The 115,343-nt window shown below is 40.9% G+C and carries 109 protein-coding genes and 1 tRNA gene (2 of these 110 running past the window's edge); 44 read left to right on the top strand and 66 right to left on the bottom strand.

All coding sequences use genetic code 11. The features are described 5' to 3' along the window. The 5 genes from accB to pdxA form a co-directional block, all read right to left on the bottom strand. A protein-coding gene (gene accB, locus G4D82_RS01960) for an acetyl-CoA carboxylase biotin carboxyl carrier protein (protein ID WP_166333887.1) crosses the window boundary here: on the bottom strand, positions 1-270 show its 5' portion. 219 nt of this gene lie to the left of the window's left edge; only the first 270 of its 489 coding nucleotides appear in the window; its start codon is at positions 268-270; its stop codon lies off the left edge, out of view. A 22-nt stretch (positions 271-292) separates the two neighbouring features. Then, positions 293-1,291, bottom strand: a complete 999-nt coding sequence (locus G4D82_RS01965; protein WP_166333889.1) for a beta-ketoacyl-ACP synthase III — start codon at positions 1,289-1,291, stop codon at positions 293-295. A 163-nt stretch (positions 1,292-1,454) separates the two neighbouring features. Continuing rightward, on the bottom strand, positions 1,455-1,652 hold the full coding sequence (rpmF, locus tag G4D82_RS01970; RefSeq protein WP_166333891.1) for a 50S ribosomal protein L32: 198 nt from the start codon (positions 1,650-1,652) through the stop codon (positions 1,455-1,457). A 9-nt stretch (positions 1,653-1,661) separates the two neighbouring features. Beyond that, positions 1,662-2,201 carry a YceD family protein gene (locus G4D82_RS01975; RefSeq protein ID WP_166333892.1) on the bottom strand — a complete coding sequence of 180 codons (540 nt, stop codon included), beginning with the start codon at positions 2,199-2,201 and terminating at the stop codon, positions 1,662-1,664. Positions 2,202-2,282: 81 nt separating this feature from the next. Next, a complete protein-coding gene (gene pdxA, locus G4D82_RS01980; protein ID WP_166333893.1) occupies positions 2,283-3,344 on the bottom strand; it encodes a 4-hydroxythreonine-4-phosphate dehydrogenase PdxA in 1,062 nt (353 codons plus the stop codon). Positions 3,345-3,401: 57 nt separating this feature from the next. Here pdxA and G4D82_RS01985 point away from each other — a divergent pair, with 57 nt between their 5' ends. Then, positions 3,402-3,992: a riboflavin synthase gene (locus G4D82_RS01985; RefSeq protein ID WP_166333895.1), complete on the top strand. Its 591-nt coding sequence runs from the start codon at positions 3,402-3,404 to the stop codon at positions 3,990-3,992. A 27-nt stretch (positions 3,993-4,019) separates the two neighbouring features. On the opposite strand, the gene G4D82_RS14555 is transcribed toward G4D82_RS01985, so the two are convergent. The 3 genes from G4D82_RS14555 to mce form a co-directional block, all read right to left on the bottom strand. Then, positions 4,020-4,226, bottom strand: coding sequence for a PID-CTERM protein-sorting domain-containing protein (locus tag G4D82_RS14555; protein ID WP_394352281.1), 207 nt, complete (start codon positions 4,224-4,226; stop codon positions 4,020-4,022). Between the two features lie 193 nt (positions 4,227-4,419). Beyond that, positions 4,420-4,493: transfer RNA gene (locus G4D82_RS01990), tRNA-Ile, on the bottom strand. Positions 4,494-4,646: 153 nt separating this feature from the next. Beyond that, the gene (gene mce / locus G4D82_RS01995) at positions 4,647-5,048 is read right to left on the bottom strand and encodes a methylmalonyl-CoA epimerase (RefSeq protein ID WP_166333897.1); all 402 of its coding nucleotides are present in this window, start codon (positions 5,046-5,048) and stop codon (positions 4,647-4,649) included. 248 nt (positions 5,049-5,296) lie between these two features. On the opposite strand from mce, the gene rbfA reads away from it, so the two are divergent. The 3 genes from rbfA to G4D82_RS02010 are packed head-to-tail and all read left to right on the top strand — an operon-like array spanning position 5,297 to position 7,177. Next, positions 5,297-5,689: a 30S ribosome-binding factor RbfA gene (rbfA, locus tag G4D82_RS02000; RefSeq protein WP_166333899.1), complete on the top strand. Its 393-nt coding sequence runs from the start codon at positions 5,297-5,299 to the stop codon at positions 5,687-5,689. Beyond that, entirely contained in the window at positions 5,690-6,895 is a 1,206-nt protein-coding gene (locus tag G4D82_RS02005; RefSeq protein ID WP_166333901.1) for an ABC transporter permease, read from the top strand. 30 nt (positions 6,896-6,925) lie between these two features. Continuing rightward, positions 6,926-7,177 (top strand): FUSC family protein, encoded by a 252-nt coding sequence (locus G4D82_RS02010; RefSeq protein WP_166333904.1) that lies wholly within the window; start codon positions 6,926-6,928, stop codon positions 7,175-7,177. A 3-nt stretch (positions 7,178-7,180) separates the two neighbouring features. On the opposite strand, the gene dusB is transcribed toward G4D82_RS02010, so the two are convergent. Beyond that, positions 7,181-8,173, bottom strand: a complete 993-nt coding sequence (gene dusB, locus G4D82_RS02015) for a tRNA dihydrouridine synthase DusB (RefSeq protein ID WP_166333906.1) — start codon at positions 8,171-8,173, stop codon at positions 7,181-7,183. Positions 8,174-8,281: 108 nt separating this feature from the next. Between dusB and G4D82_RS02020 the strand changes: the two genes are divergently transcribed. The 7 genes from G4D82_RS02020 (at position 8,282) to thiL (ending at position 14,897) form a co-directional block, all read left to right on the top strand. Beyond that, positions 8,282-9,481 (top strand): helix-turn-helix domain-containing protein, encoded by a 1,200-nt coding sequence (locus G4D82_RS02020; RefSeq protein ID WP_166333908.1) that lies wholly within the window; start codon positions 8,282-8,284, stop codon positions 9,479-9,481. A gap of 87 nt (positions 9,482-9,568) precedes the next feature. Then, positions 9,569-9,922, top strand: coding sequence for a hypothetical protein (locus G4D82_RS02025; protein ID WP_166333910.1), 354 nt, complete (start codon positions 9,569-9,571; stop codon positions 9,920-9,922). 66 nt (positions 9,923-9,988) lie between these two features. Beyond that, a complete protein-coding gene (locus G4D82_RS02030) occupies positions 9,989-10,648 on the top strand; it encodes a GIN domain-containing protein (protein ID WP_166333912.1) in 660 nt (219 codons plus the stop codon). A 21-nt stretch (positions 10,649-10,669) separates the two neighbouring features. After that, a complete protein-coding gene (locus G4D82_RS02035; protein WP_166333914.1) occupies positions 10,670-11,161 on the top strand; it encodes a DoxX family protein in 492 nt (163 codons plus the stop codon). Continuing rightward, the gene (locus tag G4D82_RS02040; protein WP_166333916.1) at positions 11,158-11,514 is read left to right on the top strand and encodes a hypothetical protein; all 357 of its coding nucleotides are present in this window, start codon (positions 11,158-11,160) and stop codon (positions 11,512-11,514) included. The genes G4D82_RS02035 and G4D82_RS02040 overlap by 4 nt, the downstream gene beginning before the upstream one ends. Before the next feature lie 291 nt (positions 11,515-11,805). Next, positions 11,806-13,602 (top strand): translation elongation factor 4, encoded by a 1,797-nt coding sequence (gene lepA / locus G4D82_RS02045; RefSeq protein ID WP_166333918.1) that lies wholly within the window; start codon positions 11,806-11,808, stop codon positions 13,600-13,602. A 245-nt stretch (positions 13,603-13,847) separates the two neighbouring features. Further along, the gene (gene thiL / locus G4D82_RS02050) at positions 13,848-14,897 is read left to right on the top strand and encodes a thiamine-phosphate kinase (RefSeq protein WP_166333920.1); all 1,050 of its coding nucleotides are present in this window, start codon (positions 13,848-13,850) and stop codon (positions 14,895-14,897) included. Between the two features lie 274 nt (positions 14,898-15,171). Here the strand turns inward: thiL and G4D82_RS02055 are convergent, their stop codons facing one another. The 6 genes from G4D82_RS02055 to G4D82_RS02080 form a co-directional block, all read right to left on the bottom strand. Further along, on the bottom strand, positions 15,172-15,840 hold the full coding sequence (locus tag G4D82_RS02055) for a response regulator (RefSeq protein ID WP_166333922.1): 669 nt from the start codon (positions 15,838-15,840) through the stop codon (positions 15,172-15,174). A 12-nt stretch (positions 15,841-15,852) separates the two neighbouring features. Then, the gene (locus G4D82_RS02060; protein WP_166333924.1) at positions 15,853-17,862 is read right to left on the bottom strand and encodes a tetratricopeptide repeat-containing sensor histidine kinase; all 2,010 of its coding nucleotides are present in this window, start codon (positions 17,860-17,862) and stop codon (positions 15,853-15,855) included. Between the two features lie 81 nt (positions 17,863-17,943). Then, positions 17,944-18,609, bottom strand: coding sequence for a response regulator (locus G4D82_RS02065; protein WP_166333926.1), 666 nt, complete (start codon positions 18,607-18,609; stop codon positions 17,944-17,946). Continuing rightward, complete coding sequence (locus tag G4D82_RS02070; protein ID WP_166333928.1) at positions 18,606-19,559, bottom strand: sensor histidine kinase; 954 nt, start codon at positions 19,557-19,559, stop codon at positions 18,606-18,608. Before G4D82_RS02070 ends, G4D82_RS02065 begins: the two co-directional genes overlap by 4 nt. Before the next feature lie 1,169 nt (positions 19,560-20,728). Further along, positions 20,729-21,001 (bottom strand): 3-oxoacyl-ACP reductase, encoded by a 273-nt coding sequence (locus G4D82_RS02075; protein WP_166333930.1) that lies wholly within the window; start codon positions 20,999-21,001, stop codon positions 20,729-20,731. A gap of 183 nt (positions 21,002-21,184) precedes the next feature. Next, on the bottom strand, positions 21,185-22,201 hold the full coding sequence (locus tag G4D82_RS02080) for a LytR/AlgR family response regulator transcription factor (protein ID WP_235924284.1): 1,017 nt from the start codon (positions 22,199-22,201) through the stop codon (positions 21,185-21,187). Between the two features lie 280 nt (positions 22,202-22,481). Between G4D82_RS02080 and G4D82_RS02090 the strand changes: the two genes are divergently transcribed. After that, positions 22,482-22,970 carry a transposase gene (locus tag G4D82_RS02090; RefSeq protein WP_166333932.1) on the top strand — a complete coding sequence of 163 codons (489 nt, stop codon included), beginning with the start codon at positions 22,482-22,484 and terminating at the stop codon, positions 22,968-22,970. After that, entirely contained in the window at positions 22,967-23,905 is a 939-nt protein-coding gene (locus G4D82_RS02095) for a P63C domain-containing protein (RefSeq protein ID WP_166333935.1), read from the top strand. The genes G4D82_RS02090 and G4D82_RS02095 overlap by 4 nt, the downstream gene beginning before the upstream one ends. Positions 23,906-23,959: 54 nt before the next feature. On the opposite strand, the gene G4D82_RS02100 is transcribed toward G4D82_RS02095, so the two are convergent. Then, positions 23,960-25,504 carry a glycine--tRNA ligase gene (locus G4D82_RS02100; RefSeq protein WP_166333937.1) on the bottom strand — a complete coding sequence of 515 codons (1,545 nt, stop codon included), beginning with the start codon at positions 25,502-25,504 and terminating at the stop codon, positions 23,960-23,962. A 95-nt stretch (positions 25,505-25,599) separates the two neighbouring features. Here G4D82_RS02100 and G4D82_RS02105 point away from each other — a divergent pair, with 95 nt between their 5' ends. Together G4D82_RS02105 and G4D82_RS02110 are read left to right on the top strand one after the other, a co-directional pair. Further along, positions 25,600-26,283, top strand: a complete 684-nt coding sequence (locus tag G4D82_RS02105) for a ComF family protein (protein ID WP_166333939.1) — start codon at positions 25,600-25,602, stop codon at positions 26,281-26,283. Positions 26,284-26,464: 181 nt separating this feature from the next. Further along, positions 26,465-28,072: an Ig-like domain-containing protein gene (locus G4D82_RS02110; protein ID WP_235924285.1), complete on the top strand. Its 1,608-nt coding sequence runs from the start codon at positions 26,465-26,467 to the stop codon at positions 28,070-28,072. Here the strand turns inward: G4D82_RS02110 and G4D82_RS02115 are convergent. From G4D82_RS02115 to G4D82_RS02130, 4 genes are all read right to left on the bottom strand, one after another. Further along, positions 28,059-28,826, bottom strand: coding sequence for an amidohydrolase (locus G4D82_RS02115; protein WP_166333943.1), 768 nt, complete (start codon positions 28,824-28,826; stop codon positions 28,059-28,061). The genes G4D82_RS02110 and G4D82_RS02115 overlap by 14 nt on opposite strands. 66 nt (positions 28,827-28,892) lie before the next feature. Then, entirely contained in the window at positions 28,893-29,654 is a 762-nt protein-coding gene (locus tag G4D82_RS02120; protein ID WP_166333945.1) for a succinate dehydrogenase/fumarate reductase iron-sulfur subunit, read from the bottom strand. A 6-nt stretch (positions 29,655-29,660) separates the two neighbouring features. Then, complete coding sequence (locus G4D82_RS02125; protein WP_166333947.1) at positions 29,661-31,670, bottom strand: fumarate reductase/succinate dehydrogenase flavoprotein subunit; 2,010 nt, start codon at positions 31,668-31,670, stop codon at positions 29,661-29,663. A gap of 4 nt (positions 31,671-31,674) precedes the next feature. Continuing rightward, positions 31,675-32,511, bottom strand: a complete 837-nt coding sequence (locus tag G4D82_RS02130; RefSeq protein WP_166333949.1) for a succinate dehydrogenase cytochrome b subunit — start codon at positions 32,509-32,511, stop codon at positions 31,675-31,677. A gap of 162 nt (positions 32,512-32,673) precedes the next feature. Here G4D82_RS02130 and G4D82_RS02135 point away from each other — a divergent pair, with 162 nt between their 5' ends. From G4D82_RS02135 to G4D82_RS02160, 6 genes are all read left to right on the top strand, one after another. Then, complete coding sequence (locus G4D82_RS02135) at positions 32,674-33,261, top strand: Crp/Fnr family transcriptional regulator (RefSeq protein ID WP_166333951.1); 588 nt, start codon at positions 32,674-32,676, stop codon at positions 33,259-33,261. Positions 33,262-33,330: 69 nt separating this feature from the next. Continuing rightward, positions 33,331-34,623 (top strand): aminopeptidase P family protein, encoded by a 1,293-nt coding sequence (locus tag G4D82_RS02140; protein WP_166333953.1) that lies wholly within the window; start codon positions 33,331-33,333, stop codon positions 34,621-34,623. A gap of 3 nt (positions 34,624-34,626) precedes the next feature. Next, entirely contained in the window at positions 34,627-35,232 is a 606-nt protein-coding gene (locus G4D82_RS02145; protein ID WP_166333955.1) for an FMN-binding negative transcriptional regulator, read from the top strand. Positions 35,233-35,253: 21 nt separating this feature from the next. Beyond that, positions 35,254-35,757, top strand: a complete 504-nt coding sequence (locus tag G4D82_RS02150) for a GNAT family N-acetyltransferase (RefSeq protein ID WP_166333957.1) — start codon at positions 35,254-35,256, stop codon at positions 35,755-35,757. 3 nt (positions 35,758-35,760) lie between these two features. Then, a complete protein-coding gene (locus G4D82_RS02155) occupies positions 35,761-36,108 on the top strand; it encodes a DHCW motif cupin fold protein (RefSeq protein WP_166333959.1) in 348 nt (115 codons plus the stop codon). Positions 36,109-36,279: 171 nt separating this feature from the next. Then, on the top strand, positions 36,280-37,062 hold the full coding sequence (locus G4D82_RS02160) for an alpha/beta fold hydrolase (RefSeq protein WP_166334279.1): 783 nt from the start codon (positions 36,280-36,282) through the stop codon (positions 37,060-37,062). Here G4D82_RS02160 and G4D82_RS02165 read toward each other — a convergent pair. From G4D82_RS02165 to G4D82_RS02180, 4 genes are all read right to left on the bottom strand, one after another. After that, positions 37,059-39,812 (bottom strand): PD-(D/E)XK nuclease family protein, encoded by a 2,754-nt coding sequence (locus G4D82_RS02165; protein ID WP_166333961.1) that lies wholly within the window; start codon positions 39,810-39,812, stop codon positions 37,059-37,061. The genes G4D82_RS02160 and G4D82_RS02165 overlap by 4 nt on opposite strands. Before the next feature lie 62 nt (positions 39,813-39,874). Then, a complete protein-coding gene (locus G4D82_RS02170) occupies positions 39,875-41,281 on the bottom strand; it encodes an OmpA family protein (protein ID WP_166333963.1) in 1,407 nt (468 codons plus the stop codon). A 113-nt stretch (positions 41,282-41,394) separates the two neighbouring features. Then, on the bottom strand, positions 41,395-42,588 hold the full coding sequence (gene kbl / locus G4D82_RS02175) for a glycine C-acetyltransferase (RefSeq protein ID WP_166333965.1): 1,194 nt from the start codon (positions 42,586-42,588) through the stop codon (positions 41,395-41,397). Positions 42,589-42,611: 23 nt separating this feature from the next. Next, a complete protein-coding gene (locus G4D82_RS02180) occupies positions 42,612-45,782 on the bottom strand; it encodes a UvrD-helicase domain-containing protein (RefSeq protein ID WP_166333967.1) in 3,171 nt (1,056 codons plus the stop codon). 228 nt (positions 45,783-46,010) lie between these two features. Between G4D82_RS02180 and G4D82_RS02185 the strand changes: the two genes are divergently transcribed. Further along, the gene (locus G4D82_RS02185) at positions 46,011-46,619 is read left to right on the top strand and encodes a superoxide dismutase (RefSeq protein ID WP_166333969.1); all 609 of its coding nucleotides are present in this window, start codon (positions 46,011-46,013) and stop codon (positions 46,617-46,619) included. A 446-nt stretch (positions 46,620-47,065) separates the two neighbouring features. On the opposite strand, the gene G4D82_RS02190 is transcribed toward G4D82_RS02185, so the two are convergent. From G4D82_RS02190 to purN, 4 genes are all read right to left on the bottom strand, one after another. Continuing rightward, on the bottom strand, positions 47,066-48,964 hold the full coding sequence (locus G4D82_RS02190) for an amidophosphoribosyltransferase (protein ID WP_166333971.1): 1,899 nt from the start codon (positions 48,962-48,964) through the stop codon (positions 47,066-47,068). Between the two features lie 60 nt (positions 48,965-49,024). Continuing rightward, positions 49,025-49,948, bottom strand: coding sequence for a PfkB family carbohydrate kinase (locus tag G4D82_RS02195; RefSeq protein WP_166333973.1), 924 nt, complete (start codon positions 49,946-49,948; stop codon positions 49,025-49,027). A 73-nt stretch (positions 49,949-50,021) separates the two neighbouring features. Continuing rightward, positions 50,022-50,501 carry a ribonuclease HI gene (gene rnhA / locus G4D82_RS02200; protein ID WP_166333975.1) on the bottom strand — a complete coding sequence of 160 codons (480 nt, stop codon included), beginning with the start codon at positions 50,499-50,501 and terminating at the stop codon, positions 50,022-50,024. A 13-nt stretch (positions 50,502-50,514) separates the two neighbouring features. Further along, on the bottom strand, positions 50,515-51,072 hold the full coding sequence (gene purN, locus G4D82_RS02205; RefSeq protein WP_166333977.1) for a phosphoribosylglycinamide formyltransferase: 558 nt from the start codon (positions 51,070-51,072) through the stop codon (positions 50,515-50,517). Between the two features lie 168 nt (positions 51,073-51,240). Here purN and G4D82_RS02210 point away from each other — a divergent pair, with 168 nt between their 5' ends. The 5 genes from G4D82_RS02210 to pyk all read left to right on the top strand — a co-directional run bounded on the left by G4D82_RS02210 (position 51,241) and on the right by pyk (position 55,687). Next, complete coding sequence (locus tag G4D82_RS02210; protein ID WP_007137004.1) at positions 51,241-51,477, top strand: acyl carrier protein; 237 nt, start codon at positions 51,241-51,243, stop codon at positions 51,475-51,477. Positions 51,478-51,641: 164 nt separating this feature from the next. Beyond that, a complete protein-coding gene (fabF, locus tag G4D82_RS02215; RefSeq protein ID WP_166333979.1) occupies positions 51,642-52,895 on the top strand; it encodes a beta-ketoacyl-ACP synthase II in 1,254 nt (417 codons plus the stop codon). 5 nt (positions 52,896-52,900) lie between these two features. Then, positions 52,901-53,644: a ribonuclease III gene (rnc, locus tag G4D82_RS02220; protein WP_166333981.1), complete on the top strand. Its 744-nt coding sequence runs from the start codon at positions 52,901-52,903 to the stop codon at positions 53,642-53,644. Positions 53,645-53,761: 117 nt separating this feature from the next. Further along, a complete protein-coding gene (locus tag G4D82_RS02225; protein ID WP_166333983.1) occupies positions 53,762-54,250 on the top strand; it encodes an IPExxxVDY family protein in 489 nt (162 codons plus the stop codon). A 3-nt stretch (positions 54,251-54,253) separates the two neighbouring features. Continuing rightward, positions 54,254-55,687 (top strand): pyruvate kinase, encoded by a 1,434-nt coding sequence (gene pyk, locus G4D82_RS02230; RefSeq protein ID WP_166333985.1) that lies wholly within the window; start codon positions 54,254-54,256, stop codon positions 55,685-55,687. A 37-nt stretch (positions 55,688-55,724) separates the two neighbouring features. On the opposite strand, the gene dinB is transcribed toward pyk, so the two are convergent. Further along, positions 55,725-56,807 carry a DNA polymerase IV gene (gene dinB, locus G4D82_RS02235; RefSeq protein WP_166333987.1) on the bottom strand — a complete coding sequence of 361 codons (1,083 nt, stop codon included), beginning with the start codon at positions 56,805-56,807 and terminating at the stop codon, positions 55,725-55,727. An 84-nt stretch (positions 56,808-56,891) separates the two neighbouring features. Here dinB and G4D82_RS02240 point away from each other — a divergent pair, with 84 nt between their 5' ends. After that, a complete protein-coding gene (locus G4D82_RS02240) occupies positions 56,892-57,362 on the top strand; it encodes a CYTH domain-containing protein (protein ID WP_166334281.1) in 471 nt (156 codons plus the stop codon). Between the two features lies 1 nt (position 57,363). On the opposite strand, the gene G4D82_RS02245 is transcribed toward G4D82_RS02240, so the two are convergent. The 11 genes from G4D82_RS02245 to uvrC all read right to left on the bottom strand — a co-directional run bounded on the left by G4D82_RS02245 (position 57,364) and on the right by uvrC (position 71,854). Further along, complete coding sequence (locus tag G4D82_RS02245; RefSeq protein ID WP_166333989.1) at positions 57,364-57,867, bottom strand: septal ring lytic transglycosylase RlpA family protein; 504 nt, start codon at positions 57,865-57,867, stop codon at positions 57,364-57,366. Between the two features lie 66 nt (positions 57,868-57,933). After that, positions 57,934-58,356 carry a hypothetical protein gene (locus G4D82_RS02250; protein ID WP_166333992.1) on the bottom strand — a complete coding sequence of 141 codons (423 nt, stop codon included), beginning with the start codon at positions 58,354-58,356 and terminating at the stop codon, positions 57,934-57,936. 77 nt (positions 58,357-58,433) lie between these two features. After that, positions 58,434-60,077: a glucose-6-phosphate isomerase gene (pgi, locus tag G4D82_RS02255; RefSeq protein ID WP_166333994.1), complete on the bottom strand. Its 1,644-nt coding sequence runs from the start codon at positions 60,075-60,077 to the stop codon at positions 58,434-58,436. A 202-nt stretch (positions 60,078-60,279) separates the two neighbouring features. Further along, a complete protein-coding gene (locus tag G4D82_RS02260) occupies positions 60,280-61,509 on the bottom strand; it encodes a peptidoglycan DD-metalloendopeptidase family protein (protein WP_166333995.1) in 1,230 nt (409 codons plus the stop codon). A 22-nt stretch (positions 61,510-61,531) separates the two neighbouring features. Then, positions 61,532-62,461, bottom strand: coding sequence for a tryptophan 2,3-dioxygenase family protein (locus G4D82_RS02265; RefSeq protein WP_166333997.1), 930 nt, complete (start codon positions 62,459-62,461; stop codon positions 61,532-61,534). Then, positions 62,461-63,237, bottom strand: a complete 777-nt coding sequence (locus G4D82_RS02270; protein ID WP_166333999.1) for a DUF3108 domain-containing protein — start codon at positions 63,235-63,237, stop codon at positions 62,461-62,463. The genes G4D82_RS02265 and G4D82_RS02270 overlap by 1 nt, the downstream gene beginning before the upstream one ends. Positions 63,238-63,532: 295 nt before the next feature. Continuing rightward, a complete protein-coding gene (gene hppD, locus G4D82_RS02275) occupies positions 63,533-64,693 on the bottom strand; it encodes a 4-hydroxyphenylpyruvate dioxygenase (RefSeq protein WP_166334001.1) in 1,161 nt (386 codons plus the stop codon). 156 nt (positions 64,694-64,849) lie between these two features. Beyond that, the gene (locus G4D82_RS02280; RefSeq protein WP_166334004.1) at positions 64,850-66,007 is read right to left on the bottom strand and encodes a homogentisate 1,2-dioxygenase; all 1,158 of its coding nucleotides are present in this window, start codon (positions 66,005-66,007) and stop codon (positions 64,850-64,852) included. A 254-nt stretch (positions 66,008-66,261) separates the two neighbouring features. Further along, positions 66,262-67,737, bottom strand: a complete 1,476-nt coding sequence (locus tag G4D82_RS02285) for an amino acid permease (protein ID WP_166334006.1) — start codon at positions 67,735-67,737, stop codon at positions 66,262-66,264. Positions 67,738-67,835: 98 nt separating this feature from the next. Then, positions 67,836-70,046 carry a patatin-like phospholipase family protein gene (locus G4D82_RS02290; RefSeq protein WP_166334008.1) on the bottom strand — a complete coding sequence of 737 codons (2,211 nt, stop codon included), beginning with the start codon at positions 70,044-70,046 and terminating at the stop codon, positions 67,836-67,838. An 8-nt stretch (positions 70,047-70,054) separates the two neighbouring features. Further along, entirely contained in the window at positions 70,055-71,854 is a 1,800-nt protein-coding gene (gene uvrC, locus G4D82_RS02295) for an excinuclease ABC subunit UvrC (RefSeq protein ID WP_166334010.1), read from the bottom strand. Positions 71,855-71,951: 97 nt separating this feature from the next. Here uvrC and G4D82_RS02300 point away from each other — a divergent pair, with 97 nt between their 5' ends. Both G4D82_RS02300 and G4D82_RS02305 read left to right on the top strand, forming a co-directional pair. Next, a complete protein-coding gene (locus G4D82_RS02300; RefSeq protein WP_166334012.1) occupies positions 71,952-73,196 on the top strand; it encodes a pyridoxal phosphate-dependent decarboxylase family protein in 1,245 nt (414 codons plus the stop codon). Then, complete coding sequence (locus G4D82_RS02305) at positions 73,178-73,741, top strand: 5-formyltetrahydrofolate cyclo-ligase (protein WP_166334014.1); 564 nt, start codon at positions 73,178-73,180, stop codon at positions 73,739-73,741. Before G4D82_RS02300 ends, G4D82_RS02305 begins: the two co-directional genes overlap by 19 nt. A 131-nt stretch (positions 73,742-73,872) precedes the next feature. Here G4D82_RS02305 and G4D82_RS02310 read toward each other — a convergent pair whose 3' ends face one another. The 6 genes from G4D82_RS02310 to gdhA all read right to left on the bottom strand — a co-directional run bounded on the left by G4D82_RS02310 (position 73,873) and on the right by gdhA (position 83,144). Next, complete coding sequence (locus tag G4D82_RS02310; protein WP_166334016.1) at positions 73,873-74,469, bottom strand: lipoprotein signal peptidase; 597 nt, start codon at positions 74,467-74,469, stop codon at positions 73,873-73,875. 87 nt (positions 74,470-74,556) lie between these two features. After that, positions 74,557-74,937, bottom strand: a complete 381-nt coding sequence (locus tag G4D82_RS02315) for a TraR/DksA family transcriptional regulator (RefSeq protein ID WP_166334018.1) — start codon at positions 74,935-74,937, stop codon at positions 74,557-74,559. A gap of 7 nt (positions 74,938-74,944) precedes the next feature. Next, positions 74,945-78,343, bottom strand: coding sequence for an isoleucine--tRNA ligase (gene ileS, locus G4D82_RS02320; RefSeq protein ID WP_166334020.1), 3,399 nt, complete (start codon positions 78,341-78,343; stop codon positions 74,945-74,947). Between the two features lie 224 nt (positions 78,344-78,567). Then, positions 78,568-79,281: a DNA repair protein RecO gene (recO, locus tag G4D82_RS02325; RefSeq protein WP_166334023.1), complete on the bottom strand. Its 714-nt coding sequence runs from the start codon at positions 79,279-79,281 to the stop codon at positions 78,568-78,570. Positions 79,282-79,330: 49 nt separating this feature from the next. After that, on the bottom strand, positions 79,331-81,634 hold the full coding sequence (porZ, locus tag G4D82_RS02330; RefSeq protein ID WP_166334025.1) for a type IX secretion system anionic LPS delivery protein PorZ: 2,304 nt from the start codon (positions 81,632-81,634) through the stop codon (positions 79,331-79,333). A 166-nt stretch (positions 81,635-81,800) separates the two neighbouring features. After that, positions 81,801-83,144, bottom strand: coding sequence for an NADP-specific glutamate dehydrogenase (gene gdhA / locus G4D82_RS02335; RefSeq protein ID WP_166334027.1), 1,344 nt, complete (start codon positions 83,142-83,144; stop codon positions 81,801-81,803). A gap of 267 nt (positions 83,145-83,411) precedes the next feature. On the opposite strand from gdhA, the gene G4D82_RS02340 reads away from it, so the two are divergent. Further along, the gene (locus G4D82_RS02340; protein WP_166334029.1) at positions 83,412-84,194 is read left to right on the top strand and encodes a THC0290_0291 family protein; all 783 of its coding nucleotides are present in this window, start codon (positions 83,412-83,414) and stop codon (positions 84,192-84,194) included. A 49-nt stretch (positions 84,195-84,243) separates the two neighbouring features. Here the strand turns inward: G4D82_RS02340 and G4D82_RS02345 are convergent, their stop codons facing one another. Then, positions 84,244-85,389, bottom strand: a complete 1,146-nt coding sequence (locus G4D82_RS02345; protein ID WP_166334031.1) for a cystathionine gamma-synthase — start codon at positions 85,387-85,389, stop codon at positions 84,244-84,246. Between the two features lie 168 nt (positions 85,390-85,557). Then, positions 85,558-86,013, bottom strand: coding sequence for a DinB family protein (locus tag G4D82_RS02350; RefSeq protein ID WP_166334033.1), 456 nt, complete (start codon positions 86,011-86,013; stop codon positions 85,558-85,560). Positions 86,014-86,078: 65 nt separating this feature from the next. Between G4D82_RS02350 and G4D82_RS02355 the strand changes: the two genes are divergently transcribed. The 7 genes from G4D82_RS02355 to G4D82_RS02385 all read left to right on the top strand — a co-directional run bounded on the left by G4D82_RS02355 (position 86,079) and on the right by G4D82_RS02385 (position 90,988). After that, positions 86,079-86,426: an arsenate reductase family protein gene (locus G4D82_RS02355; RefSeq protein WP_166334035.1), complete on the top strand. Its 348-nt coding sequence runs from the start codon at positions 86,079-86,081 to the stop codon at positions 86,424-86,426. Next, positions 86,426-87,325, top strand: coding sequence for a DMT family transporter (locus G4D82_RS02360; protein WP_166334037.1), 900 nt, complete (start codon positions 86,426-86,428; stop codon positions 87,323-87,325). Before G4D82_RS02355 ends, G4D82_RS02360 begins: the two co-directional genes overlap by 1 nt. A 38-nt stretch (positions 87,326-87,363) precedes the next feature. After that, complete coding sequence (locus G4D82_RS02365; RefSeq protein WP_166334039.1) at positions 87,364-88,224, top strand: YicC/YloC family endoribonuclease; 861 nt, start codon at positions 87,364-87,366, stop codon at positions 88,222-88,224. Between the two features lie 10 nt (positions 88,225-88,234). Next, the gene (gene gmk, locus G4D82_RS02370) at positions 88,235-88,807 is read left to right on the top strand and encodes a guanylate kinase (protein ID WP_166334041.1); all 573 of its coding nucleotides are present in this window, start codon (positions 88,235-88,237) and stop codon (positions 88,805-88,807) included. 1 nt (position 88,808) lies between these two features. Beyond that, positions 88,809-89,390: a nicotinate (nicotinamide) nucleotide adenylyltransferase gene (gene nadD, locus G4D82_RS02375; protein WP_166334043.1), complete on the top strand. Its 582-nt coding sequence runs from the start codon at positions 88,809-88,811 to the stop codon at positions 89,388-89,390. Between the two features lie 382 nt (positions 89,391-89,772). Further along, the gene (locus tag G4D82_RS02380) at positions 89,773-90,768 is read left to right on the top strand and encodes an NAD(P)H-dependent glycerol-3-phosphate dehydrogenase (RefSeq protein ID WP_166334045.1); all 996 of its coding nucleotides are present in this window, start codon (positions 89,773-89,775) and stop codon (positions 90,766-90,768) included. Positions 90,769-90,793: 25 nt separating this feature from the next. Next, positions 90,794-90,988, top strand: a complete 195-nt coding sequence (locus G4D82_RS02385; protein ID WP_166334047.1) for a hypothetical protein — start codon at positions 90,794-90,796, stop codon at positions 90,986-90,988. A 16-nt stretch (positions 90,989-91,004) separates the two neighbouring features. Here G4D82_RS02385 and G4D82_RS02390 read toward each other — a convergent pair whose 3' ends face one another. The 3 genes from G4D82_RS02390 to G4D82_RS02400 all read right to left on the bottom strand — a co-directional run bounded on the left by G4D82_RS02390 (position 91,005) and on the right by G4D82_RS02400 (position 93,154). After that, positions 91,005-91,412 carry a hypothetical protein gene (locus tag G4D82_RS02390; RefSeq protein WP_166334049.1) on the bottom strand — a complete coding sequence of 136 codons (408 nt, stop codon included), beginning with the start codon at positions 91,410-91,412 and terminating at the stop codon, positions 91,005-91,007. A gap of 283 nt (positions 91,413-91,695) precedes the next feature. Continuing rightward, complete coding sequence (gene pheS / locus G4D82_RS02395; RefSeq protein ID WP_166334051.1) at positions 91,696-92,715, bottom strand: phenylalanine--tRNA ligase subunit alpha; 1,020 nt, start codon at positions 92,713-92,715, stop codon at positions 91,696-91,698. Between the two features lie 82 nt (positions 92,716-92,797). Beyond that, the gene (locus G4D82_RS02400; protein ID WP_166334053.1) at positions 92,798-93,154 is read right to left on the bottom strand and encodes a hypothetical protein; all 357 of its coding nucleotides are present in this window, start codon (positions 93,152-93,154) and stop codon (positions 92,798-92,800) included. A 98-nt stretch (positions 93,155-93,252) separates the two neighbouring features. Between G4D82_RS02400 and G4D82_RS02405 the strand changes: the two genes are divergently transcribed. Then, on the top strand, positions 93,253-93,786 hold the full coding sequence (locus G4D82_RS02405; RefSeq protein WP_166334055.1) for a CvpA family protein: 534 nt from the start codon (positions 93,253-93,255) through the stop codon (positions 93,784-93,786). On the opposite strand, the gene G4D82_RS02410 is transcribed toward G4D82_RS02405, so the two are convergent. The 8 genes from G4D82_RS02410 to G4D82_RS02445 all read right to left on the bottom strand — a co-directional run bounded on the left by G4D82_RS02410 (position 93,787) and on the right by G4D82_RS02445 (position 102,713). After that, positions 93,787-94,530 carry a tetratricopeptide repeat protein gene (locus G4D82_RS02410; RefSeq protein WP_166334057.1) on the bottom strand — a complete coding sequence of 248 codons (744 nt, stop codon included), beginning with the start codon at positions 94,528-94,530 and terminating at the stop codon, positions 93,787-93,789. It lies immediately after the preceding gene. A gap of 11 nt (positions 94,531-94,541) precedes the next feature. Continuing rightward, positions 94,542-96,302 (bottom strand): BatD family protein, encoded by a 1,761-nt coding sequence (locus G4D82_RS02415; RefSeq protein WP_166334059.1) that lies wholly within the window; start codon positions 96,300-96,302, stop codon positions 94,542-94,544. Between the two features lie 25 nt (positions 96,303-96,327). After that, positions 96,328-97,080, bottom strand: a complete 753-nt coding sequence (locus tag G4D82_RS02420) for a tetratricopeptide repeat protein (RefSeq protein ID WP_166334283.1) — start codon at positions 97,078-97,080, stop codon at positions 96,328-96,330. Further along, on the bottom strand, positions 97,080-98,117 hold the full coding sequence (locus G4D82_RS02425; protein WP_166334061.1) for a VWA domain-containing protein: 1,038 nt from the start codon (positions 98,115-98,117) through the stop codon (positions 97,080-97,082). Before G4D82_RS02425 ends, G4D82_RS02420 begins: the two co-directional genes overlap by 1 nt. Next, positions 98,117-99,118 carry a vWA domain-containing protein gene (locus G4D82_RS02430; RefSeq protein ID WP_166334063.1) on the bottom strand — a complete coding sequence of 334 codons (1,002 nt, stop codon included), beginning with the start codon at positions 99,116-99,118 and terminating at the stop codon, positions 98,117-98,119. The genes G4D82_RS02425 and G4D82_RS02430 overlap by 1 nt, the downstream gene beginning before the upstream one ends. Continuing rightward, positions 99,115-100,752, bottom strand: a complete 1,638-nt coding sequence (locus G4D82_RS02435; protein WP_166334065.1) for a BatD family protein — start codon at positions 100,750-100,752, stop codon at positions 99,115-99,117. The genes G4D82_RS02430 and G4D82_RS02435 overlap by 4 nt, the downstream gene beginning before the upstream one ends. A gap of 13 nt (positions 100,753-100,765) precedes the next feature. Then, entirely contained in the window at positions 100,766-101,629 is an 864-nt protein-coding gene (locus G4D82_RS02440; RefSeq protein ID WP_166334285.1) for a DUF58 domain-containing protein, read from the bottom strand. 79 nt (positions 101,630-101,708) lie between these two features. After that, positions 101,709-102,713, bottom strand: a complete 1,005-nt coding sequence (locus G4D82_RS02445; protein ID WP_166334067.1) for an AAA family ATPase — start codon at positions 102,711-102,713, stop codon at positions 101,709-101,711. A 212-nt stretch (positions 102,714-102,925) separates the two neighbouring features. On the opposite strand from G4D82_RS02445, the gene G4D82_RS02450 reads away from it, so the two are divergent. Then, entirely contained in the window at positions 102,926-103,798 is an 873-nt protein-coding gene (locus tag G4D82_RS02450; protein WP_166334093.1) for an aldo/keto reductase, read from the top strand. A gap of 3 nt (positions 103,799-103,801) precedes the next feature. Beyond that, positions 103,802-104,941, top strand: coding sequence for an ATP-binding protein (locus G4D82_RS02455; RefSeq protein WP_166334095.1), 1,140 nt, complete (start codon positions 103,802-103,804; stop codon positions 104,939-104,941). Here the strand turns inward: G4D82_RS02455 and G4D82_RS02460 are convergent, their stop codons facing one another. From G4D82_RS02460 to G4D82_RS02475, 4 genes are all read right to left on the bottom strand, one after another. Then, on the bottom strand, positions 104,942-105,559 hold the full coding sequence (locus tag G4D82_RS02460) for a T9SS type A sorting domain-containing protein (RefSeq protein WP_166334097.1): 618 nt from the start codon (positions 105,557-105,559) through the stop codon (positions 104,942-104,944). It abuts the gene before it with no gap. A 1-nt stretch (position 105,560) separates the two neighbouring features. Next, complete coding sequence (locus tag G4D82_RS02465; RefSeq protein WP_166334099.1) at positions 105,561-106,703, bottom strand: hypothetical protein; 1,143 nt, start codon at positions 106,701-106,703, stop codon at positions 105,561-105,563. Between the two features lie 119 nt (positions 106,704-106,822). Further along, positions 106,823-108,082 (bottom strand): hypothetical protein, encoded by a 1,260-nt coding sequence (locus G4D82_RS02470; RefSeq protein WP_317167550.1) that lies wholly within the window; start codon positions 108,080-108,082, stop codon positions 106,823-106,825. After that, a complete protein-coding gene (locus G4D82_RS02475; RefSeq protein ID WP_166334103.1) occupies positions 108,004-108,447 on the bottom strand; it encodes a hypothetical protein in 444 nt (147 codons plus the stop codon). The genes G4D82_RS02470 and G4D82_RS02475 overlap by 79 nt, the downstream gene beginning before the upstream one ends. A gap of 225 nt (positions 108,448-108,672) precedes the next feature. Between G4D82_RS02475 and G4D82_RS02480 the strand changes: the two genes are divergently transcribed. Continuing rightward, complete coding sequence (locus G4D82_RS02480; RefSeq protein WP_166334105.1) at positions 108,673-109,398, top strand: metallophosphoesterase family protein; 726 nt, start codon at positions 108,673-108,675, stop codon at positions 109,396-109,398. A gap of 43 nt (positions 109,399-109,441) precedes the next feature. Next, positions 109,442-109,936: a DUF6646 family protein gene (locus G4D82_RS02485; protein WP_166334107.1), complete on the top strand. Its 495-nt coding sequence runs from the start codon at positions 109,442-109,444 to the stop codon at positions 109,934-109,936. Between the two features lie 91 nt (positions 109,937-110,027). On the opposite strand, the gene amaB is transcribed toward G4D82_RS02485, so the two are convergent. From amaB to G4D82_RS02500, 3 genes are all read right to left on the bottom strand, one after another. Then, complete coding sequence (gene amaB / locus G4D82_RS02490; protein ID WP_166334109.1) at positions 110,028-111,584, bottom strand: L-piperidine-6-carboxylate dehydrogenase; 1,557 nt, start codon at positions 111,582-111,584, stop codon at positions 110,028-110,030. Between the two features lie 223 nt (positions 111,585-111,807). Continuing rightward, positions 111,808-112,338 (bottom strand): 3-hydroxyanthranilate 3,4-dioxygenase, encoded by a 531-nt coding sequence (locus tag G4D82_RS02495; protein WP_166334111.1) that lies wholly within the window; start codon positions 112,336-112,338, stop codon positions 111,808-111,810. A gap of 54 nt (positions 112,339-112,392) precedes the next feature. Then, complete coding sequence (locus G4D82_RS02500) at positions 112,393-113,505, bottom strand: endonuclease/exonuclease/phosphatase family protein (protein WP_166334113.1); 1,113 nt, start codon at positions 113,503-113,505, stop codon at positions 112,393-112,395. Between the two features lie 143 nt (positions 113,506-113,648). Between G4D82_RS02500 and G4D82_RS02505 the strand changes: the two genes are divergently transcribed. Beyond that, positions 113,649-115,343, top strand: the 5' portion of a protein-coding gene (locus G4D82_RS02505; protein ID WP_166334115.1) for a carboxypeptidase-like regulatory domain-containing protein. It continues 1,134 nt past the right edge of the window; the window shows 1,695 of its 2,829 coding nt (coding positions 1-1,695); the start codon lies at positions 113,649-113,651; its stop codon lies off the right edge, out of view.

Raw genomic sequence — 115,343 nt, forward strand, 5'->3', positions numbered from 1 at the left:
AGGCGATTTTACAGTGATGTATTTAGAAGTGTCATCTGCGGCTGGAGCAGCAGGAGCAGCAGGAGCAGCAGGAGCTGGAGCGGCGGCTACCGGAGCAGCTTGTGGCAAAGCTTGTTGAATGGGCGCTTGTTGCACATATGTGATTTCAGGTGTGCTTCCTTCGACCGTGGTTTTGATGGTGATTTTGATATCGCCTGTTTCCAATTTCACTTCGGCCACGCCTGAATTAGATACAAACTTGATAAGGTTTTGAATTTCTTTTAAATCCATAATATTCGTTTTTAATTTAGTGTTATTGTTTGTCGTACGCCCATTTGAGGTAAATCGAACCCCAAGTAAATCCGCCGCCAAAAGCAGCAAAAATAAGATTGTCGCCTTTTTTGAATTTATGCTCAAAATCATTCATGAGCAAAGGCAAAGTGCCTGAAGTGGTGTTTCCGTATTTCTCGATATTAATCAATACCTTGCTTTCGTCGAGTTCCATTCTGGCCGCAGTAGCGTCGATGATTCTGCGGTTGGCTTGATGGGCTAATAGCCAATCTACAGTGTCTTTGGTCAAGTTATTTCTTTGCATGATTTTCTCACTCACATCGGCCATTCCAGTTACAGCATATTTAAACACGGTTTTACCATCCTGAAAAACGTAATGCTGACGGTTTTCAACTGTTTCTTTAGAAGCTGGAAGCATAGATCCGCCAGCATCAATCTTAAGATACTCACGACCAATACCATCGCTTCTTAAGTATTCATCCTGAAAACCAAGACCTTCGTAGTTTGGCTCAAAAAGTACAGCTCCAGCTCCATCGCCAAAAATAATGCAAGTCGCACGGTCAGTATAATCGATAATCGATGACATCTTATCGGCACCTATTAAAAGCACCTTTTTGTAACGCCCAGATTGAATGTACGCTGAAGCCGCAGACATTCCATACAAAAATCCGGAACAGGCAGCTTGGATATCAAAAGCAAATGCATTAACCGCTCCGATTTGAGTAGCCACATAGACGGAAGTTGCTGCAACGGGCATATCAGGCGTTGTGGTAGAAACCAGTACAGCATCGATTTCTGCAGGGTCGACTCCGCTTTTTCGAATTAATTCTTCGGCAGCCTTGATACACATGTAGGAAGTGCCCAGCTTGTCGCCTTTGAGGATTCTTCTTTCTTTGATTCCCGTTCGGGTAGTGATCCATTCGTCATTGGTATCAACGAGGGTTTCCAGAATTTGATTAGTGAGCACATAATCCGGAACATAAGCGCCAACAGCGGTAATAGCGGCCGTAATTGTATTCATAAGTCTCGATTAATTTATTAAATGCACTGAATTTAATAAAGGGTGGAAATTACAAAAAATAATAAAACAAAGCCTTTTTTGGGATGGGCTTATTTCTAATAAATATAAACAACAAAAAACTCCCACATTTGGTGAGAGTTCAGTTGTAATTCATGGGATTTAATTACGCAAGCGCAACCGGCGATTTGTCAATCACTACTTGGCCTCTGTAGTACATTTTGCCTTCATGCCAGTACGCTCTGTGGTACAAATGCGCTTCTCCAGTTACTGGGCAAGTAGCAATTTGAGCTACGGTTGCTTTGTAATGCGTTCTTCTTTTATCTCTTCTGGTTTTGGAGACTTTTCTCTTAGGATGTGCCATTTTACTGTATTATTTATCCGTTAATAGTTTCTTTAGTTGGTCCCAGCGCGGGTCCGTTTCTTCTTCTTTTATTTGTTGCTTCTGATGATTAACGGATAGTTCCTTTAATTTATCAAGAGCAGGTGTTTGCAATGTGCCGTCTTTAATCCCCGGATGTACTTTTTTGCTTGGAACCGACAATACGATCATTTCGTAAATGTATTGTTTGATATCGATTTGATATTCTCCGTGCGGCAAAATCAGCAATTCTTCGTTGTCGTTGTTGAACTGCTCTCCGAACTGCACTACCAGCCTGATTTTCCCTTTGATAGGTAAATCAAAAAGCTCTCCGGTCAAGTCACAAGGCACTTTTACAGTTCCTTGGTGCTTGAAGCCAAGCTCCATCAGCGTGGTTTTTTTCTCCAGAGTTATGTTGACTTTGATTTGAGAATCTTCAAATTCATCATAATCAAAATCCTCAAAGAACGATTGGCTAATTTGATATTCAAATTGATGCTTGCCCAACTTCAATCCCACAAATGGAATTAAAAATTCATTTAACTGCTTCATTACAACAACAATTTGACCGAGCGATTCGGGAGCGCAAAGATATAAAATAATTGAACATTCAAAACTCTTGAATGATTTTTTTTAGCGATTATTTTTCTCGAGCTGTTTTTCCTTAATTTTCATCGGATTTCGGCTAATCTCCTGATGCTGAATCCTAGAATGAAACACATCGATCGCCAGGTAAACCGCTTCTTTGAACGAATTGTGGTCTGCCATTCCTTTTCCTGCAATATCGTAGGCCGTTCCATGATCGGGTGAAGTCCTGATTTTATCGAGCCCGGCGGTATAATTCACCCCTTTGCCAAACGACAAGGTTTTAAAAGGAATTAAGCCTTGGTCATGATAAGCCGCAATGACCGCGTCGAACTTTTCATATTGATTGCTTCCGAAAAACCCATCCGCTGGAAAAGGCCCAAAAACCAGACTGCCTTTGGAAAACAAATCGCGAATGACCGGCATCATCACCTCAACTTCTTCCTTGCCAATCACACCATTGTCGCCACTGTGCGGATTGAGCCCTAACACAGCAATTTTAGGTTTGTTGATACCAAAATCCTGAACAAGCGTTTGGCGAACCGTTTCTATTTTCTTTCTGATGAGCTCTGGCGTAAGTTGTTTGGCAACTTCATTCACCGGAACATGATCGGTAAGCAATCCGACGCGAAGATTGTCCTGCACCATGAGCATAAGCGCATTGCCTTCGAGTTCCTGATTTAAATAATCTGTATGCCCAGGAAACTTGAACTCTTCAGATTGTATGTTGTATTTATTGATGGGTGCGGTAACTAAAACATCGACTAAACCTTCTTTTAAGGCTTGGGTTGCCGCTGTGAAAGATTTGATGGCATACTTTCCGACATTTTCATCATTGACCCCAAAATTCAACTCAACGCTTTCTTTCCAAAGGTTCAGCACGTTGATTTTTCCGGGAACGATTTGGCTGAGTTGGTCGATTCCGTGAAGCATCGAAGTAGATTCGAACGTTTTTTTGACAAACGACAAGATCTTGACATTGGCAAAAATAACCGGCGTACAGCATTCCAGCATCCGAGAATCTTCGAAAGTTTTCAGAACGACTTCGCTCCCGATTCCGTTCAAATCCCCGATAGAAATTCCGACGATGATATTTTCTGCTCTTTTCATGCGCTGTGGTTATTTATTGCTAATTTTGACGGGCAAATTTAGTAAAATAAAACCAGAATGTTTACAGGAATTATCGAAACCCTTGGCTCCATTGAAGAGATCAAAAAAAAGGGGCAAAATCTTGACTTTACGATAGCTTCCGGCTTAACTGGCGAGCTCAAGATAGACCAAAGCGTGGCACATAACGGGGTTTGTCTTACCGTCGTTGCCATTAAGGAAGACCACTATACGGTTACGGCCATTCACGAAACCATTTTGAAAACCAACCTAAGCGATTGGAAAACGGGTGAAGTAGTAAATTTAGAACGAGCGATGAAACTCGGCGATCGGCTCGACGGGCATATCGTGCAAGGGCACGTAGATCAAACCGGAACCTGCAAAAGTATCGTCTCGGCTGAGGGAAGTTGGTATTTTACTTTTGAGTATAATCAGGGACAACAAAACATTACTATAGAGAAAGGGTCGATTACTGTGAATGGAGTTAGCCTGACAGTAGTAGATTCTAAAGCCAACGAGTTCAGTGTGGCGATTATACCCTATACTTTTGAACATACCAATTTTAAAAACCTGCAAATCGGTTCGCGGGTAAATTTAGAATTTGATGTGATTGGGAAATATGTGGCCCGATTGCACCAACTGCGCCAGTAAATACCTATAAAAAGAAAAAATCCGGTGTTATACCGGATTTTTTTTATGTTGTATGCGTTGATTGACTTTGTATAGACCGTATCCCAGAGCTGCCACTAATAGCAAAATGACACCACCGTCAATAGGAAGACCCGGTGGCGGAACTCCTGGCGGCGGTGGACCTTGTGGCGCTGCTGTAGCGTGAGCTCCGATAAGGAATATAATACTTAAAAATATTGCTGGGACAATTTTCATAGGTCGTAAAAGTAAATAAAAATTCCTTTCGTCAAAATTTTTTTCTCTTAATATTCAAAAACTCCCCATTGAGTACTAGAGGCTTTCCTATTTCTTAACTTTAAAATAATATTGAACTCAAATCCTCATCGTAAAAAGACCGATCATCTGAGTATCGAAAAAAAAGACCTTCGTCTGAAAGCCTTATTTTTTGTGGTCCCACTTGGAATCGAACCAAGCACCTACTGATTATGAGTCAGTTGCTCTAACCGAATGAGCTATAGGACCAAACTGCTTTGGGCAGCACTAAAAAGCGATTGATTGTTCAAGGCGCTGTTTAGATTGAGGTTGCAATATTAGCACTAATTTTCATTCGCACCAAATAGAATTGTTGACTTGTTGCATTTTATCTATTAAGCAACCCAAACAGAGTAGCTCTTATTATTGTATGTCCTGACAAAGTTCAATCAAAACACCATTGGTGGACTTCGGATGCAGAAAAGCTACAAGTTTATTGTCTGCACCTTTTTTGGGAGTTTCGTTGAGCACGATAAAGCCCTCGTCTTGCAATCGTTTGATTTCTGCGTGAATGTCTGCGACGTCGAAAGCGATATGATGGATGCCTTCGCCTTTCTTTTCGATGAATTTAGCAATTGGACTTTCCGGATTGGTGGCGACCAAAAGCTCTATTTTATTGGGTCCGTTTTGGAAAAAGGAAGTCAACACACCTTCGCTCTCCACGGCTTCAGATTTGTATGGCGGCGCGCCAAAGAGTTTTTCGAAAATGTTGTTGGATACTTCCAGGTCTTTGACAGCGATGCCGATGTGTTCTATTTTTCTCATTTTGAGTGCCTGAGTGCCTGAGTGTCTGAGTGTCTGAGACACCCCGTATTCAGACTGGTTGATGGGTCAAATATAGGGATTTTTCGTTTTTGTGGTGGAAACAGAAGCCCTAACCTTCCGAAAAAACCTAGCCCGGATAGCAGCGGCATCCTTTCGCGGCGCGCAGCAGAGCGGAAGATATAGCGAATAGCCGGAAACAGCTTCTAAAAAACTTAGTGCCTCAGCACCTTTTTCATTACTTTTGCTCCATGGAAACTAACAGACAGAAAAAAATTGGCGGCGTGATACAGAAAGACCTTGTGGATATTTTGCAAGGAGAAGTCCGTAAGAACCATATTCAGAACCTCGTAATTTCGGTTTCAAAAGTAAGTGTCACCACGGATTTGTCGGTCGCTACGGTATATTTGAGCATCTTCCCGCAGGAAAAAGCAGCAGAAACTTTGGCGGCAATCAAGTCGAACACACCGCTGATCAAACACGATTTGGCCCAGCGCGTAAAATTGCAACTGCGCAAAGTGCCCAACCTGACTTTCTTTATTGATGATTCGTTGGACTATATCGAGAAAATCGACAACGCCTTATCGGCCAAAGAAAACCCTATCGAGAACCGCGATTTGCTCGAACGACGCAGAAAAGCCTAAGTGAATTTCCCGCTTTACATAGCCAAACGATACCTTCGGAGCGCGAGCAAAAACAACGCGATCAACATCATCAATGGCATCGCTTCAGTCGGGATTATTGTCGGGGCGATGGCGCTTTTCGTGGTGCTTTCGGTGTTTAGCGGACTCAAGGATTTCAGCCTTTCGTTTAGCAATGCCTTTGATCCGGATTTGAAAATGAGCAGCGTTTTGGGCAAATCTTTTCAGGTCACGCCCGAACAGGAAGCGCAAATCAAAAAAATCAATGGTATTGCCGCGAGCAGTAAAGTGATCGAGGAACGCGTACTATTTCTATTCGACGGCAAAGAACAAGTAACTTATCTTAAAGGTGTGGATTCGGTTTTTAGCCAAGTGAATCCGGTACAGCAAAGCATTTTTCAAGGGCAATGGTTTGAACCTAACACCAATCAGGTGGTCGTCGGCTACGGCATCAGCCAGAAATTGTCGCTCGGTTTGTTTGATTTCAACCATCCGTTTGAAGTGTTTGTCCCGAAAGCCGGCAAAGGCGCTATTGAAAACCCCGAGAGCGCTTTTAATCAATGCAAACTGGCTCCGGTCGGGATTTATGCCATCAGCGAAGATTTAGACTCGAAGTACGTTTTCGCAGATTTAGGCCTAGCCCAAGCTTTGCTGGAATTCAAACCCAACCAGATTTCGGCCTTTGAGTTCAAATTGAAAGCAGGCGCCGACCAAAGCGCCGTGATGGGTGAACTGCAAAAAATCATGGGACAAAAAATCACGGTGAAAACCCGCGCCCAACTCAACGATAGCCTTTATAAAATGCTTAACACCGAAAACATCGCGGTGTATTTGATTTTTACTTTAGTAATCATTGTAGCGTTGTTCAACTTAATTGGTGCGTTGATTATGATGATTCTCGACAAAAAAAGCAACCTAAAAACCTTGCTCAATATCGGGGCAGAAGTGGCCGATTTGCGGAGAATATTTTTGCTCCAAGGCACGCTGTTATCGGTCATCGGCGGATTGATTGGCCTTGGATTGGGGATTGTCGTGGTATTGTTGCAACAACGTTTTCAGGTTATTATGATCACTCCGACGCTCGCTTATCCGGTGGTGTTTTCGCTTGAAAATGTATTGATTGTGCTAGCAACGATAGTGCTTTTGGGCGTGTTGGCCTCTTGGATTGCTTCGAGCCGCGTGACTAAAAAATTGTTGGAAACTTTCTAGTATTGTACCTTAACTAAAGTGTTAAAGAAAATGGAATCTAAAAACCTATCCGAACTCAACGATCAAGAGCTCTTGCAGGAATATAAAAAAATCAAAACAGCTTCAATCACAACCGCTTTGTTTATTGGCTTTCTGATTGGAATCGTTGTTTATAGTGTTGTGAAACACACTTGGGGATTATTCACTTTGATACCGTTGTTCATCGCTTATAAACTGACCCAGAAACCTCAGCACAATTTGCAAGAAGTGGAGCAACTTTTAAAAGAGAGAAAACTGAAATAGCTCTTAGGAAATTTCCATTCCGCTAAATTTCTCCAGCACAGCTTCAAACGCTTGAAAAATCGGTTCTGGTTCGTCGCTAGTCACCATGCGCGTGCGGTATTCTTTGAAGTTCGGAATGCCTTTGAAATAATTGGTGTAGTGTCTGCGGGTTTCGACAATTCCGGTATGTTTGCCTTTCCATTCCATGGCCCAAATCAAGTGATTTCTGGCGGCTTCCACGCGGTCTTCGATAGTAGGTTTTGGTAAATGTGCTCCTGTTTTTGCGTAGTGTTTGATTTCGTTGAAAATCCACGGATAACCTATTGCCGCGCGGCCAATCATAATGCCGTCGACTCCGTAGCGGTTTTTATATTCGAGTGCTTTTTCGACCGAATCAACATCGCCGTTCCCGAAGATAGGCATCGTAATACGCGGATTGTTTTTCACGCGCGCGATGTGCGACCAATCGGCTTCTCCTTTATATAATTGCGCACGCGTTCTTCCGTGAATCGATAGCGCTTGAACGCCAATATCCTGCAACCTTTCAGCTACCTCGTCGATGTTGATCATGTGCTCGTCCCAGCCCAAACGCGTTTTGACCGTGACCGGTAAATCGGTACTTCGAATCACCGCTTTGGTGAGTTTGACCATCAAATCGACATCTTTCAAAACTGCTGCGCCGGCACCTTTGCAAACTACCTTCTTGACCGGACAACCAAAGTTGATATCAATCAAATCAGGGTTTACCGTAGAAACAATTTTAGAAGACAGTGCCATCGCTTCTTCGTCGCCACCAAAAATTTGAATGCCGACCGGGCGCTCATAATCAAAAATGTCGAGTTTTTGCCTGCTTTTAATTGCATCGCGAATGAGCCCTTCAGAAGAAATGAACTCGCTGAACATCAAATCGGCGCCATGCATTTTACACAACCTGCGAAACGGCGGATCGCTCACATCTTCCATAGGAGCAAGCAATAGCGGGAAATCGGGTAGTTCTATGTTTCCTATTTTGACCATTCGGCAACAGATTTCGAATTCAAGAGGCAAAAGTAAACATTTTTTAGCGTTGGTTTCTCAGGTTTGGAATAACAGCATTGGTTTTAGTATCTTTCGCTAAATTTCATTATGCTTTTCGAGTTTGGCTTTTATTCTTCTTTGCTACTTATTCCGTTTGTCCACGGAGTCTTGTATGCTTTACTGCTGTTCTGGAAAGGTTTCCGCTTGCAAATTCAATCCAATATCTGGCTCGGAGTTTTCCTGATTTTGTGCTCCTTATATATTGCGCCTTGGATGCTCGGTTTTGCCGGTTGGTATGACCATCAGCCGTATCGCGACATTCTGTTCTATGTGCCGTTCCAACAATTGCTGCTGATGGGGCCGTTGCTCTATTTTTATACACAGAGTTTATTGAACCCGGCTTTTCGATTGAACCATCGGTTGCTGCTGCATTTTGTTCCCGGATTGCTTTACCTCATCTATATGGTGTCTTTGTGGGCTTACGATTATTTCATCTATAAAGGCTATTACTTCTATGCCGATCAATCCGATAAAGATTTTGACTCTTGGTACCAATATTTGGGTTTGGCCTCGATGGTGTATTATCTGATTTTGAGTATCCGATTTTATAACGCCTATAAGAATCTGATTTTTCATTACACCAGTTATGCCGAAAGCATTTTGTTTCGCTGGATCAAAAATTATCTGATCGCTTTTTTGTTAATGCTTTTGCTGCCAATGGTGTTTGATTTGATTGGGGTTTTTTATCCTGAAATGAAAACCTATACAGGCAGTTGGTGGTTTTTTCTTTGTTTTTCGCTGATTACATTTTATATCGCTCTTTCCGGTTATTCGAATTCGGTGCAGACCACGATTCCTTTTCAGTTGCCTTCGGTGGGCCAACATGCTATCTTGGTTTTAAGCGAAAGTAACCTCGATGCTCCAGCGGTAATTGAAACCGAAGTAGATTCGGAGAAAAAAAACACCTTCGAAGTCGAGTCTTGGAAAGCGAAAATCGAAAAACTACTGACCGAAGAAAAACTCTACGAAAACCCGGAGCTGACCCTTTCGGATATCGCAAAGCAACTCCAGACCAATGCTTCAGTTGTTTCTAAAGCCATCAATCAAGGTTTCGAGATGAACTTCAATGACCTGATTAATCACTACCGCGTGGAAGCGGTGAAGAAGATGCTGCAACAAGGCGCACAAAAAAAGTCGACCCTTTTAGGTATCGCATACGACTGCGGATTCAACTCCAAAGCCACCTTTAACCGAGCGTTCAAGAAAAATACGGGCGTTTCACCGAAAGAATACTGCAGTGGCTCATAAATAAATTAGGTCTCATATCATAATCTGAAGCGCGTCAGGGTTCAGATTGCTTCACTTTTGCTTCATCAAAACACAAATATTCAAACGATGAAGAAAAGTTTAGCCATAGCATTTTTGGCTTTCAGTATTTTTTCCTGCGGGATTATTGGCTCACTGAATTCCAACACGTCTATTAAACCTCGAGATACTTTTGTCTTGGGTAATAACCAGCATGGTATTTTCCGCACCCATCTCAAAAACGAAGGTGTTACCGTGCTGAAAGTTTACCAGTCATTCCATGGCGTTGCTCTGGATCCGGTTTTAGTAGAACCGCAAGAAAAGATTTATCTCAAAACACCCAAAAACACCGCGTTGCTTATCGAAAATACCGGCGATCAGTATGCTTCAGTTTCGCTAAAGGTCAAGGGCGATTTGAATCTGGGCATGACCTACATTCCTTAAAAACGAGTTTCAATCATTAATCGATAGGTTTTCTGCGCAAGTAGCCTATCATAAAAATCAATCTTTATGAAAAAAATCAAATTAACGCTGCTTTTGTTGCTGACTTCAGCATGTATTCACGCACAAACCCGAGGTTCGGGAAAATTGATCGAACGTTCTTATCCTTATAAAGGCTTTGACAAAGTTGCCATTGAAGATTTGGATGGTCGGGTCGAGATAGAAATCGGCAAGGTTTGGTCGATATCGGTAGTGATAGACGACAACCTTTTCCCGCTCTTGGCTTTCGAGGAAAACCCAACGGAATACCAACTTAAAATAGCTTTCAGAGGAAATCGAGACAACAAAATGTATATCGAAGACACGAATGTGCTTATTAAAATTACCATGCCCGAAGCTTCTGTAATCAAGAACAATTCGAATGCGGTCATCGTTGTGAATAATGCTATAGGAGGTTATTTGCGCTTGGAAAATCTAGACAACGGCGCCATCAAAGCCTCAGGAAAAGTAGACCTGTTGGATGTGTCGTGCTCTGGTAACGGAACTATTTCTGCCGGTGAGCTCATGGTTAAAACAGCCGAAATAAAAGGCAGCGGAAACGGCAACATCTTAGTGAACGTTGACCAAAAGATCATCGCAAAAATATCGGGAAATGGAAGCGTCAAAAACATCGGAAAAGCAAAATACGCTGCTAATTCAAAACGGACTGGAAACGGAAACTTATTGTAGGAAGCTTTAAATACTTTAATCATGAAAAAACTATTTTACCGGTTGTGGGCACCGACTTTACAACAGAATCTCTTTCAAGAAATCTTGTTAACCGTTCCGCGTATTATTTGTGGCTATTTGCTCACCGCAGATTTTGGCGCGGCGAAATTTGGGCTGCCTTGGTCACCGGAGGAAAAAAACCTTGGGTTCTTTGAAGTGGCCTTTTGGTTTCCGAACGATGTGGCCCAATACGGCGGCTTATTCGCTATGTTTCCGGCTTTTCTGGCCTGGATGGGTGCTTTTGCCGAAGCTGTTGGCGGATTGGCGTTGTTGCTGGGCTTTCAGACTAGAGTATTTTCCTTTCTGATTCTCTGTACGATGCTTGTGGCGATTTTTGCCCAACAGTTTAATGCCGGATTGTGGAACATGCTGCCTGCGCTCGGATTCTTATGGGTTGCATTAGTGAATATGGCTATCGGCTCTGGTCGGTTCGGGCTGGATTATTTACTTACGCTAAAATTGAAAAAACAATGAAAACAAATATTATTTTACTAGCATTTATCTCATTACTCATGAGCGCTTGTGTACAAAAAACCCAACTCCAGAAAGTGACCTATACACTTGATGTTTCCAAAGTGAAAAATATAGAAAAGGTCGGAATCAGAGGCGCTGACAGCCCGCTATCTTGGGAATCTGATTTGGAAATGAAACCCTTGGTGAAAGACAGTTTGTATCAAATTGAAGTGCGCTATCTGACCGGTTACAAAGGCACGGAAGTGAAATTTACGGTCAATGGTAATTTCGAGTTGCAAAACCGAGACAACCGGCCAGTTCGTTTTGCAGCAAACTCAAATAGTGAATTCAGCGCTGTTTTCGACCAACCTTAGGGAAGTGCCTGAGCAGCTTAGTGCCTGAGTGCCTGAGTTACTTGCGGATTAGTAATTCGGTTCTTTTGTTTGTCTGGGCTTTGAGGCTGATGAAGTTTGGACTATATTTGCGGGCTAGTTCTTATCGGCGTTAGGGATTGCAGCATTGTTTGAGCTCTTTTTGCATTTGAGGTTAAGAGGAGGACTGCCAGTGACAGTCAGGTAATTTTTAAGAATAAGAGCATTACTTTAACCAGCAAAAAAGCGAGTGCGAAAAGCCCGGCCGAAGGCAACGCCCAAATAAAAAGACACATGAAACACATCAGGAATTTTTGCATCATTGCGCACATTGACCACGGGAAAAGCACACTGGCCGACCGACTGCTCAGTGCTACCCAAACCGTGAGCGCCCGAGAGGAAAAGGCGCAGTTGCTCGACAATATGGACTTGGAACGCGAACGCGGGATTACCATTAAGAGTCACGCGATTCAGATGGAATATCAATATAAAGGTGAAGATTACATCTTGAACCTGATTGATACGCCCGGACACGTAGATTTCTCTTATGAAGTTTCTCGCTCAATTGCCGCGTGTGAAGGTGCGCTTCTGATTGTTGATGCGGCCCAGAGCATTCAAGCACAGACCATTTCTAACTTGTATCTGGCGCTGGAAAACGATCTGGAAATTATCCCGGTGCTCAACAAAGTAGATTTACCTAGTGCGAATCCGGAAGAAGTGAGTGATGATATTGTGGATTTGCTCGGTTGCAAGTTAGAGGAAATCATCCACGCATCGGGGAAAACCGGTTTTGGCGTAGAGAATATTCTGTCTGCTATTATTGAAAGAATTCCGGCACCGAAAGGCGATGCCAACGAGCCGCTTCAGGCATTGATTTTTGACTCTGTCTACAATCCTTTTCGCGGGATTGAGGTAATTTTCCGTGTCGTGAACGGCGAAATCAAAAAAGGCCAGAAGATTAAATTTATGGCTACCGGCAACGAGTATTTTGCAGATGAAGTCGGAACTTTGAAATTGAATCAAGTTCCTAAAAATGTAATTTCTACCGGCGATGTGGGTTATCTGATTTCGGGAATTAAAGAAGCCAAAGAGGTAAAAGTAGGCGATACCATTACCGATGCCAAAACGCCAACCACCAATATGATTACCGGTTTTGAAGATGTGAAGCCGATGGTTTTTGCCGGAATTTATCCGGTAGATACCGAAGATTACGAAGAGTTGCGCAACTCGATGGAGAAACTACAGCTCAACGATGCCTCGCTGGTTTTTCAGGCAGAGAGTTCGGCGGCTTTAGGCTTTGGTTTCCGTTGCGGGTTTTTAGGAATGCTGCACATGGAAATCATTCAGGAACGTTTGGAGCGAGAATTTGATATGACGGTAATTACGACGGTGCCCAACGTATCGTATCTGGCTTATACTAAAAAAGATATCGATGTGCCGATTGTGGTGAACAATCCTTCGGATTTGCCTGAACCTTCAAGGCTCGACCGTGTGGAAGAACCGTTTATAAAGGCGACCATCATCACTAAAGCGGATTATGTGGGAAATGTCATGAGTTTGTGTATTGAAAAGCGTGGCATCATCACCAACCAAACTTATCTGACCACCGAACGTGTGGAGCTCAATTTCGACATGCCACTGGCGGAAATCGTATTTGATTTTTACGACCGGTTGAAAACTGTTTCGAAAGGCTATGCTTCGTTTGATTACCACCCGATTGGTATGCGCGCTTCGAACCTGGTAAAGGTAGACGTGCTGCTGAACGGAAACGGAGTAGATGCTTTATCTGCTTTAATTCATGCTGACAATGCATACAATATCGGCAAGAAAATGACCGAGAAACTCAAGGAACTCATTCCGCGCCAGCAGTTTGATATTCCGATCCAGGCGGCTATCGGTGCGAAGATCATCGCGCGGGAAACCGTGAAAGCACTCAGAAAAGACGTAACCGCTAAGTGTTATGGTGGTGACATCTCGCGTAAGAGAAAACTTTTGGAAAAACAGAAAAAAGGAAAGAAAAGAATGCGTCAGGTGGGGAATGTAGAGATTCCGCAGGAGGCGTTTATGGCGGTGTTGAAGTTGAATGATTAGCGCCTGCCTGAGTGCCTGAGTGCCTGAGTGCCTGAGTGCCTGAGTGCCTGAGTGCGAAATTAAATAAATAGAAAACCGGTTACGAAAATGGCCGGTTTTTTTATGGGAATTTTTCTGGTTCTGACGATATTTAAAATCTTACCGACCAGTTGTAAATGCCTTGCAAATTTTATTGGGATTAATACGTCATCTTAATACCTTTGCGTCTCAGCAACTAAGGCACTAAGGCACTTAGCTGCTCAAAAATGATTGAAGATAAAAACCCGCAACGCACCAGTATTTCGCAATTGGGCGAATTTGGCCTGATTGACCACCTGACCAAACATTTTGAAATTCACCAACCGACAACTTTGAAAGGCATTGGTGATGATGCAGCCGTGTTGGATTTCAAAGATAAAAAGGTAGTCGTGTCGACCGATTTGCTGATTGAAGGTGTTCACTTTGACTTGGCTTATATGCCGCTCAAGCATTTGGGTTATAAGGCGGTAGTGGTGAATGTGTCGGATATTTGCGCAATGAATGCCAAAGCCACGCAAATTACTGTTTCGGTTGCGGTATCCAATCGTTTTCCGCTTGAAGCTTTGGAGGAATTATTTGCCGGAATTACCCTTGCCGCACAAGAATATAAAGTGGATGTGATTGGCGGCGATACGACCTCATCGCAAAAAGGGCTCATCATCAGTATTACCGCTATCGGTGAAGCCGATGCAGAAGAAATTGTTTATCGCAATGGCGCCAAAGCCAATGATTTATTGGTAGCCACCGGCGATTTGGGTGCAGCATATATGGGATTGCAAGTATTGGAACGTGAAAAACAAGTGTTTCAGGTAAACCCCAATTCGCAACCAGATTTGGAAGCCTATACTTATTTGATTGAACGGCAATTGAAACCTGAAGCCAGAAAAGATGTGCGCACTTTATTACATGCGTTGGAAGTGAAACCGACTTCGATGATTGATATCTCGGACGGCTTGTCTTCGGAGATTATTCATTTGTGCAAACAATCTGAAGTAGGCTGTAATTTGTATGAAGATAAAATTCCGCTGGATCCTCAATTCATCAATGTTTGCGAGGAATTCGATATTGACAGCACCACCGTAGCAATCAACGGCGGCGAAGATTATGAATTACTGTTCACCATCGACATCGGCGACTTCGACAAAATAAAAGGCAACCCAAATTTTACTGTGATTGGACATATGACTGAGGCGAGTGAAGGTATTCATTTAGTGACTCGGGCCAACACAAAAATTGCTCTGAAAGCCCGCGGTTGGAACGCCTTAGACAATGAATAGTTAATAATGAATAATTAATAATTGGATTTGAAACTTTTGGGTATAAAAAAAGCGGCGCTCCCTAATTTGCCGCTTTTTCTATAAGTTTGGTCAGTGTTTTTGATCGCTCCCTAATTAGATCATCGAGCACTAACAAATTGATGTTTTATGTTATACGACTACTACCTCAATAACATAGTGCTAAATTACTAAAGTACTCCATTTTAAGTGCTGAGGGTTTCCTCAAAAACGATTACGGTTTCCCACATTTTTAATTACGGTTTGTGATAAAAATCTATAGCAAGCCTTTATTTTTGGCCTCTCGAATCAAATCAATATCGTTGCCGTCTTTTATATCCAGTAAATCTTTGAGGTGGAGTTTTCTCTTCTCTACCGCACTTAAAGAAAGCGGCACGTATTGCGGAATATCTTTGGTTTTAGTGCCTTTAGAAAGGTGAAATAAAATTTGCTTATCGAAGGCATCAATCTCAATATTGTCGTATTGTATTTGGCTCACAAGTTTCACTACGGTTTGACTATAATAATTTTCTTCTTTGAGAATTTTATCGAACGCCAATAGTAGCTCGTCAAAAGTTAAATCATTCTTGATCACTAGCCCATTTGGGTTGATGTTCTTGATAATCGTGTTGATTTTCAGCAGTTCCGTATGCATGGTCAGCAGAATGATCTTGCAATCCGGCATGTCGCGTTTGATGAGCAGCGCCAAATCTTCACCTGAAAAAATTCCCTTTTCCTCATAGACCGGCATACTCAAATCAAAAAAGGCAATATTAAAAGGTTCTGATGCTTCGGTAATGGCTTCATAACCAGTTTTACAATCTTTGGCTTGGGTAATTGAAAATTCGTAAGCGCCTTTGGAGTTGTATCCTCGAATGGCATTTTTATATGCCTCAATAATAAAAGGATGATCGTCTACAATGAGAATGTTTACCGCTGTGGCCATATAGTTGTATTTTTATAATGGTATTTTTACAATTACTGTAGTGCCTTCGTGAACTCGCGACTTAACTTGCGCTGAACCGCCACACGAATGTGCCCTTGAAAATATATTTTGCAAACCTATTCCTTTTTTCTTTTCGTTGAACGAGAAACCGTCGCCATCATCAAAAATTTCCAGTAAAATGTGTTCGTCTCGTTTTAAAAGACTCACCATCACGCTCTTTGCGCCAGAGTGTTTGTTGATGTTCTGAAAGGCTTCTTGCAGGATTCTAAAGATATGTATTTTTTTGTTACTCGAAAGCAGTTCCCAGTCTATGGCTGGATCAATCTCCAGATGTTGTTTGCGGTTGCTTAAGGTTTGCTGGTCTTCAATAAACGACTCAATTATTTCTAGAAAACTAATCGCATTGGAAAACGCTCCTCTGTTCAAATCGTGGGCAATGTTGCGGATTTCTTTCTCGATGTCTTGAATACCATCGATAAATGGAAGGCACTTTTGAAGTTTCTGTGCATCAGGATTCTCAGCGATGTTGTGCAAATTCAAACGCGTGGATGCGAGCCTGTTCAGAACGCTATCGTGCAAATCTTGGGCAATTCGCTTCTTTTCGATTCTGCGACCACGATCAATTTTATTTTGTTTGTCGAGTAGTAAATTGTAGATTTCTTCATTGGCCTTTTGTTGCACTTGTTCGAGCTCTAGCCGTTTTTGCTTGGCCCGTTGCAGGATAATAATTAAAAGCAAAACAAGTACAAGGATTAACCCAGAAGCAGTAGCTGAAATGATGCGATTTTTTTTCTCGGCACTCTGCTTTTCCTTAATGATTTCGTCGGTCTCGTAGGCAATTTTTGCAAACTTATTGCGGGTTTCGCGTTCAAGTTGTTGCATACTATCTGAAATCCGGATATATTCTTGAGAATATTTAAGGGCGTTTTTGGGGTCGACTTTGGAGAGTTGTTTGAGGCTGAATAGCACATCGTTAGGCGAGCAAAATTCTTTAGAAAGTGATAAGGCTCGATTTGCGTACGACTTTGCCTTTTCTTTTTGATTAGTTTGGAAATAATATTCTGACAGGAAAATTTTATTCATGTTTTTACCTTGATCTATATTTAAGGAATCTCGGATTTTTGCTGCTCTTAAATGCAGTTTTTCTACTTTATTGAATCTTTGTAATTGAAATAAAGCTAGCGCGTAGTTATCCAATAAGCCCGTATACGTAACTGAATACCTATGACAGCAAAGTTTTTTATCCAATGCCATTTCATAATATTTGAGTGCTTCATTGGTTTTTCCAACACTAAAATATGAACATCCAATAACTCTAAGCGAGAATGCAATATCTTGTGGCCTAAAAAAAGCTGAATGTTTCTGAATTAATTGTAGTGACTTTTTACCATATTCTATTGCTGACAAAAAATCTTGAAGCTGAATTGAATTCATATATAAGTAAATATATGCGTCATATTCAGATTCAATTAAATTATTGTTTTTTGCAATTTTCAGAGCCTTTATCGCAGAAACCTCACTTCCTAGATAATCATTAGTATAATATTGAAGTAGACATTTGTCTATATGTATTTTACATGTTTCCTTGAAATTTTTTAAGGAGGCATAGATTTTCTCCGCTTTCGAAAAAAAATAAAAGGCACTATCATTGATGCTTCTATTCTCATAATAGTAACCCAAATACCTGTAGGATTGACCTATAAAATACTGGTTGTGATTTCGAGTGCTCCTTTCTAAAATCGTTTCAGCTGTAACTCTTAAATTCTTCCATTCATTTAATGTTCCAAAATTTTTTGCAACTTTAACTAATCTTAAACAATTTAGTGAATCATTTTTTGAGTCTATAAGTTGATTTAGAGCTATAACGTTGCATTTATTTCTAGTGTCTGCATCTAAATCTAAATTTGCGGCTTTATCAATTAAGTCATCGATTTTTTTGTCGGCATAATAATGCCCTGGTGGTGTTTTTTTACAACTAAAAAGAGCGATAAAAAATAAAATAAATAGTATAATTTTCTTCATTTTTACTTTATAAAATTCAACTTATAAAGTTCTTGTGATTTGAGCTATTGAAGTTGTAGATTTCCTGCAATATTTGTTAACTCAAATCAACCCTCTTTTTTGGGCTTCTCTCAAAATATCTTCGTCATTGCCTTTTTGAATTTCGAAAAACTCTTTGATTTGTGCCTTTCTTTTGTCGATAGCGCTCAGCGAAAGCCCTACGTGATCAGGCAAATTTTTGGTTTTAATGCCTTTGGCCAACAATGAAATGATTCGTCTGTCGTAAGTGTCGAGTGCATGGTTGTTGATGCCGACTTCTCGGATACTTTTCTGAGCTGACTGTGAGTAATAAGTTCCGTCTTGAAAAATCGTTTCGAAAGCCTTGAGGAATTCCTCAGACTTAAAATCACTCTTGACCAGAACGGCCTCTGGATTAATTTTCTTTAGTAGGTTATAGAGAATGAAAGCTTCTGTATGAGAGGTCAGCATCATTAGCTTGGTGGAAGGAGAAACTTTTCTAGCTAGCTTAGCTAAATCTTCGCCAGAAAAAATCTTGGCGGGTTCATAAGCAGGAAGCGCAAGGTCTAATAATACTATATCAAAAAAAGCATTCTCTTTTGTAAGCTGATAATAGGCCAGTTCGCAATTGTGTACTTCGGTGATTATCCATTTCGACAAAGGATATGCAGAAGCCAAAATGCTTTTATAACCTTCAATCATCGCCGGATGATCATCTACGATCAGTATATTTAAGGACTCCTTGTTCATTCAGCTTCGATTGTTTTCTTTTCCATCGGCACTGAAACCGTGGTTTGGGTTCCCTTTCCTTTTTTCGACTTGATCTCGAAAGTACCTTCGCATTCCGCCACTCGAGATTGCATATTTTGGAGGCCGATTCCGCGTTTTTTGGTATTTACGTCAAATCCGTCTCCGTCATCTGTTATTGTAAGTAAAATATGATTGTCTTGATTTTTAAACTCTACTGTGATATGTTTTGCATTTGCGTATTTATTGATGTTTTGCAGCGATTCTTGAAGGATGCGATACAAATTAATTTTGACAGTGTTGGCAACTTTGTCCCACTTGATACTTTCGTCGAGCGAGGATGTTAAAATAGGATCAAAAGAACTAGACTGTTCTTCTAATAAATTACTGACAATAGCTACGAAGTTATTAATCAAAACATATTTCTCGCGGTTCAAATCGTGGGAAATTTCGCGAATGTCCTGTTCAATATTCTTAAGTTCGTTTAAATAATTGAATCTGTTGTTGATGGATTCTTCGTCGCTAAACCTATTCAAACTGTCTAAATTCAACCGGGCTCCGAACAAACGGCCCAACACGCCGTCATGTAATTCTTGAGCGATTCGCTTTTTCTCCTTAACCCTATTCTCTTCAATCGTTGCTTGTTGCGAAATCATCAAATTGTAAATCTCCTCGTTTACTTTTTGCTGTTGTTGCTTGAGCAAAAGCTCTCTATTTTTAGCCCTTTGGGTTCTAATCACGAAAAGTAAAATACCTAAAAACAACGTGCCAATAAAGAAATAAAGTAAGGTGCGGTTTTGCTCGGTAAGTTTGTCTTTTTGTTGAATAATCTCATCGGTTTCAAAAGCGATGCGGGCGAACTTGTCTTTGGCTTTGCGCTCTTCTTTTTGTAAACTGTCACTAATTTTTATGTACTCTTTCGAATATTGCGCAGCATCTTTGTGTTCAACCAAGGAGATTTGTTTTAAAGAAATCAGCAAATCATTTGAGTTTTTTGTTCTCTTGGCTATATCTAGTGCTTCTTTTGCATAGTGCTGTGACCGGACAGTGTCCCTTTCGTAAATAAACTCGGAAAGGTGTATTTTTGAATAAATTATTTTTGAATCTAAGTCTAGACTGTCATTAATTCTCAATGATTCCAAAAATAAACTTTCAAGATTTTTCTTTTCTCCATTTTTGAACCTGCAATATGCAAGGTTATCCAACAGTGTTGAATAAACCACCGGCTTGGAATATTTCAGTTTTTTATTGAGTAAAGCATTCTCGAATGACTTTATCGCCTTGGAGTACACCTTTAAATTCTGATAGCAATTTCCAATATTATTAAGCGAAATCTCTCTCAAAAAATATTCGGGATGTAGTTTGTTTTCTTCAGCTAACTGAAGAGCTTTGGTATGGTACTCTATAGATTTTTCATAATTCTCATTGCCAATTGATGCTATTCCTAAGTTAGTGTATGCATCATACTGACACAACAAATTTTTTTCTATACGTGAGTATTTTAAGGCTTTCGTGGCGGAATTCTCTGCTCCTAAATAGTCGTTATAATTTAATTGAATTGACGACTTATTTAAATACAGATTACCGAGGATATTATTGTTGTTATGTTTTGTAAGAATTTTCTCAGCCTTAGAATAGTAAAGATATGCACTATCGTACACACTTCGTTTATATGATCTTTGCCCGAAATAATAATAAGAAAAGCCTACGTATATAGTATCATTGGATGCCAAAGAGTTCTTCAGCAGCATTCGGTTGGAAATCTGTAAATTATTGAACTCGTTAAGCTGATCGTAGACTTCAACGACTTTAAGCAAATTACTTCTGGTGTAATTTGAATTTTCTCGGTTTTTTAAAAATTGAAAGATTTTGTTGCTAAAATACAGTTTTTCCTTTTGCGATTCATTTGGCTGAGAGAGCTGATTTAGATAAAAATCCAATTGGGCATTGTCTGACTCCTGATTATGACCTTTCTTATCTTTGGAACAACTTACCAAAAAAATAAAAAATAAATATATATATATCCTTTCTTTCAAAAGTTGTTTTTTTCAAAAATACTAATTCTTATCAAATAAAAAAGGCTATCGAAGATAGCCTATGTCAAATACAATGTATTTTACTTTTATCTGGTAACCTGTCCAGCTGTTCCTCCACCAATATCAGTTAATCTTGTAACTTGGCCAGCAGTACCACCACCAATATCAGTTAATCTTGTAACCTGTCCAGCAGTACCACCACCAATATCAGTTAATCTTGTAACCTGTCCAGCTGTTCCGCCGCCGATGTCAGTTAATCTAGTAACTTGACCTGCCGTTCCTCCACCAATAGGACTAGTAAAAGAAGTAAGGATCATCATTAAAGAAAATAATCCGAATGTTAAGATTGCTTTTTTCATAATTTGAGACTTTTATAATTGTTGTGTTTAACTTCACTTTCATGCGAACCTATCACAGATTCACGATGTAAAACTACACAGCATGTCTCGTTACGCCTAGTGTTTTCGGGCGTTTATGGTAGAACGTATCTGTTTGATAGTGGATGAACGTCAAATTCTTGTGGATGAAAATGACGATTTGGGCTAAATCTCTAAATAATTGCCTTTTGTAATGCTATTGATGATGGCATCAACATTCTCTTTGTAAGATTTTGAGAAGGGTAATTTGGTAGTGGTGTTTTTAATATAGCAAACAGAATTTCCGGTATGAATTCTAGATACGTAATCTATGTTCACAATGTAACTGTTGTGAATCCGTACAAATGGAGAACGCAAAACGTTTTCGAAATGCTTTAAAGTTTTAAAAGCAGTAATCATCTCGCCGTTGTACAAGTGAATATCTGTAGAATTATTGTCTGCCTGCAAATAACATATATCCTTGGCTTCAATAAAACGATAATCGCCATAAGATTTTACACAGATAATAAGAGGTTTTTCTTTAAAATCAGCGGCTTCAATATCTTCGGAAACTTTAGATTTGACGGTGTCTTCTGAATTTACAATGGCCAAATCTTCCGTTGTTTCTTCATTTTCAGACGGTACGACATCTGAATCGTCAATAGCTTCTGGCAACGAATCCGGGATTGCCTCCTCAGAGCTATTTGAAGCTTCGGTATCAATATTTTTGAAAACTGGCAAACTCACATCAGATGGGTTCTCTGAAAAACTCGTTGTGATGGAACTCGAACTGATTTGATTATTGATTGGAAAAGGGGGTGATTGCCCGCTTATCTTCTCTAATTTCATTAGTGTTTTCCTGAGCGCATTCCCGTCGATTGGCTTAGGTAAATAATCGAAAGCCCCATACTGAATAGCTTCCAGTGCCGAGGCTGGATTATTAGTAGTAATAATGATTTTGGGAATTATATTCAGGAAACGGTACAACTCGCTAATTAACGACAAGGATAAATTGCTTTCTTTATTATCAGGGTTAATTTCGAGAAAAACCAACGCGGGATGGTGTTCAAGAATCAAATCCAAACCTTGATGGTATGAATTAGCCGAAGCCAAAAATTGCAAATTCTGAAACTTTGCCGTTACTGACAAAGTCTTCAAAATGCTTTCCGCGCTGTCATCAATAATGATATAGGAATGTTTCATCAATGGCTTTACTAATTAAATAGCAAAAGCATTGGCGGGTTTAATATTGGGTAGCTTGGGGGCAGCTGTTGATATAAAAATATCGAGGCTAAATTACATTTTTTGCGCAACCAAAATCACGAATGTTAATAGAATTCATCAGATTGTTAACATTATTTTATTAACGGCAAAAAAATTCGTTGAACTGCAACCAGATTGAGTTTTTTACGTTAATCGGATTAAAAAAAATTGGATTTATATATTTATTTACACTATTTTAGACCGCTAATTTTAATGCTTAATGGAAGACCAAATTTTCGACACCCTTTCTGCTTTAAAAAACAATTTCCCTGACGAGCAAAGCTGCATTAATCATTTGGAAGCATTGCGTTGGAATCTTCACGTGGTTAGTCCGTTTGATGCCAGTTCAAAGGTTTACAAATGCCCAAACAATACTTATAAATGCAAAAAAACAGGCAAGTACTTTAATGTAAAAACCGGAACGATTTTCCACAATTCGAAAATTGATTTGCAAAAATGGTTCATCGCGATATGGCTGCTGGTAGATAAAAAAAGTAAGATGACTTCTGTTGCGCTTGGGCTTGAACTCAACATTACCCAAAAAACTGCGTGGTACATCATCAAACGCATTAAAACCTATGACAAAAACATCAGTATTTTTACAAACCTGCCCACGAAAACAAAAGAGACAAAGCCAACCGTTGTACCTGCTGAGGAAAAAGAAAAATCAATAGTAGACTGGCTCAATTTATATGCAATAAAAAAATGAATTCACAATTGACTGCTATTGAATTTGGCTCTAAAAACCTGCTTTTAAACATCGCAGACGCAAAGATTCCCGTTTTTAGGCTGGATAATCAACAATTCGTTTTTCCTCTAAGTGGTGTTCACAAAATACTCGGTTATGAAGGAAAATCTGACTACTGGTTGTTGAATATTCTGCAAACCATTTCAAAATTCTCGAAAATTCCGCCAGCAATCATTCAAGCGTATGAAAGCCCAACTATTGCTGCCTTGAAATCGCCACAAGAACCTATCGAATCTATCAAAGTAATCGAAATGGGCGCGTTTATTGAAACCTGCAAAATCTTTGTACTTGCTAAAGAAAATGGCTGGTTAGGGGTTGGCGTTATTAAAGTTTCAAAAGTTGCACAGCACATTCTTAACTGGGCCGAAAACCAACATCTTGAAGAGCTTGCTGCTGAATCGTGTGGATTCAACACCTTCAAAGAGGCAATGAAATCTGAGTTCATACAGTACTTAATAAATCAAACCAGCGAAAAGTCGTTCTTGTGGATTAAGACGTTTCCAGACAATTTTTTTACTACTCTTTTCAAGATACATACGGCTGATTGGAAAGACTTGAAAACCCAACCCGAAATTTGCGGAAGATGGATAGTCGACATCGTCTTTAGTAGACTTTCCTACGCTTTAATCTCGGAGTTAAGAAACAATCTTCCTAAAAGAAGTTATCGCAGAAAACAAAATCTACCTCAAGAAAACAGCCATCCAGAGCTGAAAAAAATAATAACCGATATAACAATTCTGATGGAAACAGCAGCCTTAAATTGGTTCATTTTTCTACAGCTACTGAATCGCGCCTATCCTATTCAAGATGAGCAATTGGCCAACCTCAAATTTGAAGCCCTTAAAACGTCTGAAATATTTTCCACTTTTAGCAATAATCTTAGAAAATTCACATAAAAAAGCCTAGTTTAAATGACTAGGCTTATGGTTTTATAAAATAAAATTTGGCTATCAAAGGGCTCTCATCAACCAATTCTTCATAGATACTTCATTCTCTATAATGGACCTCAATGTAGAGATTTTAACTCGGTCTTGCTGCATGGTATCTCTATGACGTATCGTGACCGTTTGATCTTCAAGCGTTTGATGATCGACTGTGATGCAAAATGGTGTTCCCAGCGCATCCTGTCTTCTGTAACGTCTTCCTACGGCGTCTTTTTCGTCGTAAGAAACATTAAAATCCCATTTCAAATCGTCAATAATTTGACGGGCAACTTCTGGTAAACCATCTTTCTTTACCAAGGGTAGAACCGCTGCTTTAGTTGGTGCTAAAACTGAGGGCAAAGTCAAAACTGTCCTTGTCGATCCGTCTTCAAGGGTTTCCTCTTTAAGGGAATTGGAAAATACTGCCAAGAACATTCTATCCAAACCAACCGATGTTTCTACAACATACGGTGTATAGTTGCTATTGGTTTCCGGATCGAAATACTGCATTTTCTTGCCGGAATATTGCTCATGAGCCTTCAAATCGAAATCGGTTCTGGAATGGATTCCTTCAAGCTCCTTAAATCCAAAAGGAAAATTGAATTCAATATCAGCCGCAGCGTTTGCGTAGTGGGCAAGCTTTTCATGGTCGTGGAAACGGTAATTCTCGCGTCCCAAGCCTAAAGACAAATGCCAATTCAGACGGGTATTTTTCCAGTAATCGTACCATTTCATTTCTTCGCCCGGTTTGACGAAAAACTGCATTTCCATTTGTTCGAACTCGCGCATTCTGAAGATAAACTGCCTGGCGACGATTTCGTTTCTAAACGCTTTACCAGTTTGCGCGATACCAAAGGGAACTTTCATTCTCCCGGATTTTTGCACATTCAAGAAATTAACGAAAATTCCTTGAGCCGTTTCTGGACGGAGATACAAATCCATAGCATTTTCTGCAGAAGCACCCAACTTTGTACCGAACATCAGGTTGAATTGCTTCACTTCTGTCCAGTTTCTAGACCCGGTTTCCGGATCGGCAATTTCAAGCTCCTCAATCAACGCTTTTACGTCGGCAAGGTTGTCTTCTTCGAGTGATTTGGCCATTCTTTCGAGAATTTCCTTCTTCTTAGCCAAATACTCGACAACTCGCGCATTGGTGCTAACGAATTCTTCTCGATTAAAAGCTTCACCGTAACGAGTACTTGCCTTTTCGATTTCTTTTTCAGCCTTTTGATTGAGTTTCTCCGCGTAGTCTTCAATTAACACATCTGCACGATATCTTTTTTTTGAATCTTTGTTGTCTATAAGCGGATCATTGAACGCGTCCACGTGTCCGGAAGCTTTCCAAGTCGTTGGATGCATCAGAATAGCGGCATCGAGGCCTACAATATTCTCGTGCATTTGCACCATCGATTTCCACCAATATTCGCGAATATTTTTCTTAAGTTCTACACCGTTTTGAGCATAGTCATACACTGCACTGAGCCCATCATACACTTCGCTGGAAGGGAAAATAAACCCATACTCCTTTGCGTGCGAAACCACATTTTTGAATAAATCGTCTTGTTTTGCCATAGTGCTGCAAAAATATAAAAGTGAAATTAAAAATGAACACAATTGCGTTTTGAATCAGGCATTTTTCTATTTTTATAAAATAAACGCCAAGTAAAATGTTTCAAAGTATTATCCGCCTTTTCTTTCCAGAGGTATGTGCCGGCTGTCATTCGCTACTATTGTCTGGCGAGAAAGTCATTTGCACCGCTTGTCTTCACGAACTTCCTCTGACACTCCATCATTTATATCCTGAAAACGAAGCTTTCAAGAAATTTTATGGAAAAATTCCTATCGGTTTTGTTGTAACCTATGCTTATTTCCAAAAAACTGGAATCGTCCAAAAAATGATTCACAGCCTGAAATATGAAGGCAATGAGGCTGTAGGAACACTTTTCGGGCATTGGATTTCCAAGGATTTGAAGACCATCACGGAAATTGACACTATTAATCAAATTGTTCCTGTTCCATTGCATTCGAGGAAACTCAGATTGCGTGGATACAATCAAGTAGCGAAGTTTGGAATGGCACTTTCTGAAAACCTTCAAATTCCATACAATGATAGCATTCTCAAACGAAAAATATATTCGAAAACCCAAACCAAAAAAGATTTGTTACATCGAACAGAGATAAATAAGCAAAATATTTTTGAGGCGGAATATAGTTTATCGCATCATAATCAACATTTTCTTTTGATTGATGATGTGCTTACCACTGGATCTACTCTAGAGGCTTGTTGCCGAGCATTGCTGCATATTCCAGGTTCTAAAGTTAGTATTGCTTGTATGGCGATGACACATTGAAAAATATTTTAGTGTAATTAAATACTATTTATCTTTTAAATAGCTATAATTCCTAGCCTTTAGAATAAAATTGAATAGCTAAATTTTGAATAGAAATAACAATGAAGAAATTTGATATTGTCAGCGATTTTTTTTCTTACCAAAAATATTAATTGTTATTTTGTGGCTTAAATTTTTAGTCTTGAAAAAAATTATTCATTATATTTTAATAATTGGGTTGTTCGGAACCTTTTCCTGTGCTAAACGCGGAACTATTTCCGGTGGTCTCAAAGACACCATTGCGCCGTTATTGAAAGTAAGTATCCCCGAAAACTACTCCACTGATTTCAAAGGGCAATCGATTAAAATTACTTTTGATGAATATGTAAAACTAAAAGACATCAATAAAAGTTTGATTGTTTCTCCACCGCTGGCTAAAAAACCACAAGTGTTGCCACTTACCGCAAGTAAAACTGTAACTGTAAACTTTCTTGAACCGTTACAGCCCAATACCACTTATAGCTTAAATTTTGGTCAAAGCATCCAAGACCATAATGAAGGAAACCCTTACCGTCAGTTTAAATATGTTTTTTCTACAGGTCCGCAGATTGATTCCTTGACTATTACTGGCAATATAAAAGATGCGCTAGAAAAAAAAGCTGATGCAGATATTAGTGTTATGCTTTATGAAGCCAACGAGAAATACAACGATTCTTTGGTATACAAAAACCAGCCGAGATATATAACTAGTATTGCAGACACAATTACGAGTTTTAAAATCGATAATATTAAAGAAGGAAAGTACCATTTGATAGCCTTGAAAGACAGAAATGGCGATTACAAATTCGACCCAAAAACAGAGAAAATCGGTTTTTATAATCGGCCTATTCAATTGCCTAACGATTCGCTTTATGAATTGAAGCTTTTCAAAGAAATTCCTGCTTTCAAAGTGTTCAGACCATTTCAAAATTCTGCAAATTCTGCTGTAATGGGATATGAAGGCAACCCAAAGAATATAAAACTTTCGCTCAAAAAAGGAAATGAAATCATTGAAGTAATCAAAACCAAAATCCCTAAAAAAGATTCCTTGCAACTTTGGTTTAAGCCATTTAAGCTAGAGAAAAACGCGGTCGACTCTATGCAGTTATCTATTCAAAATGGTGTTTACAGCAAAGAATTAACTTTCAAAATTAAAAATCAAAAAACCGATACCTTACTGATTTCGTTTCCGAAAAAAATTCTTGATCTCTCTGAAATGTTATCAATTCCTGTAAACCTTCCAATAGCGAAAATTGATGAATCTAAAATGAAGTTGCTCAATAAAGATTCCCTAGCGGTTCCGTTCAAAGTAATTTACGACGAAATGGAATTGCAAGTTAAACTTGATTTCAAAAAAGAAATGCTCGAACGCTACACTTTAAAAATAGAACCCGGAGCCGTGACAAGCTATTTGGAACAAGTGAATAATAAACAAATAGTCTTTTCATTTGAAACAAAAAACACTTCTGATTACGGGAACTTAAGAATCGACATAGAAAATGTAAAACGATACCCAATCATTTTGGAGCTTACCGACAAAAACGGGCAAGTGGCCTATTCCTACTATTGTGAAAAAGAAACACAAATAGATTTCAATTTTATAAAACCTGAGCTATATACCTTACGAATTATTGAAGATGCGAACAAAAACGGCGTTTGGGATTCTGGAAATTTTCTAGAAAAAAAACAACCAGAAAATGTGATTTACTTTCCAAAAGACATCGATGTTCGGGCAAATTGGGATGTACAACAATCGTTTATTCTGAAATAACAAAATTATCTCGATCATTCAGAAACGCTAACTTTTTACGAGTAGCAAGCAAGGATTCTTTATCTATGCTAACTATTTGTATTTGCTCACCTTCGATAGGTTTTAGTAGATAATTACCCAAATAATCAATTACTTGAGAATGCCCAACATACTGGTGATTATTTCCATCCATACCTATTCGATTCACTGCAATTACGTAGCATTGATTCTCTACTGCTCGTGCCGGCAACAATATATCCCAAGCATTGACACGAGGTGCTGGCCAATTCGCCACATACAAAAGTAAATCGTATGCTTCAGTATTACGTGAAAAGACGGGAAAACGCAAATCATAACAAATCAATGGGCAAATTTTGAAGCCGCAGTATTCAACGATTAGCTTCTGATTGCCGGCTTTATACTCTAGATCTTCACCAGCCAAAGTAAACAAATGACGCTTGTCATAGGTTTGAATTTCTCCGGAAGGAAAAACAAAAACCAACCGGTTAAAAAAATTGCCGTTTTCTTCAATAACTATACTTCCGGTAATCGCGGCACTTTTAGAATTTGCAATTGCTACAAGCCACGAAGCCGTTTCTCCTGAGATGGTTTCAGCTACATGCTTCGGATGCATAGTAAAACCCGTCGAAAACATCTCGGGCAAGACTATCAAATCAACAGGTTCTGAAATAGACTGAATCAAATTTTGGAAGTGCAATCGATTTGCTTGTGGATTTTCCCAAAATAGCTTGGTTTGTATTAGAGCAACTTTCATAGGATAAAAATAAAAAATCCCAACCGATTGATTGGGACTTTATAGGTTATTGTTTTGATTTTGAAATTATGTAAGGCTGGCTTTGAGATACTCGCGATTCATTCGGGCAATATTCTCAAGTGAAATTCCTTTTGGGCATTCGATTTCGCATGCTCCAGTATTGGTGCAGTTTCCAAAACCTTCTTCGTCCATTTGACGAACCATGTTCAGAACGCGCTGTGCGGCTTCAACCTTTCCTTGTGGAAGCAATGCATATTGAGAAACTTTCGCACCCACAAATAACATTGCAGAACCATTTTTACAAGTCGCGACACAAGCACCACAACCTATACATGCAGCAGCTTCAAAAGATTTATCAGCATCTGCTTTCGGAACTGGTGTGGCATTAGCATCGATGGTGTTACCTGAAGTATTGACAGAGACAAAACCGCCGGCTTGTTGGATTCTATCGAACGCACTTCTATCGACCACCAAATCTTTAATCACTGGAAAAGCTTTGCTTCTCCATGGTTCCACATAAATGGTGTCGCCGTCTTTAAACATACGCATGTGAAGCTGGCAAGTAGTGATTCCGGTGTCTGGCCCGTGTGCACGTCCGTTGATGTATAAGGAACACATTCCGCAAATTCCTTCACGACAATCGTGATCGAACGCTATCGGTTCTTTCCTTTCGTTGATGAGTTGCTCGTTAAGCTGGTCTAGCATTTCCAGAAACGAACTCGCTGTAGAAACATTGTCAAGCTTGTAGGTTTCCATGCTTCCTTTGGCATTTGGGCCTTTCTGACGCCAAATCTTAAGGTTGATATTGATGTTTTTTGCTGTAGACATAATCTTTTATTTGTAGTTTCTAGCGGCTATCTTAATGAATTCGTATTTCAACTCTTCTTTGTGAAGTATTTCTTGTGTGATATCGTCTCCTTTGTATTCCCATGCTCCGACGAATTTGAAGTTCTCGTCGTCACGCAAAGTTTCACCTTCGGCATCTTGGTATTCTTCACGGAAATGACCGCCACAAGATTCTTTGCGTTGCAAGCCATCCATCGCCATGAGTTGTCCAAGTTCAATGAAATCAGCTACTCGAAGTGCTTTTTCGAGCTCTGGATTCAATTCATTGGCACTGCCCGGAACATACACATCCTTGTAGAATTCCTCTTTTAATTGAGCAATTTCAGTGATGGCTTCCTTCAGACCTTGCTCGTTTCTACCCATTCCTACTTTATTCCACATGATGAGTCCAAGTTTTTTGTGGAAATAATCTACCGATTTCGAACCATTGTTGTTCAAGAATCTATCGATATTGTCTTTAACACGTTTTTCAGCCGCATCAAATTCTGAAGAATTGGTTGGGATTTTCCCAGTACGGATATCATCTGCTAAATAATCTGAAACTGTGTAAGGTAATACGAAATAGCCATCAGCCAAACCTTGCATCAAAGCAGAAGCTCCTAAGCGGTTGGCTCCGTGGTCTGAGAAATTCGCTTCACCGGCAACGAAACAACCCGGAATAGTTGATTGAAGATTATAATCGACCCAAACTCCACCCATAGTGTAATGCACCGCAGGGTAAATTTTCATCGGCGTTTCATATGGATTCTCGTCGGTGATTTTCTGGTACATTGTAAACAAATTCCCGTACTTTTCTTCAAGCCACTGCTTTCCTAACTGGGTAATTTCTTCAGCAGTAGGATTATGATTTCCTTTGGCATAAGCCGCTTGTTTTCCTTTATTTTGAATTTCTGTAGAGAAATCCAGATAAACTCCTTCGTTGGTATCGTTGGCTTCGATTCCGTAACCGGCATCGCAACGTTCTTTAGCGGCTCTTGAAGCTACGTCTCGAGGCACTAGGTTACCAAAAGCAGGGTATCTTCTTTCTAAGTAATAATCTCTATCTTCTTCAGCAATTTGTGTCGGCTTGAGTTTTCCGGCCCGAATGGCTTCTGCATCTTCTTTTTTCTTAGGAACCCAAATACGACCAGAATTTCTCAAAGACTCAGACATCAAAGTTAGTTTTGACTGATTGGTTCCATGTACCGGAATACACGTCGGATGGATCTGAACATAGCAAGGATTTGCGAAAAAAGCACCTTGTTTGTGAACCTTCCAGCCAGCTGTAACATTGCTTCCCATCGCATTTGTAGAGAGAAAATAAACATTCCCATAACCTCCTGAGGCAATAATCACCGCGTGTGCTGAGTGGCGCTCAAGCTCTCCAGTCACAAGATTTCTTGCAATGATACCACGAGCTTTCCCATCAACTTTTACCAAATCAAGCATTTCATGACGGTTGAACATTTGAACACGACCCAGACCAATTTGTCTTGACAAAGCAGAATAAGCACCTAACAACAACTGTTGTCCGGTTTGCCCTGCAGCATAAAAAGTCCGTTGTACCTGAGTTCCTCCAAAAGAGCGGTTGTCTAACATTCCGCCGTAATCTCTGGCGAAAGGAACGCCTTGTGCCACACATTGGTCGATGATATTTCCCGAAACTTCAGCCAAACGATGCACATTGGCTTCACGAGCACGATAATCGCCTCCTTTGATCGTATCATAAAACAAACGATAAGTACTATCGCCATCGTTTTGGTAATTTTTAGCTGCGTTGATTCCTCCTTGAGCTGCAATAGAGTGCGCGCGACGGGGAGAATCCTGAAAACAGAAAGCTTTGACGTTGTAGCCCATTTCTCCGAAAGATGCGGCGGCTGAAGCTCCGGCCAAACCAGTTCCAACGACGATGATGTCAATCTTAGGGCGGTTATTTGGCGCTACTAATTTAAGGTGGTTTTTATGATTGGTCCATTTTTCTGCAATCGGACCTTGTGGTATTTTTGAATCTAATGCCATAGAATTAAGCTTTTAGAAAGAAATGAATGTAAACAGGAATGACAGCAAACAATAGTGAAACCAATATAGCAAACCCTTTCCCAAGGGTTTTGATTGCTGGAGTATACTTTGAATGGTTCAATCCTAAACTCTGGAAAGCACTGCTGAAACCATGCAACAAGTGGAACCCCATCACAATCATTGCAACCACATAAAGCAAAGTGTAAATCAAACCATACTTCGCATCTTGAAAAAATGCGACAGTAATTTTATAAAGATCTTTGTAACCTTCTTTAATCTTCACATTTGCTGCTGCATCATAAAAGTCAGTGCGGTCTTTAATAATGATCATTTTTTGATCTACCTGCATTTTTGGCAAGTAACCACCATCAGTAGTCACATAGAATTCCTGAGGCATACCTTGCATATTGATGGCGATGGTCTGCAAAGGCATATTTTGATCAAAATGCATTCGGCTCCAAAACTGCACCATGTGTGTCACGATGAAAACCAGAATAATCGTTCCCAAGACCGCCATGTTTCTTGAAGCCCATGGGCTATTGGCTGACGGATTGCTTTTCGCATAACCCACCGGACGAGCCGCTTTGTTTTGAATAGTCAGCATGATGCCGTCAATGGCGTGAAAAATAATAGAAATGTAAGTGAGGTAAGACAGTATTTTTACCGCTGGATTAGTCGTCATGAACAAGGCGTATTTATTGAAGTTTAGCGCATTGTTCGGAACCAATAATTGAAGATTTCCTGCAAGGTGGCCCATTAGGAACAAGCATAAAAATAAACCTGTAAGAGCCATCCAATATTTTTTAGCCAAGGATGACTTTAGAAATGCAGATTTTGCCATAAGTTAGTGGAGTTTGTTTAAAAATCACACAAAAGTAACGGTATTTGTATAGAACCACAACCCTTTTTTACTAATTTATAATGATTTTAAATGTTGTTCAATCTGAAGTTTTTCTGATAACAGGGAATTGGTTTACTTTTGTTCTTATTTACTCCTGAAATGATGCCTAGAACAGCAAATGAAGCCTTATTGGAAGTACTCAAACGCAACATCGACAAAACGTTTGACGAGGCTACTATTGAGGAAGCCGTTTCTAATTTTCAATTGCTCACACTCAAGAAAAATCAGTTCTTGGTTCAACAGGGCGAAATCTGCCCTTATTTCTGTTTTGTCGAAAGTGGTATTTTGCAACACGAAATCGAAATCAACGGTGAAGCAATCACCACTTACTTAGGTTTGCGAAACACATTTACTACTTCTTTGAGTAGTTATTTGCTGGAGAAACCTTCGCAAAAAAGTATCAAAGCTCTTTTTGATTCAGAACTTTGGGTGTTAGATGTAAAAACTTTTAGAAACCTGATTGCCTCCAACGCCGCGTTTCAGCAATTCTATTATAGCTTAATCGAAAAACAAATTTGCCTGATTGACGATTACCGCATCGACCTTTTAACGCTCACCCCTGAGGAGCGCTATAAAAAACTTTTGGCCACCGAGTCAGAATTAATAAAGCAGGTGCCTTTACACTATTTGGCTTCATTTCTCGGAATTTCCTCGCGCCACATGAGCCGCATCCGCAAAAACGTAAAATAACGCCATTTGGCTGGTTGGTGTCGGTTTGATTTTTCTACTTTTACCATTCATTTTAGAAAAATTCAACTCATGAAATATTTACCAATCGACCGCAATCTTTTTGTGAAGAACCGCGCCAAATTCACTGCGCAGATGAAGCCCAACAGTGTGGCTGTTTTTAATTCGAACGACATTTATCCGGTTTCTGCTGACAGCACTTTACCCTTTGCCCAGCATCGTGATATTTTTTATTTGTCAGGTGTGGATCAAGAAGAAAGCGTGCTGTTGCTTTTTCCGGATGCACCCTACGAGCATCAAAAAGAAATGCTTTTTTTGAAAGAGACCAGCGAACACATCGCGATTTGGGAAGGAGAAAAGCTCACAAAAGAACGTGCTTTCGAAGTTTCAGGAATTAAAACCGTTTATTGGTTGCAAGATTTCCATAAGATTCTCAACGAGATGATGACGTATTGCGATACAATATACATCAACACCAACGAACATTACCGCGCCGCTGTAGAAACCGAAACACGCGAAGACCGTTTTGTAAAATGGTGGAAGGCCAAATATCCTGCGCACCAAGTAGCCAAAAGTAATCCGATCTTACAGCGTTTACGCTCAGTGAAAGAATCGCAGGAAATCGATTTGATCCAACACGCCTGCCACATTACCGAGAAAGGCTTTCGCCGTTTGCTGGGTTTTGTAAAGCCCGAGGTCACTGAATATGAGATTGAAGCCGAACTGATACACGAATTCATTCGCAATCGCTCCAAAGGTTTTGCTTATACGCCAATTATCGCTTCTGGTAACAACGCTAATGTTTTACACTATATTGAGAACAATCAGGTTTGTAAAGCCGGTGATTTGATTTTATTGGATGTTGCGGCAGAATATGCCAATTATTCTAGTGATTTATCTCGAACGATTCCGGTTTCCGGACGCTATTCGCCCCGCCAAAAAGACGTTTACAATGCGGTGTTGCGTGTAAAAAATGAAGCCACGAAAATGCTTACGCCAGGCACTTTATGGAAACAGTACCACGTGGAAGTCGGCAAACTGATGACTTCGGAATTGCTTGGTTTGGGATTGATTGACAAAGCGGATGTTCAAAACGAAAATCCAGATTGGCCGGCTTATAAAAAATATTTCATGCATGGCACTTCGCACCATTTGGGCCTTGACACGCACGATTATGGATTGCTGCACGAGCCGATGCAAGCCAACATGGTGTTTACTGTAGAGCCTGGCATTTATATTCCAGCAGAAGGTTTTGGAATTCGTTTGGAAGACAACGTAGTGGTGCAAGAAAGCGGCGAGCCATTGAATCTGATGCACAACATCCCGATTGAGATTGACGAGATTGAAAGTTTGATGAACCCTTAAGCCATGTATGTTCCGAAAGAGAACCGAATGACCGATACCGCGGCAATACTTGATTTCATGCAGCGGTTCAGTTTTGCGATGATTATTACTGCTGAAAATAATATTCCCATAGCAACGCATTTGCCTTTTTTGGTGCGCTTAGAAGATGAAAAATTTACTTTGACCGCTCACTTCGCCAAAGCCAATCCGCAATGGAAATCAATCGAAAACAATCCGGTTTTGGTGGTGTTTAGTGAACCTCACGCTTATATTTCGCCTAAGCTTTACGACAAAGAACTCAACGTGCCTACTTGGAATTATCTCGCCGTTCATGCCTACGGAAAAAGCAAATTGATTACTGATGCAGTTGCGGTTCGGGAAGTACTCAACACTACGGTTCAGCATTTTGAGATCGGCTACAATGAACAATGGAAAAGATTACCGGAAGATTATAAACTGGCGCTATCTGAAGAAATTGTGGCTTTTGAAATCGAAGTGACCGAATTACAAGCCAAGAAGAAAATCAGTCAGAACAAAACCGAAGCTGAGAAAAATAGGATTATCGATGCTTTGTCAAAAAGCACAGACAGTAACCAGCAATTGATTGCGGAATATATGCGCAAAAAATAAAATTTCAAGGCCTACTAGTTAATGAATAAGAAATTTGAAACCGAGCGATTGATCTTGCGAGAATTTACACTGGAAGATGCCGAGTTCGTTCTCAAATTGCTCAATAGTAAAGGCTGGCTTCGGTTCATCGGCGAACGAAATGTAAAAACCATCGCTGACGCTCAAAACTATCTTGCCAATGGACCGATGCAGCACTATCAAAAACACGGTTTCGGGCTTTGGTTGGTGTTGTTGAAAGACACTACTCCGATAGGAATGTGCGGAATTCTCAAACGCGACTCACTTGATTTGCCTGATTTGGGATTTTGTTTATTGCCGGAATATCACGCAAAAGGTTTTGCATATGAAAGCGCGAAGGCGGCTATGGATGTCGGTCAAACGTTTTTTGGTATTGAAAAATTTTGCGCCATTACTTTGCCCGAAAACCACGCCTCGATTCGGCTATTGGAAAAGTTAGGTTTTGTGTTAGCAAAAGCAATACAGTTTCCTGATAGCAATGAAGTTTTATCCTTATACCATAACTAACTGATGAATATTCCTTTTCAAACCATTGATTGGGCAGCAATTCCCAAAACAGAACATCAAGGCGAAACCGGAATGGCTTTCTGGCAAACCGTCGAATTTCCTGGTTTGCGGATTCGTTTGGTGGAATATACCGCGGGTTATCTTGCTGACCATTGGTGCGAAAAAGGCCATATCGTGCATTGTCTGGAAGGTGAATTTGTGAGCGAATTGGCCTCGGGCGAGAAAATCAAACTGAGTGCTGCAATGACTTATGTGGTTTCTGATGATTTGAGCAGCCATCGATCAGTGAGTGAAAACGGCGTGAAACTTTTGATTGTAGATGGTGATTTTTTAAAACCTGACCTAAAGTGATTTTTAGACGAATCGTTTATTTTTGTTTCGAGAAATTTCTATTTTCCAAAAAGGCCTAGCCCCGATCGCAGCGGCATCTTTTTGCGCCAAGTCAAGTGGTTGATTTTGAAAATTAATCGACGCAAAAAATACAGCGAAGAGCGGGAATAGCTTCTAAAAAAACTTATTTTGATACAACAACACCTTTATAAAAATATCCCCGTTGCTTATACCGATTCAGGCAAAGGAACCGCGCTGGTGTTGCTGCACGGCTTTCTGGAAAACCAACTGATGTGGCAGGATTTTGCCAGTGAACTATCGAAAAAATACCGCGTCATTACTGTTGATTTATTGGGCCACGGGCAAACCGGTTGTTTGGGCTACATCCACGAAATGGAAGACCAAGCCGATTTGGTGCACGATCTTTTGGCGCACCTGAGAATCCGTAAGGCACTGTTTGTAGGGCATTCGATGGGCGGATATGTAGCGCTTGCTTTTGCTGAACTGTACCCCGATTTTGTAAAAGCTTTGGTGTTGATGAACTCGACTTCTTTGGCTGATAGTGACGAAAGAAAAATAAACCGAGATCGCGCCATTACTGCCGTAAAAAAAGATCATACCGCTTTTGTGCGTTTGTCGATTGCGAATTTATTCAGCGAGGAAAACCGCAACGGTCTCGCCCAAGAAATCGAGCAAGTGAAATTACAAGCTTTGAAAACACCTTTGCAGGGAATTGTAGCGGCACTCGAAGGCATGAAAATCCGGAAAGACCGCGAAGTTTTGTTGCATTTTGGACCTTATCCGAAAATGTTGGTGTTGGGTGAAAAAGATCCGGTGTTGAACTGTGGCGAAAATGTAGCCCAAGTAGAAAACACCAAAACCGAACTGGTTATTTTAAACGGCGGACACATGAGTCATATTGAAAATCGCGATGAAGTGCTTCGAGCTATAGGCACATTTTTGAAAAAGGTTTAGATTTTTTCCTCGAACGGAATTTCCGGGTTTAAAATTTCTTGGAGCAACACTACGATTTGTGCGGTGAATTCTGTTAGGATTTGGTCGTTCACTTCGAAAATCGCTTCTTTGTCAGCTTTGAAACTAAATGGCAAAAAACCCGACTTTAAGTTCTTAAATGAAACTATACCTACTTCAATCGGCAAGCCAGCAGCTTTTTCTTGATACATATAAGCATAAGCCAATACTTGGATGATTTTATCATTTTTGTGGTCTTGGGTGAGCGCATCCCATGTGGAAAGTGAAACGTTGCGTTTCTCAACTTTTCCGGTTTTGTAATCTATGATTCGAATTCTTCCGTTACGCAGTTCGATGCGGTCTACATTTCCGCCAATAACCACCGGATAAGGCAAATCCGGATGCTCCAAAACACGACTGTATGTTTCTTCTAGAGCAATGATTTTAAGACTATCACCACTTCTGAGGCTTTCGAGTTCGAGTTGCAGAAAATTGTATACATGCCTTTTGGCTACTTCGAATGCTAGCAGGTTTCTTCCTTTTTTGATTTCTCCTTCTTTATAAACAATTTTGAATTGCTTTAAAACCTCATCATCGAGTTGGTTCAGGCAAGAAAACAAATCATTTTCGGATACAAACTTCCCGATGAAAGGCTCGTACAATACTCGTAAAGTCTCGTGAATAATCGTTCCTAGTGTGTTCAAAGCGATATTCTCCTCGACCTCTTCAAGATTCCCGATACGTAGGATTCGTTTGAAATAAAAATCCATCGGGTTTCGGATATAACCGGTGAGCGCTGATGGCGAAAACCCTTTTTCGGCGATTTCTTTCAAACGTTGCAGTACGGATTCAGACTTCGGAATCACCATCGGAACATAAACCGTTTCGGGCAAAACTGTATTGTAAATTTCCTGTGTTAAAGTGTGATTGGGCTGCTTTTCGATTTCGAGTTGGGTAATGAATCGGCTTTTTTCGCCGGCATCAATGCCATCACTTTCGGTATTGTAAATCAGATAAACATCTTTGGCCCGTTGCAGTAAATGATAGAAATGGTAGGTGTAAATAGCATCCTTCTCTTTGAAGGTCGGAAGGCAGAATTCCATTTTTACATCATACGGAATAAATGAATTTTGAGATTTACCCGCAGGAAATTTCCCTTCATTCATTGAAAGCACAATCACTGTTTCAAAATCCAATACTCGGCTCTCTAGAACACCCATGACTTGCAAACCGGATAACGGTTCTCCTTCAAAAGAAACTTCGGTTAAATCTATGATTTGTTTATAAATCGAATGCAATGTTTCGGGTGAATGTAGATTTGGATAAGCATCGGTGTAACTAATCAATTTGTTGATAGTTTTGAAAAGTGCGTACAAAAATGTTTTAGTAATCAGGTCTTGCTTATGGTCGTTATTTAAATGGTCTTTGATGATTTCTAGCAAAGATAAAACAGTATTCAGAATCGCTTGAGCGTTGTTTTCCCACGGATGGAGCACTAATTCTAGAAAACGATTAGATTCACCCTGAATTTCAATCGCTTTTTTGTGTGTGATGAACGTATAATTTTGTTGGTTAATACGTTGGACCAAGTCATGGGCTTGCACATAAGGTTCGACCAACGGATGGGTCAGCACATCAAGCAAATCTTTGTAGTAAAATACATATTGACTTCTAGAAAGTGCAGCAATATGCAATTTGAATAGCTTGGCTACCATAAGTTGAACCGGATTGCTTTTGCCTGAATAACCCATCGTGATATTTAGGTTTTCAACCCCAGCGGGAAGCGCGTAAATTAAAGGAATTAGCAAATTTTCTTCGCCTAAAACAATCGCAGTTTTATTAATATTGAAATTGGGTTTTTGAAGTAGTTGTTCTACTATTTCTCCTGCGATGTTGACTTGTCCGATATTCTTAGGTGTGCCAATGATTCGGATATTCTTCTCTGAAGTGAATTCGTTGCTAATCCATTGGAATTCGTGGGTTTTATAGTAACGCCAATGCTGCTTGTACCGACGCAAAAACAATCCGGCTTCTAGCGAGGAATCGTTTAAAAAGGTCTGCTCTGCGTCCCAAAAAATGCGGGCTTGACCAGCATATATCAATTGCTGAATGATATTTTCTTCAGCAGCATTCAAAGCATTAAAACCTGCAAAAAGATAATGTTTACTATGACCTGATTTTGAAAATGCATCCGCCTTTTTGACAGCTTCCCGATAAATCATTCCTTGATAACCCAGCTCCTTTTTGACTAAATGCTCATATAAAGAATGGTAGTATTTCGGTAATAACTTCCAAAACTCTAGATGGCGTTGAATTAAATCTGTTCGCTTTTCTGTGTCGACCGACCAATGCTCAATTTCTTTGATGTCGTCGAGATACTTCAATATTTTATCCGGCTCTAGTAAATATCGGTCAATCTCGTTAAAATCTTGCAGCAAGGTTTTGGCCCAATTGGCAAACTGCTCAAAAGGTTGTTGATTGGTTTTTTCAGTAACCAACATATAAACTTCGTAAAATTCGAAAAGCAATGTGATTGCGTCGATGCTTCTGATGCCAGAAATTTGCTCAATAAACTCTTCGATGCTAATGATTTCAGGGGCAAAAATAGTCTGACGCACCTTTTGTCTGAGCGCATCTAAAAGAAAAATTTTTGCGCGTTTGTTAGGCAAAACAACGATAGTATTGGTTAAATCGTGTTTATAGTTTTCAATAAGTTCACTAGCTATTCGGTCAAGGAAAGAAGTTGATGTCATATCATAAAAATAAAAAACGCCCCGAGAATTCGAGGCGCTTTCTGAAAATATTTTAGTGGAAATTACTTCACCAATTTCACTTCAACTCTTCTGTTATTAGCTTTACCAGCTTTTGTTTTGTTGGTATCGATTGGTTTAGTTTCACCGAAACCAGCAGAAGTCAATCTTGAAGCAGCAATACCATTCTCGATTAAATAGTTTTTAACTGCTGCAGCTCTATCTTCTGATAATTTTTGGTTAGCCGCATCTTTTCCATCGCTGTCAGTATGACCTTCAATGCTAAAGTTTGAAGAAGGATACTCTTTCAAAATCGCTGCAATTGATTGCAATACTGGGTAAGTCTGTTGTTGGAAAGTTGATTTACCAGAGTTGAACAAGATAGTTTTTGCGTATGCATTCAATTTGTTTACTTGTTCTTCTGAGATTTCTGGACAACCATTGTTTGCCACAGTACCTTTTACATCAACACATTTATCATCTTTGTCTAGAACACCATCACCATCAGTATCTGGCCATGGGCATCCTCCATTTTCTTTCGGTCCTTTCACATCTGGACATTTATCTGACTTATCAGCAATACCGTCTCCGTCAGCATCTGGACAACCATTCAATGATTTTGGACCAGCTACTTCTGGACAAGCATCATCTTTGTCTGCGATTCCGTCAGCATCTGTATCTGGACATCCTTGGAATTCTGCTAAACCAGCTACATCAGGACAAGAATCGCTTCCATCAACAATACCGTCTCCGTCTGTGTCAGGACATCCGTTAAATTGCTTCAAACCAGCCACTTCAGGACAAGCATCGTCTTTGTCGTAAATTCCGTCTCCGTCAGTGTCTTTCCCTCCAAATTTGAAAGTCAAGCCTGCAAAATGTTGCATGTGCGAAGGAACGTTTTGTTCTGGAATTCTTGAATCATTGTCAAAGGAATACTTGTAAGTAGATTGGAATGACAAACCTACCATTTCGGTGAACCAGAAAGTAAGACCTAGACCTCCATTTGCGGTTCCGTAGCTAGCTTTACCCATTGAAGTGTAACCACCACCTACATGCACAGAAGGATCGATATACTTCCATCCGAAAGCACCACCAATGCTGTATTTAATTACTCCATCTGCTGCATAGTAGCTCAAATCACCAGGGTTAATCACGGTGTAATCGCCCGGATCAGTTACTCTAGGCTCAACCCATCTTTTGATTCTGTTAACAGACCCTGTCACACCAAATGAGAAATTTCCACCTACATGTTTCGCAACACTAATGTAAGATACTGAAGGCAGAATGTTCCAATAATCATTTACATTGAAATACTGAGAGAATTGGTCTTGCACGCTCGATGCAGCACTTACTCTAGTATCTACGGCATTCGTACCAAACGAAATCGCCCATGGGTTGTTACTGTCTTGTGCTTGTGAGCTTAAACCCATAAACATTGCCACAGCGACAAATAATTTGTTAAGATGTTTCATACTTAAGTTTTGTTAGATTACAATATATTTGTTGGGCAAAAGTAATACGTAATTTTTTAACTACAAAACGATGTGTTAAAAAAAAACCCTCATACCTACTGAGAATATGGCAATTATATCACTTTTAGCATTTTTCCTACTTGTGTAAACGCTTCGATAGCTTTGTCTAAATGCCCTTGAGTGTGTGCGGCTGATAGTTGTACACGAATTCTTGCCTTGTCTTTTGGAACCACTGGAAAAAAGAAGCCAATAACATAAATCCCTTTTTTCAAAAGTTCATTGGCCATTTGCTGTGAAAGCTTGGCGTCGTAGAGCATTACTGGCACGATAGCGGAATCTCCATCGATAATGTCGAACCCCGCCTTCTTCATTCCGTTCTTGAAATATTGTGTATTCCATTCTAACTGATCTCGGAGTGTGGTTTCTTTTTCAAGCAATTCAAATACTTTAATCGATGCTCCAACAATTGAAGGCGCAAGCGAATTCGAGAACAAATAAGGCCGTGAACGCTGACGCAGAATTTCAATAATTTCTTTTTTAGCCGTAGTATAGCCGCCCATCGCACCACCAAGTGCTTTACCTAAAGTTCCGGTAATGATATCGACACGACCTATGACTGCTTTTGCCTCCAAAGTTCCTTTTCCTGTAGCGCCAATAAATCCGGCGGCATGACACTCGTCCACCATTACCATAGCATCATACTTATCTGCCAAATCACAAATTTTATCCAACGGAGCTACCAAACCATCCATAGAAAAAACACCATCTGTAACAATCAGTTTAAATCTAGCTCCTGCATCGTTAGCTTTAATTAACTGTTGCTCCAAATCTTGCATGTTGCTGTTTTCATAACGATAACGCATCGCCTTGCACAAACGTACGCCATCAATAATGGAAGCGTGATTCAAACTATCAGAAATGATCGCGTCTTTTTCATCGAGCAAAGGTTCGAAAACACCTCCATTAGCATCAAAAGCTGCGGCGTATAAAATGGTATCCTCAGTTCCGTAAAAATCAGCAATCTTTTTTTCTAAGGTTTTGTGGATATCTTGTGTTCCGCAGATGAAACGAACCGAAGACATTCCGAAACCATGACTGTCCATGGTATCTTTAGCTGCTTGAATCACTTCTGGATGCGAAGACAATCCTAAATAATTATTGGCGCAAAAGTTCAAAACGGTTTCTCTGGTTGAAATTTGTATTTCCGGACCTTGTGGAGAAGTGATGATTCTTTCCCTTTTGAAAATGCCGTTTTCTTCAATAGTTTCAAGCTCATTTTGCAGGTGTTCTTTTATTTTTCCGTACATGGTTATCGATTGAATTTTGATGGTTACAAATGTATAATTTCTAGGGTTTCTCCTATGTAAACTAATGTCTTTTTTATGACTTTGAACTCCATTTGTTCAATGGTCTGTTGGTAATTATCGACTTGTTTCCTGTACTTTTCCTGATGCTTTCCTGTTTTGTAATCTAACAGTAATATTTCATTATCAGGCGTCAGGACCATCCTGTCTGGCTTAACAGTCGGGCCTTGAATTTGCAAAATAGACTGTTCATTGAGTATCTTATTTTTGTATGAAAAGAAAGCGGTTAAATCAGGATGTGTAACAATATCACGAATCGTTTGATAAACGATTTCTTGTTGTTCGGAGCGAATAATGCCGATTTGTAAAGCTTTCTTAACCGCCATAGAAACGTCATCAGGATATTGAATCATCGATAAAATTTCGTGGATTACATTTCCAAATTCAATCGCTTGTTTCTGCCGGGTTCCCCAAAGCAAGGTTTCTTTCTGAGCAATTTTAACACTATTTATATCAAAACTTTGTGAAGTGCCAACAATTAAATTGGGTTGATGTCTGGTCTTACTCTTTATAGACAATTTAGTTGGACTTCCAAACTCGTAAACTAACTTACCTTCTTGATAAAGATTTCCTTCAACTAAGTACCTTGTGAAATAAGAAGCCATACTGTTAGGGAAAGTGCCGTCTTTCTTGGGGCTGACTGTCTGAGAAATCAGATACAACTGTTCCTCAGCACGTGTGAGTGCTACATACAACACATTAATACTGTCCAGCAATTCTTCTTGCTTTTGGCAATGGTAGACCATTGATGCTTTTTCACTAAAAGATGCTACAGCTTTTGTGTTATCTACCAATACCTTAGGCAATCCGAATTCTGTATCTTCAGCTTCAATCCAGAGTTTGTCTTTAGGTTTTCGGTCATAATCTTCATCAGCAAACGGAATAATCACCACCGGAAATTCGAGCCCTTTTGATTTGTGAATCGTCATGATTCGAACTGCATCAATCCCTTCAGGAGAGGGTATGCTGTACTTGGAAGAATTTTGCCTCCAATAATCCAAAAAATCTGAAATTCCAGCTTGTTTGTGATAATCTCTTTCTAAAATGATGTCTAAAAAATACTGCAAATAAGCCTGATTTTTATCTCTCAAAAGAAAAGCATCGACAATAGCCTGAACCGCTTCATACAAAGGTTTTTTTCGAATATCGTTAAACTTTATTGATATATCAAATTTATGTAGAAATACTTCTAAATCTATATCTTGTTTTGCCTGAATTCCTTGTGCAATAATGTCGTGAATTGGAGTCGCATGTTTTGCATACATAGCTACATAAAACAAGAAATTTGCTTTTGACTCAATGTCCTCGTTATTTTTTAGGTAGCTTAAAACCGAGATGATAAATTTTACTTGAGACGAATTTTCAATCAGCAAAGTTTCTGAAGACACCATCGGAATATTTTCTTGACTTAATATGTTAGCCACGGCAATACCTTGGTCACGTTTGCGAGTAAGTATTGCTATATCACTATATGAAAAACCAGAATGGAGAGCGTTTTGAATAATTTCAAGAGTAGCTTTTCCGTAAATTTCACTTTTATCGATTTCTCCACTTTGAAAATCTATTTCAGACAACGGCAAAAAAGAAAGATTAACATATCCGCCAACTTTGTTATTGGTTTGCTGATAGCTATGCTCTTGATATAATCTTCTATAATCTTGGTTTTCAAACTCCTGTGATAGAAATTTAAAAAATGAATTGTTGAAATGTATGATTTCAGAATAACTTCTGTAATTGGTTTCTAAATGGGTAACGAGTTTTTCCTTGTTGCTAAACGGATTCTCATTTTTATCTTTTGGGTTTTCGTTTTTGCTAAGCGCTATGAATTGCTCAGCCTTGCCGCCACGCCACCGGTAAATAGATTGCTTTGGATCGCCGACTATCATCAAAGTGCCTTTTTCCCCTGAATCGCTTTGCCCCGAGAGTGCATTGTCAATGAGCGGAATCAAGTTTTGCCATTGCATTTCTGAAGTATCTTGAAACTCATCTATAAAAAAATGGCGGTATCGCTCGCCTAGTCGTTCATATATAAATGGTGCCGGTTGGTCATGAATCTCCTTGTGAATTAGTGCATTGAACTCTGCAATTGACAATATATTTTGTTCTTCTTTAATGCGCGCGAGTTGATTACTCAGGGTTTGTAATAGTGACAAAGGTGTTATATTCCGCAGAAATGCATTGTAAAAATCCCTTCTTTCAAAATTCTTATAGATACTTTCCAAAATAGACAAAACTTCAGGAAGAAGTGCCTCAATGGACAATCTGTCTGCTGCGGTTTTATTAATCTTGACCTCTTCAAGCGAATGGTATTTTTTTAGCAGCGGATTAAATTTACCCTGAGCAATACTTTGCAGATGGTTCGGAAAATGACCTGCCGAAAACGACTTCAAGTCGACTCCATTTGTTTCCATCAACTGGAGCGCGTTTCTGGCTGCTGTTTTGTTCTGCTGCTCTATCTCGCCAACTGCCGCTTTCAATCTTTCTTTGATGATTAGGAATGTTGCGATATCTTTTTCGCTGAGCTGTTCTAATTCTTCGCGGTTGTTTTCATTGAAAATAAGTTTTCCAGTTTCAAGTATCTCCCGTGAAATGTCCCATGATTTGTCGTCGTCGGTTTTCTCTACCGTGAAATCGATTAAAAGTTGTGTAAGCACCTTATCTTCTCCTGCTTTGGCTATAACGGCATCAACAGCTTCGTTAAGTAACGATTCGGTGTCAAGCGTTACCTCGAAGGTAATTGGCAAATTCAAGTCGTGGGCAAATGCCCGAATGACTTTATGGGTGAACTTATCGATGGTCAAAATATCGAAAGCCGCATAATTGTGAATGATGTGCCGAATGATTTCGTAGGATTTGGTTTTAATCTGGCTAACGGAAAGACCTGTTTCAATGGATAAGTCTTGTAGTAATCTTTGGGCTTTTTCTTCAGGTTCGGGTTTCGAGAATTGCGTAAGTTGATAAACAATTCTGCTTTTCATTTCAAACACCGCTTTATTGGTGAAAGTAATGGCTAGAATATTTCGGTAAGCATCATTTTTTTTTGAAGTGAGTATGATTTTCAGATATTCTTTGACAAGTGTGTAGGTTTTGCCCGACCCGGCCGAAGCATCATAGATGGAAAAAGAAGGTCTTTGCATGATGGAATAATCTTGTATTGAAAAAAGCCTAGCCCCGATAGGAGTGAAAATCCTTTTTGGTATTGCCCTGCAGCGATGCGGAAGGACAATACCAAAAAGATTGTAACGGATAGCGGGAATAAGCTCCTGAAAAATAAACCGCAGGAAAACACCCTAAGATGTTTCATTTCCAAAGTTAAATCTTTAAATTTGAAAACACTATTTATAAATCATTAAACACTCAATATTATGGCTTTTGAATTACCAAAGTTACCTTATGCTTATGATGCGCTAGAACCTCATATTGATGCCCGTACCATGGAAATCCATCACACGAAGCACCATAACGCCTATACCACCAACCTTAATGCTGCTATTGCCGGAACTGATATGGAAGGCAAAACCATTGAAAACATTCTAATCAATCTCGATATGAAAAATGCAGCGGTTAGAAATAATGGCGGCGGATATTATAACCATAATTTGTTCTGGACCGTGATGAGTCCCACCGGCGGAGGAAAACCTGCCGGCGATTTGCTTGAGGCCATTGAAGATTCGTTTGAAAGTTTTGATGAGTTTAAAGCGCGTTTCTCTAAAGCGGGTGCCACACAGTTTGGTTCTGGATGGGCTTGGCTCTGCGTACACAAAGGCGGAAAATTGGAGGTTTGCGGCACACCAAACCAAGACAATCCTTTAATGCCGAATGTAGGTTGTGGCGGAACTCCAATATTAGGAATGGATGTTTGGGAACATGCTTACTATTTGAATTATCAAAACCGCAGACCGGATTATATTGAAGCTTTCTTTAATGTCATCAATTGGACAGAAGTAGCGAGACGATTTGCCTTAGAAAAATAATTTTAATTTTAAGTTGCCAAAAAGGCCCGGTTTCAAGTGTTGAAACCGGGCCTTTTTGATTGGATAAAATAAAAAAGGTGAAGAATACTCTCCACCCTTTTTGCCCCAAATCTACCATAAGCTTAAACCTACTAAATTATGGTGAGGTAAAAATAACCGTAAATGTTAATAAACCAATGCATTCTTAGTCAAAACAATTGGAAATGACGGGAAATAAGAGTGAATGTACGGTAAATGAATGGTCAATTTGTAAGTTTTAAGAGGCAGAATTTTAAGTTTTGGGCAATAAAAAAGGTGAACATAAGTTCACCCTTTTTGCCCCAAATCTACCATAAACTTAACCTACTAATGCTATGGTTCTCCAAAAGTATAGTGGTAGTGCGTTATCAACAAATAAATTAGACGAAATACACCAAAACCCGATAAAGTGTTAAAATTTGCTTTCTTTAGTAGGCTCGGTCGTCTTTTCCTTCATAAAAATTGATAAATGCCTTGTTCACAACGCGGTTTCCTCCGGGTGTCGGATAATCTCCTGTGAAGTACCAATCGCCCAAGTTTTTCGGACAGGCGGCATGGAGGTTTTCAATGCTCTGGAAAATAATTTTAACTTCTGCATTAATTTCATCCGAACTGAGCATTGTGGCTATTTTATTGGATATCTCTTGCGGTTGAAAAGGTTTATAGATAGCCGTCACTGCATTCACTACATCAATATCCTTGAATTTCTCTTGGGCCAAACATTGTTGGTACACTTCATCCACAATATGGTATAAATTTCTTTCTCTTAGCAACTCAAGTGCCGCTCTGAAAGCCACTAAGGTTTCAAGCTTGGCCATATCAATTCCGTAGCAATCTGGATAACGAATTTGTGGAGCAGAGGAAACAATCACTATTTTTTTGGGGTTCAATCGATCCAACATTTTTAAAATACTCATTTTTAGTGTGGTTCCGCGGACGATACTGTCGTCAATTACCACCAAGTTGTCGGTGGGTTGAATCACACCATAAGTAATGTCGTAAACGTGAGCCACTAAATCATCGCGACTACTGTCTTCGGTGATAAAGGTTCTCAGCTTGGCATCTTTAATGGCTATTTTTTCTGTGCGGATTTTCACCGAAAGTATTTCTTCGAGTTTCTCTTTGGTCAGTGTTTTTCGATGATCAAGTATGTACTGGTTTTTTCGCTGATTGAGAAAATCTTGTGCTGCCTCGACCATTCCGTAAAAAGACGTTTCAGCTGTATTTGGGATGTACGAAAAAACTGTGTTGTCGGTGTCACTCTCGATAGTATCCAAAACCAAGGGCAAAATCAACTTTCCTAACATTTTTCGCTCTTGGTAAATTTCTGCATCGCTTCCTCTGGAGAAATAAATTCGTTCAAAAGAACATGCTTTCTTAATAGTCGGTGCAATAATTTCTGACTCGGTTACTAGCCCATTCTTTTTTATAATCAGGGCATTTCCGGGTTGCAGTTCCTTTACTTTGTCGAACGGCACATTGAAGACTGTTTGAATCACGGGTCGCTCGGAAGCCACCACGATTATTTCTTCATCTTCATAAAAATAAGCTGGGCGAATTCCTGCCGGATCCCTGAACACAAATGCATCGCCATGACCAAAAAGGCCCGCCATGGCATAGCCGCCGTCCCAACCGCGTGAAGCGCGTTTTAAGATTTTAACAATATCAAGCTTAGCAGCGATAATAGGAGAAGCTTCTCTTTTGGATAAACCGTCATTTTTGCATTGTTGGTACAAATCGGTGACTTCTTCATCTAGAAAATGTCCGATTTTCTCCATAATGGTAACTGTATCGGCCATTTCCTTAGGGTGTTGGCCCAACTCCACCAAACTATTGAAAAGCTCACGAACATTGGTCATGTTGAAATTTCCCGCCACAATCAGATTTCTGTGCATCCAATTGTTTTGACGCAAAAAGGGATGAACACTTTCAATACTATTTTTGCCGAAAGTTCCGTAACGAACGTGACCCAGAAACAGTTCGCCGATGTAGGGTATATTGTTTTTCTGGAGCGCCACATTCTCAGCATACTCAGGATGTTGCGTCATTTCTTCATTGATTCTTTGGTTGATTTGGGTGAAGATATCCTGAATGGGTTGGGCATCGGTAGATCGAATGCGGCTAATGTATCTTGCGCCAGGTTCGACATCGAGCTTAATCGACGCTAAGCCAGCACCGTCTTGTCCTCGGTTGTGCTGCTTCTCCATGAGCAGGTACATTTTCTGAATTCCGTAGAAAGCAGAGCCGTATTTTTGTTTATAAAATTCTAGTGGTTTTTTTAATCGAAGCAGGGCTATCCCGCATTCGTGTTTGATGGCATCGCTCATTGTAGTTGTGTTGTTGTGAGTTGAAATAAAAATGCCCCGAGAAACCGAGGCATAAATTTATTACAATTCTATATCAAAATGTGTTAAGGCCTTGAATTGTTTGAGGCGTTGCTGCACTTCTTCTTTAGTGAGTTGCTGCATCCGCTCGGTTCCGAATCGCTCCACGCAAAATGAGGCCAAGTTAGAACCTTGAATAATAGCTTGTTTCATATTGTCGAAAGAAACGTTCTCGCTTTGGGTAATAAATCCGGCGAAACCGCCAGCGAAAGTATCTCCTGCCCCGGTCGGGTCAAAAACTTCCTCCAAAGGCAATGCTGGGGCAAAGAAAATATCTTTGTGGTGGAACAACAAAGCGCCATGTTCTCCTTTTTTAATCACCACATATTTTGGTCCCATGGTGTGAATTTTTGCCGCTGCTTTCACAAGTGAATATTCTCCTGATAGCTGACGCGCTTCCTCATCGTTAATGGTAATCACATCGACCCGTTTGATCACGTCCAACAATTCTGGCAAAGCACAATCCATCCAGAAATTCATGGTGTCAAGTACCACTAATTTTGGTTTCTTCTCCATCTGATCCAAAACACTGCTTTGTACCAATGGGTGTAAGTTTCCGAGCATTACAACGTCGGCATCTTTGAAGTTCTCTGGCACTTTAGGTTGAAAGTCTGCTAGTGTATTGAGCTCAGTGACAAGTGTATCGCGGGAATTCAAATCGTTGTGGTACCTTCCGCTCCAGAAAAATGTTTTTCCGCCTTTGACGATTTCGAGCCCAGAAATATCAATGTTTCTCGCAGTTAACAAGTCTAGATATTCTTGCGGAAAATCGTCCCCGACTACCGAAACAATGGCAGATTTTAAGTTGAAGTAAGAAGCAGACAAACCGATGAAAGTACCGGCGCCGCCCAAGATTTTATCTGTTTTACCGAAAGGGGTTTCAATAGCGTCGAAAGCTACTGTTCCGACAATCAATAATTTATTCATCTGCTGCGTTTGAAAATTAAGGCGCAAATGTACTCTATATGTTCAAAGTTACAAAGCGAATCCGAAGCAATTTTCACAATAGTTTCGCTTCTTCGGTTTCGTAAAATTCATCAATCGAAAGTTGACTTTGCATCGATGCCATCACGGCCAATTCATCGCAACGTTCGTTCTGACGGTGGTTGTTGTGGCCTTTAATCCATTTGAAATCCACTTGGTGTTGTCGGTAAATTTTTAGAAAACGTTTCCACAAATCCGGATTCTTTTTGCCAGCAAACCCCTTTTTTTCCCAACCGAAAACCCACTTTTTCTCCACAGCATCGACAACATATTTTGAATCAGAAATCACCAATACTTTAGTGTTTGGATTTTTGAGTTTTTCTAGGCCGACAATTACCGCAAGCAGCTCCATTCGATTATTAGTGGTCAGCCGAAAACCTTCGTAGAACTCTTTTTGATAGGGTTTTCCCACCCATTCCATCACCACGCCATAACCGCCGTTTCCAGGGTTTCCTTTGGCAGCACCATCGGTGTAAATATGTACTTGATGTGACAAAACAAATTGGTTTTTAAGCTTTTAAAATTGACTCTATGACTTTGGGGAAATGCAAATATTCTAGTTCGTGCACTTTCTCGGCTATGGCTTCAGCGGTAAAACAGTCTTCAATAGCAACAGATTTTTGAAAGATAATATCGCCTTGGTCGTAATGTTCGTTGACTTGATGAATAGTAATTCCGGTTTCTAATTCCCGGTTGTCCAACACGGCTTGATGAACCTTCATACCATACATTCCTTTTCCTCCATATTTAGGCAACAAGGCCGGATGAATATTTATGGTAGGATATTGCGCGATAATTTGTTGGGGAAACATCCATAAAAAGCCGGCCAGTACAATTATATCTGGATGAAACTGATTGAGTTGCTTTAGAACCGTTCCGTCTTGAAGTTCTGTTCTTGAAAAAACCAAAGCGGGAACGTCATGCTGGTGCGCTCTATCCAATACTTTCGCTTGCTGATTATTGGAAAAAACAGCCACTACTTTGGCAAGTGAAGAATTCTTAAAATATTGAATAATATTCTCAGCGTTGGTACCAGAGCCTGAAGCAAACAAAACGATTTTTTTCATAAGATGATTTGTTCCGCAAAAAAAAGCATAATAAATGAGAATTAGCGCTGTGCAACCTCAATCTAAAAATAAAATTTTATCTTCGTTAACACATTTATCAACTAAATCATGGTTTTAAAATAAAGTTTTTTATTTTTGCCAACAAATTAAATTCTAAAAATAAAGATTATGTCAGACATTGCATCAAGAGTAAAAGCGATTATCGTAGACAAATTAGGCGTTGACGAAAACGAAGTGGTAACAGAAGCTAGCTTCACCAACGATTTAGGAGCAGATTCATTAGACACTGTTGAGCTAATCATGGAATTCGAGAAAGAATTTGACATTCAGATTCCAGATGACCAAGCGGAAAACATCGCAACTGTTGGTCAAGCTATTTCTTATATCGAAGAAGCTAAAAAATAATATTACAACACCCGTGAATCTATCGCGGGTGTTATTGTTTTTAAAACATTCAGCGGTTGAATTTCAATCGACAATATACCTAATACCCTTGTCTCTTTGATGGATTTACCAGAAGAAATGATGGGTATTATTTGTTTAAAATTAATTCCACAAAAAACAAATTTATGGCGTTAAAACGAGTTGTAGTAACAGGATTGGGAGCCTTAACTCCAATTGGAAACAACATCCAGGAATACTGGGAGGCGCTCATTAGCGGTAAAAGTGGCGCTGCACCCATCACCTATTACGATACCGAGAAGCACAAAACCAAATTTGCCTGCGAGGTTAAGAACTTTAACATAGAAGATTACATCGACCGCAAGGAAGCCCGCAGAATGGACAAATTCGCTCAGTATGCTATTGCCGCAAGCGAAGAAGCCATTAATGACGCTGGAATCACTGAAAGCAATGTCAACAAACACCGTGTGGGCGTGATTTGGGGTGCCGGAATTGGCGGTTTAGAAACCTTCCAAGAAGAAGTAATTTCGTATGCCAAAGGCGATGGAACTCCAAGATTCAATCCGTTTTTTATCCCGAAAATGATTGCCGATATTGCGCCTGCTCATATTTCGATGCGCAATGGCTTTATGGGCCCGAATTATACTACTGTATCTGCTTGCGCCTCTTCTGCCAATGCACTAATTGATGCTTTCAATTATATCCGTTTAGGAATGTGCGATGTTATCATTTCAGGAGGATCTGAAGCCGCAGTGACTATAGCCGGAATGGGCGGATTTAACTCAATGCAAGCGCTATCAACCAGAAACGAAAGCCCAGAAACTGCTTCAAGACCATTCGACGCTACCCGCGACGGATTTGTGCTTGGCGAAGGTGCCGGTGCTTTAGTATTAGAAGAATACGAACACGCTAAAGCCCGCGGAGCCAAAATCTACTGTGAAATTGGCGGCGGAGGAATGTCTTCAGATGCTTATCATTTAACGGCACCGCATCCGGAAGGAATTGGAGTGATTGCCGTAATGCAAAATTGTTTGAACGATGCCGGAATGAAACCCACAGACATCGATCATATCAATACCCACGGAACCTCAACACCTCTTGGCGACGTTGCAGAACTCAAAGCCATCAGCGCGGTTTTCGGAGATCACGCAAAAACACTGAATATCAACTCTACCAAGTCAATGACTGGGCATTTGCTTGGTGCTGCCGGAGCAATAGAAGCCATTGCTTCGATTTTAGCTATTAAATACGGAGTCGTTCCTCCGACAATCAATCACGAGGTAGTCGATGAAAATATCGACCCAAGTCTGAACCTGACTTTAAATAAGGCCCAGAAAAGGGATGTGAAAGTAGCCATGAGCAACACATTTGGTTTTGGAGGACATAACGCCTGTGTGTTGTTTAAGAAATTAGATGATTAATTTTTGTGAAGAAACTGATTCGTAAAATATTTAAAGATTCCCGTTCTTCAGAAGACGGGATTTTTTTTACAGCACTTGAAAAAATTTTGGGTTTCAAGCCACAAAATCTTGCTTATTACAGAAAGTCATTTACGCACCGGTCTTCGAATAAAATAGATGCTGCTGGAAATCCGATCAATTATGAACGATTGGAATTTCTTGGTGACGCGATGTTGAGTTCGGTCATTGCTGCTCATTTATTTAACGAGGTTCCCACTGGTGATGAAGGTTATCTCACTAAAATGCGCTCAAAGATTGTCAGCCGCGAACACCTCAACGAACTCGGTCGCGATTTGCATTTGATTGAATTCATTGACAGCAAAGTACCTGCTTCCCATTTCGGTGAGAACATTCACGGCAATGTTTTTGAAGCTTTGATTGGTGCCATATACTTAGACCAAGGCTACGAATTCTGCGAGAAGTTTATCAAGAAACGCGTTATCATTCCTTATGTTGATATTGCGAAACTCGAAGGCAAAGTAATTAGTTACAAAAGCCTGCTGATTGAATGGTGTCAGAAAGAAAAAAAATCCTTTCATTACGATGTTTTTGAAGACAATGCCATCACTGGTGAGCGTCTCTTTGGCGTAAAACTTAGCATTGACCATAAAGTAATTGCCAAAGCACGCGCTTCCTCTAAAAAGAAAGCTGAGGAAAAAGCCTCTCAACGAGCTTATTTTGCCTTACAGCATCGTATCGATTCTAAATAATTTGAAATTTTCTTAAAACTATATCGTTTTCGTTGCCAAATTGTGGTTAAGAGAGGTTTTTATTTCTTTTTTTATCAATAAGATATTTTATCTTTACGACCTTATTTAATCGGAAAAATGGCAGTCTTAAAGTTGCATCTTGACGAATTCGATGAAGTAGATTATGACCTCATTGCTATTCACTCTTCACTCGAAGATTTCCGATTGGCCTATTTCATTAATCAGCAATTACCTATTACATTAAGCAGAAGCAAAGAAGAAGTCGGTGTTGTAGTGAAAGAAGGAGAAGCTTTTTTTTCCAAATTTCAATATGATGACATCAAAAACGGCGTTCTCTGGACCTTGATTCAAAATCAAAACGACATTTTGATTCGTCAGAAAAATGCCGATAACAATTTATTCATTGAGACCGGCTTAGAAGTTTTGAGAAAAGTTCATCTGATTTCGGAACTTAAAAAAGTAGATTATTTCCTTAAAATTGAAAACAATGCTCAGACATTTACGTTGAGTAAAATCATTTCGCAATTAAACAAAATTGAACGGGTTACTGCTGCTTACATTGTAATTCCCGAAAACATAAAATCAAAAAACAATTTAATTTTTTAACCGATGCCAACCACCAAGAAAACTAAAATTGTAGCCACATTAGGCCCGGCTTGTAGTACCAGAGCCGTACTCAAAGATATGATTGATGCTGGTGTAAACGTATTTAGAATTAATTTTTCTCACGCTGACTATGCCGATATAGAAGAAAAGATCAATATCATCAGAGGCTTGAACGATGAGTTTGGCTATACCACTGGAATTTTAGCCGATTTGCAAGGTCCGAAACTCCGCGTTGGGGTAATGAAAGAAGACGTTGTGGTCAATGACGGTGATTTGATTACTTTCCAAACCGCAGAAGATATTCCTGGTACTGCGCAACGGGTTTATATGAACTATAAAGAATTTCCAAAAGATGTCAATCCGGGTGAAAGAATCTTGCTCGACGACGGGAAACTGATTTTTGAAGCGGTCGAAACCAACAAAAAAACCGAAGTGGTTTGTAAGGTTATTCAGGGCGGCCCACTTAAATCAAAAAAAGGGGTCAATCTGCCTAATACCAACGTTTCGCTCCCAGCCCTAACCAAGAAAGACATTAAAGACGCGACTTTCGCCATAGAGCAAAAAGTAGATTGGATTGCACTTTCCTTTGTAAGAACTTCCGAAGATTTGATGGAATTGCAAGAACTCATCTCCAAACATTCTGATCACAAAATTCCAATTATAGCTAAGATTGAAAAACCGGAAGGTGTAGCCAATATCGATAAAATTGTAGCGTTTTGCGACGGTTTGATGGTAGCCCGTGGCGATTTGGGTGTAGAAGTTCCGGCTCACGAGGTACCTCTAATCCAGAAGAAACTAGTTAACCGTGCTAAGACGGCAAGAATTCCGGTCATCATCGCCACGCAAATGATGGAAACCATGATCTCGAGCCTAACGCCGACAAGAGCAGAAGTCAATGACGTGGCTAACTCGGTCATGGATGGAGCCGATGCGGTAATGCTTTCTGGGGAAACCTCTGTCGGGAATTATCCGGTACAAGTTATCGAGAAAATGACCCAAATTATAGAAGCTGTTGAAGATTCTCCATTGATTCAAGTTCCGCAAAACACTCCACAAGTTAGAACCAAACGTTTTATCACCAAATCAATTTGTCACCACGCCGCCACGATGGCCAATGTTATCCGCGCGAAAGCCATTTGCACGCTGACCAATAGTGGTTATACCGCTTTTCAAATTTCGGCATGGCGCCCGTCGGCACATATCTTAGTATTTACTTCCAACAAACGAATTCTAACCCAACTCAATCTACTTTGGGGAGTTCGATCTTTCTATTACGACAAATATGTTAGTACAGACGATACGGTAACCGACATCAACCAAATAGCACGAGACAAAGGTTATGTAGAGAAAGGCGATTTTCTGATTAATCTCGCTGCGATGCCGGTAGCCGATAAAGGGATGGTCAATACGCTAAGGGTTTCCGAAATAGAAAAATAAAAACTAAACCTTCACTTAGCTGGAGGTTTTTTTATACTTAAAAATCAAACTTGAGTTGGACTGCGACTGCCTTTTTGACTTCAGTGTTTAAGTTATTGAGCGAAATACCCAGCAGGCGAACAGAGTTTTTCATTCGCTCTTGAAATAGCAATTCCTTAGTGGTTTCTAGCAGTAGTGATTTATCTGAGACAAAATAGGGCAAAGTTTTACTTCGAGTTTGCAGGGTAAAATCGCTGTATTTGATTTTAAGAGTAACCGTTTTTCCTGCAATATGGTGCTTTTTTAAACGACGTTCAAGTTCTCCGGCTATAGCTTCCAGTTTTTCAAGCATAAAAATTTCTGAAGAAAGATTCTCATTGAAGGTATGTTCTGCAGCAACAGATTTAGCGATGCGCTCTGCTTTGACTTCGCTGTTATGAATGCCTCGGACAACATTGTAATAAAAACGACCCGATTTTCCGAAATGCTTCTCCAGAAATTCAATCGGTTTGTTTTTCAAATCTGCACCAGAAAAAATGCCTAGTTGGTACATCTTCTCGGTAGTGATTTTACCCACTCCGTAGAATTTTTTAATAGGCAAGGCTTCCAAAAAAGGGATAACTTCATCAGGATTAACCGTTTTCTGTCCATTAGGTTTGTTATAATCTGACGCAATTTTGGCCACAAATTTATTAACAGATATTCCTGCAGAAGCTGTAAGACCAATTTCATCATAAATACGTTTTCTAATTTCTTGCGCAAGGAGGGTGGCACTGGGATTTCCTTTTTTATTATGGGTCACGTCTAAATAAGCCTCATCGAGTGAGAGCGGTTCAACCAAATCAGTATACTCAAAAAATATCTTGCGGATTTTGTATGAGATTTCCTTGTAGCGGTCAAAACGCGGCCTGACAAAAATCAAATCCGGACAATTCTTCTTGGCCAAATAACCGCTCATCGCAGAACGAACCCCAAACTTTCGGGCTTCATAACTGGCCGCAGATACCACGCCGCGCGTTTCGCCACCACCAACTGCAATTGGTTTCCCTCGCAGCTCGGGCCGATCCATTTGTTCAACCGAAGCGTAAAAAGCATCCATATCGACATGGATTATTTTCCTTATCGGACGAGGTTCTTCCATGAAATCATTAAAAGGTTTGACTGCAATTCTAACCCTAAAGATAATTGTAATATCTTTGAAAATATATCGCTTCTAATGAAAAAAATGATTGAAATCGAGCGAAAATTCTTGGTGGTTTCTGATGCTTTTATAGCACAAGCCAAAGCCAAACACGTAATTGCACAGGGTTATTTGAATTCTGACCCAGAAAGAACTGTGCGAATACGAATCTCTGGCGAAAGTGGTTTTCTGACTATTAAAGGGAAAGGAAATCAAACCGGAACCACGCGTTTTGAATGGGAAACAGAAATTTCATTGCTCGAGGCAAAACCACTATTAGATCTTTGTGAAAAAGGCGTGATTCAGAAAACGCGGTATGAGGTAACTGTTGGTAAAAATACGTTTGAAGTAGACGTATTCTCGGGAGAAAATGAAGGTTTGGTATTGGCCGAAATTGAACTCAATCACGAGAACGAAACCTTTGAAAAACCTGATTGGTTGGGCCTTGAAGTAACAAACGACACGCGCTATTACAATGCTTCTTTAAGCCAACACCCTTATAAGAATTGGAAATAAGTTAATTTTCTTTTTCGATTTTCACAACCATGCTACCGCTATTTTTATTGTGAGCAATTTCCATAAAAGCGCGTTTAGAAAGGTCGATTTCACGGCCTCGAGCAAACGGACCTCGGTCGGTTACTTCAACTAAAACACATTGTCCATTGGCTTCATTAGTCACTCGTAAAATAGTTCCGAATGGAAGTTTACGATGGGCAGCCGTGTATTTATCGTTGCTAAACCGTTTTCCGCTTGCAGTTCTTCTGCCATTAAATTTGTTGGCATAATAGGAAGCGTGTGCTGATTTCTTGTAGAGGCTAAACTTACCCGTAACTGCAATTACCGTATCATTAAAAATAATTTCAGGTTGCACCACCGCTACTTTCTCTGCAGTAGGTTTCTCTGAAGTAGCTCTCTCAATGGCAATGGTGTCTTTGATTACCGACTTCTTTTTAGACTTAACAGTCTGTGCTTGGGCCAATATTCCCAAAATCGACAATAAAAGTGTAATTGTTTTTTTCATGACAGATGTATTAACACACTGATTCAAGAAAATCAATGGAAAAGTCAACAGACTTTTGTTATTGTTTTAAAACCAAAGTGACCAGGGAATTCTGGATAAAATCAAGAGTAAGCCCAATCCGTAAAAAACCGCTATTGCTTTGAATTTAGCCTCACTAGTGCCAGATTTTTTATGTCTAGACCATCCTATGGTTATTAATGCGATGGCAATAATATTAATCAGTGGATGCTCCAAAGAAGTGAGCCGTAAGGTTTTGTCGGCCATTTGACCAAAGGCACTAGACCCAAAAGGAGAAACAAAGTACAGAATCAAACCGAAAACCAATTGAAGATGGGTCGCAATCAAAGCCATTAAGGCTATTTTTCTGTCTGCTGGAAGAAATTCTTTAGAAGAAGATCTTTTGATTAAAGCGTTTAAGGAAGCGGCCAATAAGGCAATTAAAACCAAGTATGCCCAGCCAGAATGTGCTTTTTGAATGATTTCGTACATATTTTATTTTTTTTGAATTTCAAATATAATAAAAACAATTCAGCAGCTTTGAGTTTTAGTATGGGTTTTAGGCAGAATTATTTGTTTTTAAGAAAATGTGATAAAAGAAACTCGGTAGAGCTATCGTGCTTTTTAATGTTCTTAGTTTGGATTTCCGAAAGAATGGTGTTCGCTAATTGTTTGCCCAACTCGACACCCCATTGATCGTAACTGAAAATATTCCAAATTACCCCTTGAACGAAGATCTTATGTTCATACAAAGCCACCAAAGCACCAAGAGTTTGCGGTGTGAGCTTTTGAATAAGAATTGTGTTGGTGGGTTTGTTACCTGTAAATTCCTTGAAAGGCCTCAAAAAATCGGCGGTTGTTGCTGGGATATTTTGTTGGTCAAATTCTGCTTGAACTTGCTCTTGGGTTTTGCCATTGAGTAAAGCTTCGGTTTGGGCGAAAAAATTCGACATGAGTTTTTCGTGGTGGTCTTGGTTTCCGTGTAAAGGTTCCACAAAACCAATGAAATCAGTCGGAATCAATTTTGTTCCTTGATGGATTAATTGAAAAAAAGCGTGTTGGGAATTCGTCCCTGGTTCGCCCCAAATAATGGTTCCTGTTTGATACGAAACTGGCTTTCCGTCGCGGTCTATACTTTTACCATTGCTTTCCATGATGCCTTGTTGCAAGTAAGGCGACAGTTTTTGCAAGTACTGGGTGTACGGAATCAAGGCTTCGCTTTCTGCTCCAAAAAAGTTATTATACCAAATGCTGAGTAGCGCTAGAATTACGGGGATATTCTGCTCGAAATCTGTCAATTTAAAATGTTGATCCATTTGATAGGCTCCTTCAAGCAAAGCTTCAAAATGATCATAACCCACCGCCAAACTGATAGATAATCCTACGGCACTCCATAGAGAAAAACGGCCGCCAACCCAATCCCACATTGGAAAAATATTAGCTGCATCTATTCCAAAAGCTGTTACGTTTTTAAGATTCGTAGAAACAGCAACAAAATGTTTGGCAATATCTTCTGGTTTTGCGGTTTGCAAAAACCACTTGCGGATAGTTTCTGAATTGGTCAGGGTTTCCTGCGTGGTAAATGTTTTGGAAACAATGACAAACAATGTGGTTTCTGGGTTAAGTTTGCGGATAATTTCGCTCACATGATCACCATCAATGTTGGATACGAAATGTAGATTGAGGTGGTTTTTGTAAAATTGAAGTGCCTCAACAACCATCGCAGGTCCTAAATCTGATCCGCCGATGCCGATGTTCACCACATCTGTGAAAGCTTTACCTGTGTAGCCTTTTCTGGTTCCGGTTAGAACTTCTTCAGTGAACTGCTTGATTCTTCTTTTAACCTCGAAAATTTCAGGAATTACGTTCTCACCGTTAACTTTAACTATTGCAGTTTCTGGTGCGCGCAAAGCCGTATGCAAAACAGCTCTATTTTCTGTTTGGTTAATATGATCGCCTTGGAAGTATTTAGAAATAGCATCTTTGAGTTGGGCTTCATTGGCTAGTTCTATTAATAATGGCAATGTTTCTAAAGTGATGCTGTTTTTAGAAAAATCAATTAGAAAATCTTGCCATTGAATATGAAATTTTGCGGCTCTTACCGGGTCATTTTGAAACATTTCACGAATGGAATTGTTTTGAATTGTTTCAAAATGCGCCTTGAGGTTTTGCCAACTTTTAGTTTGTGTAGGATTGCTATTTTGTAGAGCCATGCTTGTCATTTTTAAAATCGATGCGCAAAGATAACAACTATAGCCTAAAGCAAAATATTCTAAGACATCGGATTTTTCAGGCCAATACAAAATTGCTATAAATAGTCGATTGCACTAGCCCCGATAGAAGCGGCATCCTTTTTCTTCGTTCCTTCAACGCAGAAAAAGATAGAGTGGATAGCGGGAAAAGCTACTGAAAAAATTACTTCTTGTATTCTAAACGAGCCACACTATCAAGTGCCTGCTTGAGCGGCTTGGTCTGCTGGAGGAACCTTGGCAAATTGCGCTTGTTCATGGGTTCAGAATTGGGTAGTTTAAGCCTGAGCGCATCAACCTGAACGCCATTCTTCCAGAAACGGTAACACACGTGCGGACCTGTTGCTAGGCCAGTACTTCCGACTTTTCCGATGATATCACCTTGATTGACCCGCTGTCCGCGTCGCACCAAAATTTTGGACATATGCAAATATTGCGTCGAGTAAGTGCGGTCATGCTTGACTTTGACGAAGTTCCCGTTTCCGGCAGTGTACCCTGTTTGTTCCACTACACCTGAAGCTGTAGTCATAATTGGTGTTCCGGTTGGAGCTGCATAATCGGTTCCTTTGTGTGCTTTCCAAATCATTTGCACCGGATGGAAACGGCTTTTAGCAAATCGTGAGGTAATATTGACATACTTAAGCGGCGCTTTGAGGAAGAAGTTCTTGAGTGCTTTGCCTTGCTCGTCGAAGTATTCGAGTTTGCCCGAGCCTTGATTCTGCTCAAACGGAAAAGCGTAAATCAGTTTGCCTTTGTACTCAAAGAATGCAGCTTTAAGGCTGTCAACGCCATCATATATAGTGTCATCAATAAAACGCTCAGTAAAAGTAATCCCGAACTTATCGCCCTTTTTGAGTTTGAAGAAATCAATCGACCAAGCATAAACTTTGGTGATTTTATTGGCTAGGGAAACATCTACTTTTTGTTTCTGAAGCGCTTCTGAGAGTGAACCATCTAAGCTTCCTGCAATGGTTTTGGTTCTGAATTTAACCGGTCGGATTTTCTTGAAAACCTGAACTGAATCTCTCAAATCGACTACGTAGTAACTGCCGCGATCGGGCTGATAAACAAAGGCATGTAGCCTTTTTTTTCGGTCTTTGCTTCTGAAGAAGGTAAATGGCTTTCCGACTCTGATGCTGCGCACGTCAAAACTGTCTTTGACTTTCTCTATGATATCATATACTTTTTGGTCGTCAAGGTTTTGTCGATCTAGTAGACTACCAAAGGTGTCCCCTCGCTTGATCGTGTCGTTCAAAACGTTGAAATCGTTATACTTGAAGCCAAATTGTTCGAGAACAGCAATAGGTTTGCTTTCATCGTAAGTGACTTCTTCGTCTTGTTTTTTACATGAGAAGAATACCAATAGAATGATTCCGAAGGCAAGTACTTTTTTCAAAAGCTATTGATTTATACAATGATTATTCTTCTCCCCAATTTTTGAGTTCTTCTTCACTCCAGAGCTCAGGAAAGAAAATCCGTCTTTGGTATTTAGGATGCATATATTTTTTCCAATCGCTCCCGCCAGTAGCCTCTCCTGATCCTTGACCACTTTCAATATATTTCTTTGCCGCATTCAAATGGCCCATAACCCAAGTAATATTGACGGTACGATCATAGTGACGCATTGCTTTGATGAGTTCTGGATTTTGTTGATCAACCTTAGGGAGTTGTTTGAATTTACGCCACAAATTAATTGTGTTGTATGCTTCCATTTCACGTAAAAACAAAGCTTTATATTTCCTTTCAAATTCTAGAATCAAATAGGATTTTTCGCCGGTTTGGTGGTCTTTACCCGCAGCTTGCCAATACAAATGTTCGAAAGCGTGTTCGTATGGGGTGTTTCTATCTATAGTCGCGCGGAAACGGTAATCAATTAGGTTAATTAAATCAGTAGATGCAAATTCAATTAAGCGGTATTGTGCACTCTGAAAACCGCTGGCTGGTGTAAGGGTATTTCTGAATTTCATATATTGATCAACCTCCATTCCATCGCCCATAATATCAAAAGATTGGGTCAGCATATCGAAATAACGACTGATACGCATGAGTCTTTCGGCAAAAAAACGAGTGTTGGGTTGTGGATGATGAGAAACTTGGTTGATTTCCCAAAGCACCATTTTGAAAAGTAATTCGTTGACTTGGTGGTACATGATAAATACCATTTCGTCAGGCAAGGTAGTTCTTTGGGTTTGTAAATTGAGTAAGGCGTCTGTTTGGATATAATCCCAATAAGTAATGGGTTTCGACCAAAGTAGTCCTTCGAGATGGGTTTCGGTTTTTTGATTGATGGTTTGAAATTTTTCTTCTAGTTGATTCAAAATTTCATTGGTTTTCTGGGTAAGCTCCATTAGGGTTTTACTTTTACTTTGAAAGAATATTTTAGGCCTTTAAATCCGTCAAGATCCGCTTTGATAGAGCCGACCGCCAAACTGGCTTTGATTCGGATGGGTAGTTTATTATCGTCATTGGAAATCCAGACTGTGAGGCTTTCTTCTTCTTTAAAAACACGACCGGATTGGACTAAAGGTCTGAAAATCATAGTGGGTACTACTCCAAACTTGGTATTTAAATCTTCGTATCCCAAAAACTTTAACTTGAATTTGGTGATTTCATCATCGAAGAACATATCTACTGCTACTGATTCCCCAACTTTGAGTTTATCAATATTGGGATGATTTCTAAGATAGTAAAACGTAGACATGATGTCTTGAACATTATCAGTCACCACAATGGTTTTCTCTGACTTCTTTCTGTGGTCTTTAACCAGAACCTTATCGTTGGCTTGATTAAAAAAACCTTCTTGATCTTTCTTATATCCACCTTCATCAATCTTTCTGACAAACTGATAGGGTTTACCCGTTTCTTTGTCAAAATAGCTTTCGTATAAATCGTCTACTTTGAAAAAGAACCTAGACATTCCGGTGGTATATCCTTTTCCTACCGCGTGATAAACTTTTTTATTGTTCCGAATTGCCTCACTCACTTCTAGTGTTGCATATCCTGCATTGACCAGGCCATAATGAATTCTAAATTTAAACCATTCTCCAACATCAAAGGCTCTTTCTTTTTGAGTGCTGAATCCGAAAGTGGTGATAATTAATACAAATGCAATGGCTTTTCTCATGTTATTTGAAATTGATTTCTGCCGAGAATTCAATATCTGTTCCAAATGTATTAAAACAAAAAAACCCAGTCAAATTAATGACCGGGTTTTTATGCTATTAACCAACCAAAAACTATAAATTATGAAAAATTTATATAAAAAACTCGGGAAACCACTCCTCTGTTTTTTGTTGCAGCAAAGATAGGTTGGTTTTTGAAATATTCTCAACTAAAAAGCGACTTTAACACGTCTTGTGTAAAAACAACATCTTATGACACGTCGCTTTTGTATTATTTGCAAAAAAATACGTGTTTTATTAAAGAGTTCCTCTTTTTTCTTGCTCTCTTTCAATAGATTCAAAAAGTGCTTTGAAATTTCCGGCTCCAAAGCCCTTGGCTCCCATCCTTTGAATTATCTCAAAGAAAAGCGTTGGTCTATCCTCGACGGGCTTGGTGAATATCTGGAGTAGGTATCCCTCGTCATCGGCATCCACCATAATCGCCAATTTCTCAATGGCGCTCAAATCTTCTTTCATCATCTTCATGTGTTCACCTAAACGATTGGGAATGTCTTCGTAATAAGCCTTTGGAGGTGCCGATAAGAATTCTACGCCTCGCGCTCTGAGCTGGGTAACCGTCGAGATGATATCGTCTGTAGCAATAGCTATATGCTGCACGCCTGCTCCTTCATAAAAGTCAAGGTATTCTTCAATTTGTGAGCGTTTGTTTCCCTTGGCTGGTTCATTAATTGGAAATTTAATTCGTCCGTTGCCATTGCTCATCACCTTACTCATCAGTGCAGAATATTCGGTGTGGATTTGTTTGTCGTCAAAAGACAAAAAGTTGACAAACCCCATTACATCTTCGTACCATTTTACCCAAACATTCATTTGATTCCAACCGACATTACCTACCATATGATCGATATATTTGAGCCCTATTGGTTCCGGATTGTAGTCTGACTTCCATTCTACATAGCCTGGAAGAAAAGTACCTCTGTAGTTTTTTCGCTCAACGAACAAATGAACGGTTTCTCCGTAAGTGTATATTCCGGCACGAACCACTTCTCCAAATTCATCTTTTTCGACCGTGGGCTCCATGTATACTTTTGCTCCTCTATTGGTAGTTTCTTCAAAAGCCTTTCGCGCATCTTCAACCCAAAGTGCGATAACCTTAACTCCGTCGCCATGCTTTTTCACGTGCTCGCCAATTAGCGAATCACTGTTAAGGGCAGTGGTTAAAACCAATCTAATTTTGTCTTGTTTTAACACATAAGATGCCCGGTCGCGCATTCCCGTTTCCAAGCCGGCATACGCCAATGATTGAAAGCCAAACGCTGTTTTATAAAAATGTGCCGCTTGTTTCGCATTTCCGACATACATTTCTACGTAATCAGTTCCTAATAATGGCAGAAAATCTTGAGCGCCATCGAATATTTTCTCAAGTCCGTAATCTACGGAAGTAACTTGTTTTGTCATGATTCTATTTTTTAATAGACCTCAAAGGATTGAAGATCTAATTTGATTATTGATTAAATGTAATTGTTGCAACAGAAACTCGTGAGCCCGATTGCTTGGATAATTTTTAAAATCAGAGAACTATTTGTCTACGATAAACCTACACCATATCGCGGGCTATTCTACCCAAGATTTATAGTATTGACCATCATCTAATTTCATCGCTTCTTCGGTAACCATTAAGGGCCGGAAAGTGTCGACCATTACCGCGAGTTCTTCTGTTTCGGTTTTTCCTATACTACGCTCCATTGCGCCTGGTGCAGGCCCATGAGGAATCCCTTTCGGATGCAGTGTAATATGGCCTTGCTCAATGTTATTACGACTCATAAAATCTCCATCAACGTAATACAAAACCTCATCACTATCGATGTTACTGTGGTTGTAAGGGGCGGGAATTGCTTTTGGATGATAATCATAGAGTCGTGGGCAGAAAGAGCAAACTACAAAAGTCGAAGTTTCGAAGGTTTGGTGTACCGGTGGCGGTTGGTGTACCCTTCCGGTAATCGGCTCAAAGTTGTGGATGCTGAAACCGTAAGGAAAATTATAACCATCCCAACCCACAACATCAAATGGATGTGTAGCATAAACCATTTCGTGGATTATGCCTTCTTTTTTAACCTTGATCATGAAATCGCCTTGCTCGTCATGAGTTTCCAATTCGGTTGGTAATTTAAAATCACGCTCGCAAAATGGTGAATGCTCCAAAAGTTGTCCTGATGCATTTTTGTAACGTTTAGGGGTATAAAAAGGCGCATAAGACTCTACATAAAACAAACGATTGTCGCTCGATTCAAACTGAATCTGATAAATCATTCCGCGCGGAATAATCAAATAATCGCCGTACTCGAAATCAATATTTCCGAGCATTGTTCGCAGTTTTCCTTTGCCTTTGTGAATAAAAAGCATTTCGTCTGCGTCGGCATTTTTATAAAAATAAGAAGTTAACGATTCTTGCGGTGCAGCCAACCCGATTATACAATCATTGTTGACCAGCATTGGCTTGCGGCTTTCCAAAAAATCAGTCTTTGGTTCCAATTCAAATCCTTTGAACAATAATGATTTGATGTTTTTCCCGATGGCTATTTTTGGCTCGACCGAATAAGAGCGGAGGATTTCTTTTACTTGAGTAGGGCGATGAACGTGATACAATAACGAAGAATGTCCGTTAAAACCTTCTGTCCCGAAAAGTTGTTCATAGTACAAACCGCCGTTTGGCTTCTCGAACAACACGTGGCGCTTTTGTGGAAAGCTGCCCAATTGGTGGTATATTGGCATAATTGATTTTAATTAATATGTGAATAATGGGCTCGATTCGCACTGAACCGATTCTTATACAATTAATTAAAATATCACTCCGGATTTCTTTTAATCAGGAATTTCAGATGTTGCAATAAACCGGTCCACGTTGTTTTCATCTAACAAATATCGAAAAAAAATCAATATTCAAACTTAAATTCCAACAAAACAAAAATTCCAAACCCAAAATAGCAACTTCTTGGATTTGGAATTCTAGAATTTCTTAGCAATTGTTATTCTGGATTATTGAGCTTGCTATTCTTTTTGCTGTAGACAAAATAAATTATCAGACCCAAGGCCAGCCAAACGACCAATCTGAGCCAGTTCGTCCAGCCCAAACCGTAAATCATCGCCAGACATACCAAAATTCCTAAAATCGGAACCAAAGGCACCATTGGTGTTTTGAACTCGCGTGGCATATCTGGCTCTCTCTTTCTGAGAACAATCACTGAGAAGCAAACCAAGATAAATGCGAACAAGGTTCCGATGCTAGTCATGTCACCTACAATATCCCCTGGAATGAAAGCAGCAAATAAACCAACGATAACCAGAATCACTAAGTTGGCTTTATACGGCGTTTTATATTTCGGATGCAAATCGCCAAAGGCTTGTGGCAATAAGCCATCTTTCCCCATCGAATAAAATACGCGGGACTGACCCAGCAACATCACCAAAATTACCGAGGTAAATCCGAACAGAATCGCTACGGTCACAAACTGCGCCAACCATTGATAATCTGCACCCATGGCCGAAGTAATTGCATTGGCAACTGAGGCTTCTTTTCCTCCGGTTCTGAAAAACTCTACCGACTCAAGGCCAGTTAAAACATGGGCAAAAAGAATATATAAAACCGTACAAATTGCCAACGATCCTAAAATCCCGATAGGCATGTCTCGTTTTGGGTTTTTGGTTTCTTGTGCTGCTGTACTTACTGCGTCAAAACCAATGAAAGCGAAGAAAACCGTTCCCGCTGCGCCTAATATTCCTAGAATTCCGCCAAAATGATGGTCTACTCCGTGTTCGTCAATGAAAACACTATCTTGTGGAATATATGGCGTATGGTTTTGTGGATTTACAAACGACCAGCCTAAAGCTATAATCAAAACTACAATAGTCACTTTAACAACGACAATCAAACCGTTCACAAAAGCCGATTCTTGGGTTCCTTTGATCAGCAACAAACTGATTACTCCCACAATAAACAATGCCGGCAAATTGATTAGCCCTTGTTCGCCCAACTCAGAAGTTTGAAAAGGCGAATGGCACAACGAATAAGGTATCGGACTCGTATGAAGCACATTGACCAGAAGATTGTTGAGATATTCACTCCATGCAATTCCCACAGTGGCCGCACCTACAGCATATTCTAGAATCAAATCCCATCCGATAATCCAGGCGAGTAATTCTCCCATTGTGGCGTAAGTATAGGTGTAAGCACTACCAGAAATCGGAATAGAAGACGACAATTCGGCATAACACAATCCGGCCAAAGCACAACCCACGGCGGCTACAATGAAACCAATTGTTACTGAAGGACCCGCGTTTTGTGCAGCAGCAGTCGCCGTCCTTACAAAAAGTCCGGCACCAATAATTGCTCCTATTCCTAGTGCAATGAGTGACCAAGCGGTTAAGGTGCGCTTCATTCCTTTTTCAGACTCGGAGGCTTCGCTTAATAATTGTGTCAAAGATTTTTTCTTCCAGATAGACATAATTTTTTATTTAAATGTTTTGTTAGTTCTGTACTTGTGATTGTGTCAAATATATTGTTTTTTCAATAACATCAACATAAAAATTCGGGCTGTTCACGTTAAAACCAAAACCCGACGCTTACCCAAGCGAAGCCTTTTTGGAGTTCTGGAGACCAAGAATACTTAAATTCCACCGGCCCTAATATGGATTCCAAACCATAGCCAAGTGCATATCCGCTGTATTTTACTCTAGAAATCCACCGTGAAGAATTAAAAAGTTGGTTCTCAATATTGGCGTAATTTGCCGAAAAATTGATGTGGTTTTTTTTGAATATCTCGTAATCAAAAGTAAAACTGCTTTTAATATAGCTATCGCCGCTTAAACTCAAAAAATCATACCCGTAAAAAGGTTTAAAGTTATTCACGGAGGCAAATCCAAATCCGCCTAAAGAGAAATCAAAGAAATGTACACTTTCTTCACCAATTGCAAATCCGAGTTCTGATTGTATCTTGAGAGTTGCTCCATGAAACAAAGTCTGTGCAAAACCGATATCGCCTTTGGTAATTGAAAAACGATTGAACTGATTCGTATAATCTGACGAAAACAAATAATACTGATAATCGCCAAAGAAATACCAGCCCTTTTTCGGGAAAAACTTATTGTCCAACGCATCATACTTCAGATAACCGAAAAGGCTTCCGTAATTGCTTTTGTCAAAATAAGGCTCATCACTGCTCAAAGTTTTGGATTTGATATTCAAATACTGATGCTCTACACCGGCACCAATCAAAAATTTCTGTATAAAAATAGTTTGTACGTAGGCTTGATTAATCAGACTCGAAAAATCAGTATTTATGGACCGGATGTTAAGCTGACCAAACAAATCGTCTTTGCTGAAATCAGTTTCGATGTTGCGGTTGAACTGATTTAATTTGGAACGAAAACCAAAACTCCAATAAAAACCGTTATCGATATAATAATCGAAGTTATAGCGCAGATTGTCGCCAAGAATCAAATCCATCGAGGCCACATCATTGCGGAACAAAGTCTTTTTTTGCGTGGCGTTGAGCAGGATACCACTTTTGTACAAACCGTCGTAATGAAGTGCAAATTTCACGTAAGTATTGGTCGGATTCTCGGTGAGGTTGATGATTAAATCGTCGCGATCATTGTTTTTTTCTAGCGAATAACTCACGGTACTGAAATTCTGTGTGGCCGCGAGGTTGTCCATTCCGATTTTGATTTGGTCGTAGGTAATTTCAGCATTTTGTTTGAACCGCAGCTTACCGATAACATACGATCGGGTATAATTTTTCAGGCTGTTGATTGAAATGTTCTTGATTTTGAGTTGCTCGGGCTCGATTTTAAGATGTTGCGGATTCTTCGTTTTTGTGGAATCGCCGTACACCTTGATTTTCTCATACATCGCGAAAGCCGCTTCTTCTCCTTTTTTTATGATTTCTTGGCCTTGGTCGAACGAAATCACACTGTAATCAGAAATGTCAGGCTTGATATAAATATCTGTTGACTTTAGTTTTTCCTTCATTTTCTCGATCATCTGCAAATTCGAAATCTGAACCAAAATGCGGGTCGCATCTTTTAAGGATTTGCGGTCTTTGAGATCGTCTTGTACGTCTACGCCAATAATCACATCTGCGCCCAATTTCTTAATTTCCTCGACGGGAAAATTATTGGTTACACCGCCATCTACCAGCAGTCTGCCATCGATTTCCACCGGATAAAATAAAGTCGGGAACGCGCCGCTGGCCAGCATCGCCTCGGGCAAATAACCCTTGTTAATGAGTACTTCCTCGCCGGTTTCAATATCGGTTGCCATACACAAAAACGGAATTGGAAGCTGGTTAAAGTCACGAATATGTCGCACCTTACTGGTAAGTTGGTTCAGCAAATTGTAATTGTACAAACCTCTTGACAAAGCTGTAGGAATGCCCACTTTCATTTTTTTGAACGGCAAGGTAAAGGCATACATTTCGTCGTTACGCTTCTCAAAAAAAGTCTTGGAAGACCGCGGAATATAATCACTCAAGAGCGCATCAAAATCTGTAGCCTGAAAAATAGAATCGATTTGATGGGCGCTGTAGCCCGACGCATACAAACCGCCCACAACTGCTCCCATGCTGGTTCCTCCGATATAGTCTACTTTAACACCGGCCTGTTCGAGCACTTTCAAAACGCCGATATGGGCAAAACCTTTAGCGCCTCCACCGCTGAGTACCAGTCCGATTTTGGGTTTCCGAGGTAGCTGCTCTTGCGATTGGGCAGTAACAGTTGCCAATAAAGCCAGCAGCAACAGAACAATATTTTTCATGCGGCGGTTCAAGGATTAGAAGTTTGGTAAAAGTCGGTAATTTTTTTGGCTTTTGACGCGCCGACTATCGCAGAAATTTCACTTTCAGAGGCCAATTTCAGTCTTTTAACACTTTTGAAATGCTTGATTAAAGTTTGCATGGTTTTCTCTCCAATGCCCGGAATGCTTTCTATGGAAGAATTCAACGCCGATTTACTGCGTTTCTCGCGGTGGAAAGTGATCCCGAATCGGTGGGCTTCATTGCGCAGGTACTGAATGACTTTAAGTGTTTCCGATTTTTTGTCCAGGTATAGCGGAACCGAATCGCCCGGATAGAACAATTCTTCCAAACGTTTGGCAATTCCAATAATGGCTACTTTACCGCGCAATCCAAGTGTATCGATACTTTTGAGCGCTGAAGACAATTGCCCTTTTCCACCATCGATGATAATGAGTTGCGGCAACTGTTCGTTTTCGTCTAACATTCTTCTATAACGGCGAAAAACAACTTCTTCCATTGAAGCGAAATCATTCGGACCTTCCACGGTTTTGATGTTGAAATGACGATAATCTTTTTTGCTGGGCTTTCCGTCTTTAAAAACCACGCAAGCGGCCACCGGATTAGTTCCTTGAATGTTTGAGTTATCAAAACACTCGATATGACGCGGTTCCACCGACAATCTGAGGTCTTTTTGCATTTGCGCCATGATGCGGTTGGTGTGCCGGTCCGGATCAACAATCTGCAATTGTTTGAGCTGTTCGATCCGGTAGAATTTGGCATTGCGCTCAGACAAATCTAAAATTTGCTTTTTATCGCCGAGTTGCGGAATCGTGACTTTGATGTTCTCGCCAACAGCCACCGGAAATGGAACGATGATTTCCTTGGAGAGCAAATGGAACCTTTCGCGTAATTCAACAATGGCTAACTCTAGTAGCTCTTCATCGGTTTCCTCTAGCTTTTTCTTGATTTCCATGGTGTGCGACCGGATAATCGAACCGTGAGCGATTTGCAGAAAGTTCACATAAGCAGCGCCTTCGTCAGAGACTATCGAAAACACATCAATATTGGTTATTTTCGGATTGATGATCGTAGAGCGCGATTGGTAACTTTCGAGTACTTCTATTTTTTCTTTGATCGATTGTGCATCCTCGAACTGCATATTCGCGGCAAATTCGTTCATTTTCTTTCGGAACTCGCGCAAACTTTCCTTGAAATTCCCTTTCAGGATTTGGCGAATGGCCTCTACTTGGTTCTCATAATTCTCGCGAGATTCAAACCCTTCACATGGGCCTTTGCAGTTGCCGATATGGAATTCCAAACAAACCTTGAACTTGTGGTTTTTGATGTTGGCTTCATTCAAATCGTAGTTACAAGTGCGCAGCGGATAAAGTTCTTTGATGAGATCCAGAATGGTATGAACGGTTTTGAAATTCGTATACGGGCCGAAATATTCCGAGCCGTCTTTAATCATTCTTCTGGTAGAGAAAACCCGCGGGAACGGCTCTTTCTTGATGCAAAGCCACGGATAGGTTTTGTCGTCGCGCAAAAGTACGTTATAGCGCGGCTGGAATTTCTTGATTAAATTGTTCTCAAGCAACAGCGCGTCAGATTCTGTGGGAACGACAATGTGTTTGATGGTCACAATTTTGCGCACCAGCACATTGGTTTTGGCCGTATCGTGTACTTTGTTGAAATAAGAAGAAACCCTTTTCTTAAGATTTTTGGCTTTGCCCACATAGAGCAGCTTGTCGTCTTTGTCGTAATATTGGTAAACGCCCGGATTATCAGGCAACGACTGAATTTGAAGTTCAAGCTTTGGGTTTTGCATAGCACAAAGTTAATTTTAAAAGTTCCAAAATACAAGCCTGAGAAATATCATGTTTTATCAGTTGCCGGCGGTTTAGTTTTGGCAAAAATTTCAAGTGATGCGATATTGGAAAAAATACTCGAAAGAAGAGCGCAAAAAAAAGATTCATCAGGCACTAGCGCAAAACATTAACTTTTCTGAAGATATTTCACTTGGCTATCCGGCTTCTCAGCTCGACCCGCAAGTGTTTTATGATGCGCCCTTTTTAAAAGACGCGCCGCTATTGCAAACTTTTGTCGCCAATCCGAACCATATCGGTTGCCACACGCTGGGCGATTCGGAAAATGTATTCGGTGGAACGCACGAGCTGGAACGCGAAGTGTTGAATGTCTTGGCTGTGGATGTCTTTAAAGCGGAGCCGGAAACTTTCGATGGTTATATTTCTCCCGGTGGTACCGAAGCCAATATTCAGGCGCTTTGGATGTACCGCAACTATTTCTGTTACCAACGAGGCGCAACCTCCGACGAAATTGCCATTCTGGCCTCGGAAGACACCCATTACTCCATTCCAAAAGGAGCCAACCTGCTCGGATTAAATTGGATTAAAATTCCGGTTTCTTCCGATAAAAGAATCATCGACAAAACAGCCCTAGGGCTACAGCTGACAAAGGCTAAAGGAGAAGGTAAGCGGTATTTCATTGTCATATCAAATATGGGAACGACGATGTTTGGTTCGGTCGATAATCCAGACGATTACATCTCGGTTTTAGAAAAGCACCAGCTCGAATTCAAATTGCATATCGATGGTGCTTACGGCGGTTTTGTTTATCCGTTCAGCCACCAAGCTTCAAACATTAATTTCAGCAATCCGAAAATTAGTTCCATTACGATTGACGCTCATAAAATGCTGCAGGCGCCTTACGGAACCGGAATTTTCATTTGCCGAAAAGGTTTGATAGAAAACGTGCTCACACCTGAAGCCGCTTATGTCGAAGGCCTCGATCTCACACTTTGCGGAAGTCGCTCGGGCGCCAATGCCGTGGCGGTTTGGATGATTTTGTTCAGCTACGGGCCGAATCGTTGGTTTGAGAAAGTGAGTGTGCTACAAATGCGAACTGATTTTCTTTGTCGTGAGTTGGATAAATTGGGCGTTGCTTACTTCCGTGAACCGTTGATGAATATCGTGACTGTTGATGCGGCTTATGTTCCGAAAGCGTTGGCATCGAAGTATCGTTTGGTTCCAGAAAACCATCACGATGAAAATCATTGGTATAAAATTGTGCTCATGCATCACGTGGAAGTGGAGCATTTGACTACTTTTATAGCTGATTTGAAAGCCGAATTATGCTTAAAACCGAGCTGAGAAAAAAGTACAAGCAACTGCGCGAACAATTATCCGAAAATCAAATTGAGGAATTGAGCCTGGCCATTGCCAACCAGTTGGTCCGGTTACCGATTTGGGACTACAGGTATTTTCATGTTTTTATGCCGATTTCCGAAAAAAAGGAAGTTGATACAGAATTTATTCTTCATGTTTTGGCCGGAAAAGATAAAGAAACCGTTGTTTCTAAAAGCGATTTTGAAAACTCGTGCATGACCCATTTTTTGCTCACCGACAGTACACAATTCAAGAAAAATCAGTACGGAATTTCTGAACCCGTCGACGGAATTGAAGTGCCTGCTAACAAAATCGATGTGGTTTTTGTGCCGCTATTGGCTTTTGACAGACAAGGCCATCGCGTAGGTTACGGCAAAGGTTTTTATGATAAATTTTTATCGGAATGCAGTCCGAATAGTTTGAAAATCGGATTGTCTTTCTTTGAAGCAGAAGATGCGATTGATGGTATTTGGGAAGGCGACATCAAACTCAATTATTGTATTACACCGAAAACGGTTTATCAATTCTGATGTGCCCTAGCCCTGATGGTAGCGGTAGCCCGCAGCTTGCGAGGACTATAGCAGACAGCAGGTTCCCGGCTCCTGAAAACTAACACAGATTTCACGGATTAGCACAGATTTACTCTGCACAATTGGTTCTATTAATTTTTGTGAAAAGCCTTCTTATTGAAGACAATCAAAATGCCCACGCCGGTAGAAATGGCCATGTCGGCGATGTTGAAAATCGCGTTGAAGAACTTGAAATTGTGGCCGCCAATGACCGGCATCCAGCTCGGCCAAGTACCGTCGATGATTGGAAAATAGAGCATATCGACCACTTTGCCGTGCAGTACTTTTCCGTAGGGTTTCTCTGAAAATAAAGTAGCGAGATGACCGTGGCTGTCGTCGAAAATAATCCCGTAAAACACCGAGTCAATGATGTTGCCGAAAGCGCCCGCAAGAATAAGCGCAATGGCGACGATAAGGTAAGTGGAACTTTTTTTCTGTACTGAATCCCAGAGCCAATAACCGATGGCCGTTACAGCGACCAATCTGAAAAGCGTTAAGAACAATTTGCCGTACGCGCCGGGAATCTCTGTTCCCCAAGCCATGCCTTCATTCTCAATGAACAGGATTTTAAACCAACTAAAGACGGTGACTTCTTCGCCCAATACAAAATTGGTTTTGATGTAAATCTTGCTGAGCTGGTCAACCAATAAGATTAAGAAAATAAGAAAATAGGCGTTGCGTAATGACATTGCTGATTTTTTTGATGCGCCAAAAGTAATACTATTTCTCAAAAAAAACGCCCCGGCTGGAGCGTTAATTCATTGGTGTTTTTTTGATTATCGTTGCATGTTTTTTGCCTCGATACTCATGGTCGCGTGCGGCACGATCATCAGGCGTTCTTTGCTGATGAGTTTTCCGGTCACTTTGCACACGCCATATGTTTTATTCTCTACACGGAACAAAGCGTTTTTCAAGTCGCGGATGAATTTCTCCTGACGGATGGCCAATTGTGAGTTGGCTTCTTTTGACATGGTTTCACTGCCTTCTTCGAAAGCTTTGAATGTCGGTGAAGTATCGTCGGTGCCGTTGTTAAGATCATTCATATAAGCACTTTTGATCAAGTCAAGGTCTTGTTGCGCTTTGTTGATTTTTTTTAAGATCAGTTCTTTGAACTCCGCCAAGTCGCTGTCAGAGTATCTTGCAATTTCATCTACCATAATCTTGTTATTTTGTAATTAGTATTCTTGTTTTAATGTCGTCGAATTCAATTTCGGTGCCTGAAACCGCCGCTTCAAAAACTAGGCTTTCGGTTAGCGTTTCAGATTGAATGTATTGCTGGTTGGCCAGTACCGCTTTTTCAAGCTCTTGGTTATTTTGCAAATGTACTTTGATTTTATCGGTGACTTCAAACCCGGAATCTTTTCTGAGGTTCTGGATACGATTCACCAATTCGCGTGCAATGCCTTCTTGTTTGAGTTCTTCGGTGATTGTGATATCTAGCGCTACAGTTACTCCGTTGGAGTTGGCTACTAGCCAGCCTTCAATATCTTGCGAAGAAATTTCAACATCAGCTTGTGATAAAGTTATAGTATTTCCTGAGATTTCAATATTTAAAACACCCAAAGTGTCCAGTTGGTTGATTTGCTCTTGCGAAAAAGATTGTATCTGTTTGGAAATCAAACCCATATCTTTTCCAAAACGCGGCCCTAAAGTTTTGAAGTTCGGCTTGATTTGCTTGACCAAAATACCTGATGCGTCATCTAAAATCTCTATTTCCTTGACATTGACCTCAGCTTTAACCAAATCGGAAATGGCTTCTATCTCGGCACGCTGATTCTTGTCAAGTACCGGAATCATTACCTTTTGCAGTGGTTGGCGCACCTTAATCATTTCCTTCTTACGCAGGGATAAAACCAGTGAAGAAATGGTTTGGGCTTTCTGCATTTTTCCCTCTAGCTTTTTATCAACAAAGTTTTCAACGAAAGCCGGGAAATTAGCCAAGTGAACGCTGTCAAATTTTTCTGACTCAGTGGCTTGTGTCAAATCGCGGTAAAGCCTGTCCATATAGAACGGTGCAATCGGCGCACCGAGTTTGCTAATAGTCAATAAACATGTGTACAAGGTTTGATAAGCAGAGATTTTATCCTGAGCATACTCGCCTTTCCAGAAGCGGCGTCGGCACAAACGCACATACCAATTGCTCAAGTTTTCCTGAACAAAATCGGAAATGGCGCGCACGGCTTTAGTAGGTTCGTAATCGGCATAATAACCGTCAACGTCTTTGATCAACGTGTTGAGTTCAGAAATAATCCATTGGTCGATTTCCGGTCGCTCGTTCATCGGCACCTCGGCTTCTTCGTACTTGAAATTATCAATGTTGGCATACAACGCAAAGAACGAATAAGTGTTGTACAGCGTTCCGAAAAATTTGCGGCGAACCTCAGCAATGCCCTCGATATCGAACTTCAGGTTGTCCCATGGGTTGGCATTTGAAATCATGTACCAACGTGTTGCATCGGCACCGTATTCTTTAATTGTGTCAAATGGATCGGTCGCATTGCCCAAACGCTTGGACATTTTTTGCCCATTTTTATCGAGTACCAAACCGTTGGAAACCACATTCTTGTAGGCTACTTGATCAAAGACCAAAGTACCGATGGCATGCAAAGTATAGAACCAACCACGGGTTTGATCTACTCCTTCTGCAATAAAATCTGCCGGAAAGTCTTTTTTTGAATCGATTTTGTCTTTGTTCTCGAACGGATAGTGCCATTGTGCATAAGGCATTGCTCCGGAATCAAACCAAACGTCAATTAAGTCAGCTTCGCGCTTCATCGGTTCTCCGGACGGAGAAACCAAAGTGATGGCATCAACGACGTTTTTGTGCAAATCAATCAGCGCGTAATTCGCCTCTGACATATCGCCAATTTTGAAACCTTTATATGGGTTATCTTTTTGGAAACCAGCAGTGATGGATTTTTCAATTTCGGTGTAAAGTTCTTCTACCGAACCGATGATGATTTCTTCCTTTTTATCATCGGTACGCCAAATCGGAAGCGGAATGCCCCAATATCTTGAGCGCGATAGGTTCCAGTCGTTGGCATTTTTGAGCCAGTTTCCGAAACGGCCTTCACCAGTAGCTTTGGGTTTCCAATTGATGGTTTCGTTCAAATCGAACATGCGGTCGCGAACTTCCGTAATCTTGATGAACCAAGAATCGAGCGGATAATATAAAAGCGGCTCGTCAGTGCGCCAAGAATGCGGATAACTGTGTACGTATTTCTCTACTTTGAAAGCTTTATTCTCTTCTTTTAAACGAATAGCGATTTCAACGTCGACGGATTTCTCAGGGCGTTCTGCTTCGTCGTAGTATTCGTTCTTGACGTATTTGCCTGCCAATTCACCCATGTGCGAAGTGAATTTTCCTTGTAAATCAACCAGCGGAACTGGATTTCCGTAGGCATCTAAAACCAACATTGGCGGCACTTCAGGTGTGGCTTCTTTGGCTACTTTGGCATCATCGGCTCCGAAAGTGGGCGCGGTATGCACGATTCCGGTTCCGTCTTCAGTAGTCACAAAATCGCCAGAAATCACTCGAAATGCATTTTCTGGATTTTGATATGGTAGCGCATAAGGCAACAATTGCTCATATCGTATGCCGACCAAATCTTGGCCTTTGCATTCGGCTAGGATTCTGTATGGGATTTTCTTGTCGCCATCGGCAAAATTCTCGAAATCGGAGTTGTCTTGGCTCTCGAAGAAATTTTTACCGAACTGTTTTCCTATTAGGTTTTTCGCCAAAATCACCTTTGCATGACGAAATGTGTATTGGTTAAAAGTCTCCACCAAAACATAATCTATTTTCGGCCCGACGGTTAAAGCAGTATTGGATGGTAAAGTCCACGGCGTGGTAGTCCAGGCTAGAATGTGGATGTCGCCGAAACTTTTTAGAAATTCAGGAAGGGTTTCTGCAATAGCCTTGAATTGTGCCACTACGGTAGTATCGGTCACATCGCGATAACTTCCGGGCTGGTTGACTTCGTGTGAACTCAATCCGGTTCCAGCTTTGGGAGAATACGGTTGGATGGTGTAGCCTTTATACATCAGGCCTTTGTCGTAGATTTGTTTCAAAAGCCACCAAACACTTTCCATGTATTTGGGTTGGTAGGTCACGTAAGGATCGTTCATATCGACCCAATACCCCATTTTTTCAGTCAAATCGTTCCAGACATCGGTGTAACGCATGACGGTTTTCTTGCAAGCTTCGTTGTAATCTTCGATGGAGATTTTGGTGCCGATATCTTCTTTGGTAATGCCTAGTTCTTTCTCTGTACCCAATTCAACAGGTAAACCATGCGTATCCCAACCAGCCTTTCGCTTGACTTGGTAACCTTTCTGAGTTTTATAACGACAAAAAATATCTTTAATCGCACGCGCCATTACGTGATGAATTCCGGGCAAACCGTTAGCTGAAGGCGGCCCTTCAAAAAACACAAATGGGGTTTGGCCTTCGCGCGTGGCGACGCTCTTTTCGAAGATGGTTTCTTTTTTCCAAAAATCAAGAACTTCCGATGCCACCGTCGGCAGGTCAAGCCCTTTATATTCAGTAAATTTAGTACTCATGATGCCCTTTTCTAAAATCGAGATGCGAAAGTAATAAATTGTTGTCAGTTATGCGTGTTTGCCGGGAAGTTTTTGCGTGAGTGATAGAGCGTTTGTTTGAGCTCTTTTTGCCGTAGTGCAGCGCAGGTAAAAAAAGCGAGTCGCGAAAGCACGACCCTTGTGGTCACGCCCATCAAAAAAAGCATTTATTAATAACCTTTGTATTCTTCTTATTGCTTTTAGATTTATAAAAAAATCGCCGATAAAACATCGAGTGACTTGGGCTTTTTGAAGCCTTCTAAATGCAAGCCGTAGTAATCAATTAAGTTTTTAAGTAACTGTTTGCGGTCTGAAACACTAAACATGGGTTGATTGTTATCGAACCGCAATTCGAGAAGTTTTTTGAAATTTAGGGTCTCGGCTTCATTGAGTGCTGTGGTGCCGAAAAAAGGTACAAAAATCCCTTCGCTCATTTCAAAGAATGGAAGTTCTGCCGAGGAAACTTCGGGATAAAAACCCAAATGTTTCGTGATTTCCAGTAGCAGAATCAAGTGGAAATTGGCCACGGATTCATGATAATCAAACCATTGCAAAGCGTTCTGGAGAAATTCGAACAAAGCTTCATTCTTTTCTTCTTCGCCGATAGAATATAGCAACATTTCGGAGAGGAACATCGCAATAGCGCTTTTGGTTATATCGGAGTGAATAGTTTGAAAAGGCTGGGCAATTTTGATTTCTTTGAAATACTCTAAGCTGCCTTTGTTTTTATGGACGGCTTCGATTTCTAAAATGGAAAGCGGTTGGAAATAAGCCATTCTTGCAGCGGATTTTCGACTGGAAAAAGCGTCGCGCACAAAATAGGATTTCATTCCGTCGGACTTGGTGAAGCATTTGACAATGAGGCTTTTTTCTTGAAACTTCAAGGTCGATAAGACAATCGCTTGGGTTTTGACAAGCATGGATTAATTGAAAATTTTAGTTATCAAAACAGCAAGCATTACCCAAACGCTAACGAATAATCATCACCTTCTTTACTTGAGTTTCTGCTCCATCTTCTGAGGAAATAAAAACCATATAAACCCCTGAAGCCACTTTGTATTTGCCAAATGCTGTTGTGTCCCATTCGATCGTTCCGCCCTCTGAAATGACTTCGTGCACTAAATTGCCTTCGATATCAGCAATCTTGACATGCACTTTATCCATCAAACCGCTCACCTTAACTGTTCCAGAGAATTCAGGCCGCACTGGGTTTGGATAAACATATACATTGCTCAAATCATTGTTTGCTGTGGTGGAAGTTCCTTTGAAAGAAACCATTCCTTTGTTGGTGGCTAAAAAAACTTCGCCCGTAGTGCCATTGACTTCAATATCGGTGATGTTGTTGCTGGGCAATGGCGAATTCTCGGTGGTGAAATGGTAAATGGTTTTCTGGCCGTCGGAAGAAACATAAAAAACGCCCGCATCGACCGTTCCAATCCATTTGTTGTTGGCGCCATCAACAAAAATATCACTGATGGATTGTTCGTAAAGTAACTCCTGAGCCAGATTGTCCTCAATAATGATAATTGAATTGGTTCTCAGGGTTTCATCGGTCAGAAAACTATCCACACTGGGCAATACACGAAGCCCTGCTAAAGTTCCGATCCAAAGTTGATTGCGATTATCTACTGCTATAGCTCGAGCATCAAATGAAGGTAGGTTGCCTGCGTCTGCACTATTACTAATAATTTTAAAACGATTGTTATAATTTTCATTGAATCCTATCACTCCATCGCGCCAAGTGGCCATCCATTTAGTACCGTTTTTATCAATGGCCATTCTACCGAAACGAAGCCTACCGATATTGGCTACCACATTCTGCATATCGAAAGATTGCCATTGACCATTGGCTTTAAATACTTTCAGTCCTTTGCGAACAATGCTATTAGTGACCCATAAGTTCCCTGATTTATCAAACACAGAACCGTTGACACGGATATCATCGGGTACTTGCCCAGCAATGGATTGCAAACCATCATTGCCTGTATTAGACGTATTGTAAATGGTAGTCGGGACATCGTTTTCAAGTTTTAACAATCCCGAGTAAAAAGAGCTAAAAAAAACCTGCTTTTCATTGTTCGGATTGATGGTAATTCTCGATAAGGCTTTGGCTTCAAGAAGTGATTCATATGGAATATTCAGCCAGCCTGTTTTGCTGAATTTGCTGATCCCGAATCTGGGAAGACCTCCCGGAGCAAATGCATATGGATTATAGTCAAGGTCATAGCCTCCAAAAACAGCCCAAAGCGTAGTTGCTGTTGCGTTAATTGCAAACACATTATTGCGTAATGGTCCTTCAGGAGTTTTATTCTCGATTAGAGAACCGTTTAAGCCTTTTTTGAACAGTCCGTCTTCCTTAGTGCCCAGATACACATCATTATCAATAACAGTAGCACAACTGAAACTTACGGCGTGTGTCGTTATTTGACTACTACCGATATCGGCAATTTGACTTAAGGCACTATTGTATATATATACATGATTGTTGGTGGTGACTAAAAGATAATTGCCGCTGGAACGAATATCATTGGCCGGTTCCGCCAATTGTGCAACAGGAACGAACGTGGTTCCATTCCACTTTTGAAGGCTTGCTGAAGTGGTGACAGCTACAAGGTTATTGCCTATTTTCTCAATGCCCGACCACCCAAAATTAGCCACGGTAGTCCATTGTTGGTAATCATTCAAATTAGGGTTACTGAGGTCTGCAATAAGAATTCCGTTGGTTTTGGAAGCCGCACAAATTCTTCCGTTAAATACCGCCGATTGCTCGACATTGATTTGAGCGCCACCGGGCCCAATAAAGTAAGTATCGCCGAATTGTAAAGTATTCAAATTGTACTGTACTATTCCGAAATCGCAACACACATATATAATATCATTATAATCCATGAAGTGGTTGATTCGCTTTACATTTTGCGGAATTGATTTGTTGATAATATCCACCACATTGAGCATCGAACCGTCTATTTCATTATACACGATGATAAGTCCGTTTTCATATCCAATAATTGTTTTTCTCAGTGTGGGGCTGTGGTAAACTGCCGTTATGGTCAAGCCAGAAAGCCCGTCGATAGTATTGAGAATTTTAGTGGTTCCCGAAGCTAGGTCTTCAGAAAAGATAGCGTTTTCGGTAGCCGCGATAATTTTGTTTGTGTCTTGTGAAAGGTCGTTGATTTGGTTGTATGAGAAATAGCCTTTCCAGGACTGGCCGTTCTGGGATTGTCCGACAACAATCACAAAACACGAAATAATACTGAAGAAAAATACTTTCATTAAAATGTAACTTGATTGAACACAAATATAGTGTAAAACGAAAAAAACCAACGTTTAATATCACCCATAAAAAAAGCCTTTTGCAATCTGCAGCAAAAGGCTTTTCAACTTAAGTATCAGGCAAAACAATTGTAGTTGGGCAATCGTCTCGCTTTGTTGTTCAAGATTATACTACTCCTTGGCCTAACATGGCATCGGCTACTTTAACGAAACCGGCAATGTTGGCACCTTTAACATAATCTACGTAACCGGTGCCGTCTGCTCCGTATTTTACGCAAGCTGCATGGATATTCAGCATAATATTGTGTAATCTTTGGTCTACTTCTTCAGAAGTCCAGCTCAAACGCAATGAATTTTGTGACATTTCAAGACCTGAAGTAGCCACACCGCCTGCATTGGATGCTTTCCCTGGTGCGAACAAAATCTTGGCTTTAGTAAATACCTCAACGGCTTCCGGTGTCGAAGGCATGTTTGCTCCTTCGGCCACACAAATACAGCCATTAGCCACAAGCATTTTCGCTTCTTCTTCGTTTAGTTCGTTTTGAGTTGCGCAAGGCAAGGCCACATCACATTTCACTTCCCAAGGACGTTTCCCGGCAATGTACTTAGCGTTTGGATATTTTTTCACGTATTCAGAAATACGGGCGTAATCTACGTTTTTGATTTGCATTACATGGGCAAGTTTCTCTGCATCAATTCCGTCTGCATCATAAATGTATCCGGCAGAATCTGAGAGGGTTACTACTTTACCGCCTAATTGTGTCGCTTTTTCAGCAGCGTATTGCGCTACGTTTCCTGAACCTGAGATAACCACAGTTTTTCCTTTGAAACTATCTCCTTTGGTTTCCAACATCGCTTGTGCGAAATAAACATCTCCGTAACCCGTAGCTTCAGGACGAATAAGTGAGCCCCCGAAAGAAATTCCTTTACCGGTCAAAACGCCTGTGAATTCATTTCTAAGTCTTTTGTATTGACCAAACATATAACCTACTTCACGGCCTCCAACACCAATATCTCCGGCAGGAACGTCTGTGTCGGCTCCGATATGTTTTGATAATTCAGTCATGAAAGCTTGGCAGAAACGCATGATTTCGTTGTCTGATTTTCCTTTTGGATCAAAGTCAGCACCTCCTTTTCCTCCACCCATTGGCAAAGTAGTTAAGCTGTTTTTGAAAGTTTGTTCGAAAGCTAAGAATTTTAAAATGCTCAGGTTTACTGAAGGGTGGAAACGAATTCCTCCTTTGTATGGCCCGATAGCAGAATTCATCTGGATCCTGTAACCGCGGTTCACTTGGGTGTTTCCAGCATCGTCAATCCAGACCACGCGGAACATAATGACGCGCTCAGCCTCGACCATACGCTCAAGAAGCATTTTGTTTTGGTACTTTTTATTTTGTTCGATGAATGGAATAACCGTTTCTGCAACTTCCTTTACGGCTTGCATGAATTCAGGTTCATTCGGGTTTCTTTTCGAAACGGCGTCAATGAAATTGTGGATGCTTTGTGACATGATTAATAGATTATTGACGTTTAAGAAAACGTTTTCGTTAATTGTCGGCAAATATACATTTTTATAAAAGACAGCTAAATTTTTTTGATGATAAAAATCAACAATTATCAACAAGCGCAGCACATGCTTTATTTGTTCGAAAAACGTTGGTTTTGACAAACATCCACTAGATTTAACGTTTAAATAGCGGGATTTTTTTTATTTTATTTTATGAAGTGAATGATGTTTTTATATATTTGTCGAGAATTGATTTAATCCTATATCCAAATGCCCAAATATTTTGTTCTAATCTTCTTGTTTTTATTTGGTTATTCTACCAAAACCAATGCGCAATTCGGTTTTTCTCATGAAGTAGGAGTAATTGTTGGGCCAGTAGCTTTCCAGTCGGATTATGGTGAGCGTCATGACTATGACACCAATGCCGGTAATACTGGTTTCGGAATTGGGCTTATCCACTATTTGAACTTCTCGTACAAAGCAGACTGTAACTGTTATACTCCCGAAACTTATTTCAACGACCACTTCAAACTCAGAAGTGAATTGTCTTACAACAAAACCAATCTCAGACATTTCGGAGAATACACCGACGGCGACCGGAAAAAACTTTTTAACCGTCAGCTCAGAGCAATGCGCGGAAGTACCGCTATCACCAATATCGGAATGCAATTAGAATACTATCCATTCAGTATTCGTGAGTTTACAGCTACTACTGGATCGTTTGCACCATTTGTGAGTCTTGGAGGTCAATTTAGTTTTTACGACCCAAGCGCCTATTCCACATTAGGCAGATTGAATACTCCGGCAACTACTCCAGTTAAATATTACAACGCTACTCAAAACGGCAGTGGTTCGGTTTGGTCAGTAGTAGGAAGTATCGGAACCCGTTACAAATTGTCAACTTCTTCAGATTTATTAGCCGATTTGCGTTGGCAATACTTTTTCTCGAACTGGGTTGATGGTTTGAATCCGAACCCAGATTTATATCCTGAGAACAAGGCCAATGACTGGTTGGTTTGGTTCAACGTAGGTTATATCTATTACATCCAGTAGACAAAAAATATTGTATTAAAAAAAGCCAGTACAATCTACTGGCTTTTTTTTATTGTAAGGCTTGTTTCAAATCTTCAATCAAGTCTTCACTGTCTTCAATTCCGACGCTCAATCGCACTAAATCATCGGAGATACCAATCTCTTTGCGCTTGTCTTCAGGAATGGACGCATGGGTCATTAGCGCCGGATGGTTGGCCAAAGATTCTACGCCGCCAAGCGATTCGGCCAAGGTGAATACTTTGAGTTTTTCCAGGAATTTGATTGCCTCTTCTTTTGCCCCAGAAGCAAACGTAAAGGAAACCATACCACCAAAGCCACTCATTTGCTTCTTAGCGATTTCATGATACGGATGACTGCTAAGTCCGGGATAATAAACCGTTTTGATTTTCGGATGGCTGCTCAGAAATGCCGCGACTTTCTCACCATTTTCACAATGCCTTTGCACTCTTAAGTGTAAGGTTTTAATTCCGCGCAAGACTAGGAAACTATCCATTGGGCCGAGCGTGGCGCCTGTGGCAAACTGTTGAAAATGCAATTGGTCACCGAGTGCAGCATCTTTAATAACCAGTGCACCGGCAATCACATCCGAATGCCCGCCGAGATACTTAGTTGCCGAATGCATCACGATATCGGCGCCTAAATCTAACGGCCGTTGTAAATACGGTGTTGCGAAAGTATTATCGACTGCGAAAAGAATATTTTTGGCTTTGGTGATTTTAGCAATCTCGGCTATATCCGCGAGTTTCATCAGCGGATTGGTTGGCGTTTCTACCCAAACCAATTTTGTGTTTTCGTTGATTAAAGACTGGAATTTCTCGATATCATTCATATCGACAAAATGAAATTTGATGCCTGAATCTTTGTAAATGCGTGTGAACATACGGTAAGTACCACCGTACAAATCGTCCATGGCAATGACTTCGTCGCCGGCTTTAAAAGAGCGCAACAAACAATCAGTGGCCGCTAGTCCTGAAGAAAAAGCCAAGGCGCGGCTGCCGTTTTCGATGCTGGCCAAGGCATGCTCCAAAGCAGTCCGGGTTGGGTTCGCAGCACGACTGTATTCATAATCCGGATTCACAGGTTGACCCGGGCTATTTTGAACAAAGGTAGAAGTTTGGTATACAGGCGGCATGACGGCTCCGGTGCTCGGGTCGTGGTGTTGGCCTCCGTGAATGGTTTTGGTGTTGAATTTCATCGTATGGGTAAATGAAGATTATTTGAATTGATAAACGCGACAAAGATAACAAGTCTGTTTGGTCAGCGAAAGTTCTTTGGGAGAAATTGCCCTAGCCCCGATAGTAGTGAAAAGCCCGGAGCTGCGCGAGGACTTGAAACGAATAGCGGGAAATCGCTTCAAAAAAATCTAAACAAACTTCCAGATGCTCATCATCACGCCCGTGTGGACCGCCTCATGGTAATAATTGAAGGCCATTGCCTCGGCAGCGTTTCTCAGGTGGAATCCGGTCATGGTGGTAAACTCGTTGTAGTTCTTGAAAATATCGGCGGCAAAATCTTTTTCGGTCTGGTCGATGGTTGAAGTCAGTAAAGCCCGAATTTGATTGACATCTTCTTGGGTCAAATCGCCCTCAGGTTTGGTGCCGCGCTTGTAGGCATTGACCATTTCCGAGGAAACCATCATCGGCAAACCTGATAAATTATAAACCAACATCTGCTGCACCACTACAATGTGCCCGATGTTCCAAATTAAATTGTTATTGAAGCCCGGCGGGATTTTATTGAGCTGCTCCAACGAGTAATTATCGAGGAAATCTGCCAATATCTTTCGGCTGGTGCGTGTGATTTCGAAAATTTTCTGCATGATATTTTTTGTTTAAAAATAGGCAATTTGAGCGGCAAAAGAATTTTCTTTGTAAAAAGATTTCTATGAACACCGTGTACTATCTTCCTTCTTGCGACACTTGCCGTAAAATCCTCAAATCCCTACCTGAAAACGACCTGAGTTTGCGCGACATCAAGCAAGAATCTATAACCGAGAACGAACTCGAAACGATGCGAAAACTGGCCGGCAGCTATGAAGCCTTGTTCAGCCGTAAAGCGCAATTGTACAAATCGCTCGGGCTCAAAGACCAAGTTTTAACTGAGGCTGATTATAAAAAACACATTCTAGAGCATTACACTTTTTTGAGTCGTCCGGTATTTATCATTGACGATAAAATTTACATCGGCAACAGTGCGAAAAATGTGGAAGCAGTCATCAAAGCGTTAAGTTGATGTCGCGCAGGAACCTTGCTCTTGTTGCCGCTACTTTGGTCTCTGTAATTTATGGGCTCACTTTTACAATTGCCAAAGAGGTGATGCCCGAGTTTGTGAAGCCCTTCGGTTTTATTTTATTGCGCGTGGCCGGAGCTACCGCACTGTTCTGGCTTGTGGCGCCTTTAGGCCCGAAAGAAAAAATTGCATGGGCCGATTTTCCTAGAATTGCCGCCGCTGCACTTTTTGGTGTTGCCCTCAATATGCTGACTTTCTTTAAAGGTTTGAGTTTGACCACGCCGATTTCTGCCGCTGTAATTATGGTTACCACGCCGATTATTGTGCTGATTCTTTCTGCTATTATTGTGCGCGAACAGATGAAACTGCAAAAGGCCATTGGAATTCTATTGGGCTTAGGCGGCACTTTGCTCTTGATTTTGTTCGGAAAATCAGTTGGTGGCTCAGCCCAAGCCGGTTGGGGCAATCTTCTAGTGTTCATCAACGCGGTTTCTTACGGATTGTACCTGATTGTAGTAAAAAAACTCATGGACAAATACAACGCTTTTACCTTCGTGAAATGGATTTATACGTTCGGTTTGTTCATGGTAATCCCTTTCGGCTGGAACGAACTGCAGTTAGTAAATTGGCCGCAAGTTCCGACGTCGGTTGGCTGGGAAATTGGCTTTGTGGTTCTGTTTTCTACGTTCGGCACTTATTTGTTGAATTTACTTTCAATGCGCGAACTCAATCCGACTACGGTAGCCGTTTTCATTTATCTGCAACCTTTGTTCGCGGCCCTGATTGCAATTGGCTTGGGCAAAGACGAGCTCAATTGGGTGAAACTTAGTGCTGCTTTGTTGATCTTTTTGGGCGTTTACCTCGTGATACAAAAAAAGCCAACGGCATCAACTGATAACTGAGCGCCATTAATTATCTTTGGCTTCTTTAAAATAAGTTTATGATCCAGTCGATGACCGGTTTCGGCAAAGCCACGCTGCAATTGCCCACCAAGAAAATCACCGTAGAAATCAAATCGCTCAACAGCAAAGGGCTTGATTTGAACGTCAGAATGCCTTCTGTTTACCGCGAACTCGAACTCGGTTTGCGCAATGAAGTCGCCCTAAAACTCGAACGCGGTAAAATCGACTTTTCAATCTATGTAGAAATCACCGGTGAACAAACTTCCACCAAAATCAATGTTCCGATTGTTAAGGCTTATATCAACCAAATGCGCGAAGTTATTGCCAACGCAGACGAAACCGAGCTCATGAAAATGGCCGTGCGCATGCCCGATGCCGTGAAAACCGAACGCGAGGAAATTGACGAGAACGACTGGGCCGAAATCCAGAAAGTGATTCAGGAAGCCATGCAGAATATTGCTAATTTCCGCCAAGACGAAGGAAAATCGCTCGAGCAGGAATTTCAGTTTCGCATCGCCAACATCCGTCAATACATGGAAGATGCTTTGGCCTTAGATGCAGAAAGAGTACAAGCCATTAAAGACCGTTTGCAAACGGCCATCAGTGAACTTTCAGTCAATGTAGACGAAAACCGTTTTGAGCAAGAATTGATTTATTACCTAGAGAAACTCGATATCACCGAAGAAAAAGTAAGGCTCACCACGCACCTGGATTATTTCATCGAAACTTTAAACAGTAAAGAAGCCAATGGTCGAAAGTTGGGTTTCATTACACAGGAAATGGGCCGCGAAATCAATACTATGGGATCAAAAGCGAACCACGCCCAGATGCAGAAATTGGTCGTGATGATGAAAGACGAACTCGAGAAAATCAAAGAACAGGTTTTAAACGTTTTATAAGCTGCCGATTATGAAAAAAGGGAAATTACTCGTGTTCTCAGCGCCGTCAGGTTCGGGAAAAACTACCATCGTACGGCATTTGTTGGCCCAAGCAGACTTGAATCTGGAGTTTTCAATCTCGGCCGCTACACGCGCTCCTAGAGGACAAGAAATCGACGGTAAAGACTATTATTTCATCTCCATTGAAGACTTCAAAAAACATATTAAAACCGAAGATTTCATTGAGTGGGAAGAAGTGTATCGCGACAATTTTTACGGCACGCTTCGAAGCGAAGTGGAACGAATTTGGGCGTTAGGAAAAAACGTCATCTTCGATATAGACGTTGCCGGCGGATTGCGCATCAAAAGAAAGTTTCCCGAAGAAACCTTAGCGGTTTTCGTGAAGCCACCGAGTATTGACGAGCTTAAAATCAGGTTGAAAAAACGCTCCACGGAAAGCGAAGACAAAATCAATATGCGCATTGCCAAAGCTTCGGTAGAATTGGCTACAGCGCCGCAGTTTGACAAAATCATCAAGAATTACGACCTCGACATCGCCAAAGAAGAAGCGTACCTGTTGGTCAAAGATTTTTTAAAAGATTAAAATGAAAATCGGACTGTATTTCGGCACCTTCAACCCGATTCACATTGGCCATCTGATCATTGCCAATCACTTGGCCGAACACGCAGGTTTAGACCAAATTTGGATGATGGTCACGCCACACAATCCGCTAAAAACCAAAGACACGCTGCTGGATGATTACCAACGGTTGCACTTGGTGTTTCTCGCGGCCGAAGACTATCCGAAGATCAAACCGTCGGATTTTGAGTTCAAACTGCCGCAACCCAATTATACCGTGAATACTTTAGCACACCTGCAAGACCAATATCCGCAACATGAGTTTTCGCTGATTATGGGCGAAGACAACTTGCGCACATTTCACAAGTGGAAAAACTACGAGGTGATTTTAGAACATCACGAAATTTATGTGTACCCGAGGCTGTCTGCCGAAGCCGAAAACCACCAGTTCAAAAACCATCCAAAAATCCATATAGTGGCGGCGCCAATTGTAGAAATTTCAGCCACTTTTATTCGAGAGAACATTAAAAACAAAAAGAATGTCAGGCCGCTGTTGCCCGAAAAAGTTTGGCAATATATTGACCACAACAATTTGTATAGGAAATAAATTCTGGGCTTTTTTTAGAAATTCAAAAGGCGTTCAAAGTTGAACTTTTGAACGCCTTTCTCAACATTAAAACAAAACGTAACTAACCTATTTTTAAGTCTGCAGCCACTTCTAGCGCAGGCTCTTGAACAGATAACGAAACAAATTTAAACTTATTACCTTGAATATCAAAATAATACAACAAATTTATTTTGACTTGTTTTATTTTTTATAGTTGGTTCGTTGGGCAGTGATTTGATTTTGTGAATTTTTGGTTACTTTTGAAACCATAGTTTCTTTTTTCAGGAGCTATTCCCGCTATACGCAGTATCTTTTTGCTGTTTGCTGTCACAACCATCAAAAAGGATACAAGCTGCTATCGGGGCTAAACTGTAGAATCTCCATGACAAATTACCCAAAAATAGCCGTCATCGGTGGCGGAAGCTGGGCCACGGCCATTGCTAAAATGCTGTGTGTGAACCTGCCCGAAATTGCTTGGTACATGCGCAACGAAGAAGCCATCGCCCATCTGAAAAAACACCACCACAACCCCAATTATTTGAGTTCGGTAGAATTCAACATCGAGAAGTTAAAACTTACCAGCAACATCAACGAGGCAGTCGCTTATGCCGATTACCTTATCTTTGCGATTCCGTCGGCTTTTTTAAGTACTGAACTATCCAAACTCAAGGAAAGCCTCGAAGGGAAAGTGATTTTCTCGGCCATCAAAGGCATTGTGCCCGAAACCAGTCTGATTGTCGGAGAACACTTCAACAAAACCTACCATATTCCGTTTGAAAACATCGGCGTTATTACCGGCCCTTGCCATGCCGAAGAAGTCGCGCTAGAACGCTTGTCGTATTTGACCATTGCTTGCGGTGACGAAGCCAAAGCCAAGATGGTGGCCAAATGCTTGTCGGGCAATTATATCAAAGCCAAAATCAGCGACGACATTATCGGAACTGAATATGCCGCCATGCTCAAAAACATTTATGCCATCGCAGCAGGAATCGCCCACGGTATTGGATACGGTGACAACTTTCAATCAGTGCTCATGAGTAACGGCATCCGCGAAATGAAAAAGTTCATCCGCAAAGTGCACAAAATGAAACGCAACATCAACAACTCGGCCTATCTGGGCGATTTACTCGTTACGGGTTATTCTGTATTTTCACGCAACCGGATGTTCGGCAATATGATTGGAAAAGGCTACACGGTAAAGAGCGCCATGATGGAAATGAGTATGGTCGCAGAAGGCTATTACGCCGCGAAAAGCGCTTGGGAACTCAACCAACAATACGGTGCAAAAACGCCAATTATTGATGCCGTACACGCGATTTTATACGAAGGCAAAGACGCCAAAAAAGTTTTCAAGAAACTCACCGAAAAACTAGATTAATTCACTGACCCAGAAAATTCAAATTATGGAAAAAGGTATTTTATTCGTTTTGATTCTCCTGAACACGATTGTTTTAATGGGACAAGTTTGGCCCGATGGCGCACCACCTTTTGCAAGAACAGTGAATATCGTATTTCTGGTGGCGAGTTTTCTTTATTTTTCGATCATGATTTCGAAGAAAAAGCCCAAAGACAACAATGATTATATGAACAAGAGATAATCGTCGACTTTGCCGTTTATCTTACAATCACGCCGGGCTCAAATAAAATCGGCACTTCTTCGAGCTGGCTCTCATTGATAGAATTCGCTTTAAAAATGTATTTCCTATCAAATAAAGTGTTGCCGATAAAAAACGTCAGCATGAATTCGTTGTTGAGTTCGAGTACACTTTTCTCAATCATTTCGATTTTTACTACCGAAACCGCGGGCATTTCTACCAGCGCATGGCGCAGCAAGGAAGTTTTGCGCATTTCGCCTTGAATGGTACCAAAAGCTTTTGATACGACCATAATATCGTGCAAGTCATTATCGCTGTCATTGACCAAGTAAACGTTCCAGACTTTTTCCATGAAATCGTCGTTCCACTGGAGCACGGCGGCCATGAATACGTTTTCTACTTCGGGTATAGTGATGTCTTTTCTCATGGTGGTTTTGGGGATCAAGTCCTAGCCCATTTAGCTAGGCTCAGGTCGGCTGTGCCTCGGGTGATATTAAGAGGAGAATGTCCAGTGGAGATTCGGCTTTTTAATTTATGAATATTAGGAATCCTGTTCTTTTGCAAACAAAGTTGGTTTAAAAATCGAAGCCCTAGCCCGGATGGTAGCGGCATCCTTTTTCTTGCTGCTGCCTGCAAGGAAAAGATACAGCAGACAGCCGGATCAGCTTCAAGCTATAATTATTAATTCTTCACTATTAATTATTAATTGACTAGATGCTCGATTTGAATTGCTCTAAAAAGCGGATGTCATTTTCGTAGAACATCCGAATATCGCCAATTTGGTAAAGCAACATCGCAATTCTTTCGATGCCCATTCCGAGCGCAAAACCATTGTATTCCTCTGGGTTGATGCCGCAATTCTTGAGCACGTTCGGATCGACCATTCCGCAACCCATGATTTCCAGCCAGCCGGTTCCTTTAGTGATGCGGTAATCTGTTTCGGTTTTCAATCCCCAGTAGATATCGACCTCAGCGCTGGGCTCGGTAAACGGAAAATAGCTTGGGCGCAAACGGATCTTGCTCTTTCCGAACATCTCCTTGGTGAAATATAACAAAGTCTGTTTGAGATCGGCAAACGAAACGTCTTTGTCTATGTACAAGCCTTCAACTTGGTGGAAAATACAGTGCGACCGCGAAGAAACGGCCTCATTGCGGAACACGCGCCCGGGAGAAATCGTTCTAATCGGCGGTTTGTTGTTTTCCATGTAACGCACTTGCACCGATGACGTATGCGTTCTGAGCAAAATATCGGGATTGGTCTGGATGAAAAAAGTGTCCTGCATGTCGCGCGCCGGATGGTATTCGGGCAAATTCAGCGCGGTAAAGTTGTGCCAGTCGTCTTCGATTTCAGGGCCTTCGGACACGTTGAAACCGATGTTCGAAAAAATGTCGATAATCTGGTTCTTGACAATCGAAATCGGATGGCGTGAACCAATGGTAAACGGTTCTGCCGGACGTGTCAAATCGCCGTAGATGCCGCGGGCTTCCTCTTTTCCTTGTAATGATTCTTGGATGGAACGGACCTTTTCTTCTGCCGTGGTTTTGAGCAGATTGATGACTTGCCCAAACTCTTTCTTTTGGTCGACCGGTACGTTTTTGAATTCAGCAAAAAAGTCTTTGAGCAAACCTTTACTTCCTAAATATTTAATGCGGAAGGCTTCGAGTTCATCTGTATTTTGAGTACTGAACTCTTGGGCTTCGGCAATATGGGCTTTGATTTTGTCTATCATAGTCAAGCGAAATTGAGACGGCAAATTTAGCGATTTAAGGCCAAACTATGCCAAGAAAAACTTGGGTATTGCCAATAAAATTTTAATCGATGACTTCTCTCTCGAGAAAGTAATTCACGATGGCTTCTTTCATCAATACAGATTGTTCTCCGGCCTTGAGTGGCGGCAGCTCTTCCTTGACTTTATAATGCGGCCAACCGTCACGGTCTACATAATCGAACTGATAATAGCCATAAGGTTCAAGCAAACGGCAAATCGCGATGTGCATCAGGTTGACTTTCTCGTCTTTCTTGAATTTCTGATGTAATTTCCCGAGTTCTTGAACACCCACCAAATAAATAATCGCTTCCAGGTCAAGATTTTCGCCTTGGGAAAAACGATCGGAAAGCAAGGCTACAAGCTTTTCCCAGCGGGCTTTGAGTTGTTGGTCTCTGGACATTTCTGTAATGGGTTTAAACGGCAGCAAAGATAAGGAGTTGGGTCAGATTAATGCGAAAGGTTTTCTGTTATATTTGTCATCGAATCGAAATCGGGCTGATGAATCTTTTAGACCTTTTTATTGTTTTCTTTTTAGTAATCGGAATCATTCAGGGTTTTCGGCGCGGATTTTTTGTCGAGCTGGCTTCTCTAGTGTCTATGCTGTTGGGAATTTTCATCGCCATTAAGTTTTCGCACCTGACGCAATCTTGGCTGATACATCAAACGCATTGGAATCCGAAAACAGTTCAAGTAGCCGCCTTTGCACTAACCTTTATTCTAGTAATTATCGGGGTTTCGATGCTAGCTAAAGTCTTTACGACCATTGCGAACCTTGCCTTTTTAGGTTGGGTAAATTCTGTTTTTGGTAGTATTCTGGCGTTGTTACGCGGGATTTTGGTGTTGAGTATCTTGTTGAATTTATTCCAGAAGGTTGAGGGTAATTTCAGTTTGATCTCGCAAGAAGCAAAGCAAAAATCCGCACTGCTGGAACCAATTCAAGAGGTTTCTAGAAAAATCTATCCTTCTATTTCAAAGTGGTTCGAAAATTTCCAGTCCACGGATTTTGAATTCGACCACCAACAAGAACACTGATTACTTCACCTCACGAATATTACTGGCTTCAATCCATCCTTCTGCGCCGTCGGTCAGCGCTACTTTTCTCCAATCGTCTAAGGTTTCCAGCACATAAACTTTTGTGCCTTCGTGCAAAATAAACACATCGGAACTATTCGTTTTGGGTTCGCCTTTCACTTGGGCTGATTCGGCAAAAACAATTGCAGGGCGTTCGTTCTTGTAATGGTCTTTTTCGAAAACAGCGGCCAGAATACTAATCAGAACCAGAAAAACCAACACAAACATGCCGATAAAGAAAATGCGTTTAGATAGCGTAGTTTGCGAGAAGTAGTATCCCAGAAAAAACAATAGAAATAAGGTAGAAAAAACTACCGCAATCCACGCCCAAGAATCGTAGTGAAAAATTCCCGTGAAATCGCGCAGCAGTTTGGCAAAACCCACTTTGGGAACTTCCTTGATTTCGTCGATGGTCATTTTCTGCGCAAACTTCAGGTTGTTCTGAATTTCAGCATCGCCCGGGCTCAATACTAGTGCTTTCTCGTAATTGTATATCGCCGGCGCAACTTGGTTGAGTTTGTAGTAACAGTTCGCCAGATTGAAATAAACTTCTGCCGATTGTTGTTTGCCGTCGAGAACACTTTGATAGGCTTCGATTGCGGCTTGGTATTGTCCTTTCTGGTAGAGTGTGTTGCCTTTCTCGAAACCATTTTGGGCCCAAATCACTTGTTGGAGCAAAAGAAATACAAAAGCTAATTTTTTCATCTTAGGTTCGGTTAAGCGAGTTGTTTTTCTAAATCGGAGATTAGCGCGACGGCTTTTTCGTAATCTTGTTGGATTGCGACACTAGAAGCTGGTGCATAACGTGCCATTTCACAGTTCTCCACCAAGCGGATTAACGATTTCACGGTTTCCGGTTGCGCGTTTTTAGCCAAGAGCACGTCTTGAATTTTATCTTTGCTCATCTCGGAAGTTTCCATGTGCAGCTTGGCTTTAAGGAAATTGTGCAACGCTTTCTCTAGGGCAATATAAAATGGCTCTTTGTTGCTGATTTGGTTTTTGGCCTCAGAAAGATATTGCTTGGCGAGTTTGTTTGATTTGCGGATTTTGTTCCCGGCCACGTCTGAATCAATCGCTTCTTTTTTCTTTTTGAGCAGCACAATTACAGGAATTACTCCTACAGGCAATAACAGTAAGAAATAGAATAAAGTCGAGCCAAGAAAATCGTCCTGATGCATTTTCTCTAAACTAGTCTTGAGCTTGATGTAACGAAATTGATCGCCTGCAGCAACTTTCATTTTGTTCACCCCGGAATTGTTCTCTGCTACGGCGCCCGAGTTGGCAGTCGGTCCGTCCATGACGGTAATCATGATTTCCGGTGAAGTGATCGTCTTATATTTTCCGGTACTCAGGTCGAAATAACTGAACGACATCGGCTTAATCGGATATTTGCCCTTGAATTGCGGAATAATTGTATAGGAATCCGAAATGCGGCCATTCATCCCGGAAAGTGGCGTTTGTACTTGCTCGTTATGCACCGGATCGTACATCTCAAAAGAATTTGGCACCACCGGTTTGGGCAACGAGAACAATTTGAGGTTTCCGGTTCCCGAGGCCACCACTTTCAAATCTAGTGATTCGCCATTTTTGAGATTGGTTTTGGAAGGCGTTACGGTAAAATTGAATTTGCCCACAGCACCAGAAAAATCAACAGGCTTTCCGGCTTCGGGCAAAGGTTTAACGGTAATGGTCTTGCTGCCTGCCGAAACGCGTTTGTGGTCGTCCATGACTTGCACGCGCCCAAAGAAATCGCGGCGGTTAGTAGGCACTTGCACATCGATATCAAGCGATAAAGGTTCTATTTCGAGTTTGCCTGATTTCTGTGGATACAATACGGTCTTTCTCAAAGTCACGAAACGATAGCGCTCTCCGTTGTAACGGCCTTCTTCAGCTACCAATTGTTTAATATCGATATTCTGGCTCCAAAAATCATTGTATTTGGGTTTGTTGAGTTCGCGCCAGTTGGTAATTCCGATGTTGTAACTGAAATAAAGTTTGTAAACCACGGTAATCGGTTCGTTGACGTAAGGATTTCCTTTAGAGATTTCAGCCACCAAATGGATCGCATCATCTGCAGAAACTTGCGGCTCATCGTTCGGGTCACGCGGTTGCGGAACCGCCGCAGTTACCGTAATTTTGACCGGATTGGTTTTATAAATTTGACCGTTAATTTCAACTGAAGCTTGTTTGATAGTCAGCACGCCTTTTTGCATCGGCAACAGAAAATAAGAATACGATTTGTTGAACGAACTTCTGCCGTTGATCCAGGATTGACTGACTTGCTGGCTCGGCCCGGCCACGATGCGGAAACCATCAAACGAAGGCGGCGAGAAATTGTCTCCATCGGCATTCATCGTAAAATCAATGCGGAGCCTTTCGTTGAGCCCGAGTGTGTTTTTGCTGACTTTGGCCTCAAATTGTACTTGCGCCCAAAGCCCGTGGAAACTAATCAAAAACAGTATTAAAAACTTCTTCATTTTCTTGACTTTCTATAAATAGAACCTACCAATCTTTCTCTGTTTGTACTGGTCTGCCTTTCACTTTCTTGGCGTTGACTTTATCTTGTACTTTCTTCTCTTCGTTGTTCACTGCCTCGAGCAAGTTTTGCAAACGTTCTTTAGAAATGCCGCCCGGTTTGGGTTGCGGCTGGTTTTGTTGGTCTTGCTTGCCTTGGTCGTCTTTCTTGTCTTGATTGCCTTGTTTGTTGTTGTCTTGGTCTTTTTCCTTTTCCTTGTTTTGGTCTTTTTTGTCGTCTTTCTTGTCTTGGTCTTTGTCTTTCTTGTCGTCCTTCTTGTCCTTCTTCTTGTCTTTCTTGTCGTCTTTCGGCGGATTTTCCTTCAGCATTTTCTTGGCCAAGGCAAAGTTGTACCGCGACTGCTCATCTTCGGGATTGTTTCTTAACGCATTTTTGTAGGCTTCGACGGCTTGGGTGTAGTTTTTCTCTTTCATGTACACGTTACCCAAATTGTGAAAAGCTTGATGCTTCTGGGGTTTATCAGTAGCGCTTTCAAGGGCTTTCAGATAGGAATACTTCGCTTCACCGGCTTGATTCTGGCGGTAAATCGAGTTGCCTAGATTGTAAGATGCCGTAGGATTTTTGCGTGTTTTGGATAATGAAATCCGGTAATCCGCTTCGGCATCGGCGTATTTTTTGGCCTCGAAAGCGTCGTTCCCTTTGGGCAAATGCTTGTCGGTTTCTTGAGCAAATCCGGCCAAAGAAAACAATAATAAACTATATATCAGGAGTTGCTTCATCATTCTTTTTCATTAAACAGATTCAACTTCTTGATCCAGCCCGTGCGTCGGTCCAAAAGGAATATATCGACAAACAACAAGACAAACGCAATCCCTAAAAACCATTGGAACTGCGACTGGAAATCGGCCATTTCGGTAGCCTCGAATTCGGTTTTCTGAATGTTGTCGAGCGCCTTTTTGATGTATGCCAAAACTTCTTTGGTATTGTTGCCATTCACATAACCGCCTTTGGTTTCCTTAGCGATTTCCATCAAACTTTGCGGATTGAGTTTGGTAATGACTACTTCATTGTTATTGTCGCGTTTGAAATTCTGCACCACACCATTTTCCTTAATCGGAATTGGGCCACCTTTTTCAGTTCCGACTCCAATGGTAATGATTTTCATGCCGTTCTTGTTGGCTTCGGCGGCAGCTTCTAGTGCGCCTTCGGAGTGGTCTTCTCCATCAGAAACCATGATGACCAATTTGCTGGTTTTGTTGCCTTTATCGAAATAAGTCGAACAGAGTTTGATAGCTTCATCGAGCGAAGTTCCTTGAGAAGAAACCACCGAGGTATTCATGCTCTGCAAAAACATCTTTGAAACGCCGTAGTCGGTTGTAATCGGCAATACCGGAAACGCACTTCCGGCATAGGCAACAATTCCAATTCTGTCATTGCCCAATTGGTTGATGATTTGCGAGACAAGTTGCTTGCTTTTCTCTAGGCGGCTGGGCGCAACATCTTCGGCAAGCATACTTTTAGAAACGTCGATTGCAAAAACAATGTCGATACCTTCGCGCTTGACGGTTTCCATCTTGGTGCCGATTTTCGGATTCACCAAACCAAGAACCAACGCCACTAGAGCCAACATCATTAAAGTAAATTTCAACACCGGTTTGAAAACGGACCGATCCGGGCTGAGCCTTTTGACCAAAGCCAAGTCGCCAAATTCGCGTTGTTTTTTTCTCTTCCAGAGCAGCACGTACAAAAATAGCAGCACCAGCACGGGAATGATTCCGATCCAATAAAGATAGCCTTGTTCTTCTAGTTCGTACATTATATAAAACTTTTAAAAACCGTGTTGCGCAAACCTACTTCTAACAATAGTAGCGCGCCAGCCAATAACACCAGTGGTCGGTACTTCTCGTCGTAGTCGTAAAAACGCAACTCTTCAATTTCGGTGGTTTCGAGCTTATTGATTTCGTTATAGATTTGCTGCAGTTTTGAATTGCTTGTCGCACGGAAATATTTTCCTCCGGTTTTTTGGGCGATGTTCTGCATGAGTTTTTCATCGATTTCTACCTGCATCATCCGGAACAAAAACTGTCCGTTGGGTGCAATCGCGTATGGAAATTCAGCCATTCCGTTGGTACCAATTCCGATGGTGTACACCTTGATACCGTATTGTTCGGCAATGTCTGATGCGGTTTCGGGTTCAATAAATCCGGCATTGTTAACGCCGTCCGTAAGCAAGATAATTACTTTGCTTTTGGCCTTACTGTCTTTCAATCGATTGACTGCTGTGGTGAGGCCCATTCCAATTCCGGTTCCGTCTTGTAGGGTGTTGTCGTATTTGATACTTCTGATGGCATCCTGAATGACGGCTTTATCTGAAGTAACAGGTGTTTTGGTGTAAGCTTCTGCGGCATAAACCACCAGCCCAATTCGATCGTTAGGGCGTTCTTCGACAAATTTCGACGCTACTTTTTTGAGCGCCTCCATTCGGTTAGGTTTCAGGTCTTTGGCGAGCATACTTCCGGAAACATCCACAGCAATAACAATGTCGATTCCGCGCGTGGTTTTGGTTCGGTTGCTCACATCAACGGTTCTCGGACGCGCCATGGCCACAATCAGTGCGCTTAAAGCCAACAATCGCAGCGCAAACAAAAGCGGTTGCAATTTCGCCAATAACGAAGGCTTGCTTTGAAAACCTTGAATCGAGCTAATCTTCAATGTAGGCGCTTGGGTTTTTCGCTTGAACCAATACCAGACAATCGCTATCGGAAGTAGCGCAAAAAGCCAGAAAAACTGAGGGTTTAAAAAGGTCACTTCTTTCATGATCCCAGTTTTTTAAGTTCTACGGAATTCAAGATGCGTTCGAAAATCTTTTTGGCATAAGTGTCGCCTTCCTCGTGCATCATGACAATTTGCTGCAAACCGCCTTCTTGATTGAACAAGACGATTTCATAATAAACCCTTGTGCTACTATTGGTGAGGGCATTCAATCTGGAAAAAGTACCGTAGGCTCGAATGCCTCTGACGCCTTGTTTGGTGTCAAATTCTTCTTGCTTCACGAGCATATTCTGCGCGCCGGTGGTTTCCAACATGTTGATGGAGCCTTCCACAGACTTCGATAAATCGAGCTCGCCTTCTTGTTTGAATTTCAGCGTCGACACCATGACTTGAAAGTCATCAAGCAAACCGCCATAACGGAAACTTTGCATTTCTTTAATCAGCGCCATATTTTCTTTGGGCAAGAGCTTGCTCATGTCGGTTCTTTTGAGCACTTGCGGAGTTTCGATGACCACCGCCGGATTGCCATATTCGCTATACACCCATTCGCCTTCGAGCAATTCTTTGGAATCGTTGCCCAAGATTTCATCTTTCACATAGGCAAACCCTTTAGTGGTAATCAGGTAGGTAAGCACCGCAACGACAATTCCTAAAACTACTGCCGTCGCCGTAATGATGCGCGATTTTCTCTTTTTCTTGAGTTGCAGTTTGAGTTGTTCCTGACGTTGCATTTCGTTGAGCAACAATTCTTCTTTGTCTTCCTCAATCACTACCGGAATAGCTTTGTCTAAAATGACAATAGAACTTTCTATTTTTTTTCGGTCTTCTGTGATTTCAAAGTCTAGCGGTTTTGATTTAGCAAATTTGACCAAATCGGCTTGTTTTAAAACGCGCTCCAGATTTTCGATGGTTTCTGGCGTGAGCTTCATTTTCTTTTTCATCGAGGCGGTTCGCAAACCTTCAATGAGTTCTGAAGTCGTGCTTTCCATGGCCGGGATTTCAATCGCTTCTTCTATGTAGGTTCGCGCGATATCGGTGAGTTCGCTATAATAAGCTTTCACTTCGCCTTTTTGCCAAAGTTGTTTCTTCTCTAAAGTATTGAGTAAACTGGTTGCCTTTTCGATTGGCGTTTTGTAGATTTCCTCCTCTATTTTTTTCGTTTGGCGGATTTTCAAATACCAATAAACAAAAGCACCTATTCCGGCTAAAAGAAGCAAAGCCAAAAACAGTTTCCATATCCAGCTTTTGCTCGACGGAACTGCTGCTATGGGTTTGATGTCGTACATTTTCTGCCGTAGCGTGTCAACCTGAACATTGGCCACTTCAATACTTAGACTATCGGAGAAATAGGGTTTGTTGTTGATTAAGACCGTGACTCTGGGAATGACATATTTTCCGCTATCGAACTGGGTTAATCCGTATTTTTTAATCAACTCATATCGGCCGCCGTTTCTGACAGTATCGATTTTATAAGATTCAATGACTTCAAGTGCACCGATGTTTTTCGGGTTCGGGAAGGCTACTTTGGCCGTAGTATCGACGGAAGTTTTGAGGGTAAGTTTGAATTCGCCTCCAATTTTTTGCTTGGTTTTATCGAGGCTTGTCACTAACGGTTTCTGTTGCGCGAAAACAACCACTGAGAGCAGCAAAAAGCAAAGGGTAAAAAACCTGTTTTTCATTTTTATCCGCAGTTTATCTCGATTTAAAATAACCTAGTAACTTGGTAACATAACTCTCATCAACTCTAGTACTGACCACGCCAGCGCCCGATTTACTGAAGGTTTCCCGAAAATACGCGACCTTGTCTTGATAGTATTTTTCGTAGTTCAACCGCACTGATTTTGATCCGGTGTTGATCCATTGCACCGCGCCAGTTTCGGCATCTTGCATCGACACTACGCCAAGGTTAGGCATTTTTTCCTCGCGCACATCGTAAACTCGGATTCCGGTGATATCGTGCTTTTTGGAAGCTATTTTCAAGGTTTGCTCGTATTCGCCGGTCATGAAATCGGAAATCACAAACACAATCGCTTTTTTCTTTTGTGTGCCCGAAAGGAATTTCAGCGCTTGGGCCAAATCGGTTTTTTGGCTTTTCGGTTGGAACTCGATTAGCTCGCGAATGATCCGCAATACATGTGAACGGCCTTTCTTGGGCGGAATGTAGAGTTCGATTTGGTCTGAAAACAAAATCAATCCAATCTTATCATTGTTCTGCGTAGCCGAAAAAGCCATTGTCGCGGCAATCTCGGTGACAATATCTTTCTTGAACTGGTTTTGTGTTCCGAAACTTTCCGAACCACTGATATCGACCATCAGCATCATCGTGAGTTCGCGTTCTTCCTCGAAAACCTTAACGTAAGGTTCGTTGTAGCGCGCCGTTACGTTCCAGTCTATGGCCCGAATGTCGTCTCCATACTGATATTGTCGTACTTCAGAAAATGTCATGCCTCGGCCTTTGAAAGACGTATGGTATTCGCCCGAAAAGATATGATCGCTCAATCTTCGGGTTTTGATTTCGATTTTCCGTACTTTTTTGAGAAGGTCTTTTGTTTCCATCATTCAGTTGCTGGTTGCCGGTTGTTAGTTATTGGTTTTGGAAAGAATCCATCAACCAATAACCATAAACTATCAACCATTAAGGTACTTCAACCTCGTTGACGATTTTGTTGATGATATCTACTGAAGTGATATTTTCAGCTTCGGCCTCATAAGTAACCCCAATTCTGTGGCGCAACACATCGTGAACCACCGCACGCACGTCTTCAGGAATGACATAACCGCGGCGTTTGATAAAGGCATAACATTTTGCTGCGTTGGCTAAATTGATGCTACCGCGCGGCGAAGCACCGAAACTAATCAGGTGTTTGATGTTTTCGAGCTTGTATTTCTCAGGGCTTCGGGTAGCGAAGATGATATCGAGGATGTATTTTTCGATTTTCTCGTCCATGTATACCTCGCGGACTACTTCTTGGGCGCGCAGGATTTGCTCTACGGAAACCACCGGCTTCACTTGTTCATAAGCTCCCGATAGGTTCTGACGGATGACCATGCGCTCTTCTTCGAGTTTTGGGTAATCGATGACCGTCTTGAGCATGAAACGATCGACTTGGGCTTCCGGAAGCGGATAAGTTCCTTCTTGTTCAATCGGGTTTTGGGTAGCCAATACCAAAAACGGCTTGTCTAGTTTGAAAGTGGTATCGCCAATGGTAACTTGTTTTTCCTGCATCGCTTCGAGTAAAGCAGATTGCACTTTGGCAGGCGCTCGGTTGATCTCGTCGGCTAAAACGAAATTGGCAAAGATTGGCCCTTTTTTGATGGAAAACTCGTTCTGTTTGATATTGTAAATCATCGTCCCGATAACATCGGCAGGTAAAAGGTCTGGAGTGAATTGGATCCGGCTGAAAGAACCGTGAACCGCTTTAGACAGAGTGTTAATGGCTAAAGTTTTGGCGAGTCCCGGAACGCCTTCGAGCAAAATATGACCTTGCCCTAAAAGCCCAATGAGCAATCGTTCTACCATGTGCTTCTGACCCACGATAACTTTATTCATTTCCATGGTCAGCAAATCGATAAAAGCACTTTCTCTTTCAATCTTTTCATTGATCGCCCTGATGTCGAGCGTCGATGTAGTTTCTTCCATTTTCGGTTAGTTTTAAGCCGTGAATTGTTCTGTTAAAATTTTCGGTGCAAATTGAATTTTTTTTTAGACGCTCGATGTTAAAAAATGGTTAAAAGTTATGCGAAGCCCCGAATTTTAAGGAGGAATTGTGATTGTCTTTTTATATTTTTAAGAAGCCCAAAAGCACGGGCAAACCAATCATATTTGTAAGTTTACCAAATCAAAGAAATCTTATGGAACACACAACTTTTTCAAAGCTGATTGCCGGAGTGATGACTTGGGGCAGTTGGGGCAAAAACCTCAACACCTCGGATATGGAAAACCTAATACAAGTATGCCTGGAAAATGGGCTCAGCAGTTTTGACCATGCGGATATTTATGGCGGTTACTCAACCGAAAGCGCCTTTGGAACTGCTTTAAAACAAAGCGGAATCGACAGAAAGAAAATCCAACTGATTACAAAATGCGGCATTCAATACCAATGTGAAAATCGCCCGAACCAAATCAAACATTACGATTATTCGAAAGATTACATTATTTGGTCTGTGGAAACTTCGCTTAAAAACCTGCAAACTGATTATTTGGATTTGCTGCTCTTGCACCGCCCGAGCCCACTAATGCATCCTGAGGAAATTGCCGAGGCGATTCATCGATTAAAAACCGAAGGTAAAATCTTGGATTTCGGAGTGTCGAATTTTACTGCTTCTCAAACCGATTTAATCCAAAGTGCTATTAAGGTAAATTACAATCAAATTCAGTTCTCGGCCACACACTTGCAACCGATGCTCGACGGCAGCCTCGATTATATGCAAACCCAAAACATCCGACCGATGGCTTGGAATCCGCTGGGTTCCGTATTTAAACGCGATGATTTGCAAGCACAAAGGGTTTTGTCTGTAGTAAACAAACTGGCTGTAAAATATGAAACCGCTCCCGATTTGATTTTGCTCTCTTGGATATTAAAACACCCTGCTGGGATTCTTCCGGTTTGTGGCACCGCCAATCCCAAACGAATCAAACAGCTTATCAAAGCCACTGAAATTGATTTGGAATTACAAGACTGGTTCTCGATTTGGGTGGAAAGCACCGGCAATAAAGTGCCTTAAGCCATGATCAACAAGCGTCTTTTAATCAAGAACCTGCTGGCTCACAACGATGAGTGTAGTTTCTATGATAAAAAGCGCCAACTCAACCTGCATTCGCGTGAAGGCAAGGCGAAATTCCTAAAGCATATCTGCGCACTGTCGAATTCGAATCCGACCAATAATTCTTACATCGTCGTTGGTGTAGAAGATCATGATAATTTAATTGTAGGCGACGATTTCTTCGACGATAGCCGCATTCAGAATCTGGTCAATGCTTTTCTGGAAAATCCACCGAAAATACAATATGAGAATGTGCCTTTTCCAAATCTTCCGAAAGGCAAAGTTGTCGGATTGGTGACCATCAAACCGAAGAATCGCGTGTCTTTTTTTAAGAAAGGCATCCACACTATTTTGGCCAATACGGTTTTTGTCCGCGTGGGCAGCAACAGCATGCCGCTCGAAGGCAAGTTTGAGAAAAACTACCAAAATACCGCAACGGTAATCAGCATTGAGAACAGCTCGCGAAACAGCGTAGGGTATACGCTCGACGGAGTCATCGACTTCATGAATTTCCGCCACAAAGACATGGACTCGAAATACAAGGTGTTTAAAGAGCTTTTTGTGATTTGTTGGGCCGGGATTTCCAAAACCGTCCGCGGGCAAGAATATCTATCGCGCGTTGACATTGAACTTATCAACGAACAAGTCAAGCTTTTTTATTCCGCCCAAGACGAAGTCACGATTGTTTATGATCAAAACAGTTTCACCATTACCGAATATGTCGCCCTAGGACTCAACGACAAAACGAGTTACTATCCTTTAGAGAAACAAACCATCCGTTTTTTTGACAACGGCTACTACAAAATTGACCGCGAGATGCTCTTTGAACCGCCGGAATTCAACAAAAAAATGTTGTATCATATCTATAATGCCAATATCGCGCTTTTGGGGCAACTGCAAAAAGGATATCGGCTCTCGGCTCGCGAACAGAAAGATTTAGAAAACCTGCCGTCTACTTTTATGATTTGTTACCTCAACGGTTTTGATGAGGCCAAGCAAAAACTCATCGATGCCAAACTGTTATTGAAACCTTATGCTGGCATTTACCAGTCATTTAAAGAGGCGCTCCGGATTTTGAGAAAGATGAAATACGATGTGCAGTAATTACTGTTTTTTCAAAATAACACGAATGGTTTTGTAACGTTGCTCGCGGAAATAACCCACGATATAAATGCCATCGGCCAGTTGGTCAAGCGGAATTTTCCCTTGGTTGTTTTTCAAATTGGCGACGTATTTCCCGCTAATGTCGAATACAAAAACGTGACTAATTTTGGCATCGATGAGCAATTCTCCGGAACTAGGGTTGATTATATTTTCGGTTGTATTTAGCGTTTGGTCGAACAAAAACAAAGGGCTTGAAAACGGCACCGAAAAAGCGCTCTCCACTTTATCTTGCAATTGCTCGGGTTGATATGAACCGTAAAAAGCTTTGACAATGAGCCGGTAAAAATCTGGTTGGTTTAAAATCAGAGGCAACTCGAATTCATTGTGCAAATAGTCGATAGCCGATCCGAAACCCGAAATGAACAGCGCCTCTATAGTAATCGTATTTTGCTCGACCGAATACTGCCAAGTTTGAAAATAGTAAAGCTCTGCGGCCTGAGTGTCAATACGCACTTTGAGGTTTTTCTCTAATTGGGAAATATTTACCCTTGCGATATGCAGTGCGCTCGCGTTAAAGAAAAACAACAGGCACAAAAAACAGGAAATCTTTGTTTTCATTTTAATCGAATTCATTTAACCCATACAGGATTTCTTTCATTTTCGTGCCGTTGATTTCCACCGGTTTATAAGCAACCTTAAACTTCTCGATGGCTACATTAATATCGGATTTGAGCTTTTTATACTCTACCGGCAATTTCGATTCGCAAGGAATTTCGTTTTCATAACTGCTCAGAATGATGCCGAACTTTTCATAGAATTTTCCACCTTGATCAATGAAATTGTTGTATTGCGAGATGAACTGCAACAGCCTGTCAATAGGAAAATCTAGATTCACCTGCATTTTATACTGCGCCGAACCGGTGGTGGTTTTCATCTTATCTAGATAGTCTTCCATTTTCTGGGTCAAATTTTCCCAGTCGTCGTTGGTGCGGCAGTTTTCCAGCGAGGCGTTGTAACCTATCGGCTTGGTATAATCTTTAAACAACAACTCGATGTCTTGTTTGATTTTATCATTGTTGTTTTGCAGAAAAGCAGTCTCGAAGTAAATCGTGTTCAAGTCGTTTTGCATACGAAGCGAAAAATCCAGTATGCATTCCACCTTGGCGAGTTCTTTTTCTTTTTCCTCTTTAGAAAGCGACGAGGTAAGCATGCCTCCGAAGGTCTGAATGACTGAAGCGACAGGATTGGCCGCCAACAAACTCGTAAGCTCGAACGCGCTTTTCTTTTCCTTCTTGGTCGAAACCAATTCTTTGAGTTTGCCGTATTCCGGGTATTGGTTCGGGTTGGCTATTTTACTAATCTCGTTGAAAGTACGCACCGAAGCGAAATGATGGTCGAGGCTCAAGACTTTTTCATACAGGATTTTGATAATTTGCAAACCCTTGAGGTACCGAACTTTGGCCACATCGTTGCCATTGTCTTTTTGCAACTGCCGAATTTGATCTTGAATCAAACCCTTTTGAATCAGCAAATCAACTTTGGCTTGAAGAATGGTAACCGATTTCAGTTCGTCGTCAACAGCCTGTAACCTGGCGTGCTCAATTTTGAACAGCCTAACATACTGCTCGTTGATGGAGTCAATAGATGCCGAGAGTTGCGCCAGAATGACATTCGGATTGGTTTCGTTGTCAGAAAAAGTAGCGAAAACGTTCGTCGCTAGCAACAAAAATAGCGTCGAGTAGAAGATTTGGGTTTTCATCATCCGTAGGGTTGAGTGGCGTGTACATTTTTAATAGGTTCATGGCGTGTAAATCGATATGGATAATAAAAAGCGAAAAAAACAACCTGTCTAATGAAAGTGAAATAATAGCGTTTGCAATATTATGGATGTGCTGGAATAACTTCTAAATCCAAAGTACTCCAATCGTCGGTTTTGTTTACTAAATCTTGCCACTCACATAGGTTCTCTTGAGTTACCTTTTGCCCATTGACACTGACAATTTGATCGCCAAGTTGGTATTTGTTCTGTGATTTTTCTTTAACTGATACCACCAGTTTATTCTCGTATACTTTGGCGTAGTAGGTTACTTTTCGGCTCAATTGGCTCTCAATAGGATTTTGATTACGTTTGATGTAAACCTTATTGTGTTGGTAATCAATTAGCCAATCAAAAGCTTTGATGAAATTGATGCCGATGTTTTGGGCTTTGATCGATGAGGAAACCGAGAGTCTGGTCAATCCTTTTTCACCGGATATTTCGTAGGGTACAGTTTCGTATAACTGATCTATGCTTTTACCAGCATTATTTATAGTCGAATATATCGCACCTTCAAATGTTTTTGAAGGATATTGGGAAAAATCCAGTTGATTCGAAAATGGAAAAATGATACTCCCTGAGTAGCCCGTATCTAGCTTAAACTTATGTTCTTTACCATCGATTTTTAAGAATACAAATATTTGATTTCTATTGCACTCAGACTTAATCAATTTGTAAGAGTCAATATCTGATTTGCTTTTAATTTCGCTCGCTCTGATATTACAGATTCTTTGATTTGTAAAATCTAAAAACACGCCAAAGTCATTCTGAAAAAAAGCATCCAGCCCAACAATGCCTTTAAACAACAAGCCTTTAGAGCAAGCACTTTGGGGCATCTGAGAAAATAAAACCAATTTATTCTCACTCTCAAAAATCGTTGACTGTAGTTTGACTGTTAATAATTTATTTTGGCTCTTTTTTCGATCAGCTCCAACATGACTGCCAAACCTCGCTATCTTTTTTTTGCTGAACTCAGGAATTGCATTCGAGTCATTTACCACAGAGGTTGTAGCACCCGAATCAAAAACAAAGGATTGCTTTTTATTCTCTAATTCGACTTCGAAAACAGGAATTCCTTTGGACGAAATGTCAATACACTCTTCCTTTAGAACAATTTTCTCATTCATCACATATTTTACTGCGGTGCATGAAGCCAGCAAAGCAAAAAATAAAACCAAAACTACTTTCATACGTTGACAAGTTGATGAAGCAGCCTGAAAAATAAATCCCAGGCTGCTGTCCTTTTTTAAGGCATATCTTGTATTACTGGTCCTCCACAAGGCACTATTTCGCATATCAAATCGACAACTAATTTGATCAAACACATCCAGCAAAATCTATTCTGATTGTTTAAGGTAGCTCCTTGTAAGGCTTTTAAGCCTCCTTTGCTACTTAATAGTGCCAAATTAATCATGGATTTTCCGTCATAAGTCTTCAACACGGTTTCCGAATTCGCCCCAGTCGATAAATAATTAAAAATATCACTTAAGAACTTTTCCTCTTCTTTCGCTGGAACTGTAGTGCCGATTTGGTTCTTTAACCACTCTTGATAAGACATTCCTTTAGTGTAAGTTCCTTTAGCGGCTGCCACGGCGACAGTCATAGCTGATTTAGTGTAACTGCCATTTTGTGCGTTGGCAACCAATCCGAATAAAAATGAGGCAATTAATGTAAAAAATAATTTTTTCATGGCTAATAAAAATTTTAATGTTAAATAAAAATTGAGTTTTAATAAGATCGCGAATCTTGTAGGGTAAAGCTACTTTGCAAAAACCAAAACGCGCGGCAGATTTTCTGTAACTAATGTTAAATTAATCGCGAGCAAGTTGCTATATGCACCCAAAGAATTAATCTGTGGATGCTGTAAAACATCTTTGGGCAGATTTTCATATCTTGCCTGCTCTGAAATTCATCTATGAGAACACTAGTCATTGGCGATATTCACGGTGGTTTACGGGCTTTGCACCAAGTGTTTGAACGTGCCAAAGTAACCCCAGAAGACTTGCTTATTTTTTTGGGAGATTATGTGGATGGTTGGAGCCAGTCGCCGCAAGTATTGGATTTTCTGATTTCCTTACAACAAACCCACTGTTGTATTTTCATGCGCGGGAACCACGACCAACTGCTCTGTGATTGGCTGCGTGAAAGTAAAGACAATCGGCTGTGGCACCAACACGGTGGCGAATCGACGATTATGGCCTACACCAAAGTTACCGCCGCAGACAAACAAAAGCACATTCGATTTCTTGAGTCATTGCAAGACTATTATCTCGATGATCAGAACCGTTTGTTTGTGCATGCCGGATTCACCAATATGAATGGCGTGGAGTTCGAATATTTTCCGAGAATGTTCTATTGGGAACGAACGCTTTGGGAAACCGCGATGTCATTCGATAAAAATCTAGACTACGATTCGCCGCGTTATCCTCGAAGGCTAAAAGTTTATGAAGAAATATACATAGGCCATACGCCGGTAACCCAAATTGGACGAAAAGTGCCTACGCAAATGGCCAACGTTTGGAACATTGACACCGGAGCCGCTTTCAAAGGTAAGCTTAGTATTCTTGATGTTGAAAGTAAGGAGTTCTGGCAAAGCGACGCACTACCCGACTTATACCCTAATGAAAAAGGTCGAAATTAAACCGAACTTACTATCTTTGGCCTAAATTTAATTCCATATAGCCATGAGAAAAATTATTACGGTATTATTATTAGGTTCATTTTCACTACTGAGCGCACAAGCATACAAAGGCAAAGGCGATATTAAAGGTCAAGTGGGAGCGAACCTGCAAGACCACGGAACCGGGATTTTCTTTTCCGGTGATTACGGTGTAGGCGAAAATATGTCGTTCGGGTTTACAACCAATTATCTGTTGAGTACTCGAGAAATTGAAGGGGAAAAAGCAGATTTTGGTGATCGTTTCGATTTGAAAGTTCGATTCAACGCCAATTTGGGCAATGTGTTTCAACTCGATAAAAAAATGGACATCTATCCAGGTCTTAATTTAGGATTGCGTAATTTCGGCGGGCATTTGGGTTTCCGTTATTTCTTTACTGACGGATTCGGATTGTTCTCAGAAGCTGGTATCCCGATTGCGAAATACGATTCAGACGTTTACGGATTTGACCATTACAACAATCAGTTTGTGTTCAATATTGGGGCGAGTTTCAATTTGTAAAAACAATTCAATAAAAAGAAAAAGCGGCCTGTAATAGGCCGCTTTTTTTATGGAAAAAATTCAGAATTAAATTCGTGCCATTCGTGTTCGTTTACAAATCAAACTTGATGCCCTGAGCCAACGGCAAATTAGTAGTGTAATTGATGGTGTTGGTTTGTCTTCTCATATAGATTTTCCAAGCATCAGAACCTGATTCACGTCCGCCGCCAGTTTCTTTTTCCCCGCCGAAAGCACCTCCAATTTCAGCTCCGGAAGTTCCTATATTGACATTTGCAATTCCGCAATCTGAACCGGCAACTGACAAGAACTTCTCGGCCTCACGCAAGTTATTGGTCATGATTGCAGAAGATAAGCCTTGGGCTACCCCGTTTTGCAATTCGATGGCATTTTCCACTTCGCCTGAATATTTCAACAAGTACAAGACAGGGGCGAAAGTTTCGTGCTGCACGATTTCAAATGAATTTTGAGCTTCTGCAATGGCCGGTTTGACATAGCAACCACTTTCGTATCCTTCGCCAGTAAGCACGCCTCCTTCTACCAATATTTTCCCACCTTCGGCTACTACTTTTTCTAATGCTTTATTATACATTTCAACTGCGTGTTTGTCAATCAGCGGGCCGACATGGTTGTTCTGGTCTAGCGGATTTCCGATGCGCAATTGTTTGTAAGCACCTACGATGGCGTCTTTCACTTTATCGTAAATACTCTCGTGGATAATCAATCGGCGTGTAGAGGTACATCTTTGACCGGCTGTTCCGACAGCTCCGAAAACAGCGCCAATCACGGTCATTTTGATATCGGCATCTGGAGTAACGATAATGGCATTGTTTCCTCCGAGTTCTAATAATGATTTTCCTAAACGGGCAGCCACTGCTTGCGCTACGATTTTACCCATTCGGGTAGAACCTGTGGCTGAAACCAACGGAATTCTAGTGTCGGCCGTCATGAGTTCACCGATTTTGTAATCCCCATTGACCAAACATGATATTCCTTCAGGCAAATTATTCTCTTTTAAAACTTCGGCGATGATGTTTTGACAAGCAATGCCGCAAAGTGGGGTTTTTTCGGATGGTTTCCAGATGCAAACATCGCCTGCAATCCAAGCCAAGGCCGTATTCCAAGACCAAACGGCTACAGGGAAATTGAATGCTGAAATAATCCCGACTACACCTAACGGATGATATTGCTCGTACATTCTGTGCCCAGGACGTTCTGAATGCATTGTCAGCCCGTGCAATTGGCGCGATAATCCTACGGCAAAATCGCAGATGTCGATCATTTCCTGAACTTCTCCGTATCCTTCTTGTAGGGATTTACCCATTTCGTAGGAAACCAGTTTGCCCAGCGATTCTTTGTGCTTGCGAAGTTTCTCTCCGAACTGGCGCACAATCTCGCCGCGTTGTGGTGCGGGCATGAGTCGGAACGTTTTGAAAGCTTCGGTGGCTGCTTGCATGGCTTTTTCGTAATCAGCTGCGGTAGAAATCCTCACCGAGCCTATCAATTGACCGTCAACCGGTGAATAAGATTCGAGGATTTCGCCAGAAGCAAAGTTGTTTTGTCCGGTAGAAGTGCCTTCGTTCAAGGACTTCACTCCAAGTTGGGCTAAAGCTTCGGTCATGCCGAATTGTTCTGCTATTGTTGTGGTCATAATTTATTTTTTTCTAATTACATCGATTTCGGTCGCAAAAGTAAATAATAATTGACTATGATTGATTTTTAGTTAATAATTCGTTGGGCAACGGCAGCCCTAGCCCTGATGGCAGCGGCATCCTTTTGCGGTGCGTCAGCTGAGCGAAAGATATAGCGGACAGCAGGTTCCCGGCTCCTAAAAAAGCAAAGATTGCCACAGATTAAATCCTGTTAAAGTGCGTTTATTTGATATACTTCGGATCGGTTGCCATGACGGTGCCACATTGCTCGCAAGTTCGAAGTTGTTCCGAGTTGTAAAAATGTTCGTAGTGAGGCAGGAAATCCTGCTCAATATCGTGTAATTCAAAATAAACCTCGTGGAGTTTGTGGTTGCAATTTTCGCAAAACCACAGCAGCCCGTCTGTAAAGCCTTTACCTGCTCGTTTGCGTTCGATGACCAAGCCGATTGAATTTTCTCCGCGCACCGGTGAATGCGGTGTTTTGGCTGGATGCAAGTACATATCGCCTGCGCTGAGTTCCATTTCCTTTCGCTGGCCGTTTTCTTGAACTATGACTTTGATGGTACCTTCGAGTTGGTAAAAAAGCTCTTCGGTTTCATTGTAATGATAGTCTTTTCTGGCGTTCGGGCCCGCGACTACCATGACGATATAATCTTCCGAGTCGGTATAAATGCTTTTGTTGCCCACCGGTGGTTGGAGTAAATGACGGTTTTGATCGATCCAGCGGTTCAGGTTGAAAGGTTTCTGAGCCATGACTAAATTGTTTTTGATAAAAAAGGATAGTGCCCGACTATCCTTTGTATAAATTTATTTTGCTTCCTTAATTAGGTATATGTACACCGGAAAGTGGTCGCTGAAACCAATTTCGTTGGCGCCATGCCGCAGCGGATAGCCTTTGTATTGGCCCACTTTGGTAATCATGTAGGGTTTATTGTATATGCCGGCTTTCCAATAACGGAATGAAGAATAATCTGGCTTGATAAGGGTTTCAGAAACCATAATTTGATCAAAGATATCACCTGCATCACGATAGAACAAAGTGCAATGCCCGTCTTTGGCCATTTGTTCGAACGGATTATAAACCCCGAATTCTTTAACTTGCTCTTTTTTAAGTTTGGCTCCGATGCCTTCCTTGACGCTTTTGTTGTAAGTACCGTCGTTCAAATCACCCATGGCAATAATTTTGGCATTCGGGTTGACTTTATAGATGGAATCCATGACTTTTCGGGCTAAGCGTCCGGCTGCTTCGCGGAAAGGACTACTTTTTTTCTCACCGCCCGAACGTGATGGCCAGTGATTGACCATGATGTTGACTTCTTCACCATCCAGAAAACCTGTTACCAACAGAATATCTCGCGTGTAAACTCTATCGCCGGTTTTGACCTCGATTTTGTCTTTGTCAAGTTTGTCTTCGTCGGTTTCTTTGTCTTTTTCTTTTTCTTCTGTTTTATAAATCAGCAACGGAATATTGACCGAACTAGTGGGTTTAAAGTGTTTCTTCTGATACAATAACGCCACATCGATACCTCGTTTGTCCGGCGAATCATAGTGTACGATGCCGTAATCGTTTACCGCCAGTTTGGGCTGCTTGACTAAATCTTCTAAAACGCCACGGTTTTCGATTTCGCAGCCGCCAATAATTACTGGTGAATTTGTGGTGTTTTCTCCGGTTCCGATTTCAGAAAGCACGCGAGCCAAATTCTCGAGTTTTTGGTGGTACTTCTTCGAGGTCCAGTTTTGGGCTCCATTGGGCAACCATTCTTCGTCGTTGTTGGCTTGGTTAATCGTGTCAAAAAGGTTTTCGAAATTATAGAACGCTACGGTGTTAATGACGTATTTCTTTGCTTTCTTTTCCTGAGCTTGGACTCCGCCGAAGGTTAAACTCAGCACAAATAGGGCAATTAAGTTGCTCACTCTCATTGTTTGATAGGTATTAATTTAAGGTAACCAGAAGGATAAATTTAGCAGCCAAAAGTATGTAATATTATTAAAAGATGTACATTTGTCGGCTGTTAAGTTTTTATTAAGCTCGACAAAATCAAAATTTAAATTAATCTTTATTTATGAGAAAACTTGTTTTTAGTATCTTATTTGTGATGCAGGTGGTTTTCGTATTCGCACAATCCGGTTCAGGTGTTACAGGAAAAGTGGTGGATTCAAAAACTCAGAAACCATTGCAAAATGTGGTCGTCACGATTTTGAATTCTCCACTGACAGAATTGACTGACGCTAGTGGAAAATTCACCTTTAAAGAGTTGTCGCAAGGAAACCAAGTCTTGGAAATCAAGACACAAGGTTACACCGAGCAGATGATTCCTGTAGAAATTGTATCGGGAAAAATCCTCGATTTAGGAGTCGTCCTCTTTGTAGAAGACCAAACCCAAGAGCAACAATTAAGCTTAGTAACGATTACTGAAAACGATTTGGGCGACGACAATAGCGGCTCAGAAAGTACTTCTGGTTTGCTTCAGGCCAGTCGTGATGTATACCAACAGGCGGCAGCTTTCAACTGGGGACAGGCAAGATTCAGAATTCGAGGTCTTGACAACGAATATGGCACTACTATGATTAATGGGGTTTCCATGAATAAAATTTACGATGGTCGCCCACAATGGAGCAACTGGGGCGGATTGAATGATGCCACAAGAAACCAAGAATTCACTTCTGGTTCTGCGCCATCTGATTATACTTTCGGAGGTATTTTAGGAACGCAGGAAATCAATACTAGAGCTTCAATTTACAGAAAAGGTTCAAGGATTTCGTTTTCGGGAACCAACACCAACTACAGTTGGAGAACCATGGGTACACATGCCTCAGGAATGAATGCCAAAGGATGGGCTTTTGTGGTTTCGGCTTCAAGAAGATGGGCTGAAGAAGGCTACTTTGAAGGCACAGACTACAGTGCTAATTCGCTCTTTGCCAGTGTTGAGAAAAAATTCAACGATCACCACTCTTTGAATTTTACCTCAATTTATGCACAAAACTACAGAGGCAAAAACTCACCTAACACTCAAGAAGTTACTGATATCGCAGGTGTAAAATACAACTCTTATTGGGGTTGGCAAGATGGAGAAAAAAGAAATTCCCGTGTGAAGACCGTTGAAGAGCCTATCTTAATGTTAAGCCACTATTGGAAATTCAATTCTAAAACCAGCTTAAACACAAACTTGAGTTATCAAATCGGTAAAATCGGCAACAGTCGTCTGGATTTTCAAGGTCAGGACAACCCGGATCCAACTTATTACAGAAATCTGCCCAGCTTCTACACGACTCAATTTGATGACAACGGAAACTACATAGGCAATAGCGCGACAAACGTTCTGGAAGCTTCTAGAGCCAAATTCCTAACTAATCGTCAAATCAACTGGAACGAAATATATGATGCCAACCGATTGAGCACCGACGGAAACAGTTATTACGTGCTTTATGAAGACCGCACCGACGACGAACAGTTCAATGCCAATACAATTTTGACTTCTCAGTTGAGCGACAATGTGATGATGAATGGTGCCGTGAATTTCCGCAAACTTAGATCGAACAATTTCCAGTATTTGCTTGACTTGCTTGGTGGAAATTACTACAAGGATTTTGATAATTTCGGTACAGGTTCGCAACAAGAACCCGACTTGAACAATCCGAACAGAAGAGTATACGAAGGTGATAAATTTGGTTACAACTACAATTTATACGCTACAACAATCGATGCTTTTACTCAGTTCAAGTTCACTTACAAAAAAGTCGATTTCTACATGGCGCAA

The organism is Flavobacterium lotistagni, assembly GCF_011392125.1.
GTDB lineage: Bacteria > Bacteroidota > Bacteroidia > Flavobacteriales > Flavobacteriaceae > Flavobacterium > Flavobacterium lotistagni.

Excerpts from the sequence above, each read along its gene's own strand:
- G4D82_RS02165 (WP_166333961.1), bottom strand. The coding sequence starts at position 39,812 with ATGACATCAACTTCTTTCCTTGACCGAATAGCTAGTGAACTTATTGAA.
- pgi (WP_166333994.1), bottom strand. The coding sequence starts at position 60,077 with ATGGCTCTACAAAATAGCAATCCTACACAAACTAAAAGTTGGCAAAAC.
- G4D82_RS02485 (WP_166334107.1), top strand. The coding sequence starts at position 109,442 with ATGAGAAAAATTATTACGGTATTATTATTAGGTTCATTTTCACTACTG.
- G4D82_RS02055 (WP_166333922.1), bottom strand. The coding sequence starts at position 15,840 with ATGGCCACAGCGGTAAACATTCTCATTGTAGACGATCATCCTTTTATT.
- G4D82_RS02315 (WP_166334018.1), bottom strand. The coding sequence starts at position 74,937 with ATGGTAGATGAAATTGCAAGATACTCTGACAGCGACTTGGCGGAGTTC.
- dusB (WP_166333906.1), bottom strand. The coding sequence starts at position 8,173 with ATGGTCAAAATAGGAAACATAGAACTACCCGATTTCCCGCTATTGCTT.
- G4D82_RS02465 (WP_166334099.1), bottom strand. The coding sequence starts at position 106,703 with ATGATGAAAACCCAAATCTTCTACTCGACGCTATTTTTGTTGCTAGCG.
- G4D82_RS02405 (WP_166334055.1), top strand. The coding sequence starts at position 93,253 with ATGAATCTTTTAGACCTTTTTATTGTTTTCTTTTTAGTAATCGGAATC.
- G4D82_RS02180 (WP_166333967.1), bottom strand. The coding sequence starts at position 45,782 with ATGCAAAGACCTTCTTTTTCCATCTATGATGCTTCGGCCGGGTCGGGC.
- G4D82_RS02210 (WP_007137004.1), top strand. The coding sequence starts at position 51,241 with ATGTCAGACATTGCATCAAGAGTAAAAGCGATTATCGTAGACAAATTA.
- G4D82_RS02500 (WP_166334113.1), bottom strand. The coding sequence starts at position 113,505 with ATGAGAGTGAGCAACTTAATTGCCCTATTTGTGCTGAGTTTAACCTTC.
- G4D82_RS02190 (WP_166333971.1), bottom strand. The coding sequence starts at position 48,964 with ATGAGCGATGCCATCAAACACGAATGCGGGATAGCCCTGCTTCGATTA.
- G4D82_RS02310 (WP_166334016.1), bottom strand. The coding sequence starts at position 74,469 with ATGTCATTACGCAACGCCTATTTTCTTATTTTCTTAATCTTATTGGTT.
- G4D82_RS02345 (WP_166334031.1), bottom strand. The coding sequence starts at position 85,389 with ATGAAATTCAACACCAAAACCATTCACGGAGGCCAACACCACGACCCG.
- G4D82_RS02305 (WP_166334014.1), top strand. The coding sequence starts at position 73,178 with ATGCTTAAAACCGAGCTGAGAAAAAAGTACAAGCAACTGCGCGAACAA.
- G4D82_RS02105 (WP_166333939.1), top strand. The coding sequence starts at position 25,600 with ATGTTTCAAAGTATTATCCGCCTTTTCTTTCCAGAGGTATGTGCCGGC.
- G4D82_RS02285 (WP_166334006.1), bottom strand. The coding sequence starts at position 67,737 with ATGTCTATCTGGAAGAAAAAATCTTTGACACAATTATTAAGCGAAGCC.
- G4D82_RS02425 (WP_166334061.1), bottom strand. The coding sequence starts at position 98,117 with ATGTACGAACTAGAAGAACAAGGCTATCTTTATTGGATCGGAATCATT.
- G4D82_RS14555 (WP_394352281.1), bottom strand. The coding sequence starts at position 4,226 with ATGAAAATTGTCCCAGCAATATTTTTAAGTATTATATTCCTTATCGGA.
- G4D82_RS01965 (WP_166333889.1), bottom strand. The coding sequence starts at position 1,291 with ATGAATACAATTACGGCCGCTATTACCGCTGTTGGCGCTTATGTTCCG.
- G4D82_RS02440 (WP_166334285.1), bottom strand. The coding sequence starts at position 101,629 with ATGGAAACAAAAGACCTTCTCAAAAAAGTACGGAAAATCGAAATCAAA.
- G4D82_RS02435 (WP_166334065.1), bottom strand. The coding sequence starts at position 100,752 with ATGAAAAACAGGTTTTTTACCCTTTGCTTTTTGCTGCTCTCAGTGGTT.
- hppD (WP_166334001.1), bottom strand. The coding sequence starts at position 64,693 with ATGACAAAACAAGTTACTTCCGTAGATTACGGACTTGAGAAAATATTC.
- G4D82_RS02250 (WP_166333992.1), bottom strand. The coding sequence starts at position 58,356 with ATGTACGAAATCATTCAAAAAGCACATTCTGGCTGGGCATACTTGGTT.
- G4D82_RS02410 (WP_166334057.1), bottom strand. The coding sequence starts at position 94,530 with ATGAAAAAATTAGCTTTTGTATTTCTTTTGCTCCAACAAGTGATTTGG.
- G4D82_RS02195 (WP_166333973.1), bottom strand. The coding sequence starts at position 49,948 with ATGAATAAATTATTGATTGTCGGAACAGTAGCTTTCGACGCTATTGAA.
- porZ (WP_166334025.1), bottom strand. The coding sequence starts at position 81,634 with ATGAAAGTATTTTTCTTCAGTATTATTTCGTGTTTTGTGATTGTTGTC.
- G4D82_RS02025 (WP_166333910.1), top strand. The coding sequence starts at position 9,569 with ATGAAGAAAAGTTTAGCCATAGCATTTTTGGCTTTCAGTATTTTTTCC.
- rpmF (WP_166333891.1), bottom strand. The coding sequence starts at position 1,652 with ATGGCACATCCTAAGAGAAAAGTCTCCAAAACCAGAAGAGATAAAAGA.
- G4D82_RS01975 (WP_166333892.1), bottom strand. The coding sequence starts at position 2,201 with ATGAAGCAGTTAAATGAATTTTTAATTCCATTTGTGGGATTGAAGTTG.
- G4D82_RS02040 (WP_166333916.1), top strand. The coding sequence starts at position 11,158 with ATGAAAACAAATATTATTTTACTAGCATTTATCTCATTACTCATGAGC.
- G4D82_RS02225 (WP_166333983.1), top strand. The coding sequence starts at position 53,762 with ATGGCAGTCTTAAAGTTGCATCTTGACGAATTCGATGAAGTAGATTAT.
- G4D82_RS02035 (WP_166333914.1), top strand. The coding sequence starts at position 10,670 with ATGAAAAAACTATTTTACCGGTTGTGGGCACCGACTTTACAACAGAAT.
- uvrC (WP_166334010.1), bottom strand. The coding sequence starts at position 71,854 with ATGCAAAACCCAAAGCTTGAACTTCAAATTCAGTCGTTGCCTGATAAT.
- G4D82_RS02380 (WP_166334045.1), top strand. The coding sequence starts at position 89,773 with ATGACAAATTACCCAAAAATAGCCGTCATCGGTGGCGGAAGCTGGGCC.
- G4D82_RS02155 (WP_166333959.1), top strand. The coding sequence starts at position 35,761 with ATGAATATTCCTTTTCAAACCATTGATTGGGCAGCAATTCCCAAAACA.
- gdhA (WP_166334027.1), bottom strand. The coding sequence starts at position 83,144 with ATGTCACAAAGCATCCACAATTTCATTGACGCCGTTTCGAAAAGAAAC.
- G4D82_RS02075 (WP_166333930.1), bottom strand. The coding sequence starts at position 21,001 with ATGAAAAAAGCAATCTTAACATTCGGATTATTTTCTTTAATGATGATC.
- nadD (WP_166334043.1), top strand. The coding sequence starts at position 88,809 with ATGAAAATCGGACTGTATTTCGGCACCTTCAACCCGATTCACATTGGC.
- G4D82_RS02340 (WP_166334029.1), top strand. The coding sequence starts at position 83,412 with ATGCCCAAATATTTTGTTCTAATCTTCTTGTTTTTATTTGGTTATTCT.
- fabF (WP_166333979.1), top strand. The coding sequence starts at position 51,642 with ATGGCGTTAAAACGAGTTGTAGTAACAGGATTGGGAGCCTTAACTCCA.
- G4D82_RS02390 (WP_166334049.1), bottom strand. The coding sequence starts at position 91,412 with ATGAGAAAAGACATCACTATACCCGAAGTAGAAAACGTATTCATGGCC.
- G4D82_RS02090 (WP_166333932.1), top strand. The coding sequence starts at position 22,482 with ATGGAAGACCAAATTTTCGACACCCTTTCTGCTTTAAAAAACAATTTC.
- dinB (WP_166333987.1), bottom strand. The coding sequence starts at position 56,807 with ATGGAAGAACCTCGTCCGATAAGGAAAATAATCCATGTCGATATGGAT.
- pheS (WP_166334051.1), bottom strand. The coding sequence starts at position 92,715 with ATGATAGACAAAATCAAAGCCCATATTGCCGAAGCCCAAGAGTTCAGT.
- G4D82_RS02245 (WP_166333989.1), bottom strand. The coding sequence starts at position 57,867 with ATGAAAAAAACAATTACACTTTTATTGTCGATTTTGGGAATATTGGCC.
- G4D82_RS02415 (WP_166334059.1), bottom strand. The coding sequence starts at position 96,302 with ATGAAGAAGTTTTTAATACTGTTTTTGATTAGTTTCCACGGGCTTTGG.
- G4D82_RS02240 (WP_166334281.1), top strand. The coding sequence starts at position 56,892 with ATGATTGAAATCGAGCGAAAATTCTTGGTGGTTTCTGATGCTTTTATA.
- G4D82_RS02445 (WP_166334067.1), bottom strand. The coding sequence starts at position 102,713 with ATGGAAGAAACTACATCGACGCTCGACATCAGGGCGATCAATGAAAAG.
- thiL (WP_166333920.1), top strand. The coding sequence starts at position 13,848 with ATGATTGAAGATAAAAACCCGCAACGCACCAGTATTTCGCAATTGGGC.
- G4D82_RS02350 (WP_166334033.1), bottom strand. The coding sequence starts at position 86,013 with ATGCAGAAAATTTTCGAAATCACACGCACCAGCCGAAAGATATTGGCA.
- G4D82_RS02385 (WP_166334047.1), top strand. The coding sequence starts at position 90,794 with ATGGAAAAAGGTATTTTATTCGTTTTGATTCTCCTGAACACGATTGTT.
- G4D82_RS02475 (WP_166334103.1), bottom strand. The coding sequence starts at position 108,447 with ATGAAAAAATTATTTTTTACATTAATTGCCTCATTTTTATTCGGATTG.
- pdxA (WP_166333893.1), bottom strand. The coding sequence starts at position 3,344 with ATGAAAAGAGCAGAAAATATCATCGTCGGAATTTCTATCGGGGATTTG.
- G4D82_RS02130 (WP_166333949.1), bottom strand. The coding sequence starts at position 32,511 with ATGGCAAAATCTGCATTTCTAAAGTCATCCTTGGCTAAAAAATATTGG.
- mce (WP_166333897.1), bottom strand. The coding sequence starts at position 5,048 with ATGAGAAAAATAGAACACATCGGCATCGCTGTCAAAGACCTGGAAGTA.
- G4D82_RS02125 (WP_166333947.1), bottom strand. The coding sequence starts at position 31,670 with ATGGCATTAGATTCAAAAATACCACAAGGTCCGATTGCAGAAAAATGG.
- G4D82_RS02185 (WP_166333969.1), top strand. The coding sequence starts at position 46,011 with ATGGCTTTTGAATTACCAAAGTTACCTTATGCTTATGATGCGCTAGAA.
- purN (WP_166333977.1), bottom strand. The coding sequence starts at position 51,072 with ATGAAAAAAATCGTTTTGTTTGCTTCAGGCTCTGGTACCAACGCTGAG.
- G4D82_RS02170 (WP_166333963.1), bottom strand. The coding sequence starts at position 41,281 with ATGAAACATCTTAACAAATTATTTGTCGCTGTGGCAATGTTTATGGGT.
- G4D82_RS02450 (WP_166334093.1), top strand. The coding sequence starts at position 102,926 with ATGGAACACACAACTTTTTCAAAGCTGATTGCCGGAGTGATGACTTGG.
- G4D82_RS02010 (WP_166333904.1), top strand. The coding sequence starts at position 6,926 with ATGGAATCTAAAAACCTATCCGAACTCAACGATCAAGAGCTCTTGCAG.
- G4D82_RS02280 (WP_166334004.1), bottom strand. The coding sequence starts at position 66,007 with ATGCCAATATACCACCAATTGGGCAGCTTTCCACAAAAGCGCCACGTG.
- G4D82_RS02100 (WP_166333937.1), bottom strand. The coding sequence starts at position 25,504 with ATGGCAAAACAAGACGATTTATTCAAAAATGTGGTTTCGCACGCAAAG.
- G4D82_RS02460 (WP_166334097.1), bottom strand. The coding sequence starts at position 105,559 with ATGAAAACAAAGATTTCCTGTTTTTTGTGCCTGTTGTTTTTCTTTAAC.
- G4D82_RS02265 (WP_166333997.1), bottom strand. The coding sequence starts at position 62,461 with ATGGAGCTTACCCAGAAAACCAATGAAATTTTGAATCAACTAGAAGAA.
- G4D82_RS02140 (WP_166333953.1), top strand. The coding sequence starts at position 33,331 with ATGAAATATTTACCAATCGACCGCAATCTTTTTGTGAAGAACCGCGCC.
- G4D82_RS02270 (WP_166333999.1), bottom strand. The coding sequence starts at position 63,237 with ATGAGAAAAGCCATTGCATTTGTATTAATTATCACCACTTTCGGATTC.
- G4D82_RS02150 (WP_166333957.1), top strand. The coding sequence starts at position 35,254 with ATGAATAAGAAATTTGAAACCGAGCGATTGATCTTGCGAGAATTTACA.
- G4D82_RS02430 (WP_166334063.1), bottom strand. The coding sequence starts at position 99,118 with ATGAAAGAAGTGACCTTTTTAAACCCTCAGTTTTTCTGGCTTTTTGCG.
- G4D82_RS02400 (WP_166334053.1), bottom strand. The coding sequence starts at position 93,154 with ATGTCCAGAGACCAACAACTCAAAGCCCGCTGGGAAAAGCTTGTAGCC.
- kbl (WP_166333965.1), bottom strand. The coding sequence starts at position 42,588 with ATGTACGGAAAAATAAAAGAACACCTGCAAAATGAGCTTGAAACTATT.
- G4D82_RS02480 (WP_166334105.1), top strand. The coding sequence starts at position 108,673 with ATGAGAACACTAGTCATTGGCGATATTCACGGTGGTTTACGGGCTTTG.
- G4D82_RS02020 (WP_166333908.1), top strand. The coding sequence starts at position 8,282 with ATGCTTTTCGAGTTTGGCTTTTATTCTTCTTTGCTACTTATTCCGTTT.
- ileS (WP_166334020.1), bottom strand. The coding sequence starts at position 78,343 with ATGAGTACTAAATTTACTGAATATAAAGGGCTTGACCTGCCGACGGTG.
- G4D82_RS02355 (WP_166334035.1), top strand. The coding sequence starts at position 86,079 with ATGAACACCGTGTACTATCTTCCTTCTTGCGACACTTGCCGTAAAATC.
- lepA (WP_166333918.1), top strand. The coding sequence starts at position 11,806 with ATGAAACACATCAGGAATTTTTGCATCATTGCGCACATTGACCACGGG.
- G4D82_RS01985 (WP_166333895.1), top strand. The coding sequence starts at position 3,402 with ATGTTTACAGGAATTATCGAAACCCTTGGCTCCATTGAAGAGATCAAA.
- G4D82_RS02455 (WP_166334095.1), top strand. The coding sequence starts at position 103,802 with ATGATCAACAAGCGTCTTTTAATCAAGAACCTGCTGGCTCACAACGAT.
- G4D82_RS02365 (WP_166334039.1), top strand. The coding sequence starts at position 87,364 with ATGATCCAGTCGATGACCGGTTTCGGCAAAGCCACGCTGCAATTGCCC.
- G4D82_RS02115 (WP_166333943.1), bottom strand. The coding sequence starts at position 28,826 with ATGAAAGTTGCTCTAATACAAACCAAGCTATTTTGGGAAAATCCACAA.
- G4D82_RS02065 (WP_166333926.1), bottom strand. The coding sequence starts at position 18,609 with ATGAACAAGGAGTCCTTAAATATACTGATCGTAGATGATCATCCGGCG.
- gmk (WP_166334041.1), top strand. The coding sequence starts at position 88,235 with ATGAAAAAAGGGAAATTACTCGTGTTCTCAGCGCCGTCAGGTTCGGGA.
- G4D82_RS02095 (WP_166333935.1), top strand. The coding sequence starts at position 22,967 with ATGAATTCACAATTGACTGCTATTGAATTTGGCTCTAAAAACCTGCTT.
- pyk (WP_166333985.1), top strand. The coding sequence starts at position 54,254 with ATGCCAACCACCAAGAAAACTAAAATTGTAGCCACATTAGGCCCGGCT.
- G4D82_RS02420 (WP_166334283.1), bottom strand. The coding sequence starts at position 97,080 with ATGAAGCAACTCCTGATATATAGTTTATTATTGTTTTCTTTGGCCGGA.
- rbfA (WP_166333899.1), top strand. The coding sequence starts at position 5,297 with ATGGAAACTAACAGACAGAAAAAAATTGGCGGCGTGATACAGAAAGAC.
- G4D82_RS02135 (WP_166333951.1), top strand. The coding sequence starts at position 32,674 with ATGCCTAGAACAGCAAATGAAGCCTTATTGGAAGTACTCAAACGCAAC.
- recO (WP_166334023.1), bottom strand. The coding sequence starts at position 79,281 with ATGCTTGTCAAAACCCAAGCGATTGTCTTATCGACCTTGAAGTTTCAA.
- amaB (WP_166334109.1), bottom strand. The coding sequence starts at position 111,584 with ATGACCACAACAATAGCAGAACAATTCGGCATGACCGAAGCTTTAGCC.
- G4D82_RS02290 (WP_166334008.1), bottom strand. The coding sequence starts at position 70,046 with ATGAAAAATATTGTTCTGTTGCTGCTGGCTTTATTGGCAACTGTTACT.
- G4D82_RS02495 (WP_166334111.1), bottom strand. The coding sequence starts at position 112,338 with ATGGCTCAGAAACCTTTCAACCTGAACCGCTGGATCGATCAAAACCGT.
- G4D82_RS02030 (WP_166333912.1), top strand. The coding sequence starts at position 9,989 with ATGAAAAAAATCAAATTAACGCTGCTTTTGTTGCTGACTTCAGCATGT.
- G4D82_RS02300 (WP_166334012.1), top strand. The coding sequence starts at position 71,952 with ATGCGATATTGGAAAAAATACTCGAAAGAAGAGCGCAAAAAAAAGATT.
- G4D82_RS02060 (WP_166333924.1), bottom strand. The coding sequence starts at position 17,862 with ATGAAGAAAATTATACTATTTATTTTATTTTTTATCGCTCTTTTTAGT.
- G4D82_RS02080 (WP_235924284.1), bottom strand. The coding sequence starts at position 22,201 with ATGAAACATTCCTATATCATTATTGATGACAGCGCGGAAAGCATTTTG.
- G4D82_RS02360 (WP_166334037.1), top strand. The coding sequence starts at position 86,426 with ATGTCGCGCAGGAACCTTGCTCTTGTTGCCGCTACTTTGGTCTCTGTA.
- G4D82_RS02120 (WP_166333945.1), bottom strand. The coding sequence starts at position 29,654 with ATGTCTACAGCAAAAAACATCAATATCAACCTTAAGATTTGGCGTCAG.
- G4D82_RS02145 (WP_166333955.1), top strand. The coding sequence starts at position 34,627 with ATGTATGTTCCGAAAGAGAACCGAATGACCGATACCGCGGCAATACTT.